Origin of the sequence: Asticcacaulis sp. (assembly GCF_047605585.1) — a bacterium.
In the GTDB taxonomy this organism is placed as follows: domain Bacteria; phylum Pseudomonadota; class Alphaproteobacteria; order Caulobacterales; family Caulobacteraceae; genus Asticcacaulis.
Map to the genome: position 1 here is coordinate 514,534 of NZ_JASGFK010000002.1, position 115,343 is coordinate 629,876.

Annotated in this window: 99 protein-coding genes (2 of these 99 only partly in view); 46 read left to right on the forward strand and 53 right to left on the reverse strand. The window is 60.0% G+C overall.

The annotated features are described in order from the left end of the window. Positions 1-101: the 3' portion of a hypothetical protein gene (locus tag QM647_RS08250; protein WP_414995028.1), read on the forward strand. Its footprint begins 1,708 nt before the window's first position; 101 of the gene's 1,809 nt are visible here — the last part of the coding sequence; its start codon lies off the left edge, out of view; its stop codon occupies positions 99-101. A 9-nt stretch (positions 102-110) separates the two neighbouring features. On the opposite strand, the gene QM647_RS08255 is transcribed toward QM647_RS08250, so the two are convergent. Genes QM647_RS08255 through QM647_RS08270 form a run of 4 tightly spaced genes read right to left on the reverse strand, consistent with a single transcriptional unit; the run spans position 111 to position 3,252 of the window. Further along, positions 111-1,118: a DUF2891 domain-containing protein gene (locus QM647_RS08255; protein WP_414995029.1), complete on the reverse strand. Its 1,008-nt coding sequence runs from the start codon at positions 1,116-1,118 to the stop codon at positions 111-113. After that, positions 1,115-2,056, reverse strand: a complete 942-nt coding sequence (locus QM647_RS08260; RefSeq protein WP_414995030.1) for a DUF979 domain-containing protein — start codon at positions 2,054-2,056, stop codon at positions 1,115-1,117. The genes QM647_RS08255 and QM647_RS08260 overlap by 4 nt, the downstream gene beginning before the upstream one ends. Continuing rightward, positions 2,043-2,717, reverse strand: coding sequence for a DUF969 domain-containing protein (locus QM647_RS08265; RefSeq protein WP_414995031.1), 675 nt, complete (start codon positions 2,715-2,717; stop codon positions 2,043-2,045). Before QM647_RS08265 ends, QM647_RS08260 begins: the two co-directional genes overlap by 14 nt. 13 nt (positions 2,718-2,730) lie before the next feature. Further along, entirely contained in the window at positions 2,731-3,252 is a 522-nt protein-coding gene (locus QM647_RS08270) for a winged helix DNA-binding protein (protein ID WP_414995032.1), read from the reverse strand. Between the two features lie 135 nt (positions 3,253-3,387). Between QM647_RS08270 and QM647_RS08275 the strand changes: the two genes are divergently transcribed. Both QM647_RS08275 and QM647_RS08280 read left to right on the forward strand, forming a co-directional pair. Continuing rightward, positions 3,388-6,984 (forward strand): hydantoinase B/oxoprolinase family protein, encoded by a 3,597-nt coding sequence (locus QM647_RS08275; protein WP_414995033.1) that lies wholly within the window; start codon positions 3,388-3,390, stop codon positions 6,982-6,984. A gap of 279 nt (positions 6,985-7,263) precedes the next feature. Further along, complete coding sequence (locus tag QM647_RS08280) at positions 7,264-14,697, forward strand: beta strand repeat-containing protein (protein WP_414995034.1); 7,434 nt, start codon at positions 7,264-7,266, stop codon at positions 14,695-14,697. A 71-nt stretch (positions 14,698-14,768) separates the two neighbouring features. On the opposite strand, the gene QM647_RS08285 is transcribed toward QM647_RS08280, so the two are convergent. Then, positions 14,769-18,056, reverse strand: coding sequence for an autotransporter domain-containing protein (locus tag QM647_RS08285; protein ID WP_414995035.1), 3,288 nt, complete (start codon positions 18,054-18,056; stop codon positions 14,769-14,771). 300 nt (positions 18,057-18,356) lie between these two features. Between QM647_RS08285 and QM647_RS08290 the strand changes: the two genes are divergently transcribed. Then, on the forward strand, positions 18,357-18,710 hold the full coding sequence (locus QM647_RS08290; protein ID WP_414995036.1) for an arsenate reductase: 354 nt from the start codon (positions 18,357-18,359) through the stop codon (positions 18,708-18,710). Here QM647_RS08290 and QM647_RS08295 read toward each other — a convergent pair. The 3 genes from QM647_RS08295 to QM647_RS08305 all read right to left on the reverse strand — a co-directional run bounded on the left by QM647_RS08295 (position 18,707) and on the right by QM647_RS08305 (position 20,569). Then, entirely contained in the window at positions 18,707-19,078 is a 372-nt protein-coding gene (locus QM647_RS08295; RefSeq protein ID WP_414995037.1) for a DUF2147 domain-containing protein, read from the reverse strand. The genes QM647_RS08290 and QM647_RS08295 overlap by 4 nt on opposite strands. Positions 19,079-19,157: 79 nt before the next feature. Next, positions 19,158-19,952 (reverse strand): siderophore-interacting protein, encoded by a 795-nt coding sequence (locus QM647_RS08300; protein ID WP_414995038.1) that lies wholly within the window; start codon positions 19,950-19,952, stop codon positions 19,158-19,160. A gap of 2 nt (positions 19,953-19,954) precedes the next feature. After that, a complete protein-coding gene (locus QM647_RS08305; protein WP_414995039.1) occupies positions 19,955-20,569 on the reverse strand; it encodes a PadR family transcriptional regulator in 615 nt (204 codons plus the stop codon). 251 nt (positions 20,570-20,820) lie between these two features. Here QM647_RS08305 and QM647_RS08310 point away from each other — a divergent pair, with 251 nt between their 5' ends. The 8 genes from QM647_RS08310 (at position 20,821) to der (ending at position 28,442) form a co-directional block, all read left to right on the forward strand. After that, entirely contained in the window at positions 20,821-21,201 is a 381-nt protein-coding gene (locus QM647_RS08310) for a DUF6249 domain-containing protein (protein WP_414995040.1), read from the forward strand. Between the two features lie 33 nt (positions 21,202-21,234). Next, on the forward strand, positions 21,235-21,813 hold the full coding sequence (locus tag QM647_RS08315) for an RNA polymerase sigma factor (protein WP_414995041.1): 579 nt from the start codon (positions 21,235-21,237) through the stop codon (positions 21,811-21,813). Next, a complete protein-coding gene (locus QM647_RS08320; RefSeq protein ID WP_414995042.1) occupies positions 21,810-22,277 on the forward strand; it encodes a hypothetical protein in 468 nt (155 codons plus the stop codon). Before QM647_RS08315 ends, QM647_RS08320 begins: the two co-directional genes overlap by 4 nt. A 51-nt stretch (positions 22,278-22,328) precedes the next feature. Then, positions 22,329-23,153 (forward strand): 3-methyl-2-oxobutanoate hydroxymethyltransferase, encoded by an 825-nt coding sequence (panB, locus tag QM647_RS08325; RefSeq protein ID WP_414995043.1) that lies wholly within the window; start codon positions 22,329-22,331, stop codon positions 23,151-23,153. Between the two features lie 147 nt (positions 23,154-23,300). Then, positions 23,301-24,056: a tetratricopeptide repeat protein gene (locus tag QM647_RS08330; RefSeq protein WP_414995044.1), complete on the forward strand. Its 756-nt coding sequence runs from the start codon at positions 23,301-23,303 to the stop codon at positions 24,054-24,056. 69 nt (positions 24,057-24,125) lie between these two features. Then, on the forward strand, positions 24,126-25,529 hold the full coding sequence (locus QM647_RS08335) for a PQQ-binding-like beta-propeller repeat protein (protein ID WP_414995045.1): 1,404 nt from the start codon (positions 24,126-24,128) through the stop codon (positions 25,527-25,529). Positions 25,530-25,533: 4 nt separating this feature from the next. After that, the gene (locus QM647_RS08340) at positions 25,534-26,787 is read left to right on the forward strand and encodes an ABC transporter permease (RefSeq protein WP_414995046.1); all 1,254 of its coding nucleotides are present in this window, start codon (positions 25,534-25,536) and stop codon (positions 26,785-26,787) included. Between the two features lie 44 nt (positions 26,788-26,831). Then, a complete protein-coding gene (der, locus tag QM647_RS08345) occupies positions 26,832-28,442 on the forward strand; it encodes a ribosome biogenesis GTPase Der (RefSeq protein ID WP_414995047.1) in 1,611 nt (536 codons plus the stop codon). Between the two features lie 89 nt (positions 28,443-28,531). On the opposite strand, the gene QM647_RS08350 is transcribed toward der, so the two are convergent. The 7 genes from QM647_RS08350 to QM647_RS08380 form a co-directional block, all read right to left on the reverse strand. Beyond that, a complete protein-coding gene (locus tag QM647_RS08350; RefSeq protein ID WP_414995048.1) occupies positions 28,532-29,869 on the reverse strand; it encodes an aminotransferase class III-fold pyridoxal phosphate-dependent enzyme in 1,338 nt (445 codons plus the stop codon). 86 nt (positions 29,870-29,955) lie between these two features. Continuing rightward, the gene (locus QM647_RS08355) at positions 29,956-30,696 is read right to left on the reverse strand and encodes an SDR family NAD(P)-dependent oxidoreductase (RefSeq protein ID WP_414995049.1); all 741 of its coding nucleotides are present in this window, start codon (positions 30,694-30,696) and stop codon (positions 29,956-29,958) included. Positions 30,697-30,709: 13 nt separating this feature from the next. Further along, positions 30,710-32,221, reverse strand: coding sequence for an amidophosphoribosyltransferase (gene purF, locus QM647_RS08360; RefSeq protein WP_414995050.1), 1,512 nt, complete (start codon positions 32,219-32,221; stop codon positions 30,710-30,712). 65 nt (positions 32,222-32,286) lie between these two features. Continuing rightward, positions 32,287-32,799 carry a CvpA family protein gene (locus QM647_RS08365; RefSeq protein WP_414995051.1) on the reverse strand — a complete coding sequence of 171 codons (513 nt, stop codon included), beginning with the start codon at positions 32,797-32,799 and terminating at the stop codon, positions 32,287-32,289. A 128-nt stretch (positions 32,800-32,927) separates the two neighbouring features. Beyond that, a complete protein-coding gene (gene radA / locus QM647_RS08370) occupies positions 32,928-34,298 on the reverse strand; it encodes a DNA repair protein RadA (protein ID WP_414995052.1) in 1,371 nt (456 codons plus the stop codon). 165 nt (positions 34,299-34,463) lie between these two features. Then, positions 34,464-35,948, reverse strand: coding sequence for a replicative DNA helicase (locus QM647_RS08375; protein ID WP_414995053.1), 1,485 nt, complete (start codon positions 35,946-35,948; stop codon positions 34,464-34,466). A 250-nt stretch (positions 35,949-36,198) separates the two neighbouring features. Continuing rightward, complete coding sequence (locus QM647_RS08380) at positions 36,199-38,589, reverse strand: TonB-dependent receptor plug domain-containing protein (protein WP_414995054.1); 2,391 nt, start codon at positions 38,587-38,589, stop codon at positions 36,199-36,201. A gap of 357 nt (positions 38,590-38,946) precedes the next feature. Here QM647_RS08380 and QM647_RS08385 point away from each other — a divergent pair, with 357 nt between their 5' ends. Further along, positions 38,947-39,384, forward strand: a complete 438-nt coding sequence (locus QM647_RS08385) for a hypothetical protein (protein ID WP_414995055.1) — start codon at positions 38,947-38,949, stop codon at positions 39,382-39,384. Positions 39,385-39,443: 59 nt separating this feature from the next. Here QM647_RS08385 and QM647_RS08390 read toward each other — a convergent pair whose 3' ends face one another. The 5 genes from QM647_RS08390 to QM647_RS08410 all read right to left on the reverse strand — a co-directional run bounded on the left by QM647_RS08390 (position 39,444) and on the right by QM647_RS08410 (position 41,883). Beyond that, positions 39,444-39,647 (reverse strand): cold-shock protein, encoded by a 204-nt coding sequence (locus tag QM647_RS08390; RefSeq protein ID WP_414995056.1) that lies wholly within the window; start codon positions 39,645-39,647, stop codon positions 39,444-39,446. 280 nt (positions 39,648-39,927) lie between these two features. Further along, on the reverse strand, positions 39,928-40,515 hold the full coding sequence (gene rplI / locus QM647_RS08395; RefSeq protein ID WP_414995057.1) for a 50S ribosomal protein L9: 588 nt from the start codon (positions 40,513-40,515) through the stop codon (positions 39,928-39,930). A gap of 13 nt (positions 40,516-40,528) precedes the next feature. Beyond that, positions 40,529-40,810, reverse strand: a complete 282-nt coding sequence (gene rpsR / locus QM647_RS08400; protein WP_414995058.1) for a 30S ribosomal protein S18 — start codon at positions 40,808-40,810, stop codon at positions 40,529-40,531. 11 nt (positions 40,811-40,821) lie between these two features. Beyond that, positions 40,822-41,196 (reverse strand): 30S ribosomal protein S6, encoded by a 375-nt coding sequence (rpsF, locus tag QM647_RS08405; RefSeq protein WP_414995059.1) that lies wholly within the window; start codon positions 41,194-41,196, stop codon positions 40,822-40,824. Between the two features lie 156 nt (positions 41,197-41,352). Next, a complete protein-coding gene (locus QM647_RS08410) occupies positions 41,353-41,883 on the reverse strand; it encodes a peroxiredoxin (protein ID WP_414995060.1) in 531 nt (176 codons plus the stop codon). Positions 41,884-42,047: 164 nt separating this feature from the next. On the opposite strand from QM647_RS08410, the gene fabD reads away from it, so the two are divergent. From fabD to gmk, 7 genes are all read left to right on the forward strand, one after another. Next, positions 42,048-42,995, forward strand: a complete 948-nt coding sequence (gene fabD / locus QM647_RS08415) for an ACP S-malonyltransferase (RefSeq protein ID WP_414995061.1) — start codon at positions 42,048-42,050, stop codon at positions 42,993-42,995. 69 nt (positions 42,996-43,064) lie between these two features. Next, on the forward strand, positions 43,065-43,802 hold the full coding sequence (fabG, locus tag QM647_RS08420; RefSeq protein WP_414995062.1) for a 3-oxoacyl-[acyl-carrier-protein] reductase: 738 nt from the start codon (positions 43,065-43,067) through the stop codon (positions 43,800-43,802). Positions 43,803-43,989: 187 nt separating this feature from the next. Beyond that, the gene (locus tag QM647_RS08425; protein WP_090642836.1) at positions 43,990-44,229 is read left to right on the forward strand and encodes an acyl carrier protein; all 240 of its coding nucleotides are present in this window, start codon (positions 43,990-43,992) and stop codon (positions 44,227-44,229) included. Positions 44,230-44,344: 115 nt separating this feature from the next. After that, on the forward strand, positions 44,345-45,631 hold the full coding sequence (gene fabF / locus QM647_RS08430) for a beta-ketoacyl-ACP synthase II (protein ID WP_414995063.1): 1,287 nt from the start codon (positions 44,345-44,347) through the stop codon (positions 45,629-45,631). Next, complete coding sequence (mltG, locus tag QM647_RS08435; protein ID WP_414995064.1) at positions 45,628-46,734, forward strand: endolytic transglycosylase MltG; 1,107 nt, start codon at positions 45,628-45,630, stop codon at positions 46,732-46,734. The genes fabF and mltG overlap by 4 nt, the downstream gene beginning before the upstream one ends. A 24-nt stretch (positions 46,735-46,758) precedes the next feature. After that, positions 46,759-47,640, forward strand: coding sequence for a YicC/YloC family endoribonuclease (locus QM647_RS08440; RefSeq protein ID WP_414995065.1), 882 nt, complete (start codon positions 46,759-46,761; stop codon positions 47,638-47,640). A 3-nt stretch (positions 47,641-47,643) separates the two neighbouring features. Beyond that, positions 47,644-48,300 (forward strand): guanylate kinase, encoded by a 657-nt coding sequence (gene gmk / locus QM647_RS08445; RefSeq protein ID WP_414995066.1) that lies wholly within the window; start codon positions 47,644-47,646, stop codon positions 48,298-48,300. A gap of 130 nt (positions 48,301-48,430) precedes the next feature. On the opposite strand, the gene rsmA is transcribed toward gmk, so the two are convergent. The 6 genes from rsmA to QM647_RS08475 all read right to left on the reverse strand — a co-directional run bounded on the left by rsmA (position 48,431) and on the right by QM647_RS08475 (position 56,793). Next, positions 48,431-49,255 carry a 16S rRNA (adenine(1518)-N(6)/adenine(1519)-N(6))-dimethyltransferase RsmA gene (rsmA, locus tag QM647_RS08450; protein ID WP_414995067.1) on the reverse strand — a complete coding sequence of 275 codons (825 nt, stop codon included), beginning with the start codon at positions 49,253-49,255 and terminating at the stop codon, positions 48,431-48,433. Continuing rightward, a complete protein-coding gene (gene pdxA, locus QM647_RS08455) occupies positions 49,252-50,226 on the reverse strand; it encodes a 4-hydroxythreonine-4-phosphate dehydrogenase PdxA (RefSeq protein ID WP_414995223.1) in 975 nt (324 codons plus the stop codon). Before pdxA ends, rsmA begins: the two co-directional genes overlap by 4 nt. A 13-nt stretch (positions 50,227-50,239) precedes the next feature. Then, a complete protein-coding gene (locus tag QM647_RS08460) occupies positions 50,240-51,616 on the reverse strand; it encodes a peptidylprolyl isomerase (RefSeq protein WP_414995068.1) in 1,377 nt (458 codons plus the stop codon). A 15-nt stretch (positions 51,617-51,631) separates the two neighbouring features. Then, the gene (locus QM647_RS08465) at positions 51,632-54,256 is read right to left on the reverse strand and encodes an LPS-assembly protein LptD (RefSeq protein WP_414995069.1); all 2,625 of its coding nucleotides are present in this window, start codon (positions 54,254-54,256) and stop codon (positions 51,632-51,634) included. 233 nt (positions 54,257-54,489) lie between these two features. Beyond that, positions 54,490-55,647, reverse strand: coding sequence for an LptF/LptG family permease (locus QM647_RS08470; RefSeq protein WP_414995070.1), 1,158 nt, complete (start codon positions 55,645-55,647; stop codon positions 54,490-54,492). 9 nt (positions 55,648-55,656) lie between these two features. Then, entirely contained in the window at positions 55,657-56,793 is a 1,137-nt protein-coding gene (locus QM647_RS08475; protein WP_414995071.1) for an LptF/LptG family permease, read from the reverse strand. A 269-nt stretch (positions 56,794-57,062) separates the two neighbouring features. On the opposite strand from QM647_RS08475, the gene QM647_RS08480 reads away from it, so the two are divergent. From QM647_RS08480 to QM647_RS08500, 5 genes are all read left to right on the forward strand, one after another. Next, a complete protein-coding gene (locus tag QM647_RS08480) occupies positions 57,063-58,538 on the forward strand; it encodes a leucyl aminopeptidase (protein ID WP_414995072.1) in 1,476 nt (491 codons plus the stop codon). A 14-nt stretch (positions 58,539-58,552) separates the two neighbouring features. Further along, a complete protein-coding gene (locus tag QM647_RS08485; protein WP_414995073.1) occupies positions 58,553-59,002 on the forward strand; it encodes a DNA polymerase III subunit chi in 450 nt (149 codons plus the stop codon). Then, positions 58,999-59,382: a proteinase inhibitor i78 gene (locus QM647_RS08490; RefSeq protein ID WP_414995074.1), complete on the forward strand. Its 384-nt coding sequence runs from the start codon at positions 58,999-59,001 to the stop codon at positions 59,380-59,382. Before QM647_RS08485 ends, QM647_RS08490 begins: the two co-directional genes overlap by 4 nt. A 142-nt stretch (positions 59,383-59,524) precedes the next feature. Next, positions 59,525-59,989 carry a response regulator gene (locus QM647_RS08495; protein ID WP_414995075.1) on the forward strand — a complete coding sequence of 155 codons (465 nt, stop codon included), beginning with the start codon at positions 59,525-59,527 and terminating at the stop codon, positions 59,987-59,989. A gap of 12 nt (positions 59,990-60,001) precedes the next feature. After that, positions 60,002-60,715: a sensor histidine kinase gene (locus QM647_RS08500; protein WP_414995076.1), complete on the forward strand. Its 714-nt coding sequence runs from the start codon at positions 60,002-60,004 to the stop codon at positions 60,713-60,715. A gap of 47 nt (positions 60,716-60,762) precedes the next feature. On the opposite strand, the gene QM647_RS08505 is transcribed toward QM647_RS08500, so the two are convergent. Both QM647_RS08505 and QM647_RS08510 read right to left on the reverse strand, forming a co-directional pair. Next, positions 60,763-62,772, reverse strand: a complete 2,010-nt coding sequence (locus tag QM647_RS08505) for an SPFH domain-containing protein (RefSeq protein WP_414995077.1) — start codon at positions 62,770-62,772, stop codon at positions 60,763-60,765. A gap of 120 nt (positions 62,773-62,892) precedes the next feature. Beyond that, entirely contained in the window at positions 62,893-64,794 is a 1,902-nt protein-coding gene (locus QM647_RS08510) for an ABC-F family ATP-binding cassette domain-containing protein (protein ID WP_414995078.1), read from the reverse strand. A gap of 96 nt (positions 64,795-64,890) precedes the next feature. On the opposite strand from QM647_RS08510, the gene ndk reads away from it, so the two are divergent. Next, positions 64,891-65,307, forward strand: a complete 417-nt coding sequence (ndk, locus tag QM647_RS08515; protein ID WP_414995079.1) for a nucleoside-diphosphate kinase — start codon at positions 64,891-64,893, stop codon at positions 65,305-65,307. A gap of 128 nt (positions 65,308-65,435) precedes the next feature. Here ndk and purN read toward each other — a convergent pair whose 3' ends face one another. Next, on the reverse strand, positions 65,436-66,011 hold the full coding sequence (gene purN / locus QM647_RS08520; RefSeq protein WP_414995080.1) for a phosphoribosylglycinamide formyltransferase: 576 nt from the start codon (positions 66,009-66,011) through the stop codon (positions 65,436-65,438). Next, positions 66,011-67,042 carry a phosphoribosylformylglycinamidine cyclo-ligase gene (purM, locus tag QM647_RS08525; RefSeq protein ID WP_414995081.1) on the reverse strand — a complete coding sequence of 344 codons (1,032 nt, stop codon included), beginning with the start codon at positions 67,040-67,042 and terminating at the stop codon, positions 66,011-66,013. The genes purN and purM overlap by 1 nt, the downstream gene beginning before the upstream one ends. Positions 67,043-67,105: 63 nt before the next feature. Between purM and rnd the strand changes: the two genes are divergently transcribed. Then, the gene (gene rnd / locus QM647_RS08530; RefSeq protein ID WP_414995082.1) at positions 67,106-68,254 is read left to right on the forward strand and encodes a ribonuclease D; all 1,149 of its coding nucleotides are present in this window, start codon (positions 67,106-67,108) and stop codon (positions 68,252-68,254) included. Here rnd and QM647_RS08535 read toward each other — a convergent pair. The 4 genes from QM647_RS08535 to QM647_RS08550 form a co-directional block, all read right to left on the reverse strand. Continuing rightward, entirely contained in the window at positions 68,251-68,724 is a 474-nt protein-coding gene (locus QM647_RS08535; protein WP_414995083.1) for a hypothetical protein, read from the reverse strand. The two genes, rnd and QM647_RS08535, sit on opposite strands and share 4 nt — an antisense overlap. 57 nt (positions 68,725-68,781) lie before the next feature. Then, on the reverse strand, positions 68,782-70,266 hold the full coding sequence (locus QM647_RS08540) for a Ppx/GppA family phosphatase (RefSeq protein WP_414995084.1): 1,485 nt from the start codon (positions 70,264-70,266) through the stop codon (positions 68,782-68,784). Positions 70,267-70,399: 133 nt separating this feature from the next. Continuing rightward, positions 70,400-72,658: an RNA degradosome polyphosphate kinase gene (locus QM647_RS08545; RefSeq protein ID WP_414995085.1), complete on the reverse strand. Its 2,259-nt coding sequence runs from the start codon at positions 72,656-72,658 to the stop codon at positions 70,400-70,402. A 79-nt stretch (positions 72,659-72,737) separates the two neighbouring features. Further along, positions 72,738-73,433 carry a chromosomal replication initiator DnaA gene (locus QM647_RS08550; RefSeq protein ID WP_414995086.1) on the reverse strand — a complete coding sequence of 232 codons (696 nt, stop codon included), beginning with the start codon at positions 73,431-73,433 and terminating at the stop codon, positions 72,738-72,740. Positions 73,434-73,610: 177 nt separating this feature from the next. Between QM647_RS08550 and aspS the strand changes: the two genes are divergently transcribed. Continuing rightward, positions 73,611-75,392 carry an aspartate--tRNA ligase gene (aspS, locus tag QM647_RS08555; RefSeq protein ID WP_414995087.1) on the forward strand — a complete coding sequence of 594 codons (1,782 nt, stop codon included), beginning with the start codon at positions 73,611-73,613 and terminating at the stop codon, positions 75,390-75,392. A 135-nt stretch (positions 75,393-75,527) separates the two neighbouring features. On the opposite strand, the gene QM647_RS08560 is transcribed toward aspS, so the two are convergent. After that, the gene (locus QM647_RS08560; protein WP_414995088.1) at positions 75,528-76,022 is read right to left on the reverse strand and encodes a pentapeptide repeat-containing protein; all 495 of its coding nucleotides are present in this window, start codon (positions 76,020-76,022) and stop codon (positions 75,528-75,530) included. 64 nt (positions 76,023-76,086) lie between these two features. Then, on the reverse strand, positions 76,087-78,864 hold the full coding sequence (locus QM647_RS08565) for a ribonucleoside-diphosphate reductase (RefSeq protein WP_414995089.1): 2,778 nt from the start codon (positions 78,862-78,864) through the stop codon (positions 76,087-76,089). Positions 78,865-79,087: 223 nt separating this feature from the next. Here QM647_RS08565 and QM647_RS08570 point away from each other — a divergent pair, with 223 nt between their 5' ends. Continuing rightward, complete coding sequence (locus QM647_RS08570; RefSeq protein WP_414995090.1) at positions 79,088-79,501, forward strand: NADH:ubiquinone oxidoreductase subunit NDUFA12; 414 nt, start codon at positions 79,088-79,090, stop codon at positions 79,499-79,501. A gap of 8 nt (positions 79,502-79,509) precedes the next feature. Continuing rightward, positions 79,510-80,244: a DUF2155 domain-containing protein gene (locus QM647_RS08575; protein WP_414995091.1), complete on the forward strand. Its 735-nt coding sequence runs from the start codon at positions 79,510-79,512 to the stop codon at positions 80,242-80,244. Here the strand turns inward: QM647_RS08575 and aat are convergent. The 6 genes from aat to aroQ form a co-directional block, all read right to left on the reverse strand. Continuing rightward, complete coding sequence (gene aat / locus QM647_RS08580; protein WP_414995092.1) at positions 80,222-80,866, reverse strand: leucyl/phenylalanyl-tRNA--protein transferase; 645 nt, start codon at positions 80,864-80,866, stop codon at positions 80,222-80,224. The genes QM647_RS08575 and aat overlap by 23 nt on opposite strands. A gap of 69 nt (positions 80,867-80,935) precedes the next feature. Beyond that, positions 80,936-81,319 (reverse strand): hypothetical protein, encoded by a 384-nt coding sequence (locus QM647_RS08585; RefSeq protein ID WP_414995093.1) that lies wholly within the window; start codon positions 81,317-81,319, stop codon positions 80,936-80,938. After that, positions 81,316-81,888, reverse strand: coding sequence for an isochorismatase family protein (locus tag QM647_RS08590; protein WP_414995094.1), 573 nt, complete (start codon positions 81,886-81,888; stop codon positions 81,316-81,318). The genes QM647_RS08585 and QM647_RS08590 overlap by 4 nt, the downstream gene beginning before the upstream one ends. Before the next feature lie 83 nt (positions 81,889-81,971). Further along, complete coding sequence (gene accC / locus QM647_RS08595) at positions 81,972-83,345, reverse strand: acetyl-CoA carboxylase biotin carboxylase subunit (RefSeq protein WP_414995095.1); 1,374 nt, start codon at positions 83,343-83,345, stop codon at positions 81,972-81,974. Positions 83,346-83,351: 6 nt separating this feature from the next. Continuing rightward, positions 83,352-83,843, reverse strand: a complete 492-nt coding sequence (gene accB / locus QM647_RS08600) for an acetyl-CoA carboxylase biotin carboxyl carrier protein (RefSeq protein WP_414995096.1) — start codon at positions 83,841-83,843, stop codon at positions 83,352-83,354. 41 nt (positions 83,844-83,884) lie between these two features. Further along, positions 83,885-84,334: a type II 3-dehydroquinate dehydratase gene (gene aroQ, locus QM647_RS08605; protein WP_414995097.1), complete on the reverse strand. Its 450-nt coding sequence runs from the start codon at positions 84,332-84,334 to the stop codon at positions 83,885-83,887. Between the two features lie 104 nt (positions 84,335-84,438). On the opposite strand from aroQ, the gene thiS reads away from it, so the two are divergent. Both thiS and QM647_RS08615 read left to right on the forward strand, forming a co-directional pair. Continuing rightward, a complete protein-coding gene (gene thiS / locus QM647_RS08610) occupies positions 84,439-84,642 on the forward strand; it encodes a sulfur carrier protein ThiS (RefSeq protein ID WP_414995098.1) in 204 nt (67 codons plus the stop codon). Between the two features lie 3 nt (positions 84,643-84,645). Then, positions 84,646-85,434 carry a thiazole synthase gene (locus QM647_RS08615; RefSeq protein ID WP_414995099.1) on the forward strand — a complete coding sequence of 263 codons (789 nt, stop codon included), beginning with the start codon at positions 84,646-84,648 and terminating at the stop codon, positions 85,432-85,434. A 38-nt stretch (positions 85,435-85,472) separates the two neighbouring features. Here the strand turns inward: QM647_RS08615 and QM647_RS08620 are convergent, their stop codons facing one another. From QM647_RS08620 to QM647_RS08630, 3 genes are all read right to left on the reverse strand, one after another. After that, positions 85,473-86,234, reverse strand: a complete 762-nt coding sequence (locus QM647_RS08620; protein ID WP_414995100.1) for a DsbA family protein — start codon at positions 86,232-86,234, stop codon at positions 85,473-85,475. Positions 86,235-86,247: 13 nt separating this feature from the next. Further along, entirely contained in the window at positions 86,248-87,594 is a 1,347-nt protein-coding gene (locus QM647_RS08625) for a M48 family metalloprotease (protein WP_414995101.1), read from the reverse strand. Positions 87,595-87,780: 186 nt separating this feature from the next. Beyond that, positions 87,781-90,396, reverse strand: a complete 2,616-nt coding sequence (locus QM647_RS08630; protein WP_414995102.1) for an Rne/Rng family ribonuclease — start codon at positions 90,394-90,396, stop codon at positions 87,781-87,783. A gap of 628 nt (positions 90,397-91,024) precedes the next feature. Here QM647_RS08630 and QM647_RS08635 point away from each other — a divergent pair. From QM647_RS08635 to prfB, 3 genes are all read left to right on the forward strand, one after another. Further along, positions 91,025-92,269, forward strand: a complete 1,245-nt coding sequence (locus QM647_RS08635; RefSeq protein ID WP_414995103.1) for an N-acetylmuramoyl-L-alanine amidase family protein — start codon at positions 91,025-91,027, stop codon at positions 92,267-92,269. Between the two features lie 287 nt (positions 92,270-92,556). Then, positions 92,557-94,935, forward strand: coding sequence for a penicillin-binding protein 1A (locus tag QM647_RS08640; RefSeq protein WP_414995104.1), 2,379 nt, complete (start codon positions 92,557-92,559; stop codon positions 94,933-94,935). A gap of 77 nt (positions 94,936-95,012) precedes the next feature. Then, positions 95,013-96,135 (forward strand): peptide chain release factor 2 gene (gene prfB, locus QM647_RS08645; protein ID WP_414995105.1). Its coding sequence is split into 2 segments (ribosomal slippage): positions 95,013-95,081 and positions 95,083-96,135, totalling 1,122 coding nucleotides; the frame shifts between segments, so codons are not numbered across the junction. Positions 96,136-96,161: 26 nt separating this feature from the next. On the opposite strand, the gene QM647_RS08650 is transcribed toward prfB, so the two are convergent. From QM647_RS08650 to QM647_RS08665, 4 genes are all read right to left on the reverse strand, one after another. Then, the gene (locus tag QM647_RS08650; RefSeq protein ID WP_414995106.1) at positions 96,162-97,160 is read right to left on the reverse strand and encodes a YihY/virulence factor BrkB family protein; all 999 of its coding nucleotides are present in this window, start codon (positions 97,158-97,160) and stop codon (positions 96,162-96,164) included. A 108-nt stretch (positions 97,161-97,268) separates the two neighbouring features. Then, positions 97,269-97,844 carry a bactofilin family protein gene (locus QM647_RS08655; protein ID WP_414995107.1) on the reverse strand — a complete coding sequence of 192 codons (576 nt, stop codon included), beginning with the start codon at positions 97,842-97,844 and terminating at the stop codon, positions 97,269-97,271. After that, positions 97,828-98,934 (reverse strand): M23 family metallopeptidase, encoded by a 1,107-nt coding sequence (locus QM647_RS08660; protein WP_414995108.1) that lies wholly within the window; start codon positions 98,932-98,934, stop codon positions 97,828-97,830. Before QM647_RS08660 ends, QM647_RS08655 begins: the two co-directional genes overlap by 17 nt. Before the next feature lie 346 nt (positions 98,935-99,280). After that, a complete protein-coding gene (locus QM647_RS08665; protein ID WP_414995109.1) occupies positions 99,281-99,775 on the reverse strand; it encodes a peroxiredoxin in 495 nt (164 codons plus the stop codon). A 191-nt stretch (positions 99,776-99,966) separates the two neighbouring features. Between QM647_RS08665 and QM647_RS08670 the strand changes: the two genes are divergently transcribed. Then, positions 99,967-104,094: a DUF3971 domain-containing protein gene (locus QM647_RS08670; protein WP_414995224.1), complete on the forward strand. Its 4,128-nt coding sequence runs from the start codon at positions 99,967-99,969 to the stop codon at positions 104,092-104,094. A 47-nt stretch (positions 104,095-104,141) separates the two neighbouring features. On the opposite strand, the gene tyrS is transcribed toward QM647_RS08670, so the two are convergent. Further along, the gene (gene tyrS, locus QM647_RS08675; RefSeq protein ID WP_414995110.1) at positions 104,142-105,401 is read right to left on the reverse strand and encodes a tyrosine--tRNA ligase; all 1,260 of its coding nucleotides are present in this window, start codon (positions 105,399-105,401) and stop codon (positions 104,142-104,144) included. 81 nt (positions 105,402-105,482) lie between these two features. Here tyrS and QM647_RS08680 point away from each other — a divergent pair, with 81 nt between their 5' ends. Further along, entirely contained in the window at positions 105,483-106,616 is a 1,134-nt protein-coding gene (locus QM647_RS08680) for an anhydro-N-acetylmuramic acid kinase (protein ID WP_414995225.1), read from the forward strand. Here QM647_RS08680 and QM647_RS08685 read toward each other — a convergent pair whose 3' ends face one another. Then, the gene (locus tag QM647_RS08685) at positions 106,617-107,267 is read right to left on the reverse strand and encodes an alpha/beta hydrolase (RefSeq protein WP_414995111.1); all 651 of its coding nucleotides are present in this window, start codon (positions 107,265-107,267) and stop codon (positions 106,617-106,619) included. It lies immediately after the preceding gene. A gap of 172 nt (positions 107,268-107,439) precedes the next feature. Between QM647_RS08685 and QM647_RS08690 the strand changes: the two genes are divergently transcribed. Genes QM647_RS08690 through QM647_RS08730 form a run of 9 tightly spaced genes read left to right on the forward strand, consistent with a single transcriptional unit; the run spans position 107,440 to position 114,661 of the window. Then, positions 107,440-107,985 carry an Rrf2 family transcriptional regulator gene (locus tag QM647_RS08690; RefSeq protein ID WP_414995112.1) on the forward strand — a complete coding sequence of 182 codons (546 nt, stop codon included), beginning with the start codon at positions 107,440-107,442 and terminating at the stop codon, positions 107,983-107,985. Between the two features lie 5 nt (positions 107,986-107,990). Beyond that, positions 107,991-109,100, forward strand: coding sequence for a cysteine desulfurase family protein (locus QM647_RS08695; protein ID WP_414995113.1), 1,110 nt, complete (start codon positions 107,991-107,993; stop codon positions 109,098-109,100). Beyond that, on the forward strand, positions 109,100-110,566 hold the full coding sequence (sufB, locus tag QM647_RS08700) for a Fe-S cluster assembly protein SufB (protein ID WP_414995114.1): 1,467 nt from the start codon (positions 109,100-109,102) through the stop codon (positions 110,564-110,566). The genes QM647_RS08695 and sufB overlap by 1 nt, the downstream gene beginning before the upstream one ends. Then, positions 110,563-110,853: a hypothetical protein gene (locus QM647_RS08705; RefSeq protein WP_414995115.1), complete on the forward strand. Its 291-nt coding sequence runs from the start codon at positions 110,563-110,565 to the stop codon at positions 110,851-110,853. The genes sufB and QM647_RS08705 overlap by 4 nt, the downstream gene beginning before the upstream one ends. 8 nt (positions 110,854-110,861) lie before the next feature. Next, entirely contained in the window at positions 110,862-111,611 is a 750-nt protein-coding gene (sufC, locus tag QM647_RS08710) for a Fe-S cluster assembly ATPase SufC (RefSeq protein ID WP_414995116.1), read from the forward strand. Continuing rightward, positions 111,611-112,663 carry a Fe-S cluster assembly protein SufD gene (gene sufD, locus QM647_RS08715; protein ID WP_414995117.1) on the forward strand — a complete coding sequence of 351 codons (1,053 nt, stop codon included), beginning with the start codon at positions 111,611-111,613 and terminating at the stop codon, positions 112,661-112,663. Before sufC ends, sufD begins: the two co-directional genes overlap by 1 nt. Further along, positions 112,653-113,867, forward strand: coding sequence for an aminotransferase class V-fold PLP-dependent enzyme (locus QM647_RS08720; RefSeq protein WP_414995118.1), 1,215 nt, complete (start codon positions 112,653-112,655; stop codon positions 113,865-113,867). The genes sufD and QM647_RS08720 overlap by 11 nt, the downstream gene beginning before the upstream one ends. Before the next feature lie 12 nt (positions 113,868-113,879). Then, the gene (locus QM647_RS08725) at positions 113,880-114,272 is read left to right on the forward strand and encodes an SUF system Fe-S cluster assembly protein (RefSeq protein ID WP_414995119.1); all 393 of its coding nucleotides are present in this window, start codon (positions 113,880-113,882) and stop codon (positions 114,270-114,272) included. A 2-nt stretch (positions 114,273-114,274) separates the two neighbouring features. Next, the gene (locus QM647_RS08730; protein ID WP_414995120.1) at positions 114,275-114,661 is read left to right on the forward strand and encodes a HesB/IscA family protein; all 387 of its coding nucleotides are present in this window, start codon (positions 114,275-114,277) and stop codon (positions 114,659-114,661) included. Here QM647_RS08730 and QM647_RS08735 read toward each other — a convergent pair. Then, positions 114,639-115,043: a hypothetical protein gene (locus QM647_RS08735; protein ID WP_414995121.1), complete on the reverse strand. Its 405-nt coding sequence runs from the start codon at positions 115,041-115,043 to the stop codon at positions 114,639-114,641. The two genes, QM647_RS08730 and QM647_RS08735, sit on opposite strands and share 23 nt — an antisense overlap. A 54-nt stretch (positions 115,044-115,097) precedes the next feature. Then, positions 115,098-115,343 carry the final stretch of a lysophospholipid acyltransferase family protein gene (locus tag QM647_RS08740; protein ID WP_414995122.1) on the reverse strand. It continues 498 nt past the right edge of the window, so 246 of the gene's 744 nt are visible here — the last part of the coding sequence; its start codon lies off the right edge, out of view — the gene reads right to left on this strand; its stop codon occupies positions 115,098-115,100.

Consider the following 115,343-nt stretch of genomic DNA (forward strand, 5'->3'; position numbering starts at 1 on the left):
CCTGGACCGGGACAGCCTGGATCTGGTTCATGCTCTGGCTGGCGAGTGCCGCCGGGCTGTGGTGGCTGGAGCGGCGACGTCCGGCCAGGTTCCGCACGTAATCAGAGGCCTCAGGCCGTCAGGGCCAGCAGGGCAAATGATGCCAGCCAGTGCTCGCCCATATAGTCGCCCTCGACATGACCAAGGGCCGCTTCGAGGTGTTGTTTGGCCGCTTCAAGAGCGATGTCGCGTTCATCCGGTGCCAGATGGGCGGAAAGCTCTCGCCAGGCCCAGGCGCGCGACAGGTTCAGGCCGTCGAGATGGGCAATCTTGCCGTCGCTGCGGTCGCTAATGCGCGCCGGTATCAGAAGGGCGGAAGGCTCTTTTGCCGTGAGCCGGGGTAGGTAGGCGCGAAGCCAATGAGCGAAATCCGCCGACGGCAGTAACCGCATCATGGCCTGGGCCGCACTCAGAGTGGGGGACAGGAAATCCTCGCCGGAGGGCTCCCAGGCAGCCGCATTACGATCCTGTCCGTGCCAGGTCATTGCGCGTTCCTTTAGCTGATCGAGCAGGCGGGCATGTTGCGTCACATGGGCATAGTCCGCCACCAGGGTCAGGGCGAAGGCCGTGCTGTTATGGACCCCGCTGCGCACCGGATATGTTTGGAGCGGCAGGAAACTCAGGAAGCGCGCGACAAAGGCTTCGGTCAGCGGGCGCAGGGTTTCGCGCCAGATAGTGGCCTCAGATGAGGAATCGAGGTGCAGTTCGGCGGCGAGCTTCAGCAGCCAGGCCCAGCCGTAGGGCCGCTCGAAGCCCCGGCTCGATGGGCGCTGCAGATAGGCCACTTCGGCGCCGATTGCTTCCGGCGTGAACTGGCGCTCGATCAGATCGGCGATCGCACCGGCCTCGGCGATCTCGGGGAACAGGCGTCTGATCCGTGTGAGGAGCCAGTAGCCGTGGACGCAGGAATGCCAGTCGAAACTGCCGTAGAAGACGGGGTGAATGTCTTTTGGTCGGTAGGTATCATTGGGGCCGGTCATCACATGATCGGCCTTGTGAGGATATTCGCGGGTGACATGCCCCAGGGCGATCCGCGCGAACTGGCCGGCGAGGTTTGGCGTCAGGGCAAGGGTGGTCATTTCGGGAATCCAAACAGGGTCATGATAACGATATTGCCCGCCAGCAGGCACAGGACGGTGGGGATCTGCACCTTGATGACGGCGTACTGGTCCTTCAGCCCCAGCACGGCGGCGGGCACCAGGTTGAAATTGGCGGCCATGGGGGTCATCAGGGTGCCGCAGAAACCGGACAGCATGCCCAGTGCGCACATGATGTGCGGGTCGCCGCCGAAATGCTTGACGATCAGCGGCAGACCTATGCCTGCTGTCATGACCGGAAACGCCGCGAAGGCATTGCCCATGATCATGGTGAACAGCGCCATACCAATGGCATAGAGCATCACGGCTTCCCATGGAGCGGTGATATTGAAGCGGCTGACAATCAACTGGGAAATGACGTCACCGACGCCAGCAAGAGCGAATATGCCGCCCAGGGCCGCCAGCATCTGGGGCAGGATCATCGGCCAGCCGACCTGGTCTGCCAGTCGGCGGCCTTCGCCGAAGGCCGTGATGGGCGACGAACGCGTGACAAACAGCGCCAGTGCCAGGCCGATGAACGAACCGATGGCCAGGAAGGTGAGGGTGACCTGCTTGGGCGCGATCAGGCTGAGGCCATAAAGCTTACCATCCGGCATAAGCAGGGAGCCAGCCAGGGTGGTGACCGGCACGATGAGCGCCGGCCAGAACAGCGCGTTGCCAATCCTTTCCGACTGGCGCTGCCGTTCCTCGTCATCAGTGGTGGCCGACGGAGCGGGCTTGAGGCCGGCGGCAGCCAGGATCACCATGCCAATGACCAGCAGGCCATTGGCGAAATCCGGGATAATGGAGCCGAATATCAGGGTAGCGGCATAAAGTCCCCAGAAGAGGGCGCTGCGGAAATGCCGTTTGCGGGTATTGCCGAGGGCGAAGGCCGCGAACAGCCCGCCCAGCAGGACATATAAAAGCTCAAGATTGGCCATGGTCGGGCCTCTCCTTGAGCCGGATATCGAGACGCCACAGCCGCAATCCGTGGATGATGAGGGCGAGGAGGGCGGTCGGTATGGCCCAGACGGCGACGCTAAATGGAGTCAGGTTGTAGCCATAGGGCGCCATGAAACCAAGGATCAGCAGGATGGAGCCCACGGCGACGAAGACATCCTCGCCGAAGCAGACGGCGATATTGTCGACCGCCGCCGCATTGGCGCGCAGGGTTTCGCGCGTTTCCTCCGAAAGCGGGCCCTGACGTTCCGCCGCCGCTTCGGTCATAGGCGCGATCAGGGGCCTGACCATCTGGACGTGGCCGCCCAGCGAAATGAGGCCAAGCATGGCGGTGCCTTGTCGCACCAGAAAATAGGCAAACAGGATGCGTCCGGCTGTGGCGGCCTGGATCTTCGCGATCAGGTGACGCGCGCGTTCCTTCAGGCCGCCGCGTTCAAGGATGCCGATCACCGGCAGCATGAACCAGGCAATGGCCATCATGCGGTTGTCCTTGAAGGCCTTGCCCAGGGCTGTCACGCAATCGACCGGCGACAGTCCGGCGGCCAGGCCAGTGGCGATGGCGGCTATGGCGATGACCAGCAAGGGATTGGCCCGAAGCGTAAAACCGAGGACGATGATGGCGATCCCGCAGAGGACAAGCATGGCGCCCCCGCGACTAAAGGGTCGCGGCCGCGCGCGCGGCCTGATTATAGCGTCCTGACATCAGGCGCAGCTGGGCGGCAATGTCCGACAGGGCAGCCTCGCTGTGTTCACTGGACCGCGAGGCGCCGACCAGGAGCAGTTCGCGGATATCGCGATAGGCCTGACAAAAGCGCCGGCCCGCTTCGGTGATCTCGACTACCTTCTCCTTGCCTTCGCGCCGGGTGACGACCAGGCCGGCCTTTTGCAGCTTGGAAATGGCGTAGGTCGCGATATGCGCGTCCTCCAGATCGAGCACCAGAGTGATATCGGCCAGCTTTTTCGGACGGTCGCGATGGCGGACCGTATGGACGATCAGGACCTCGACTGGGGACAGGGGAATGCCGGCGGCGGTGGCGCAGCGTGACATCCAGCGCTGGAAGGCGGCGGCCGCGAGGGTGAGGCTGAATTCCAGTTCGGAAAGGGCGGGCGAGGCGCCTTCCGCCAGATGCGCGGAGGAAACGATTGGTTTGTTCGCAGACTGGGCAGGTTTACTCATGGGCTTCCCCCCTGAAATCCCGAAAAAGAAATCCCGAAAACTCCAAACAAGTTTCAATCGTGATTTCCAACCTTGTCAATGATATTTACGTAATTTACAAAGAAATTATCGATAATTTCTCATATTGGTGCACGGATGGAACGCTGGCAATTCTGGGTCGATCGCGGCGGAACCTTTACCGATATTGTGGCCCGGTCTCCCGAAGGCGTGCTGGCGACAAGGAAGCTCCTCAGCGAAAATCCCGGCCGGTATCGCGATGCGGCGATTGCCGGCATTCGCGCCTTCCTGGGGGTGTCGCCAGATGAGCGCCTGCCGGCGGATCGGATCGGGGCCGTCAAGATGGGCTCTACCGTCGCCACCAATGCGTTGCTTGAACGCAAGGGCGCCCGGACCCTGCTTGTTGTCGATGCGGGCTTGGAGGATCACTTGCTGATCGGCGACCAGACGCGACCGAAGCTGTTCGACCTCGATATCCGCCGCCCGGCGCCGCTCTATGAAGCCGTGATCGGTGTCGGTGGCCGGCTGTCGGTCGATGGCGACGAGATCGCGGCCTTCGATGAGGCGGCCGTGCTGGCTGTGCTTCAGGCGCACAAGACTGAAGGATTCGAGGCGGTCGCCATCGCCATGATCCATGCCTGGAAGCATCCGCAAACCGAGCAACGACTGGCGGATCTGGCCCGGCAGGCCGGGTTCGCACAGGTCACCTGCAGTCATGAGATCGGCGCGCGCCTCGGGCTCCGCGACCGCGCCTATACCGCTGTCGTCGATGCCTACCTGTCGCCCGTGCTGCGGCGTTATGTCGATCAGGTGACCGCCGAACTGGACGGGGCGTCGATCCACTTCATGCAGTCGAGCGGCGGCCTGACAGATGCGCACAGCTTTCAGGGCCGTAATGCCATCCTGTCCGGCCCGGCCGGCGGCGTGGTGGGGGCGGTCCGCACTGCGGAAACCGCGGGATTTGGCAGGATCATCGGCTTCGACATGGGCGGCACCTCCACCGACGTGATGCTCTATGCCGGCCGTTTCGAGCGCACCACAGAGTCGGTGGTGGCCGGTGTGCCGATCAGCAGCCCATCCATGGCCATCCATACCGTGGCGGCGGGCGGTGGCTCCGTCCTGCGCTTCGATTCCGGCCGTTTCCGTGTGGGGCCGGAAAGCGCCGGCGCCTTTCCGGGGCCGGTGGCTTACCGGAACGGTGGCCGGCTCAGCGTGACCGACGCCAATGTCATGACCGGCAAGATTCTGCCGCACCGTTTCCCCGCAGTTTTCGGGCCTGAGGGCAGCCTGCCTCTGGATGCGCAGGCGGTGACGGATGCCTTCATGGCCGTTGCCGAACAGATCCGGGCGGAGACCGGTTTGGATATGTCACCGCGCGCCATCGCCGAGGGGTTCCTGGAGGTGGCGGTGTCGCACATGGCTCAGGCGGTACGTCAGGTATCGCTGGAAAAAGGGCATGATGCCCGTGAGTTCGCCCTGCAGTGCTTCGGTGGCGCCGGTGGCCAGCACGCCTGCCGCGTGGCTGAGGCGCTTGGCATGACCACGATCCTGATCCCCCCTTATGCTGGCGTGCTGTCGGCCTTTGGCATGGGGCTGGCCGACCAGTCCGCGCTCCGGTCAAGGGGACTGGAAATCAATCTTGATGAAACGGGCGTGGCCGCGGCGGCAAAGGCCCTGCAGAGCCTGGCGGTGGAGGCTTTCCATGCCTTGCGCGCCTATGAGACATCGGCGGGGCTGTCTCTGCGCCGGACCGTTCATCTGCGCTATGAGGGCTCCGATACGGCCCTGGATGTCGATTTTGCGCCTCTGACCGATATGCGGTCGGCCTTCGGGGCGGCGCACCTGCGACGTTTTGGTTTCGCCCCGGCCGGACGCGCTATCGTGATCGAGGGCGTCGAGGTCGAGGCGACCTGTCCGGGTGCGCCGGTAGCCGCCGAAAACCTGCCGGTGGCGACAGAAGCAGCGGAGGCAGTGGAAACCGCGACGGTCTTTACGGCCGGTGCGGATCGCGAGGCTGGAGTATATGATAGGGAGAGCTTGCGGCCAGGTCACAGGATCGCAGGCCCGGCGCTGATCTTCGAGGCCATCGCCACCACGGTCGTCGAGCCCGGCTGGCTGGCCGAGGTCACCGATGCTGGCGTCCTGATCCTCACCCGGACCGACGTAGAACGGCCGGAGGCGGGCGACAGCAGCGTGGCCGATCCCGTTCAGCTGGAACTCTTCAATAACCGCTTCACGGCGATTGCCGAACAGATGGGCGTGGTTCTCTGCCACACCTCGAGCAGCGTCAATATCAAGGAACGCCTGGATTTTTCCTGCGCCTTGTTCGATGCCGAAGGCCAGCTGATCGCCAATGCGCCGCATGTGCCTGTCCATCTCGGCGCTATGGGAGAGAGTGTCCGCACGGTCATCCGCAGCCGGGGTGATAGCCTCAAGCCGGGAGATGTGATCGTCCTCAATAATCCGTTTAACGGTGGCACGCATCTACCTGATGTGACAGTGATTTCTCCTGTTTTTGATGAAGCGGGAAAGCATGTCCGCTTCTTCGTCGGCAACCGCGGTCACCATGCCGATATCGGCGGGCTGACGCCGGGTTCGACGCCGCCGGACTCCGCCACTCTTGATGAAGAGGGGGTGGTGATCGACGACTTCCTGATCCGCGATGGCGCGACCTTCCGTGAGGCAGCCTTCCGGGCCCTGTTGGCCGATGCGCCTTATCCAGCGCGCAATCCGGACGTCAATGTTGCCGATATCCTGGCCCAGATCGCCGCCAATGAAGCGGGTATCCGCGAACTGAAAAACCTGGTCGACAACTGCGGCTGGCAGATGGTGACCGACTATATGCGCCATGTCCGCGACAATGCCGAGGAAAGCGTGCGGCGGGTGATCGTGCGCCTGAAGGATGGCCATTTCGACTACCGGATGGACGATGGCTCTCACCTGAGGGCCGCGATCCATGTCGATCATGACGCACGTTCGGCAATCATTGATTTCACCGGCACCGATGCGGCACGCAGCGGCAATTTCAACGCGCCGCCATCGGTGACGCGGGCCAGTGTGCTGTTCGCTTTCCGTTGCCTGGTCGGTGACGACCTTCCCCTGAACGAAGGCTGCATGAAACCACTGAACCTCATCCTGCCGGAAGGGAGTTTCCTGTCGCCAGCACCCGGGCATGCGGTCGTGGCGGGCAATACCGAGGTGTCGCAAGCTGTTTGCAATGCCCTGTTTGGCGCTCTGGGCGTTGTCGCCGCGGCGCAGGGCACGATGAACAACTTCCTGTTTGGCAATGCACGCTACCAGTATTACGAAACCATTGGCGGCGGGGCTGGGGCTGGGGCGGGCTTCGCCGGTGCCTCCGGCGTTCATACCTATATGACCAATACCCGCATTACCGATCCGGAAGTGCTTGAACTGCGCTACCCCGTACGGCTGCGCCATTTCGGCCTGCGCCGCGGTTCGGGTGGGGTTGGCGCGCACCACGGCGGTGACGGCATTGTGCGTTCGGTCGAGGCGCTGGAACCGCTGACAGCGACCCTTGTCGCTTCCCGGCGTGAGGTTGCGCCGCATGGGCTTGAAGGCGGTGAACCTGGAGCGGTGGGGCGGCAATATGTCGTCAAGGCGGACGGTTCCCGTATTGAGCTGTCGGGCAGGGCGCAATGCGAACTGTCGGCTGGCGATATCGTCACCATTGAGACGCCCGGAGGCGGTGGATTTGGCAGCCTGCTTACACCTTGAAATAAGGCGTTAAACGTCTGTTAATATGTTGATAAAGCTGCGTTATTACTGCCGTTTAGCCATTTTGCCATTTTTTTGCCTTATTTCTCGCGGATCGTGTTATCCGGGTGCTAAAGGCGGGTGAGTGGGTGTAAAATACACTTGGCTTCTGAATTTGCAGGCTGCGCTGCCCCTTTCAATTGATAATTTGAGAGCTGCAGGCAAAGCGTGGTCACCTCCGTCTATTCCTCATATAGCGTAAGCCAGATCGCGGCACTGTCGACAACGACAGTGCAGTCGATGACGGCGACGGACATCGCCTCCCTCGCCACCACCCAGATCTCGGCCTTTACGGCCGAAGTCATCAAGGTCCTGAACACCACCCAGCTGGCGGCGATTTCGACGACCCAGATGAAGGCGCTGACGACGACTCAGATCGCCGCCTTCACCACCGACCAGATGACCTTTACCGGCAAGCAGTTGTCGGTCCTGCTTGAAGCGCAGATGGAGGCCTTCGGCGTCGAGGAAATCGCGGCGCTGACGACCCAGCAGATCCAGGGATTGTCGGCCACCGATATCGGTGAGCTGTCCACCCAGCAGTTTTCGGTCCTGTCGCCGTCGCAGCTGTCGGTACTGACCACCACCCAGATGAAGGGCATCGATACCGACCAACTGGGCGTGATGAGTACGACCCAGCTGGCTGTCTTTACCTCGACCCAGCTGTCGGCCCTCAATTCAACCCAGATGAAGAATCTGCCGGCGACGATTATCGACGCGATGACGACGACACAGTTGGCCGGCCTGACCTCGACCCAGATCAACTGGATGGGCTCGACCGGACTGAGTGCCCTGGATGCTACCGATTTCGCCACTCTGACCTCGACCCAGATCAAGGGCATGACGACTACCGAAGTGCAGTCGTTGACCTATACGCAGATTGCGGCCTTGACGGTCACCCAGATCGGTGGCTTCACCACCACCCAGATCAAGGCCATGACGGCCGACGAGCTGAGCAGCCTCAATGCCACCCAGATCGGCGCCCTGACCTCGACCCAGACGGCCTATCTGCAATCGACTCAGGTCGGGACACTCACCACCACCTTCTTGAATGCGCTCAGTCAGAACCAGTGGGTGGCGATCTCTTCCACCGCCGTCCACTCCCTGACCAACGAGCAAATTGAGAGCTTCAGCGTTACCCGTATCGGGCAGATCACCTCCACTCAGGTGAAGGGGCTCGTCGAAACCCAGCTGGATGCCCTGTCGGCCACCCAGGCCGCCGCGTTGAACGAAACCCAGATCGCGGCTTTCACGACCACTCAGGTTAAGGGACTGGATACCTCCGTGCTGATCGCGTTCAGCACCTCCCAGCTGAGCGCCCTGACGTCGACCCAGTTGAGTGCGCTGACCGAAATCCAGGTCTACAGCCTGACCGAAACCGAGCTGACCCTGCTGCGCACGGATCAGATCAAGGGGCTGAGCACAACCAGCCTCAAGGCCCTGAGCACGACCCAGTTCCTGGCGCTCGATTCCACCCAGCTCAACGCCCTGACAGTTACCCAGATCAAAGGATTGTCAGCGGATGATATGGCCGCGATCACGACGACGCAACTGAGTGGCATTACGTCCACCCAGGTCGCCGGCATGACCACGAAGCAGATCAGTTCGATGACCACGACGACGATCAGCAACCTGACGGTCACGCAATTGCGGGGGCTGACAGCGACAGGGCTGGGCGCCATGAGTTCCGAGCAGCTTCAGGCGCTTTCGACGGCCCAGCTCAGCAGCATGACCTCGACCCAGATCAAGGGCATAGGTCAGGACAATATCAGCACGATTTCCGATACCCAGCTGGCGGTCATGACCGGAACGCAGATCGCGGCCTTAAGTTCCAGCGCGGTGAAGGGGCTGACCAATACCCAGATCGCCAGCCTGAACAGTACTCAGCTGCGCGCCCTGACCGTTACCCAGATGGGCTATCTGAGCGAAGACCAGATTTCCAGCCTGAACCTGACGCAGATTTCGCTGCTGACTACGAGCCAGATCAAGGGGTTGACCTCGGCCGATGTCGCGGCCCTGGCCAATACGCAACTGAATGCTTTGACGACCACCCAGTTCAGTTACCTGACGACTTCGGCGATCAAGGGCTTGAGCGAAGCCCAGGTCACTGGCCTGGCCACTACACAGATGGCCGTCATGCCGACGACTCTGCTCGCGGCCATGACGACCACAGAAATTTCCCAGCTCAGCACCGACCAACTGGCGGCCCTGAGCACGAGCCACTGGAATGTGCTGAGCTCCAGCCAGATTAGTGCGCTGACCGATGGCCAGATTGACAGCCTGACGACCACCACGTTGCGTTCGCTTACCACGACGCAGTTGCGCGGTATGAATGCCACGGACCTGGACGAACTGAGCGATACGCAGCTGGCGTCGCTGACGGAAAACCAGATTGCCGGCCTGACCGCCACCCAGATATCCAACCTGTCTTCCGAAGATCTGACGGTCCTGACCACGTCTCAGTTGACCTCGCTGACCTCGACCCAGATCAAGGCGCTCAGTGCAGACCAGATAGCGGCCCTCGATCCGTCTGACCTGGGTCGTTTCAGCGCCACCCAGCTCAACAATCTGACCGCCGTCCAGATCAAGGCGCTGACGACCGATCAGGTGGCTGCCCTGACCACGACCCAGATATCCTCGCTGTCGACAACGGGTCTGAGCGGCCTGAAGGATACCCAGATCGCGGCCCTGACGGCCACCCAGCTGAACGTCATGTCGACCAAGCAGATTTCGGCCCTGGCGACTGGGGCGGCATCCAGTCTTTCGGCCGATCAGCTGTCCAGCCTGAATACCACGTTGCTGCGGGCGATGACCTCGACCCAGATCGCGGCTTTCACCAACGACCAGATTTCGTCCCTGACGACGTCACAGATCGCCGTGCTGGCCACCAACCAGATCAAGGGGATGTCAGCCACACAGGTGGGCGCGCTCGCGGATACGCAACTCGCTGCCCTGAACTCGACTCAGATGGCGGTGCTGACAGCGACACAGCTGTCCGGTCTGACCTCGGACAAGATATCCGGTCTCTCCAGCACCCAGTTGCAAGGGATCAGTTCCGCCGCCTTTGCCGGATTGAGCGAGGCCAATCTGTCGGGTCTGACCACGACCCAGATGGGGCAACTGACGAGTACCCAGATCAAGGCTATGACCGCCACCGGCCTGTCGGACCTGACGACCGAGCAGGTGACGGCCATGAGCACCACCCAGCTGAAATATATCACCGCCACGGCCATGAAGGGCATGACGGCGGAGCAGTTGGATGCGTTTGACACGACGACTCTGCAGAGCCTGTCGACGACGCAGATTCGCAGCCTGACGGCAACGCAGATATCGGACCTCAATCCGGACGACCTGGCCTCCCTGTCGATCACCCAGCTCAAGAACTTGACGGCGACCGAGGCTGCGGCGCTCAGTGATGACCAGGTGGCGATGCTGTCCACCACCCAGATCAGCAGCCTGACGACGACCCTGATATCGAACTTGACCTCGACGGCGATCGGTGGGCTGACGGATACCCAGATCGCCGCCCTCAACACCAGTCAGGTCGCGGCTCTCTCAAAAACGGGGATGAGCGGGCTGAGCGACACCCAGATTTCTAACCTGACCGCGACCCAACTGGCCGTCTTCACGACCAGCCAGATTGCGGCCATGACGAGCGATCAGATATCCGGCCTGTCGACGACCGCTCTGTCGGCGCTGAATGCCACTCAGCTGGGGGCGCTGACGGCGACCCAGCTGTCGGCCCTGACCGATGCCCAGATATCCAGCCTGACCACCACCCAGATCGCGGCGTTTTCCACGACCGGCATCAGTGGTCTGAGCGGCAATCAGGTTTCGGCCCTGACTTCGACCCAGCTGGCAGCCATGAGCACGAAGCAGGTGGCGTCCTTGAGCACGACCGGGATCGAAAACCTGACCACGACGCAGCTGAGTGGCCTGACGACCGCACAGTTCAAAGCGATGACCACGACCCAGATCGCCCAACTGAGTGAGGATCAGATATCGGCCCTGACCACGTCTGAAATATCTGTCCTGACCACGGCGCAGATGGCGGCCCTGACTTCTACCGAAGTAGGGGCCTTGCAGACGACTCAGCTTCAGACCCTGACGCAGACCCAGTTGGCCGCCCTGACCGTGACCGGATTTGGCGGTCTGACGGCGGATCAGATCGGGCAGCTCAACACCACCCAGCTGAACGGCCTGGCCACTGTACAGATGGCCGCCCTGACCGAGGACGAGGTTTCAGGCCTGACGACCACGGTGCTGGCGGGACTGACCACCACCCAGATCAAGGGCCTGACCTCAACCGGGCTGTCCGCCTTCAACGCCACCCAGATCGCGGTCTTTAGCGCCACCCAGATCCAGGCCCTGACCACGACCGCGCTGGCGGGATTGAATGATAATCTCGTCAATGCGCTGACCGATACGCAGCTGGCGGCCCTGACCTCGACTCAGCTCGGGGTTCTGACCTCGACCGCCATCAGCGGTCTGACCTCCGAGGATATCGGTAATCTGACGGCGACACAGCTCAAGGGCATGACTTCGACCGAACTTGGAGAACTGACGACCACCCAGTTAAAGGGGTTAAGTTCCACGCAGATTTCCGGTCTGACGACTACCCAGGTCAAGGGCTTTTCCGCGGATGAGGTAGGCAGCCTGACCACGACGCAACTGGCGGCGTTCGACAAGACCCAGATGGCCAACCTGTCGGCCACGGGCATCAGTGGTCTGACCTCGACCCAGATTTCCGGCCTGACGACCACCCAGGTGGGCAGCCTGACCTCGACCCAGATCGGCGCCCTGACCGAAACCCAGGTGTCCGGTCTGTCTACCACCTTGCTGTCGGGCCTGACCACGACGCAGATTTCCGGTCTGTCGGCGACTGGCATCAATGCGCTCGACGCGACCCAGATCGCCAGCCTGACCATCACCCAGGTGAGCAATCTCAGCACCACCGCCCTGGCCAGCCTGACCTCGACCCAGCTGGATGAACTGACCACAAGCCAGTTGCAGGCCCTGACCTCGACCCAGGTGTCGGGCCTTTCAGCCACTGGCATTACCGGCCTGTCGGTCACTGACCTGGCCGTGTTCAGCACGACCCAGCTTAAGGGGCTGACCACAGGGCTGATCTCCAGCCTGACCACCACCCAGGTGGCGGGGCTTTCCACTACGGATATTTCCAGCTTCTCGACGACCCAGATTAAGGGATTTACCTCGACCCAGCTGGAATCGCTGACGCTTGACCAGCTCGGCGTGATGACCTCGACCCAGGTGGCGGCTTTTGCGACCGGCAGCCTGGAGGGCCTGACCTCTACGGCGGTCGGTGCCCTGACGACGACTCAGCTGCGCGGTGTGACCTCTACCCAGATCGGTTATCTCAGCGAAGACAATATTAAGGGCCTGACCACAACCCAGCTGGCCAACCTGACGACGACCCAGATCAAGGGGCTGAATTCGACAGAGGTTCAGGCGCTGAGCGATACGCAGCTGGCGGCCTTTACGACCACACAACTGGCCGCCATTTCGACCGAAGGCGTGCAGGGGCTGAACGACGATCAGATTTCGTCCATGACCCTGACGCAGCTGGCATCGATGACATCGACTCAGCTGGGCTCCTTGACCACCAGTCAGATCGCAACGCTTAGCTCTACGCAGCTGGGTGCCCTGACGACGACCCAACTGCACGGACTTTCGGCGGCACAGGTCGGCGCTATAAACGCCGATAATATTGCGGGCCTGACGACTTCAGCCATCGCCAGTCTGTACACGACTCAGGTGGCCGGCCTGAACTATACCCAATTGGGCTCTCTGACGACCACCCAGCTCGGCGCCTTGGCGACGACACAGGTTGCCGCCATCAGTGCCGACGCTATTTCTGGTTTCAACGAAACCCAGATCGCCAGCCTGACCACGACCCAGGTGGGGGCGCTGACGACCACGCAAGTGTCTTCGATGGAGACTGAGGATGTGGCGGATCTGAGCACCACCCAGATCGCGGCGCTCTCGACCACACAGCTGAAAAGCTTCACCACCACCCAGATCGGCAACCTGACCACCACCCAGGTCCAGGGCCTGACTACGGCGCAGGTGAGCAATCTGACGACGACCCAGCTCAAGGGGCTGACTACGACCGAAATGGCCGTGCTGACCACTACCCAGTTGCAGGCTATGACGACCACGCAGCTCGGCGCTCTGTCGACCACGGCGGTCAGCGGCCTGACCACAGATCAGCTCCAGGCCTTGACTACCACTCAGGTCAAGGCCATGACCTCCAGTCAGCTCGGCGCCTTGCCAGCGACCGGCATGGCAGTTCTGACGACCACGCAACTGTCGGTACTGACCTCGACCCAGCTATCTGGTCTGCAGACCACGGAAACCGGCGCCCTGACGACGACCCAGCTGGCATCGCTGACTTCGACGCAATTGTCCGGGCTTTCGACCACAGGCATGGGGGGGCTGACGGCCGAGCTGGTGGCGACTCTGACGACCACCCAACTAAAGGGCTTTACCTCGACCCAGCTATCGGGGCTGGCGACCACCTATATCAGCGGCCTGACCGCTGCCCAGGTTTCGGCCCTGACGACGACCCAGCTCAAGGGGTTGAGCGCAACCCAACTGGGGGCGATGTCGACGACTGATATAGCCGCCTTCAGCACCAACCAGTTGTCGAGCCTGACGACGACCCAACTGTCAGGACTGACCTCGACCGAGACTAATGTCCTGACGACGACCCAACTGGCCTGCCTGGCATCGACCCAGATCGGCGCGCTGTCCACGACCGGAATGCTTGGCTTGACCTCGACCCAGACGGCCGCCCTGACGACGACGCAGATTTCCGGTCTGACGGCGACCCAGATGGGCGCACTGTCCACGACCGTCATCAACGCCCTGACCGATACCCAGATATCGCAGTTGACCATGGATCAGTTCGGTTCACTGTCGGGCACAGGGGTGGCGACTCTACTGGAAGCGCATATTGGCTCGATCACCACAACCCAGATCGCCTCTCTTTCCAATACTGGCATCAGCGGTATGACCTCGACTGAAATGGCGGCGATGTCGCTGGATCAGCTGGCAGCGTTTAGTTCCACCCAGATCGGCGCCCTGTCCACCGATGCCATCAGCGGTATGACCGAGACACAGATCGAGGCCCTGACGCTGACGCAGCTGGCCGGTCTGACCGCCACCCAGATCGGTTCGCTGTCGGCAACGGATATCACCGCGCTCAGCACCACGGAGATCGCCTCGCTGACGACTACCCAACTGGCTGGCTTGGTGCGCATGCAACTGCGCGCCATGACCACCGCCCAGATTGGCGCCCTGACCACCACTCAGGTCAGCAGCCTGTCGACGACACAGATATCCAGCTTCACGACCAGCGAGATCGCGGCTCTTACCGTCACCCAGTTCAAGGCGATTTCGTCTACGCAGTTCAGCGCTCTGACCGTGACGCAGCTCGATAATCTGTCACCGTCGGAAATGGCTGCCGTGACCGGTGTCCAGATCAGTGGCCTGACGACCACGACCATGGCCTCTCTGGGGACCACCTTCCTGTCCAGCCTGAATACGACCCAGATTGAATCCCTGACACCTCTGCAGATCAGCTACCTGACCTCGACCCAGATCAGCAGCCTGTCCGCCATTCAGCTGGCGGCGCTGGCAGCTGCTAAAGGGTAGTTCGTTATATTCAAACAACAAAAAAGCCGGCCTGACTGATCAGGCCGGCTTTTTTGTTTAATGTGAGTGCATCAGAACTGGAAGCGGGTGCGCAGCGAGATCGACGTATTGGTGTATTCCGGCAGTTGCTGATATTCGGCCTCAACCGAGAAATAGCTGTACGGGTTGTCGGTCGATACCCGGAAACCGACCACCGGGCCGCCACCTTCGATATTGCCCCCTGTAAGGGTGAAGGTATCGCCGCCGTTGAAATTGGCGATGGTGTCGGGCAGGGTGGCCGAGACATTCTGCTTGTAACCCAGCCACATTTCCGGTTTCAGGAATGAAGTCTTGTAGCTGAGGTTGAGCAGGGCTGTCGCGGTCAGCAAGTGCCCGTCGCGCTTGTCGATATTGAGGTCGAAATAATCGCCGCCACCCGTTTCGGAGTGGGCCGCTTCGCTCAATTGATAGTAATCGACCAGGGCCTGAGGCGTGACCGCCCACTTGCCAACCTTGTAATCATAGGAAGCGCCGGCGCCACCGCTGACCGAATAACCATCCCATTTGGCGATGGCTGTGTGGGTGACGTTCGAGGTCAGCAGGTTACGTGTGCTCTTGAACTGGTCATAACCAACGCCGCCATGCATCCATGCCTTTACGCCGCTCGTATTCAGCCGCCAGTAGGCGCCAATCGTAATGTCGGAGTTGGCCATACCTTCTGAGCCGATCGCGAACGTATCGCGCGGTGAAGAAGCGGTCAGAGACAGGTAGGTACCCACCATCTGGTTGCCGTACATCTGCTTTTCGCGTCCGCCGGCGAAGCTGAAACCGGTCGATTTGAAGCCGGCGGTATCGGCGTATGGACGGTTCATGCTGAAACCGTATTCCTGCAACCAGTATTGTCCGCCATTGTTGTCGGGGATCAGGGTCAGGTTGCTCAGCGAACGGTTCAGGGCGGCTGCGCCGGTAGCCAGGGTGATCAGGTTTTCACCGGAATAGTCGGGCAAATACTGGTTATAGACCTGGTCGAAGGCATCCTTGGTGGTCGTGCCCAGCAGGGAGGTTTCGGCCCCTGAATCCTCTGCCACTACAGTCAGAATCGGCAAGAGGGCCGCATACTGGTTATTGGAGTAACCGGCTTCGGCCTGCGTCTTCAGGCGGAAGCTGGCGGAAAGGGTGGTGTCCGCATCATCCGTTGCCAGCTCAACGTGATAAAGATAGGGGACATAACCTTCCATATTCGAGGTATTGATGCTGCCCAGCGTGATGCTGGAACCTGTCAGGACCGTGAAAGTGGTCGGCGTGGTCAGAATATGATTCAGCGTCAGGTAAAGCTCGGAACCGCTGTCGAAGGTCACCGCGCCCGAACCGGTCAGGACCGGCGTCGTCGGCGTGTCTACGGAGAGTGTCAGCCCCAGCTTGCTTTCGTCACCGACATGCAGGGTGCTGAACAGGACCGAGCTGCCTTCACTCAGGCTGGCCACGGCGCCGCTGTCGATATCCATCGCGATTTCACCGGTGGAGGTCAGCTTGCCGACAAACACCGCGTCATTCGTCAGGGTGAAGTTGCCTGTACCGGCACCGAAGTCAACATCACCATATATATAGCCACCGGAAGAGGACAGAGTGTCGTTACCGGAGCCGAACAGGATATCGCCATAGATATAAGGCGCGGCGATAGCTTCATCGTCGTCGCTGTCGGTAGCGTTATTGTCGACCTGGGTGATGGTCACGCCAGTGGTATTGGCGCTGACATCGATAGCGGTTGCCGTGCCGGTGATGTCGTCCGTTTCGCCATCACCGTCGTCGTCTGTGGCGGTGATGGTGGCGCTGATCGTACCGCTGTTGGTTATGGTCGTCAGTGTGCCTGACGCATCGTAAATGGCGGTGGCGCTGCCGGTTGAGCCGGATGACGAGGCATAGATGCCGGAGCTTGCGCCAACATTGATCGTGGACAAACTGGCGCCGGAAGCGATGCTGACCGCAACAGCGGTGCCGGCAACGGGGGCATTGTAGATAGTGTTGCCGTCATCGTCGGTGAGAGCGTCGCCGTCCTCATCTTCCTGGTAGGTCAGATAACGTGTGGTCGAGGCCGAAATGGTACCGCCGCCGGTGACGTCGAGCTGAGGCGTCGAAGCGCCGTCAAGCAGAGATACGGCGACGGAGTCACCACCATAGGATGAGGCTGAAATGGAACCTTCAACGCCAATGCCGTTTTCAATAGTGGTGGTGTAGCCGTTGTCACTGCCGATTTCGACGGCAGTGGCGTCCACGCCCGGATGCACACCAGAAGCCGAGATGCTGCCGCGGTTGAGAAGGCCGTAATTGACAGTTTCCGCGTAGTCATCGGTTACCGTCGAGGTATAGGTGAGACCCCCGATAGTGATGTCTTCCGTGGATGAACCGATCTTTAGAGCTGGCGCTGAACCATACTGGGTCAGGCTGGCTGTGCTTTGATCGTCATCGTCGATACCATTACCGTCTTCATCGTCATTGTCATCGTCTTCGCCATCGACTGTCGAGCTGAGAAGTATGCCATTGGCCACGTTGCTGGAAATGGTGACCAGCGTGCCATCCTGAAGGAGGTTGTCTTCCGGGATCAGATTCTCGTATACGGACTGTGACAGAGAGGATGTCGAACTGTAGCCCGTACCGCTGTAGCTGCCATCGATGATCAGGCTGCCGCCCAGATCGCCGCTGATCGAGATAGCTGACGCATTTTCACCTTTTGCGCTTATCGAACCCGACAGATAAACATCTCCGGTCACACCGTCTTCCAGCGAAATGCCGGTCGAATCGTCACCGATCAGTGTCATGCTGCCGTCGTAGGTGAAGGTGCCGTCGATATTATTCTCGAAACGGATACCATAGGACTCGTTGCCTTCGACATCGATGGCTGAGCCACTCTCGATATTGACATCGCCAACGAATGCGGACGTGCCCGTGGAATGGATGCCGTAACGCCCCGTGCCCTCGGCCCAGGGCGCGTCGGTATAACCGTCTTCGTCGCCATCCAGGCTGGTGGTGTCGTCAGCCGTGTAGTCGTCGGTTACGGTGATGTCGCCTGAGATCGTCAAGCCATCGGTAAGGCTGGTGTTTGTGATCAGAATGCCTGTCGAGTTCGAATCCGAACTCGACATTTCGATCGAACCCTCGAAGTCTAGCGCATTTTCGCTGTCGAGTGTGATGGCAGTGCCACTGGTCAGAGTGATGGAGCCGTCGGAAGTGACGGTAATATCGCCCGCACTGCTGCTGACAAGCGCGGTGGTCGTGTCTGACGACACGGACGTATCCGCCCAGACCGGAGCGGCCGTTATCAGGCCGCCGCCACCGAGAACCAATCCAAGGGCCGTGGCGGTCAGAAGGGAATTTTTGCGCATACGTGGGGCTTCCGAATGTTTCATTTTGCGGGCATGGCTATGCCAGTTTGCTGAGCCTGTGCCGATCGGCCGGAAAATGAAAAATCACAAGGGCTCTAATAAGTCCTAAATGTTGCGTCATTGAAATACAATGACGAAAATGAAATAAAAAGTGGCGTTTTGCCTTAATTATGGCGAGGCGGAGATAATGCCTGTTTTGTTCGTTGCAAAATGACGGTTAGCCACTTCAGGGCCATCTTATTTCAGGATGAATCCGGCTGCGAAGGTTAGACAGAGAGCAGAAAACTTGCAATCTGGGACATGACTTTGATTCTCTATGGCATACCGAACTGTGATACGGTGAAAAAGGCACGCGACTGGCTTGCGGGCAGGGGTGTTCCCTATGAATTCCACGATTATAAGAAGTTGGGTATAGAGGCGGATCGCTTGAGGGGCTGGATCGGCCAGATCGGCTGGGAAAAGGTGCTGAATCGTGCCGGGACCACCTTCAGGGCATTACCTCCAGAGTCGAAGCTGGATCTGGATGAAGGCAAGGCCATAGCTCTGATGGTTGCCCAGCCTTCAATGATTAAGCGGCCGATATTCGAGGCTGGTGGGCAAATTGTGGCCGGTTTCAAGCCCGACAGTGCAGAATTAACTGCCCTAATCGGTTAGTTGATCCGCGCCCAGCTTTCCGTACGACAAATGCGGTCACCCAGCATGCACTCGCGGCTTTCGAGGACAGCCCCCTTGAAGGTAAGCGTGACTGAGTAGGTCTTGCCCTCCTGAGGGCTGAATGACTTGCCTTTCCAGCCTTGTGGATCGGCTTTCAGGTCATAAAAGAGGCGATCGCCGATATGGGCTTTGGTTTTTACCGCTGGATCAAGCCAGACAATCTTGCCGCAAAAGCCGGGATTGCAGGGCGCAAAGGCAATGCGAATATTGCCTCTGGCGCGCTGCCAGGTACCGGAAAGTTCTGCAGCCTGTCCGGTTGCCGGCAGGGCCAGGCCGATAACGAATACCAGGCAGGATAAGGCGCGCATCACGGTTTCCCCAAGACCACATTCCGACTTTATATATAATGTCGGCCGCATTGGTTAAAAACCGGTTCTGCGGCCGTTGTCAGTCATTGATGGGTTCGTGCGCGCCGACATCGCCGCGGCGCCAGTAACCGGAAGCCTTGATCCATTTCGGATTGATGCCATGATCTTCGATCAGTTGTTGACGAATGAGCTTGGCCTGGCTGCTTTCGCAGGCCACCCATACATGGACATCGCCTTTCGGGGCATGAAGGGCTTTCAGGGCCTCGTTCAGGCAATTGGGATACGCTGTTTGGCGGTGAACCCAATGAATCTTGGCGTCCGCCCTGGTCTCGAATTGTACATGATCGTCCAAGCCGTCGACTTCCGCGATCACGCAAACCTTCGTGCCGGCAGGCAATTCTTCAAGCCGGCGCGCCATGGCGGGCAGGGCGGTGTCATCGCCGATCAGGACGTAACTATCGAATGCCAGCGGGATCAGGGTCGATCCGCGTGGCCCGCCGATATGCAGGATATCGCCGATCCGGGCATTGATGGCCCAGGCCGTCGCGGGACCGGCTTCATGCAGGGCAAACTCGATGTCCAGGGTCCGGCCATCGAACCGGCGGGGAGTATAGTCCCGCATCACCGGTTTGGGGCCGTCGCCAGGGGGCATTCCTAGGTTTGGCAGAGTCAGTATGCCGGTTTCAGGATCGGGGAAGAACAGCTTGACGTGGTCGTCGAAACCCAGGCTCTGGAAGCCGGTGAAATCACCGGTCAGGCTGATCCGGGTCAGGTGAGGGCTTACGGACCTGATAGCCGTCACTGTCAGTTCTCTCAGCCGCGTTTCGTAACGGACGCGGGTAAGCGAGCGTCCATCGGTTTCCGTATCCGGCATGATCAAAGCCTTTCGATTTTCTTGGCGGTTTCGTCGATCATGTCGACCACGGCTTCGATTTCCGCCTTGCCCAGAGGGCGCATGCCGCGGGCGCGCAGAGCGGCCTTCAGGTTCGACATGGCGCGGAACAGAGGGGCGTAATCGCCATGCTCTCCGCGCTGACTGTCCATCATTGAGAAAAGCTGGTCGATTTGTTCGGCCTTTTCGGCCAGGTGGGCGGTACCGCCTTCAGTAATGGTGGCGGACTTGCGGCCGTCTTCGCCGGCGGCGATTGTGATGAAGCCTTCGTCTTCCAGCCAGCTCAGGGTGGGATAGATCACACCCGGGGAGGGGCTGTAGGCGCCATTAAAGCGGTCTTCGATGGCCTTGATCAGTTCGTAGCCGTGGCTGGGCTTTTCGCTGATGAGTTTGAGCAGTACCAGGCGCAGACCGCCGTGCCCAAAGCCACGGCCGTCGCGACCGCCGCGCATCCGATCGAAAGCGCGCTCAAAGCCTTCGCGGCCGCGACCTCCAAAGCCGCCCCCGAAAGCCCCGCGGCCACCAAAGCCGTCACGATGGCTGTGCATCCGATCAGGGCCAGCGCCTTGTCCGCGATTGTGAAAAAACATGCCTCGCATATGAGGTCTCCTTTGTTATATATAGATTGTAACCAGATATATCGAAATTACAAGTGCAATTGACTGCGAAATGTATCGTTTCGATGCAATTTAGATATATCTAATAAATATCAATTTCAAGAGCCGTCTGAAAATAATTTGATTACGGAAACTTAATGTGACTCTTTGCATCCAAAGGACGGTGTCGACGCCTCCTGTTATCAAGACACCTCGCTGAATATCGGATTCAGCATTCGATTTTGGAGAAAACCATGGATCTGGAAATGATCGTGCCAATTGTAAGTATCGTATTTTTCTTCGGCAGTATCACGGCCGTAGTTGCGATCGTGTCATTCACCAAGTCCCGAGACCGGACGGAAATGCAGAAGACGGTCAGGGCGGCTATCGAAAAGGGCGAAACCTTGCCGCCCGAGTTTCTGGAAAGCCTGCAGAAAGCGCATCCCAAGGGCAAGAACCCGGCAAATGATATCCGTGCGGGCCTCATCCTGATGGCCATTGCACTGGGCCTGGTGGCACTCGATGCCTTTACACATGGCTATGTGATCGGTGGATTGTCGGGTGTGGCGGCTATACCGGGCTTTATCGGTGTGGCGCTGCTTATTCTCGGCATTGTCGGCAATCGCAAGCCTTAAGCTCATTTCGCGGCACCCGGAGAGAACCAGCCCATGGGCCTGACAGGCGACAAGCTTGATCTGACGCGGCAGTCCGATGTCGACCTCGTGCGCCTGTGCCTAGGCGGCGACAAGTCGGCCTTTGCCGAGCTGGTGCGCCGTCATGGCAGCGTGTTGCGGACCCATGTTCGCCGTATGGGCGCGCAGGGGGCAGACGCCGACGATATGGCGCAGGAGGCTTTTATGAGCGCCTATGAGCATCTGTCCGAGTTCCGTTTCGATGGTCCGTTTGTCGGTTGGCTGAAACGTATCGCCTCACGCCGCTATCTGCGCAAGGTCCGCAAGACCCAGAGGTACCTGCTGACGGACGACATGGCGCCTTACGAACCGGAGCCCTCAAATACAGAAGGCGAATTTCGCGCCCATAATATCGATGCGGCCTTAAATCGCCTTAAACCGGTGGAAAGACTGTGCGTGTCGCTGAATTTCAGCGGGGAATTGTCGCACCAGGAAATCGCCGACGAACTGAAACTGCCGCTGGGCACGGTCAAGAGCCACATCCGGCGCGCGCTCGATCGGTTGAAGACGCTGCTGAATACCCAACCCACTCCAGTAATGGAGACTGGAACATGAATGATCTGAAACGACCGGAACCGTCTCCAGAATTCTCTGATGACGATATCCGGGCCCTGTTTGCCGTCACGCCGGTCTATGACGATGCCCCGGCCTTTCAGGCGCGCGTGACGCGTGGCCTGCGCATGAAGCTGTGGCTGCGCCAGGGGGTGATTGCCCTGGCGGGTATCGTGGGCGGGCTCTATGCCCTGGCGCAATTCGTGCGCGTGCCTGGCCTGGGTTCGAGCCTGGGCTTTGGCGGCAAGGGTTTGGCCCCTGGAATGGCGCAGGTGGAAAGTGGTCACACCCTGCGTGCCGGTGTCGAATTTTTCGACGGTATGGGCAAGAACGCTGTCAGCCTGTTCGATTCGTCGGTGAAATATCTGGGGCTGATGCAGACCCCGCTCTTTTTCTGGCTCAGTTTTTCCCTATGTTTAGTGTGTCTGGCGCTGTATTACGCCTATTCCCAAGAGGAAACCATTTAGAGGGGCAGTGGCCGCTAAATGGTTTTCGCGCCTAAGCAGTGAGAGTGAAACGTGAGCAGCCAATCCGCCCCTAGCCGTGTCAGACGCCTGACCGTCCCTGACATCCAGAACCGCAAGGGGCAGACACCTTTAGTCGTCCTGACCGCCTATACCACACCCATGGCGCGGATCATGGACGCGCATTGCGATATCCTGCTGGTCGGTGACAGCCTCGGCATGGTGATTCACGGCCTGCCAAATACCATAGGTGTGACCATGGAGATGATGATCCTCCATGGTCAAGCGGTCATGCGCGGATCGGAAAAGGCCTTTGTCGTCGTCGACATGCCGTTCGGCGCCTATGAAGCTGGCGTGGAGCAAGCCTTCGCCAATGCTGTGCGCCTCCTGAAGGAAACCGGTGCCCAGGCCGTGAAGCTGGAAAGCGGGCCGACCGTGGCCGAGACCATCCGATATCTGACCGCGCGCGGCATCCCCGTGATGGGCCATGTCGGTCTGCGCCCGCAGGCGGTCAATGTAGACGGCGGTTTCAGGGCCAAGGGCCGCACCGATTCCGAACGCCAGAAGGTGATCAAGGAAGCGCTCGACAGCGAAGCCGCCGGCGCCTTTTCCATCGTCGTCGAAGGTGTGGCCGCCGATCTGGCCGCCGAAATCACCGCCATGGTGAAGATTCCAACCATCGGTATCGGCGCATCGGCCGATTGTGACGGGCAAGTGCTCGTGACCGATGACATGCTGGGCCTGTTCGACTGGACGCCGAAATTCGTCCGCCATTATGCCGATCTGCGCAACCAGATCGGCACCGCCATCGAGTCGTATGCGAAAGATGTCAGGACGCGAAGCTTCCCCGCCCCAGAAGAGACATATTTTGCTAAATAAGTAAGGGCCGTACGTTTTTGGGGGCAGGCCTTGGACCGCGCCGCTCTATCCGGTTGCGTAAACCCGTGCCAAAGGCTAGGTTCGCGCCGGATCGGGAGCGCCTGCGGGCTTTCCCTCATTGACTGACGCTTGATAAAAGGATTCGCTGTGAGCGACATTTTCGACGAAACCGAGGAAAACCTCCGCGCGGACAAATGGGTGGCCATTGCCAAGAAGGCCGCGCCGTGGGTTGCCGGTGTGCTCGTTCTGGCCCTGGTGATTGCCCTCGGTGTCTGGGGATATGACAGCTGGCAGTCCAGCATCGCCACCAAGGCGTCGGAAAACTATGGCCAGGCCATCGAATCGCTCGGCAAGGGCGACAAGACCGTGGCCAAGACCCAGTTTGAAGCCGTGGCCAAAGCCGGAAACCCGACCTATAAGGCGTTGGCGCTCCAGCAACTGGCCGCACTTTCGCTGGCGGACAACAAGACCGATGAGGCGATTGCCAGCCTCGACCAGGCCGCCAAGGCCTCGAACAGCCCGCTGATCAGTGATGCCGCAGCCCTGAAGGCCGCGCTCCTGGCCATGGACAAGGCCAGCCTGGCGGATACCCAGAAGCGCCTGGAGCCCTTGATGAAAGAAGGCCGCCCCTTCGCCGCCATGGCGAAGGAAACCCTGGCTATGGCCAAGCTGCAATCCGGTGATATCAAAGGCGCGCGTAGCGATCTGCAGGTTCTGTCCGTCACGCTCGGTGTGCCGGATGGTGTCAAGCAGCGCGCAGGCGCCATGGTGGCTGCCATAGATTCCGGCGCCATTGGCACGGCCCAGGCCATGATCAAGCTGCCCGAAGCCTCCGTGCCCGCCCTGAATCAAGCTGCGTCGCAACTGCAGGCCGCGCCCCAGGGGGCGGTGTCCGCTCAATAGATTGCTTAGCCAGGCCTGTGCCCGGCCGTTCAAATTCTTGCTATGGAAAACCCGCTTATGAACTTGTCGATGGTTGATTTCAAAGGTGCCAAACGCGTGGGAGCCAGTCTGCTGGCCCTGTCTGCCGCGGTGATGGTTCTGAGCGGCTGCGCGGCCGCCGGCAAGATGAACCCCTTTAAGAATCACAACAGTGACGAAGGCGCGGTGGTTTCGCAAGGCAAGCGCATTTCGATCGTCGCCTTCGAGCAGAAGCTGCAACCCTCCGCGAGCCTGAAGGGCATCGGTTACTACCTGCCGCCGGTCGCCAATGTGCCGAACTGGCCGGTATCAAGCGGCCCCGACACCCTGGTCCAGAACGCGGCCTCGGCCAAGGCATTCAAGGTGGCCTGGAGCCGGTCGATTGGCGAGCCCAGCAAGGGCGTCAGCGAAGTCCTGGCCCAGCCGGTATCGGATGGCAAGCTGATCTATACGATCGATGGCGAAGCGCGCGTTTCGGCCCACGATGTCGAGACTGGCAGCCAGGTGTGGAGCGTCGACCTAAATCCGCACAACAAGCGCGACAAGACGGCCTTCGGCGGCGGTCTGGCGCTTTCAGATGGCAAGCTGTTTGTCACCTCCGGCTTCCGCTTTGTGACCGCACTCGATGCCGCCACCGGCGCCGAAGTGTGGAAAAAGGCGGTCGATACCCAGCTTCATGCCGCGCCTTCGGTCAATGCCAGCTATATATTCGCGACCGATGTCGATAACCAGATTTTCGCCTTCGATCGTAATACCGGCGAAATGGTTTGGACCTATCAGGCCATCGCCGAACCGGCGCGTATCCTGAAGGCCTCTTCGCCCGTCGTTTCCGGTGACACAGTCTATGCGCCGTTCTCTTCCGGCGAGTTGGTGGCCCTGAGCGCCACCACCGGCGATCCCATTTGGCAGCAGGTTCTGGCGCAATCGAGCCGGACCAATGCCCTGTCGGAAATCCGCGACATTTCCGGCAAGCCCGTGCTCTATAACGGCACCATCTATGCCGCCAGCCATTCCGGCGTGTTCCAGGCCATGGACGCCAAGACCGGCAATCCGGCGTGGAAGCTGGATGCGGACAGCATCAATACACCATGGATCGCTGGCGACGTGATTTTCCTCGTTGACCTGCAGGGCGAACTGATCTGCGCCAGCCGTGAAAGCGGTCAGGTTTACTGGATCAAGGACCTGAACGAAGGTGTTCAAAAGACCAAGAAGGGCTTCTTCGGCCTGGGCCGTGAGAAGAAGGTCGGCAAGATTCCGCTGTGGGCCGGTCCGGTCATGGCGTCCGATCGTCTGATCATGGTCAACTCGCTGGGCGAGGCCGTGGCCTTCGATCCCAAGACCGGCGACCGTAAGGAAACAATAAAGCTGGGGGGCGCAGCCTTCATCGCGCCGATCGCCGTTGGTAACAAGCTCTATGTCGTGACCGACGACGCCAAGCTGGTGGCTATCCAGTAAGGCCATGCGGGCTCTCGGCGCCTTTTTCTTCAAAGGCTGGGAGCTTGATCTGGCGGTCAGATACCTGAAGACACGACGCAAGCATGGCGGCATCACCCTTGTCGCCATGCTTTCCTATATCGGTGTGGCGCTTGCGGTGACAGCTCTGATCACGGTCATGTCGGTCATGAATGGTCTGCAGGGGCAGATCATGGGGCGCTTCCTGACCTTCAAAAGCCATGCGGATATCACGGGAGAGGCGCTTGGCCACATGGCGACGCGTGAGGCGATGCTCTCGCGGCTGAAAGCCGTACCCGGCGTCACTGATGTCACGCCGGTGGTCGAAGCGTCTGCACTGGCGGAAAGTGCTGAGGCCAGTGCGCCGGTCCTTTTACGCGGCTTCAGCACGGCAAGTCTGGCACGGTCAGGCATCGGTGGAACCTTCGTGAACGGCACGCTGGAGGGCTATGCTACGGGCGATAAGGTACTGCTCGGCGAGGGGGTAGCGAACACGCTTGGCCTGAAGGCTGGTGATCAGATCATCCTGACCGTGCCAGGATATTCTGCTGAAGGCGGTATATCGGCTGTTCGCCGGCCTTTTGTCGTTGGCGGCGTCTTTAGTGCCCAGGATGCGAAGATAGATCAGACCTATGTCTATATGCCCCTGGCCGCGGCACAGGATTTCCTAGGTCTCGGCTCAAGATGGGACAAGGTAGAGGTCTGGACGAAAAACCCGTACCGGATCGGCAGGTTGATGCCGCAACTGCTGAAAAGCGCCGGTCCGGGAACGAAACTGGAAAGCTGGATGCAGCGTGACAGCGCCATCTGGCACGCCCTGAAATTCGAGGCGACGGCCATGCGGCTGATCCTGTCCTTTGTCACCATTATTGCCGCCACCAATATCGTGGCCGGCATCATCATGCTGGTGAAGAACAAGACGCGCGATATCGCCATTCTGCGCACGATCGGCGCCGGCAAGATGGGCGTGGCGCGTATCTTTTTCCTGTCCGGCGTCATGGTGGGCGGTGCAGGAACATTGACTGGCGCCTTACTGGGCATCGGAATTGCCGCCTTTATCTATCCCATCCAGAGAGCCTTTGAATGGCTGTTTCATTTCAGTTTCGCGCTTGGAGGCATGGCCTACTTGCCAGCCACATTGCGCGCTGAGGAGATCGTGTTTGTCGTGGTAACCGCTTTTTTTGCCACCAGCGTCTGCACTCTGATCCCGGCCCTGGCGGCCGCCCGGCTGGAGCCGATTGATGCCCTGAGATACGAATAACGGTTTTAAGTGGCTATTTGGGCGTTTTTGGCTATAAGGCGCCCATGCCTTTAAAAATTGCCATTGTCGGCCGGCCCAATGTCGGCAAATCGACCCTGTTCAACCGCCTCGCGGGCAAGAAGCTGGCCATTGTCGATGACCAGCCCGGCGTGACGCGCGACCGCCGCTACGCCACCGGCCGGATCGGCGATATCGACCTCGAACTGATCGATACCGCCGGATTCGAAGATCTCAGCGATCATTCGCTGGAAGCGCGTATGCGCCTGCAGACCGAGCGCGGCATCGAAGAAGCCGACGTTGCCTTTTTCGTGGTCGATGCCCGTGAAGGCGTGACTCCACTCGACCGTATCTTCGCCGATATCCTGCGCAAGAAGGACAAGCCGGTCGTCATGATCGCCAACAAGGCGGAGGGACATCAGGCCGCAGCCACCGCCGAGGAGGCCCGTGTGCTGGGCTTTGGTGAGCCGATCCATCTCTCCGCCGAACATGGCGAGGGCATGTCCGAACTTTATGAAGCCACTGAGAAATATCGCCAGATGTTTGAAGGCGACTTCATGGAAGGCGACGAGGAAGACGAGGACGAAGACACCAAGCCGATCCGGATCGCTATCATCGGCCGTCCCAATGCTGGCAAATCGACCCTGATCAACAAGCTGCTGGGCGAGGACCGTCTGCTGACCGGACCGGAAGCCGGCATTACGCGCGATTCCATTTCGGTGGACTGGCAGTATGAAGGCCGCACTATTCGCCTGGTCGATACAGCCGGCCTGCGCCGCAAGGCGCGCGTGCAGGAAAAGCTGGAAAAGTTATCTACCAGCGACACCATCCGCGCCATCACTTTCGCCGAGGTGGTGGTCCTGGTGATGGACGAGGCCAATGCCTTCGAGGTGCAGGACCTGCAGATCGCAGACCTGGTCGAACGCGAGGGCCGCGCGCTTGTTTATGCTGTTTCCAAGTGGGATCTGGTCGAGAGCCCGCAGTCGCGCCTGAACGAAATTCTGGAAGTCTCGGAGCGGATGTTGCCGCAACTACGCGGCACGCCGCTCGTGACGCTTTCCGGCGCCACCGGACGCGGGCTTGAGCGCCTGATGCCGGCGGTGCTGAAGACCTATCGCAACTGGTCGGCCAAGATCAAGACGCGCGACCTGAACGACTGGCTGGCCCTGGCCATTCAGCGCCATCCACCGCCCGCTGTCAGCGGCAAGCGCATCAAGCCGAAATACATGGCTCAGACCAAGGGGCGTCCGCCGACGTTCGTTCTGTTCGCGGCGCGCGCCTATGCCATGCCGGATCATTATACACGCTATCTTATCAATAGTTTGCGTGAATCTTTTGATATGCCGGGTGTGCCGATCCGTCTGACGGTGAAGGCCAATTCGACCACCAACCCTTACGATGAGGGCGGCTCGGCGGACACCTCCGGTCCGCCGCGCGTACGCTCGAAACCGAAGCCCAAGCCGGGTGAAAAACCGGCGCACCCTAACCGCGTGCGCCAGAAGCCGAAGGGTGCGGCGCCGGCTGCACCGAAGGTCAAGGTGGCTGTGAAGGCGCGTGAGGATGTCGCGAAGGCCAAGGCGATCAAATCGAGAGCCATGGGGCCCAGTACCAAGCCGGGCGCCGCAGGCCCCGGTGGCCGTGCCAAGCCCAAGCGGTAAAACAAAAAGCCCCGGCAAACGCCGGGGCTTTTTTAAGTAAGTGCTTCCCGAAAAGCGGAACGCACTTTTCGGGTAAGAGGCGCGTCTGATTAAACCAGCTTTTCCAAGACCCGCGCCAGTTTGACCAGCATGGCGTCGATATCGGTCAGGGTGACATCGAGCGGCGGGCGGAAGCGGATGCTGTCCGTGCCGGCGCCCAGCAGCAGCAGGTTTTCGGTTTCCAGCGCCAGGTCGACTAGCCGGCCCTTGTTGCGCTTGTCATTGACCGTGAACCCCTGATAGAGGCCAAGGCCACGCACATTGCTGATCAGGTCTGGGTAACGATCGACCAGTTGATTGAGGCGATCGAACAGATAGCTGCCCTTGGCCGCTACGGCATCGAGCAGGCCTTCATCCTCGACGATTTTCCATTCTTGGACGAAACGAACCATGTCGGCCAGGGTGCCGCCCCAGGTCGAATCGAGCACGCCAACATCTTCCATCGGATTGAGCATGTAGACCGCGCCATTGCCGAACTTCTTGGCCACCGCGATGGCCTGCGGCGGATAGGGCACGTCGAACAGGTCGATGGAAAAGATAGCGCCGGTCTGGCCGCCGGAGGTCTGCACCTCGTCGAGCCCCCAGCCGATATCGTACTGATGGCAGAGCTTCGACAGACCCTGGTAGAAACGCGGCAGGGCCAGGCGATGGCCGCCGGCGCCCTGCAGCGGTTCCAGAATGACGCCGGCGATTTCGTCCGGATGTTCGCGCATGAAGGCCTCGATGCGGGTCAGGCAGCGATCGACCTCCAGCTCGTTTTCGGCATTGGAGCGGCGGGCATCATATTCCGGGAAGGGCACCTGCAGGTTGCCATGAATGATGCCGCGGAAGTCCTTGGTGGCTACCGGATCATGCGAAAGTTCGGTCACATTGAGTGCAAAAACCGTACGTCCGTGAAAGGCTTGCTCGAAATAAATGAAGCGATGGTTGAGGACGGTTTTTCCCTTGGCCTGCTGCTTGTGATTATGCAGGTTGATGAGATACTTCATCATGTTCTCGACGGCCTCGGCGCCGGAATTGACGGCGTAAACCTCGACATGCTGGCCACGCATGCAGACCGGAGCCAAGCGATGCAGTAGTCGGTAATAGGCCAGGCACTGCGGCGTCAGGAAGTCCGGATTGGCCATCTTGTTATTGGCGGCCAGGACCAGCTCACGGGTATATTCGGGCTCGAACAGGCGGGGATGGTTGTAGCCCAGCAGCTTGGAGCCATAGAGGCCGCACCAGTCGGTGATCTGGTCGCCATCCACCGTCGCTAGAGTCATGCCCTGGCTGTTGGCCAGGTCGACCACGAAGGGATAGGGCTCGGCGATAACATATTTGCCGAGTTCTTCCAGCAGGCTGGCGCTGTGCGCCTTGGGATAGGCGGGGGACGTGTGCGTGTTCATGCCTTCAGTTTGATCTCATTTGAGTCAAATTGAAAGATTATTTTTGCAAAATGATTGCTGAATTGATCATTTTGACGCGCCTAAATTTAGGCACGCACCGCTGTTTTCAGCTTCCAGTCCGGAAAATGGATCGTTTCGACGGGAGGAAACTGGCCCGCATCAGCCAGTTCCAGGATCAGAGGCGCGATTTCGGCCGGCAGGGGCAAGGTCATCGGATCTTCACCCGGATAGGCCGCCGCACGCATACGGGTGCGCATGGCGCCTGGTGAGACGATGGCGGCCCGAATGGGTGTGATCTCGATTTCGTCCGCCCAGGCACGCACAAGGGTCTCCATGGCGGCCTTGGTGGCACCATAAGGGCCCCAGAAAGCGCGGCCTGTGGTTACGCTGGTCCCGGTCGTCAAAAAGATGGCGCGCCCGGCGGCGGACTGGCGCAGCAGCGGTTCCAATGCACGCAGCAGGCGCCAGGTGGCGCCCAGATTGACAGCAACGATCTTGTCGAAATCCTTCGGCTCGTGATGGGTGACGGGCGTCAGCGTACCGGAAATGGCGGCGGCATGGACCACGACATCAATGCGGCCAAAGCGCTCGAACAGGGCTGAACTCAGGCGATCGAACGCGTCATTATCGGTGATATCGAACGGAATGAGCGTGGCATGGCGCCCGGTGGCGGCCAGGATCCCCTCATCGAGTTCTTCAAGCGCCGCCTTGGAGCGTGCGCAGACAATGACTTGGGCACCGGCCGTGGCCAGGGCCAGGGCGCACGCTCGACCGATCCCCCTTGAAGCGCCGGTAACAAGAGCGATGCGGCCGTTTTGAGCGGTCATTGATCTGTTTCTCTTAGTGCGCGTTAGCGAGCAGGGACAGCTGGGCGCCGGCATTGCTGGCGTCGGCTTCAGCATCTTCACGATCGGTTAAGCGGGTCGGATATTCACCGGTGAAGTAATGGTCGGTGAACTGCGGATTGGCATTGTCCCGGCCATTGTGTCCCATCGCCTTGTACAGACCATCAACCGAGAGGAAGCCTAAGCTGTCGCATTCCAGCTTCTGACGCATTTCCTCAAGTGTGTGGTTGGCGGCCAGCAGCTTTTCACGATCCGGCATGTCGATGCCGTAGAAATCTGGCCACATGATCGGCGGAGAGGCCGAGCGCAGATGGACTTCCTTGGCGCCGGCGGCGCGGACCATGCGGACGATCTTGACCGAGGTGGTGCCGCGGACGATCGAGTCGTCGATGAGGATGACCTTCTTGCCTTCCAGCACGATGCGGTTCGGGGCGTGCTTCTTGCGCACGCCGAGATCGCGGATGCCCTGCGTCGGCTGAATGAAGGTACGGCCAACATAGTGGTTACGAATGATGCCCAGCTCAAAAGGCAAGCCGGATTGTTCGGAGAAGCCGAGTGCCGCCGGCACGCCGGAATCCGGCACGGGCACGACGAGATCGGCATCGGCCGGATGCTCGATAGCCAGCTGGCGACCCATGCGCTTGCGGACATCGTAGATTGACTTGCCGTTGACCACTGAATCCGGGCGAGCGAAGTAGATATACTCGAACAGGCAGGGGCGGGCCGACTTGACACCGAACGGCTTGTAGGAGGTCAGGCCGCTTTCATCGATCTGGACTACTTCGCCGTGCTCGACATCGCGCACGAAGGTGGCGCCAATCATGTCCAACGCACAGGTTTCCGAGGCGAAGACATAGGAGTCACCGAGCTTGCCTATGACCAGCGGGCGGATACCCAGCGGATCGCGGGCGCCGATCATCATCGAACGGGTCAGGGCCACCAGGGCGAAGCCGCCTTCGATATGGCGCAGGGCGTCCATGAATCGGTCGATGATCTTGATCGATCGCGACCGCGCGATCAGATGCAAAATGACCTCCGAATCGGAGGTCGACTGGAAGATGGAACCTTCGCTGACCAGTTTGGTGCGCAGGTGCATGAAATTGGTGAGGTTGCCGTTGTGGGCGAGGGCGATACCGCCGTCATCCAGGTCGGCGAACATCGGCTGAACGTTGCGTATGAAGGCGCCGCCGGCCGTCGAATAGCGGGTGTGGCCGATGGCGGAGCGGCCTTTCAGGCGGGCCACCACGTCGGGCTGGGTGAAGACGTCGCCGACCAGACCGTGTTCACGTTCGGTATAGAAGCGCTTGCCGTCGCACGAGGCGATGCCGCAGGCTTCTTCGCCGCGGTGCTGCAGGGCGTGCATGCCCAGCACCGTGATGGCGCTGGCATCGTCGATGCCGTAGACGCCGAACACGCCGCATTCGAGGCGGGGGCGGTCATCCTCGGAGTCGCGCTGATGGGCTTGGGGATCGGTGAGAGCAGACAGTTCAGGCTGAGACAACAGCATGGAATCTCTTTTCTAAAACGCTTCGACCACCCGCAAGGCGACAGGAAGGTCAGGTTACTGCCAGATTACTGGCTGTCCTCGACCACCTTGTTGGCCGCTCCCGTGCCAGCCGGGATGAAGGCCTGGATGATCTTGGCGCATTTGACGCTCAACGGATAAACCTTGGCGGCGCGGAACCAGTGAGGTTGCCGGTCAATAGGCGTGACCACGGAAAAAAACAAGTGGAATACGCCCAAAACCACCAGTGTACGGAAGATTCCGATACCCACGCCCAGAACACGGTCGAAGGTATTGAGCGCCTTTTGCTTTTGCATCTTGTCGGAAAGGGCATGCCCCAGATAGCGCACACCGAAATAGACGATGAGAAAGACGATGAAGGCGGCCACATAGCCGGTGATCGTATCGAGATGAAATGCCCTGGTTATATATCCCTTCGAAACGATGGCGATAAACAGCGCCAGGAAGAAGGAAATCAGGTTGACCAGCTCCTTCGTGCCGCCGCGTACGAAGCCCGCGAAACATGAGACGGCCAGGAGGGCCAGAAAAATGAAATCGTAGGCTTCCAACTTATCCCCCATATGTGACGGCGCGGCGCATTTTCCAGTCCTCGCATCGTTTTTATTGAAAACGACTTGGCGGCGATGCGCCCGGCCTTCATACCATTTGCGCAGATCCTTCACAACACGGGTTAACCATCGTGTCTGATCTATCCCTGTGGGAAAAGACTGACAACGGCGTCAACCAGTGTGGTGAAGCCCCTGACCTGAAGGGGCGGATTGTCGGTGGCGGCGGGTGCGGTTACGGCGCTGGAAAAGCCGAGCTTCAGGGCTTCCTTCAGGCGGCCTTCGGAGCGCGATACCGAGCGGATATCGCCGGACAGGCTGATCTCGCCAAAAACGACGCAATCACGCGGCAGAGGGGTATCGGTCAGGGCGGAGACCAGGGCCAGGGCCGCGCAGAGATCGGCAGCCGGCTCGGAAATGCGTAAGCCCCCGGCGACATTAAGATAGACATCCTTCTGGCCGAAGCCGACGCCGCAGCGGGCTTCAAGCACGGCCAGGATCATGGCAAGGCGGCCTGAGTCCCAGCCAACGACCGCACGGCGCGGCGTGCCATAGGCTGAGGGCGCGACCAGAGCCTGGACCTCGACCAGCACGGGGCGAGAGCCTTCGATACCGGCAAAGACGGCGGAGCCGGAAGCGCGTTCGTGGCCATCGCCGAGGAACAGGGCGGAGGGATTGGGTACTTCACGCAGGCCGGAATCGCCCATCTCGAATACGCCGATCTCATCGGTGGCGCCGAAGCGGTTCTTGGTGCCGCGCAGGATACGAAACGGATAGCCGCGCTCGCCCTCGAAGGACAGAACGGCATCGACCATATGCTCGACTACGCGTGGTCCGGCGATTTGGCCTTCCTTGGTGACGTGGCCGACCATGATGATCGAGGTCGACTGCTTCTTGGCCAGGCGTACGAGTTCGCCGGCGCAGGCCCGGACCTGCGACACGGAGCCTTGCGCCGCCTCGATGGCGTCCGACCACAGGGTCTGGATGGAATCGATGATCACCAGGTCGAATTTTTCGCGCTTCAGGGCCTCCAGAATGGTGCGCAAGGCGGTCTCGGCAGCCAGTTCGACCGGTGCCTTGGAAAGCCCCATGCGGGCCGCGCGGCCGCGTACCTGCTCGACGGCTTCTTCACCGGAGATATAGGCGACCTTCAGGTTTTTCAGGGCGGCATTGGCGGCGACCTGCAGCAACAGGGTCGATTTACCGACGCCCGGATCGCCGGCGATTAGTATGGCCGAGCCCGGCACCACGCCACCACCGCAGACGCGGTCGAATTCGTCAATGCCCGTCACCATGCGAACCGGAATCGCATCCTCGCTCTCAAGTGTTTCGAATTGCAGCTTGTTCAGGCGGGAAATTTTACCTGGCGCTTCCGGTTTCAAACCACCTGGCGGCGCGCTGTAGGTTTCCTGCACCAGAGTATTCCACTGACCGCAGCCGCCGCACTGACCGGCCCACTTATTATGGACGTTACCGCAGGACTGGCAGATATAGACGGCGGAATCGCGGGCCATGACTCACTCATATGAAGCTATTCGTTCTTCATATGTTCCGATTTTGTGGCTCTGTCAAGAACGCTCTATTCGTAGTTGCTTTCGTACAGATGGCTGTTGGCCAGATTGCCGACCGCGCTAAAGCAGCGCAGCGGTAGCGCCACTAAAACAGCTTCGGCAATCTTACTATTCGTAGTTGCTCTCGTACAGATGGCTATTTGCCAGATTGCCGAAACGCACCGTATTGGCATCGAACGACACGCGCACCGTGCCGATAGGACCGTGACGCTGCTTGCCGATAATGACTTCGGCCATGTTACGGGTCCGGTCCATGTCCTCCTGCCAGGTCAGGTGTTCGGGTGTGCCTTCACGCGGTTCGGCGCGGCCGAGGTAGTAGCTTTCACGATAAACGAACATCACGATATCGGCGTCCTGCTCGATCGAGCCGGATTCACGCAGGTCGGAAAGCTGCGGGCGTTTGTCGTCGCGGCTTTCGACGGTCCGTGACAGCTGGGAAAGCGCGATGACCGGGATGGCCAGCTCCTTGGCCAGGGTCTTCAGGCCCATGGTGATGGTCGAGACTTCCTGCACCCGGTTCATATTGGCGCCGGCATCGCCGATGGTGACGAGCTGGAGATAGTCGACCATCAGGACGTCGAGGCCGGAGGTGCGCTTTAGGCGGCGCGCGCGTGCGGTGAGCTTGGCCAGTGTAATACCGCCGGTATCATCGATGAACAGGGGGGCGGCGCTGATCTCCATGGCCGCCTCCTTGATCTGCATGAATTCACCCGGCGTGATTTCGCCCTTGCGGATCTTGTCGGATGGCACGCTGGAGGCATCGGAGAGCAGACGGCCGGCCAGCTGGTCGGCGGACATTTCCAGCGAATAGAAGGCGACGACGCCGCCGCGAACGGTCTTACGGGTGCCGTCCGGCTGGGGCTCGTAGGCGTAGTTCTTAGCGATATTCATGGCGATATTGGTCGCCAGGGCGGTTTTCCCCATCGAGGGGCGCCCGGCCAGGATGATCAGGTCGGACTTGTGCAGGCCGCCGATCTGTTTGTCGAGGTCGACCAGGCCTGTGGATACCCCGGCCAGACCGCCGTCGCGGTGGAAGGCTTCCTCGGCATGGTTGAGCGCGCCGGCCACGGCATCGGAAAAGCTGACGAAGCCGCCGGAGGAGCTGCCGGTCTCTGCCATGGCGAAGAGCTGGGCCTCGGCGGATTCGATCTGTTCGCGGGCATCCATCTCGGTGGCGGCGCCGCGGGCGATTTCGCCGCCCAGGCGGATCAGGTCGCGGCGCAGGGCCAGGTCATAGATGACGCGGGCATAGTCGGAAGCATTGGCGGCAGGCGGGGCGCGATCGACAAGATCGGCGAAATAGCGGATGCCGCCCAGATCTTGAAAGGCCTGATCGTTCTTAAATTTATCAAGAAGAACAATGGGTTCAGCCAGGTGGCCGATGCGGATCTGCTCCTCGATCACCGAAAACAGGCGCTGGTGGAACGGCTCGTAGAAGTGGCGAGGCTGCAGGCCGTCGAACAGGCGTTCATAGGCGCCGTTATCGAACAGCAGGCAACCGAGCAGAGCCTGTTCGGCTTCCAGATTGTGCGGAATGGTGGATGGCGTTTCGACGTTGGTCTGGGGAGCGAGGGTATCGGGCATGACGGTCATAAGCAGAGTTAAGACAGGAAAGGCAAGGGCTGTCCCGATAGATTCTCCGCTCAGTCACAGCTTTCCCCGTGAGGCCCATTCACAGCCTGTGAAGATTGGGGATAAGTCCGTATATTATGCCGGTTTGCGCCGCACGCAAGAGACATGAAAAACCCCTCGCTGGCGAACCAGCGAGGGGAAAGCGGTTGCTATAAGTCGCGACATATCCGCAGGCACCGTCACGCTTTTGAGTGAAGGGCCTGTGGCCCTTCTACCAGGATTGGCTGACCTTGGCGTACAGGTAGCGGCCATTGAAGCCGAACGGCGAGAAGCGGGTGAAGGCGAGGGCGCCCACACCATTGCCGCTGGTCGTGTTCAGCCTGGCCGGCGTCTTGTCCGGGTATACGTCGAACAGGTTGTCTGCGCCCAGCATAAGGGTCGTGCCGGTCGAGAAGCGATAGCTGCCGCTCAGGTCGAAAAGCGTCTTGTCGCCGGTATGGATGTCGTTGGCGGCGACCGAAGCGGCGTCGATGACGTCGCCGTAATATGTGGCGCGCGCCGTCACGCTCAGTTGCGACCGCGTCCAGTCGACGGCGAATGTACCCTTGTTCTCAGGCGATGAGTTGGTCAGGATGTACTGACGGATGCGGGCGAAGAGGGGCGGCGCCGGTGACAGGGATGACAGGACATTGGTCGACGGATAGTTGTTGATGACCGTATTGTTGTTGTTCCAGGCAAAGGACAGGTTGAAATTACCGTAGGTCTCCGTCGGGATGCGATAGTTGGCGACGATATCCACGCCGGTCGTGGTCGTGGTCACGCCATTGAGGAAGAAGCGCGCCGAGCTGACATTCTGCGACGCCAGCAAGGCCGCCAGATCGGCGGAATAGTAGCCGGAGGTTGCCGAGTTCGAGATGTTCTCAGACAGGACGATGCGGTTACCGATGCGGATGTTATAGCCGTCGACCGTCAGCTCGAAGCGACCCTTGTGCCAGACCGCGCCCAGGGATTCACTGGTCGAGGTCTCCGGCTCCAGCGCCTTGGCGCCGAGGGTCTGCGCCACCGCGCTGGTCGCCGGGAAGGTGCCCGTTTCAATAACCTGGCCATCGGTGACGACACTGGCGATCGAGGTGAAGTATTCCTGTTGCAGCGATGGTGCGCGGAAGCCGTTGTTGAGCGTGCCGCGGAGGGCGAAGGACGGCGTGAAGTCATAGCGCAGGGCCAGCTTGCCGGACGTGTTGCTGCCGAAATCCGAATAGTTTTCATAACGCAGGGCGGCGTCATAGCTCAGCTTTTCGGTGAAATTGCCCGCAGCATCAATATACAGGCCGATATTGTCACGGCTCTCGTCAACGACGTTGGTGGGGCTGAAGCCACTGAAACCCTGGGCACCGCTACCGGTATAGGAGGCTTCGTCACCCGCCTTGATCTGATAGGTTTCGTGGCGTCCTTCGAGACCGAAGGCCAGGGTGAGTGGCGAGGACAGGCCGACCTCAAAGGGGCGGCTGAAGTCGGCATTAAACGCGGTCTGGCCGTATTTCAGCTGGCCGTCATAGAAGGAGGTCTGGGAGTCCGTCAGGCTCGTATTGACGCTGTTGAGCGTATAGTAGTCGAGCGTGTTGCTGCCATAGGTCAGGCTGAAATCCGAGGCCCATTGGCCTATGGCGCCCTTGACGCCGAAGGTGGCGGCATAGTCCTTGGACTTGGCGTTGATGATCGGCAGGAAGCCATTCGGATACTGCGCGCTGACGCCGGCATGGCGGAAGAAGGCCGCCGATTCCGAGTCATTGCTGGTGTAGCCGGCATTGCCATACCATGACCAGATATCGTTCAACGGCTTGCCGGCATTGAGGAAGACCGAGGCAATGTCCTGTTCAGGATCGCCGTAGCGTGAAGTGACGGTGGCAGGTGTGACGGTGCTGTCGATATCACCGCGCGACGTCGGGTCGCGGTGCTTCAGATCCGCCGATACGGTCAGGAAACCGTCTGAGCCGAGCTTGAAGCCGGCCCAGCCGCTGATGTCGCTGGTCGCGCCATCATGTGCGTAGCGCTCGGAATTGGCCGCCTTGATGTCGGTATCGTACTGGCCATAGGAGACCGTGACGCCGCCGCCATGATCGGCCTGACGCAGACGCAGGTTCACGACACCGGCAATAGCATCGGAACCGTACTGCGCCGAGGCGCCGTCACGCAGCACTTCGGCGCGGTCGAGCGCGGCTTCCGGGATCGAATTGAGGTCGACAGCCGCGGAACCGCGTCCGGCCGAGCCGTTGATATTGACCAGGGCCGACGAATGCCAGCGCTTGCCATTGACCAGGACGAGGGTTTCATCGGGCGACAGGCCGCGCAGCTGGGCCGGACGGATATTGTCGGTGCCGTCGGTGGCGGATGGGCGCGGGAAGTTCAGCGAAGGGGCCACCCGGGAAAGCCCTTGCGCCAGTTCGCTGTTGCCCTGGGCGGCCAGGGATTGCGAGGTGACGATATCGACCGGTGCCAGCGTATCGAGGCGCGTGCGGCGGCTGGCGCGCTGGCCGGTGACGACGATTTCGGTGGGCTGCTCGCTGGCGGCGGGTGCGGTGTTTTGGGCGAAGGCGACGGGGGCAAGGCCTGCGGACAGGCTCAGGACCAGGGCGGTCGTAAGATATAGGCGGGAAGTAGACATGGTGGGCTCCATTATTTCGTTTCGGTCTCGTCTTAAGGCGAGTGTCCGACTCGTGCGGTTGTGCTGGGCCCTAATTGGTCGCATTCATGTCATATTTAAAGAGAACGCAGCGCCATAAATTGTGTCCTGATAGATTAGTAATGCTATCGATGTTGAGGGTTCTGGCTGTAAGAATTCAATAAAAATATTTTTAAATCAGTATATTATTTCAATTCTATATTTAGGCGAGTGTGCATAACTTAATCAAATTTGTTGCGTGACGAGCCGTTTCTGAAACCATTCGTGACAGGATTTGTCCACTGTCGCATTCGGCTCAAGGGGTATATATTAGGCAAAAATATGTTCCGGGAGGTCGTCATGAAGCGACTGGATGTGGTACGCCTGATCCTGGGCGGCCTGGTTTCGGCGATCATCATCTATCTGATCGAGACGGTTACCAATGCGGTCGTCCTTGGCCGGGACTGGCAAGACTGGAGCGCGATCGCCAGGACCGCCTTTGTCATGCCCTCTGGCACCGTTTCCATGATTCATTGGGGATTGCAGACGCTGATCGCCGGGATCGCGGGCACCTTTATCTATGCCGGTATCCGAACCTGGGTAGGCGCCAATCTGCGTGCGGCCTGGATATCCGGGGTAATCGTCTGGGCCATCGGCTGGTTGGGCATGAGCATGGACAAGATGGCTATGGGTATCGAGCCGCACAAGATGATCCACTATAACCTGCTGGCCGCGCTGATCGCCTGTTTGCTGGGGCAGGTTGTCGCCAGCTTCATCTACAAGGACCGGGCAGAATGAAAAACCCCCGGCAGTATAAACTGCCGGGGGTTTAATATCTCAAGCCTGGGCCTGAAAGATTATGCGGTTTGCAGATTGGCTGCCGAGGTCTTGCCCTTTTCAGTGACCAGCTCGTAGCTGATCTTCTGATTTTCGTTCAGGGTGCGCAGACCGGCGCGCTCAACAGCGGAGATGTGGACGAACACGTCCGCGCCGCCGTTGTCGGGCTGGATGAAACCAAAACCTTTAGTGGGGTTGAACCACTTAACCGTACCTGTAGCCATGATGGCCTCCGTATATTGTATCGCACCTTCGTGCAGTTGGTACCCATGGGATTATGCGTACCTGAATCCGAAAAGAGTGCGTCTTGGAAGCCTGATAGGCGGTCGTTCAAGTCAGACCTAAATCTCGAATGCGAGGACCATACGCGTTTCTCGCCAAATAGCAACCAAATAGCGGCGAGAGTGATGCTGCCCTTGAAGCATGTGGTGGAAAATATAAAACCCCTGAAAGCAAAAACTTTCAGGGGTTTCTCAGGATGCTTTCGCAGTTTAAGGCGAAGTTTTAGGCTTCGTAAGGTGCGTCCGCCAGGGCGGCACCGGCACCGCCTTCGAGCAGATCGGCCGCGGCGGCTTCATCCGCCAGGCGATCTTCCTCGAATTGCGAGGCGATGACGTTCTCGCCAGCGGCCTGACGTTCGGCTTCATCAGCCGAGCGGGCCACGTTGACCGTGATGGTCAGCGAGACTTCCGCATGCAGGCGCACGGTGATGACGTGCAGGCCGAGGGTCTTGATCGGCGTATTCAGGACAACCTGATTACGCTCGATCTTGGCGCCGGCTTCGGCAACGGCGTCCACCACGTCGCGGGCGTTGACCGAGCCATAGAGCTGGCCGCTATCACCCGCCTGGCGGATGATGACATAGCTCGTGCCGTCCAGTTCGGAAGCCGACTTTTCAGCGGCGGCCTTGTTGGAAGCGTTGCGGGCGACGATCTGTTCCTTCTGGGCCTCGAAGACCTTCAGATTGGCAGCCGTGGCGCGCAGAGCCTTGTGGCGCGGCAGGAGGTAGTTACGGGCGAAACCGTCCTTGACACCGACGACGTCGCCGATGGTGCCGAGGTTGTCGACGCGTTCAAGCAAAACAACTTTCATGTGCCTGTACTCCTTACTTCACAACATAAGGCAGCAGGGCGAGGAAGCGGGCGCGCTTGATGGCCTTGGCCAGTTCGCGTTGCTTCTTCTGGCTGACAGCCGTGATGCGCGAGGGGACGATCTTGCCGCGTTCCGAGATGTAACGCTGCAGGAGCTTGACGTCCTTGTAGTCGATCTTCGGGGCATTGGCGCCAGAGAACGGGCACACCTTGCGGCGGCGGAAGAAAGGACGACGGGCGGGACCGTTGCCGACGGGGGCGCCGGGAGCGGTGGAGGCGATGGTGTCTTCAGACATCTGAGGCTCCCTTATTCAGCGAAGTCAGCCGTGCGCTCGGCACGGTCAGGGCGTTCCGAACGCTCGCGGCGCGACAGCACCGGCGACAGTTCGAGATCGAGTTCTTCAACGCGGACGGTCATGTAACGGATGACGTCTTCGTTGATCGAGAGCTGGCGCTCCACTTCCTTCACGGCCGGAGCCGGGGCGTCGATGGCCAGCAGGGAGTAATGGCCCTTGCGGTTCTTCTTGACGCGATAGGTCAGGTTGCGCAGACCCCAGTATTCGATCTTGGCGATGTGACCGCCGCCTTCTTCGATGAGGTGCTTGATGGTGTCGTTCAGAGCTTCCGCCTGTTGTGGCGAAATATCTTGTCGTGCGATAACGACGTGTTCGTAGTAGGGCATAGGTATCCTCTTCCGTTGCTCCGGGTGGCAATTTCACCGGCGGAAGTCCGGCAAAACCGATGGATCGGAACAGGCACAATGCCAGCCGACCACCCGGAAGGGAGCGCTCTCTTAGATGAAGAGCGCCCAAAAGGCAAGCAGTATAAGGAAAGGGCCTTAATTTGCTGCGCCGACAGCCTTCAGCAGCGAACTGACATGCGTCGAGGCATCGCCATCGGCATGTACAAAGGCAATCTTGCCATCGGTCCCGACCACATAGGAAATACGGTTGGACATGTTCATGTCGCCCATCTTGGCGTCATAGGCGGTGGTCACGGCCGCCTTGGTATCGGCGCCGACCGGGAATTTGCCCTGACAGGTTTCCTTGGAGAATTTCTGGAGGGTGCCGATCTCATCGGTGGAAATGCCGACGACCGAGACGTGCTTGGCCTGGAATTCGGGAATGGCTTCCGAGAACTGGTGCGCTTCCAGTGAGCAGCCGCCGGTGAAAGCCTTGGGATAGAAGTAGACCACGACCGGGCCATCCTTCAGCGCGTCCTTTAGGGAAAAGGTGCCCACCACACCATTCGTGGCGGCGGGAATGGTGAAGGCCGGGGCCTTGTCGCCAACCTTTAGCGCGGCGAAGGCAGGGGAGGCGAGCAGGACAGAAGCGGTGAAGGCCGCCATACCGAGCACTATTTTCTTCATGAGCGTATCTCCTGTTTATTGTGACGCTATGCCTTATACGCCGAACTGGCAAGGCCGGTTACGGGGGGCATGACAATAACGTAAAATTGCGTCGCCACGCTTGCCCTCACGCGCGGATTGCCCTAACGCAATTCGCCATTTCAATCTTGCGAGGCCAGACCATCATGACTTTAGCTTTTGTATTTCCGGGACAGGGATCGCAAAGCGTCGGCATGGGCGCGGAACTGTTCGACACCTATGCCGTGGCGCGCGACGTCTTCAATGAGGTCGACGAAGCGCTCGGTCAGAAACTGTTCGCGCTGATGAAAGAAGGCCCGGAAGACCAGCTGACCCTGACCGAAAACGCCCAGCCGGCCATCATGGCTGTCTCCGTCGCCGTGGCACGCGTGCTGGAAAAGGAATTCGGCATCGCGTGCTCGGCCGCCAAATATGTCGCCGGCCATTCGCTCGGTGAATATTCCGCACATGCCGCCGCCGGCACTTTTTCGCTGGCCGATACGGCGCGCCTGCTCAAGCTGCGCGGCCAGGCCATGCAGCGCGCTACGCCGGTCGGTGTCGGCGCCATGGCGGCTCTGATTGGCAAGGCGGATCTTGAACTGGCGGAAAAGGCCTGTGAGGCCGGATCGGCGGCCGGTGTTGTCGTGATCGCCAATGATAATAATGCCGGGCAGATCGTCATTTCCGGCGTGAAGCCGGCCGTGGAACTGGCGGTCGAAAAGGCCAAGGAACTGGGCGCCAAGGGGATGCTGCTGAATGTCTCGGCGCCTTTCCACTCGCCGCTGATGGAACCGGCGGCCGAAGAAATGAAGGCGGCCCTGGCGGCCGTCACGATCAATGAGCCGGCGTCGATCCTGGTGGCCAATGTCACCGCCCAGCCGATCCGTGGCAAGGACGAGATCGCCGGCCTGCTGGTTCAGCAGGTGACCGGGCGCGTGCGCTGGCGCGAGTCGGTGCAATGGCTGGCGACCGATGGCGGTGTCACCACCTTCGCCGAACTGGGCGCGGGCAAGGTGCTGACCGGCATGGCCAAGCGCATCGCGCCGGAAGCCAACTCGCTGGCGCTTAACGGCACAGCCGATTTTGAAGCCTTCGCCGCCGCCCTCAAGGGCTGATTTGACTTGAAGGCGCGTGGGCTTTGACCTAAACGCGCCGCCTAAGGACACCTATCAAAGGAAACGACTATGTTCGATCTGACCGGAAAAACCGCTCTCGTGACCGGCGCAACCGGCGGCCTTGGCGCCGAAATCGCCCGTTCGCTGCATGCCCAGGGCGCCAAGGTGGTGCTGTCCGGTACACGTGAGAACGTCCTGGCCGACCTGGCCGCGCAGTTGCCGGGGGCTGTCATCGCTGCCGCCAATCTCGCGGATGCCGCTTCGGTCGATGGCTTGGTCGCGCGGGCGGAAGAAGCCGCGGGCGCCGGGCTTGATATCCTGGTCGCCAATGCCGGCATCACCCGCGACGGGCTGATCCTGCGCATGAAGGACGAGGACTGGGAGACGGTCATCAAGGTCAATCTCGAAGCCTATTTCCGTCTGGCGCGCGCCGCCACCAAGGGCATGATGAAGCGCCGTTTCGGCCGCATCATCGGCATTACCTCGATCGTCGGCGTCACCGGCAATCCAGGCCAGACCAATTATGCCGCCTCCAAGGCCGGCATGATCGGCTTCTCCAAGGCCCTGGCGCAGGAAGTCGGCTCGCGTGGCATCACGGTCAACTGCATCGCGCCGGGCTTCATCGCCTCGCCGATGACGGACGAACTGAATGACGCCCAACGCGCCGCGATCCTGGCAAAGATCCCCGCCGGTGACCTCGGCAAGGGCAGTGATATCGCCGCCGCTGCCGTGTACCTGGCCAGCAACGAAGCCGGTTATGTCACCGGCCAGACCCTGCATGTGAACGGCGGTATGGCGATGATCTGATCCGTATCGATTTTTAAGTCGATATGGCCCGATTTTACGGCGGGTTTCCCTGCGTTGTGGCGGGCTGGCGCTTTAAATCGCTTGAAACGCCGGTTTTATATGCCTACAAGACAAAACTGGATTCTATCCTCCCCTTGGGACCCTGCGGTCTCGGGTCCTGAGTTTCTACTTTCTGAAGGGACAATAAATGTCTGAAGTTCTTGAACGTGTTCGTAAGATCGTGATCGACCACCTGGATGCTGATCCGGACAAGGTCACGGAAAAGGCGAGCTTTATCGACGATCTGGAAGCGGACAGCCTCGACATCGTTGAGCTGGTCATGGCTTTCGAAGAAGAATTCGATATCGAAATCCCCGACGATTCGGCTGAGCACATCCTGACCGTGGGCGACGCTGTTGCCTATATCGATGGCAAGCTGAAGTCCTAAGTCTAAAGACTTGCTTGAGCGCGGCTTCAGACTCCTGTTAAGGGGTTTGGCCGCGCTTAGTTGTATCTGGGTCTGGCCACAAGTTCTAAAAGGCCAAATTGAAGGTTGATTGCCTATGGTTCGTCGCGTCGTCATTACCGGTCTCGGTCTGGTTTCTCCCCTAGGTAACGGAGTCGAGATTTCCTGGAAACGTCTGCTGGAAGGCAAGTCCGGCGCGGGGCAGATCACGGCATTCGATACGACCGATTACGCCTGCACCGTGGCCTGCGAAGTGCCCAGCGTCGATGGACGCGGCGGCGGCGGTCCGGATATCGAAGGCTCCTTCGATCCGTCGGCGGTACTGTCCAACAAAGAACGCCGCAAGGTCGACGACTTTATTCTCTATGCTATTGCCGCGGCGGACGAAGCCCTGAACGACGCCAACTGGCATCCGGAAACGCCGGAAGACCAGGAGCGCACCGGCACCCTGATCGGTTCCGGCATCGGCGGCCTCGGCATCATCGCCGATACCGCGCTGGAACTGCGCGATAAGGGGCCGAAGCGCATTTCGCCCTTCTTCATTCCGTCCTCGCTGATCAATCTGGCGTCCGGCCAGGTGTCTATCCGTCACGGTCTCAAGGGGCCGAACCACTCCGTCGTCACGGCCTGCGCTACCGGCGCCCACGCCATCGGCGATGCGGCCCGCCTGATCAAGTATGGCGATGCCGATGTCATGGTCGCGGGTGGCGCGGAATCAGCCATTGTGCCGATCGGCATTGCCGGCTTCATCGCCTGCCGCGCCCTGTGCACCGCCTTCAACGACACGCCGGAAAAGGCCTCGCGTCCTTATGACAAGGACCGCGACGGCTTTGTCATGGGCGAGGGCGCCGGCATCGTCGTTCTGGAAGAATACGAGCACGCCAAGGCGCGCGGCGCCAAGATTTATGCCGAGGTTCTGGGCTATGGCCTCTCCGGCGACGCCTACCACATCACCGCGCCGTCGGAAGATGGCGATGGTGGTTACCGCGCCATGGTGGCGGCCGCGAAGAACGGCAATGTCGATCCGACCTCGATCGATTATGTCAATTCGCACGGCACCTCGACCATGGCTGATGGCATCGAACTGAAAGCCATCGAGAAGTTTCTCGGTGACCGTGCCGCTACCGGCACCGTGTCCTCCACCAAGTCGGCCATCGGTCACCTGCTGGGTGGCGCGGGTGCGGTCGAGGCCATCTTCTGTACCCTGGCCATTCGCGACCAGATAGCGCCGCCGACCATTAATCTGGATAATCCCGATGTCGATACTGTCGTCGATCTGGTGCCGCACAAGGCCAAGCCGATGAAGATCAAGACGGTGATGTCCAACAGCTTCGGTTTCGGCGGCACCAATGCCGCGCTTATCCTGGGTGCCGTTGAGGAATGATGCGCATCACCGGCAAAGCGTCGTCGGAAAATGAGGGGCGGTCGATACTGGCACCTCTGGCGGGGCTTTTGGCCGGTATATTGCTGCTGGTTTTCTCCTGCGGACTGTTCTTCTACGCACAGCTTTACGGGCCAGGCCTCAAGACGGCCACGCGCGTGACACTGGATCATGGCATGAGCGTCATGGCCATGGGGCAGACGCTGGAAAAGGCTCATGTCGTCCATTCCGCCAGCCTGTTTCGACTGGCGGTCAAGTTCAGCAGTCATCACAGCCTGAAGGCCGGTACATACGAGTTTCCGGCGGGCAGCTCCTTAATGAGCGCGCTGAAACAGATTGAAGACGGCAAGGTCGTGCAGACCTTCATAACGATCCCTGAAGGCCGCACCTCGGCTCAAGCGGTACGTATTCTGATGGGAATCAAGGATCTGACGGGCGATGTGGAAGTGCCGCCGGAAGGCGCGATCCTGCCGGAAACCTATCTCTATCAGCCAGGTGAAACGCGCCAAGCCGTACTGGACCGGATGCTGGAAGCCGGGCGAGAGACGTTGGATGCGCTCTGGGCAAAGCGCGCGCCGGGGCTGCCTTTCGCCAACAAGGAAGACGCCTTGATTATGGCGTCTATTGTTGAGCGCGAGACAGGTTTGCCTGCGGAACGGCCGCGTGTGGCAGCGGTTTTCATCAATCGTCTGCGCAGTGGCATCCGCCTGGGTTCCGATCCAACGGTCATCTACGGCATCAGCCATGGCGAGCCGCTGGGCCGTGGCCTGACGCGCGAAGAACTGGACACGCTGACGCCGTGGAACACCTATCTGATCGACAAGCTGCCGGTGACGCCGATCGCCAATCCGGGCAAGGCATCCATCGCGGCTGTGTTGAATCCGGCCAAGACGCAGGATCTCTATTTCGTGGCCAATGGCACCGGCGGCCACGTCTTTGCGGCTACCTATGAGGAACACCTGCTCAATGTCGCCAAGTGGCGGGCCATGGAAGCACAGGTCAATGTCTATACATCTTCGGCCGTGGCGCCTGAACCGCCGGCAGCGCCTTCGGTGGCCAAGGTCGAGCCGGTGATCAAGCCTGTCCGTCTGAGCGCCAAACGCTGATCAGCGGCTTTCGGAGACCATATCATGACCCTGGCCAGCATGACCGGCTTTGCCCGTATCGAAGGGCGCTCCGACAGCCTGACCTGGACGCTGGAAATGCGCAGCGTCAACGGGCGTGGGCTCGATATCAAATACCGTTTTCCCGCCGGTTTCGAGGCCGTGGAACGGATAGGCCGTGACCTGGCCAAGAGCCGGTTCCAGCGCGGCCAGGTGAACCTGACTGTCTCGGTGGGTAGTGCGGCAGCGAAGGCCGGGGTAACGCTGAACAAGGACGTACTTGAATTCTATCTGGATGCCAGTCGGGCGCTGATAGATGCCGGGGAGGCGGTGACGCCTTCGGTGGACGGACTGCTCAGCCTGCGCGGGGTGATTGAGGCGACGGGTGACGAACGTGCAGAACTGGATACTGCCGCCGAAGCTGCCCTGACCGCTGACCTGACGCTTTTGTTCGATCGTCTGAAGGAGGCCCGTGAAGGCGAGGGGCGTGCGCTGGAAACCATTCTCAAGGGGCACCTGATCACCATGGCGGCCTGTGTCGAGCGCGCTAAATCACTTGCGGATCAGCAGGTCGAGGCCATCCGCGAGCGCTTTACCCGCCGGATCAACGAGTTGTTGCCCGATGCGCAGGATTTCGATGAGCGCGTTCTGCAGGAAGCCGCGCTTCTCGCCACCAAGGCCGATGTGCGTGAAGAACTGGACCGCCTGACCTCGCATCTCGATCAGGCGCATCAGTTGATCGATGGCGAGGCGGCGCCGGGCCGCAAGCTCGATTTTCTGGCGCAGGAATTCATGCGCGAAGCCAATACTCTGTGCTCAAAATCGGCCTTTATCGAATTGACCCAGACCGGCCTGGAGCTTAAAGCCGTGATCGATCAGTTCCGTGAACAAACGCAAAATGTGGAGTAGGCGATGCCGAAGACCCAAACCCCCGGCACGCAGCGCATCAAGCGCGGTCTCATGCTTATCGTGTCTTCACCCTCCGGTGCCGGCAAGACCTCGCTATGCCGCCGGCTGATGTCGGACCATGGCGACCTCGACCTCTCGATCTCGGTGACGACACGCAAACCGCGTCCGGGGGAACAGGATGGTCGTGAGTATCACTTCATCGACAATACGCACATGGATGAGCTGATCGCCGAGGATGCTCTCCTGGAGCATGCGGCAGTGCATGATCACCACTACGGTTCGTTGCGCGAGCCGGTGGAACGTGCGCTCAGCCAGGGTAAGAACGTGCTGTTCGATATCGACTGGCAGGGGGCGCAGCGTATCTCGGCCAAGGCGCCGTCGGATGTGGTGCGCATCTTTATTCTGCCGCCCTCAATGGAAGAGCTGAAGCGCCGGCTGATTGCCCGTGCGCAGGACGAGATATCGGTGATCGAGCGCCGCCTGGCGCGGGCCAAGGGCGAGATCTCGCACTGGGCGGAATATGATTATGTCATTTTGAATGACGACTTCGACCGCTCCTATGCGGAGCTGGTGCATATCTATCATGCCGAGGTCGCGCGCCGTTCGCGCGGGCTGTGGATTGCGCCGTTCGTCGATGATCTGATGTCGGAAAATGTCTAATGGGGCTTGGGGCCAAAGAACGTTTCTGGGGACCTCACAAACCTTGCCTTATTCAAAAGAAAACCCGGCCCTCAAGGCCGGGTTTTCTTTTGAAAGAGTGAAGACGTGGGGCCACAGGCCCCAAACCCCATTAGAGCAGTTCTGCCAGTCTGAGAAATTCGGCCGGGCTGACCTGCTCCGCCCGCTCGGTAGGCACGATCCCGGCTTTCTCGAGCAAGGCTTCGCCTCCGAGCGATTTGAGCGAGGCACGCAGCATCTTGCGGCGTTGGCCAAAGGCAGCGGCGGTGACCTTTTCCAGATTACGTATGACACGCGCCGCCGGACGCTCGGATTTCGGCTTCAGGTGCACCACGGCGCTGTCTACCTTCGGCGGCGGCGTAAAGGCGCGTGCTGGCAGGTCCATGATCTTCTCGCAGTGACACAGAACCTGGGAGATCACAGACAGCCGGCCATAGTCATCATCGCCCACCGGCGCCACGACACGCAGCGCCACTTCCAGCTGGAACATCAGGGTCATGGAAAGCGGCTGCCACGGGCCTGTCAGCCACTTTATCAGCAGGGGGGTGCCAACATTATAGGGCAGGTTGGAGACGATATGGGCTTGCGGCGGTAAGTTGCGGTCTGCAAGCGACTGCGCTTCGTTCACCTTCGTGGCGTCGCCCTCTATCACTTCGAAGCGGTCGCCATAGACGCCGTTCAACTCGCCGAGCAGATCGATGAAACGGTTGTCCATCTCGACCGCGATCACTTTACGGGCTTCAGTTTCCAGCAGGGCGCGGGTCAGGCCGCCGGGGCCTGGGCCGACCTCAATCACCACATCGCCATCGAACGGCCCACCGAGGCGGACAATCTTGCGTGTGATGTTGAGATCGAGCAGGAAGTGCTGGCCGAAGGATTTCTTGGCCATCAGGCCATGGGCTTCCAGGCTTTCGCGCAGTGTGGGCAAATCGGTCATGCGGCGGCCCGGTTGCGGCTGATGGCGTCAGCAGCGCGGATGGCGGCCACAAGACTGTCGACGCGCGCAATGCCCTTGCCGGCGATATTGAAACCCGTGCCGTGATCGGGCGAGGTGCGGACAATCGGCAGGGCGAGCGTGATATTGACGCCGCCCCAGAAATCAAGCGTTTTCAATGGGATCAAACCCTGATCGTGGTATAGGCACAACGCCGCGTCGTAACCGGCGCGCGCCTCGTCGTGAAAGAGCGTATCCGCCGGAAATGGCCCGCGAACATCAATGCTTTCGTTTTGCAACTGGTTGATGGCGGGGGCCAGAATGTCGATCTCCTCGCGGCCGATTGTACCCCCTTCGCCGGCATGCGGGTTCAGGCCGGCCATGACCAGACGCGGCCTGGAAATGCCAAAGTCCTTCGTCAGGGCCGCATGGGTGATGCGCGCCAGTTCGACAAGGCCATCAACCGACAGGGCGTCAGGCACGGCCTTGAGCGGTGTATGGATGGTCGCCAGTACGACGCGCAGATCCTTGGCGGTCAGCATCATCACTGGCGTAGGCACAGTGTCACCTTCGCGGCAAAGCTCGGCGAGATATTCCGTATGGCCGGGAAAAGCAAAGCCGGTGGCATACAGAACCGACTTGGCGATGGGGCAGGTGACCAAGGCCCGTGCCTGTCCGGTCTGGCAGAGAACTACGCCGGTTTTGATCCAATCGATGATATGAGGCGCATGCCGGTTGTCGGGCTTGCCGGCGAGCACGGGTGCGCTTACGGGGATGTCCAGCACCGGAAGGGCGCTGGAAAAATGCTCTGCCGTTTCCGATATCTCTCTGACGGGCGCCATGGGCACGCCCTGCGCGGCCATAAGGTTGGCGTCGCCGATCACGCAAAAGGCAAGACCAGCCTGATCTCTCAGGCTGGTCCAGGCTTTCGCCGCGAGTTCCGGACCGATCCCCGCGGGATCGCCCAGGCTCATAACCAAAGGCGGGCTAGTGGTTTTCAATCGTCGCCGTGCTTCTCAGTTCGCGCAGGTAACGCTTGCCCAGCATCGACAGACGCTGGTTGACCAGGTTGTTTTCCACCTGATCGCGTGACAGGGCGTTATCCCCGGCCAGCGCCCGATCGCAGACATAGAGAACGTTCATGTTCTGCGCATTCTGCAGCGGCGCGGTGCTGTCGTTTGTCTTCAGCGGACGCAGGGCATCCGAATAGTTGGCCAGCAGGGTGCTGAGCTGGGCATCGCCCAGATCGCTGAGCTGAATGCCGGCCGGCGCCTTGCTGCTGGCTTCATCAAAGGCCTCGCAGCTGGTAACCCGCGAGCGGAAGGCAGCCAGGGTGGCATTGGCGCTAGCGACCTCCTGCGGGCTGGCATTGGCGGGCAGGGAGACGGCCGCCTGGCGCAGACGGAAAATCATGTCGGCATTACCGTCGGTTTTCTGACGCAGCAGGTAGATATAGACGCCGTCCTTGGTGGGGATCGGCTCGCTCATTTCGCCGGTTTTCAGGCTGGTCAGGACGCTTTCCACGGACGGCTCGATATTGCCGGACACCAGCCAGCCGGCGTCGCCACCATTGGCAGCCGAGGGGGCGTTGGAAAACTGGCGCGCCACGGCCTGGAAGGGCGCGACCTTGTCGGCAATCTGCTCACGCAGCTGCTTGGCACCCTGCAGGGCGTTGGCCGGCGAACCGGCGGCGGCGTTGTCGATATAGATTTCAGCCACGAGATATTGCGGCTTCTGGCCATCAGCGATCACCTTGTCCATCAGCGAATCGACCTGGGCCGAACCGACATTGGCGTTGGCGTGATAACGGCCGCCGACCAGCTGGCTCCAGCCCGATTCGGCGGATATCTGGGCGCGCAGGGTGGCCGGTTCGACGCCGACCCGTTTCAGTTCACTCAGGAGCTGGTCGGATTTCAGATTGCTCTGTGCCGCCATTCGCGTGATTTCGTCGTCCACATCGGAATCGCTGACCTTGACCTTCCAGTGATCCATTTCCTGCTGCTGCAGGCGCTCGTCGATCAGGCTGTTCAGGGCCTGCTGCTGGAAAGCCGCATAGTTTTCCTGGGTGACCTGCACGCCGGAGGTCACGATCAGCAGCAGCATGCGCTGCTTCAGGTCGTAGGAGGTGATCATGTCGTTATTGACCGACACAATGATGCCCTCGCCTAGAGTAGGCAACTGCGGTGCCTGTGTATGGGAGGTCAGGGCCGGCTGGGACGCCAGGGCCGCCTCTCCGGTATCTGGCGTCTGCGGGAAGCCCTGCTGCGCGAAGGCGGCAGGCGCGCCGAGCGCCAATACCATGGATAGGGTCAGAAAGGACGAAACCTTGGACATATTGCGGCCGAAAGACAGAGGTGAGGACATGATCATGGGGGTTAATTAGCGAACATCGTTGACCTTGGAAAGTGATGTTCCCAATGTGGTTAAGTTAAGGCGGAAGAATATCGAGGATGACGGTTTGCCATTTGCGGTGGTCAGCGCGGTGTTGTTTTGCTGATAAACCAGCTCGAACCAACTGCAGTCGTCCTTGTAGATCAGGCTGAGTGTAGACTTCCGCCAGCTATCCGCCACAAGATCGCGATCGATCCGGGTAGAGACACCCCAGTGATCAGAAAAGAAGTGCTGCGCGTAAATCTGGAAATCACGGTAATTGTCTCCAAATCGGATCAACTTGCCGTCTGCGTCCAGCTCAGTCGGAGAGGTAAGGACATTATTGACGATGTAGCGCAATGTGCCCATCGTGTTCTTGCTCTTGGCGGTAAGGCCGTATTCCCCCTGGCTAAGGTGGCCGGTCTCGCTGTCGAAACGCAAGCGAGCGTAACCGTTGTAAGTTTTTTTCGTCTGGAAGCTACCGGTCATGATCCAGTCGGAATTCTGGCTGCCTAAGCCGGAAGGATCGTAAGTATAGGACTGCCCATTGATGGCAACCGTTTTAAGAAATTGCGATTCAGGCTTATCCCGCAGAACACGGCCGATCAGGCCATCTAATTGCAATCCTGAATTGAAGCGTAATTCGCCACGCAGACCCAGGTTCAGGCGTTTCCCGGCTTCATAAACGTCGAAACCGGGGGATTTGTTGAAACTGAAAAGTGTGGTTTCATCGAACTCAAAGGACTGACTGTCTTCGGTAGGGATATAGGGGCTGGTCTGGGCATCCGGAGATACGGCCAACTGGGCGACAGGCTCGATAATGGCCGTGAAGCTTTTGAACTTACGGTACAGCGGATAGCTGATATTCAGTCCCGCTGTAGACAGATCGCGCGATTCTTCCTCAGTGAGGCCGTTTCCATCCAGGTTGCTGACACGATAATAGTCATGGCGCAGATCGACGAACGGACCCCATTTGATACCGCTGCGGGTTGTCATGTCGCCTTCCCAGGTCAGGCCACCGCTTATACGATTGGTGTCGTAACCCGCTGTCTTGACCACGAGGCCGCTTGGGGCACCGATCTGAGAGGCTGTCAGCCCTGTACTCGTGCTGCTCGTCAGGCTTTTATGATACACACCGATGGCATTGGCGGAAAAGGTCAGTTGGCCGCCCAGGATACGCGACTTTGGAGACCAGTATGCCTCGATCTGCGGTGCGATCGTGGGGAAATAGTCTGAACTGATTGCGTAGGGCTGGAGTTTAGCGCTATCCAGATAGCCACCGACCTGCAGGCTCTGGAAACTCGCCATGGTAATGGCAAAGTAAGCGTTGGAAACCTGCCGGGTGACATTGACCTGATTGATGAGCTGGCGTGAATCCACGCTCAGATCGCCGACCTGATCGAAAGCGCCATCGATGCCGTAGCGCTCGAAGAAGTTGGCGTAGTCTCCCTTGGAATCTCCGCTCTCGTCCTTGACGTGCTGTGCCGTGAAGTTCCAGCGCCAGTTCTTGTTGATCTTGAAAGCGCCATCCGCCAGTAGGTATTCGCGTGTCGCCGAAGCACCATGACGATCACCGTCATTGTCGAAGAAGGCTTCGTTCGTAAAACCGCCCCTAATATGCAGAGTGCCAGAATAGAAACGACGCTTGTACTCCATGTTCAGCAGCGGATTGACGCTGGCATTGAGCTGCGGGCTGATAATCAGATATTGATAGGGCGAGATCGACCACAGATAGGGCTGTTCATACGAAAAACCGCGTTTCCGGCCAGTCGATATCTTGGGAAACAGGAAACCTGAGGCACGATCCAGGTCGGGATCGGGCGTCCAGAGATAGGGCGAATAGAGGACCGGGACGCCTTTGAGCTTCACCACGGCGTTATTGTAGAAGACCATCTTCTTGTCTTTACGCTGGGTGATCTGGCTGGCCTCGATCGACCAGGTCGGCGACTGGGTTTCACCATTTTTCACGCACAATGCACAGGGCGTGTAGATGACATTGGTCAGGCGATTGATGTCCGGATTGACCTGTTCCAGACGACGGGCGAAGACCTTGGAGTTGTTGCGGCCGATTGAGGCGAAATTCTCGCTGTAGCCCGACTGCATGTTGTCGTCATAGCGAATATGATCGGAAAACTGGATGCTACCGTCTTCGGCAATGGTCCGGGTATGCCCCTCGGCCTCGGTGACGCCGGTCGTCGAGTTGGTGGTGACCTTGTCCGCAATGATCGTGCGTCCATTCTGCCGCAATTGCACATTGCCGGTCGCAGTCGTTACACCATCTTCGCCGTTAAGGACATGGTCGGCTTCCAGGTAGGACTGATCAAGCACCAGACCGTCATTGCCAGGAACCGTGGCGGTTCTGACGACCTTGCGAACGGGTTTGGCATTGGCGTAGGGCGGGCGGTCTTCGGGATTTGCGGGGCTTGTGCTGTCCGCAGTGGCGGCCGTACCGTCCGTTACTGCGTCTGCACTATCCGTTACGGCATCCGCGCTATTCGTTATGGAGCTTGTGGTATCAGTTGTGGTCTGGGTCGGATCGGCCGTGCCGGCAGTTACCTGCGCCATCGCCAGTTCGAAGGCCAATTGACTGCCTGTGCGGAAGCCGGAAGTAGATGCGCTCTGCGATTGCGCCATGACGTGCCCACAGCCGCAACCCGCAGCGATTAGGGTGATTAACCCTGCACCGAGTCTGCTTCTGTCCCGTCCGTGTGTGTTGCGCTTAATCATTGCCGCCGCATCAGTCCTGTAATTCAAGTCCGTCAGACCGCCGGCTGAACGCCGATCCGTTTGTATAACACAGCCGGCCTGTATGCCGACCAAAAAGACATCGGGTTGTCGAGAATCACCCGTTAAAGACTTTAGCCTGTTTAGCCGTCTTCAGTGTAAACGAGCAGGGTCATGGCTGCCAGCATGGCCAGGATGGCGGGAGACCAGCCGGCCAGGGCGATGGGAATGACGCCGGCCTTACCCATGCTGGAAAACAACTGGTTGACGAAAAAGATGACGAAACCAAGGCTGATGCCAGAAATAACCAGTCCGGTCATGCCGCCCAGACGCATCAGGCGCAGGCTGAACACGGCGCCGAGCGCTGTCATGGCGGCGAACATCAGCGGCGTCGAAAGCAACTGGTGCAGTTTCAGCTCATAAAGCGCGGTTGAAAAGCCTGAGATGCGATTTTGAATAATCAGGCCCGGCAAACGCCAGAAAGGCACGCTCTGGGTAGACGCATACTTCTTGAACGCCTTTTGCGGGTCGAGATTGGAGGGGATCGTCAGCATGTCGTAAGGCGGGGTCGGCGGTCCGGTCACCGTGGCTTCCTGGGCGTTGCGCAATTGCCAGTAGCCAGGACGCAGGGTCGCTTCCGCCGCATCGATACGCTTGCGGAAGATAGGAATCTGTTTTGTGTCGATATCGTAAACCCAGAAGGTCACGCCTTTCAGATGGCCGGGCACCTGATCTTGGCTGGCGCCGCGGATGACGATCTGCTGATGACCGTCACCCTGACGCAGGTAAACGGCGCCGCCTTCTGGGGCGTTGGCGGGCACATCCTCGTCCACAGTGGCCATGGCCTTGTCGTACTGGTCGCTCAGCAGGGAAGCGACGGGGTTGAGCACACCGATAGTCAGTATGCCAAAGGCAAAGGCCGTAACAGCCGCCGGCGTGACGAAACGCCAGGCCGATACGCCGGCGGCGCGCATGGCAATCAGTTCGCTGCGGCGATTGAGATTGACGAAGGCAAACAGAGCTCCGAACAAAAAGGCGAAGGGCAAGAGCACGAGGATTGACGCGGGCGCTTTCTCCAGCATCAGCCCGATAACCGACAGGCCTGAGACATCGGCCTTGGCGCCCAGTGATTTCGAAATGCCGACATATTCGATAAGGAAAATCAGGGCGGCCACGATCATCAGGGATGACAGGAAAGCCGAGATGCAGGTCTGGAGAATATAGGTTTCCAGGCGGCTGTTGCGCCAGGGATTGAGGCGGCCCAGGCCGGAAAGGGAAGGCAGCTGATCGATCGGTTTCATCATGCCCTCCTACAATGGCCGCAATGTTTCGCGCGCAGCCTTCTTGCTGCTGCGGATAATGGTCAGCGAGCCATCAAACCTGCGGATCATGCGCAGACTGACGAAGACGGGAATGAGCGGCACGACATACTGAAGAATGTTCAGTATCCAGGCTGCACCACTGGCAGTTTCCATCACCACGCCCAATATGCGAGTGGCGCCAGCGGCGGCCGCGGCTATGGCGATGCGCTTGGCGTAACCATTTCGGCTGAAGGCGCCGCCGAGCACGCTGACAATGGCCAGCATGACGAAGGCCAGGTTATAGAGCGGATTGGCAAGCCGTGCGTTGGCTTCGGCATAATATTTTTGCCAGACCGTCTTTTCGTAGTCGTAGCGAATGGGGAAGACGAGTTCGTGCATGTAGCGATCGCCTTCCTTGAATTGGAGATAGTCGTCGCTGGTAAAGTAGGACGTGATGTCGAAGCTGTATTCATCCCAGGTCAGGTGGTCGAGCACCCCCTTGCCGGAAAGCCGTTGATTCGAGCCATTGCGCATGATCAGAATGGAGCTGCCATTGATCTTCTTGATGCGGCCTTCACGGGCGGCAAAAGTCTGGTCCTTGCCGTCCGGTTCATCGGTGCGGATGAATATCTGGCGGAGCAGGCCATTCTGCTCGATCTGCTGCACATAGATGGTAAGGCCATTATTCGACGTGGCGAAGTCACCTTCCCGAATCAGGCTGGAGATCAGGTCATTCTTTACGTCGAAAAGCTCCTGCCGCATTGCCCGGTTGGTGAGGGGCTGGATGAACAGGTTCACCGCCAGGCTGATCAGGGTGAAGTAGACGCCGATACGCAGGATGGGATAGGCCACGCGCATCAGCGACATGCCGCTGGCATAGGCCGCGGTGAACTCGTGCTCGCCCTGCATGCGCGTCAGGGCGACGAGCGTGCCGACAAACAGCGCAATCGGAAAGATCAGGCCGGCGAGTTGTGGCATGGAGAGCAAGGTGATCTTGACGAAGGTCCAGGCGTTCTGGCCGCGCTCCACCACCAGGTCGAACTGGGTCAGGGACTGGCTGAGCAAGGCGATGCCAGTCAATGCCGCCACCGCACCGCCAACTGGCAAGATCAACTGGCGGAATATATAGCGGTCGAGTGTTCGCATATTTGAGGATAACTCATCAAAGCCAGTAGAAGTCGCCGGGTAGAGACAGTCGGGTCCCCTTTTGACCGCTTAAAGAGTTAATTACAAGCGGTTGGATGCCGCCCCGCAAAAAAATTGAACACATATGTACAGTCGCCGCACGAAAGCCGTGGAAATATACCGGCGGCGGTAACAAAAAAGTTGCAAAAAAGGCTTCTGTCCGCAGGCAAAAAGGGGCATAGGGCTAAAGCCCATAATGTCCGAAACCGGACCTGCTACGGAGACCTTCCATGCCGCAACCGACCATCACCCTGTCCCAAACGGCTGCCGCGGGCAGTGCCCTGGCGGTCATTCTCGGTGAGGGCGATGCCGGAAGCCACGGGTTTGAGACGCTGACGCCGGGATCGGTTTCCGCCATCCGGTCTAGCCTGTCCGCCTTCGGTTACAAAGGGGCGAAGGGCAAGTCGCAGATTCTCGGCGCGCCCGCAGGTATGGATGTGGCCGCCCTGGTAGTGGTCGGTGGCGGTGAGCTGGCCAAGCTGGATGAAGCCGGTATGGAGACCGTTGCCGCCAGTCTCTACCATTCGGTCAAGGCATCGGGTTTCGAGAGCCTCAGCCTCGATGTAACCGGTTTTTCGCCGGCCCTGGCGGCGCGCGCGCTGCTGGCCTTTCATCTGGCCTCCTACCGTTTCGACAAGTATTTCGGTGCGGCCAAGCTGGAAAAGGCGCCGACCCTGAAGGCCATCACGGTCGTCTGCGACGATGTGGCAGCGACGGAAGCGGCCTTTGTGCCGCTGGCGGCCCTGCGTGACGGCATCCTGTTTGCTCGCGATCTCGTATCCGAGCCGGCTAATGTGCTTTATCCGCAATCCTATGCCGACCGCGTGAAAGCGCTCGAGACCATCGGCCTCAAGGTCGAGGTGCTGGGAGAGACCGAGATGGAAAAGCTCGGCATGCATTCGCTTCTGGGCGTGGGGCAGGGCAGCCGCAAGGAATCCAAGCTGGTGGTCATGCAATGGAACGGCGCGGGCGACGCCCAACCGGTGGCCTTTGTCGGCAAGGGCGTGACCTTCGATACCGGCGGTATCTCGATCAAGCCGGCCGAAGGCATGGAAGACATGAAGTGGGACATGGGTGGTTCGGCCGCCGTGGTCGGCACCATGATCGCGCTGGCCAGCCGCAAAGCGAAGGCTAATGCCGTCGGCATCATCGGCCTGGTCGAGAACATGCCGGACGGCAATGCCCAACGTCCGGGCGACGTGGTCAAGGCCATGTCCGGCACCACCATCGAGGTTATCAATACAGATGCCGAAGGCCGCCTCGTTCTGGCCGATGCCCTGTGGTACTGTCAGGATCGTTTCAAGCCGCAGTTCATGATCGACCTGGCCACCCTGACCGGCGCCATGATCATTGCGCTCGGCATGGATTATGCCGGTGTTTTCAGCAACAACGATGAGCTGGCTGAGAGAATCGGTGAGGCGTCGAAAGCTTCCAGCGAAAACACCTGGCGCATGCCGCTGCCACAGCAGTACGAAAAGCAGATCGATTCGAAAATCGCCGATATCCGCAATATCGGCGGCCGCCCGGCGGGCTCGATTACGGCGGCCCTGTTCCTCCAGCGCTTCGTCAACAATGTGCCGTGGGCCCACATGGATATCGCTCCGGTGGCCTGGACCAACGAGCAGCGTTTGCCGACCGTGCCGGAGGGGGCGACCGGCTTTGGCGTGCGCACCCTGAACCAGTTGGTCGAACGCTTCTACGAGTAACCGGGCTTTTGCACATGCCCGACATCTGGTTTTATCATCTGGAAAAGACACCTCTGGCACAGGTTCTGCCGGACCTGCTGGAAAAGGTGGTGCAAAAAGGCTGGCGGGCCTATGTGCATGGCCATGACGATGACACGATTGACGCCTTGAATGGCCAGTTGTGGAGTTACAGTGCCGCCTCTTTCCTGGCGCATGGTCGCGAAGGCGACGATCTGGCGCCGCGCCAACCGGTCTTGCTGGGCACGTCCGGCGAGATTGCCAACGGGGCTGAGGTCTATGTCTCTGTGGCGCCTGTCGATTTCCCGGATATCAGCGGCCTGCAGCGCTGTTTGCTGGTGTTCGAAGGTTCGGATGACGATCACCTGGCCTGGGCGCGCGGCCAATGGAAAAGATTGAAGGGTGAGGGCGCGGACCTGGCCTACTGGAAGCAAAACCCGCAGGGACGATGGGAGAAAATGCAGTGAAGACGAGTCTTGTCAGCGGATTTATCCTCGGTGTGATCGCCGTGGCTGTAGCGGCCTGTTCCAGCGCGCCGGAAGCGCCGGTCGCCCCACCACCCGTTTCGCGTCCCGCGCCACAGACACCGGCCTATCAGCCACCGGCGCGGCCTGCGCCACCGCCGCCGGCACCGGTCTACAAGCCCATGGCGGAAGACCAGTGCGGCGCTGCGGCCCTGCAATATCTGGTCGGCAAGCCGCGCACGGAAATTCCCGTACCGCTCGATCCCGGCCAGCGGCGCGTCGTGTGTTCTACGTGCATCGTTACGCAGGAATATCGCTCGGATCGCCAGACTATTGTTTTCAGCAGCGATACGGGCATCATACAGTCGGTTAAGTGCGGTTAACGCTGATTTAAGCGAAAGAGCATACTTTTCAGGTGGATGGCCGCCTGTCTTGATGCTACCCTGAGTTTTATTGAAAGCGAATCGACGGCAAATCCGGGGCGGGCCGTCAGGCGTATTAAGTTATTTATCGGGTCGAGCAGGCATGGATAAAAAACTCATAGCGGAAGGCCGACCGGCGGAGATCATGCTGGTTGACGATAATCGCGGCGATGCCCTGTTGGCATCCCATGCCTTTCGCGAGTCCTCTGTTCAAACCAACCTGACCGTGGCTTCTACCGGGGAGATGGCCCTGGCCATGCTGGCCGGTGAGGGGGAGTATCGCGGCCAACGCCTGCCAGATTTGATCATGCTCGATCTCGGCCTGCCCAAGATGGGCGGAGTTGAGGTGCTCGAGCGTATCAAGAGCGACATTCGTTTCCGGCACATTCCGGTGATCGTGATGTCGAACTCCGGCGCCGGCAGCAACATCCTGAAAAGCTACCAGCTTCACGCCAATGCTTATGTGATGAAACCGGCCGACTTGCAGAAATTCCGGGAAGCCATTTCCCTGATTGAACAATTCTTCTTCCTTCTGGCTTGTGTGCCTTCTCAGAATATAGACGCTTAAAGGAGGGCAACCATGCAGGAACCCCGACACATTACCATGACCGCTCCCGCCGACCCCGCCGAAGAATTCAAGGATTTCGCCTATATCGTCTCGCACGACCTTGCCGGGCCGGTGCGGTCGATGGTGGCCTTTTCCCAGCTGCTTAAGGAGAGCCTGCCGGTCGTTGAAAAGGCCGAGGACCAGCTGCATCTCGACCTGATCATCGAAAGCGGCCAGAAGCTGGGCGACATGATCCAGGGCTTGCTGTCCTTTTCACGCCTCAACACCGTGCCGCGCAACCGTACCCTGGTGGAGCTCGAAATCGTCGTCGCCCGCTGCTACATGCAGCTGCAGGCGCAACTCGACGCCACCAAGGGCCACTTCAACTATCCGCGCATGCCCGAAGTGATGGCCGATGCCCAGCAGATGCACACGGTCTTCTTCGCCCTGCTCGACAATGCCATCAAGTTCCGCAAGCCCGACCAGGCGCCGGACATCCGCATCCGCTGTGACAAGACGGCCGATTTCTGGGAGTTCAGCATCGCCGACAATGGCATCGGTATCGACCCGATGTTCTATGACGATGTCTTCCGTCCGCTACGTAAGCTGCATACCGATGAGGTCTATCCCGGTGTCGGCATGGGCCTGACTCTGGCGCGCAAGATTATCATGGCGCATGGCGGCGAGATCTGGCTGGAGCCGTCCGAAATGGGCGGGCTGAAGGTCAACTTCACCATCCCCAGATGAAAAAAGCCGCCATCGATAAGATGGCGGCTTTCGTTTCTGTTGGCCGTTCAGTTAACCGATTCTGGCTGTTTCTCCGGCGGCGGTGAACCGAGCGCCGTATCCAGCCCAGACTTATCGGCCACCAGCATGGCCATCAGGGCATTGAGCAGCGGATTGCCGCCGCTATCCTGCCCCGTACTGCCGCCGATAGCGATTTTCGGCACGATATCGACCCCCGATTTTTCCAGCGCCTCGGCGAACCGTTCGGCGATCTGACGCGTCAGCTGATACCTGGCGCCACCCGAGGCTTCCGCCTGTTTTGCGATGGCCTCGGCCTGGGCCAGCCCCACCTTGGTGACACGCTCGGCATCAGCGGCGGCCAGGGCGATGACGCGCTTGGCTTCCCCTTCACCCAGCAAGTGCGTGCGGTCGGCCTCGGCCTGCGCCAGCGTACGCGTCTGGTTGGCCTCCTGTTGCGAACGCGCCAGATTGGCCTTGCCTTGGTTTTCCTGCACCTGGATTGACAGGGCGGATTCGGTGATCGCCGTCTGCTGTTTGGCCTGGGCCTCGGCTTCGCGTAAGCCCCGTTCCTTCTGCGCCGCCAGCATCTGGCGGTCATAGGTACCAACCTTCTCATCGGCCAACTGACGCTGGCGCAACTGATTGAGGATCTGCTCGATCTGGTCATTGCCTTCGGCGGCGCGGGGCGTGCCGATCAGCACCTCCTGTAGCTCCAGGCTATAGGCCGAGAACTTGTCCTTCATCTGGACGGCGCTGGTCTGCTGGATATCGCTGCGATCCTGCAAAAGCTGAATAAGCGTACGGGTTTGTGCGACGTTCTTGAAGTAAGCCGAAACCATGGGGTCCAGGGTCTGCTCGACCAGTTTCTTGATATCGCCAAAGCGCTGCACCACCAGTGGCGCCTTGCGATAGTCGATATGGACGACGACCGACAGGGGCAGGATGGGCTCGAAGGCGTCCTTGGTGATCAGGGACACCTCTGAGAGGTTTTCATCCAGCTTGTGCGGTCCGACGCTGGTCTGGTCCCATTTCAGGATGAAGTTGGTGGTTGGCACCATCAGGATCTTGCCGGCGTACGGGTTGAAGGCGTACTTGCCGGGCAGGAGCGGCTCCGACCACACCCCGCGATTGCCGCGCGTCACCAGTTCGCCGTGGCGATATTCCTCGCCGGAGGTATCGGCGCCCAGTTCGCCGGTATAGGAGACGACGACGCCGACATGACCGACTTCGACCACCGTCTTGGCGACCTTCTCGACCGTCGCGAACAGGCGGTTGATGAAGTAGGAGCCTTCCACCAGCACCTGCAGCTGCCGGCCGCGCTTGCCACCAGCCGCGAGGAAGGCCTCGGGGTCCTGAAAGTTGTTGTGGAAGGTCTTAAGGTCCGCCTGGTCGTTGCCGACTGTCGGCGCGATGATCTGGTCGGCGGGCAGGGACGGGCCGTCGTGAACTGTGACCACGCCAATGGCGTCCTCGCCGTCCTTGATGACGACGGCGTTGAAGCCATCACGCGAGGCGATGATGCCGTTCATTTCATCGAACAGCGCCGAATCATTGCTCTCCATCTGGAGGCCATAGATGCGGTCGTGCGCGATAATGACGAACTGTGCCAGGTTGATGGCATATGTGCCTTCACGCAGGATCTTGCGCTGCGGCCCTTTCTGGCCACCGGCTTCCAGGAACTGACGGGTATCTTCGAACAGCGTGGCCTCGACATTGCGCGCCAGCGTCTGGGTAGAAGGCAGGGGCGCGCCGTCACGCGCGAAGACGTAGCCGACCTGGCCCTGTGGGATGGTCACCAGCGGCTGGATATGCAGACGAAACTGAAACGGGAAAAAGAAGTGGAAACCGCCGCGCAGGACGGTCGGCTGAAAACCGGCCTCACCCTTCAGGGCGATCAGTCCGCCCTTGATGGAACCAGAAGATGACCACAGCTTTTCGACAATGGCGACCCGGCTGTTGCCGACATAACGGACAGCGCCGGAGACAAGGAATATAGCGCACAGCACAAAAACGCCGGCGGCCAGGGCCACCCACGGTAAAATGTTTTCGACAGTCATGTTGAGCCCCCCTTGGGGCTTAAAGCGAAAGCGCACAATTGCGTGCGCGGTCATATTTTACGCCTGTGACTTATGGGCGCAAAGCGAAACCGGACAGCAATCGCGAAGATGTGACCGTTATCAGATGCCGGCTTCGACCTTGGCGGTTTCGTAGATTTCCGCCGCTTCCATCCATTCGCCTTCGAGTGCGACGAGTTTTTCTTCCAGCTTGGCCTTGTCTTTTCCGAGGCTTATGGCGAGCGGCTGGTTCTTCACATAAAGATCGGGATCGCCCAGTTTCAGGTCAAGCAGCTTAATCTGATTGCCGGTCGCTTCGATCTGACGTTCCAGGTCGTCAGCTTTCTTCTTCAGCGGCGCAAGGGCGTTGCGCGCGGCCGCGGCGGCCTTACGGGCTTCCTTGGTGTTGACATTGGCCGGCTTGTCCTTCGCCGCAGCTTGCGCTTCTTCGCGCGTCGCCGTCTTGGCGCGTTCGATGACCAGTTTGGCATAATCGTCCATGGTGCCGGTATAGGTCTTCACCGTGCCGTCATTGACCAGCCACAGCTTGTCCGCCACCAGTTCGACCAGTGAGCGGTCGTGGGTGATGATCAGGACGGCACCTTCATAGTCATTGAGCGCATCGAGCAGAGCGCGGCGGCTGTCGATATCCAGGTGGTTGGTCGGTTCGTCGAGGATCAGCAGGTGCGGGGCATCCATGGCCACTATGTTGAGCAGCAGGCGCGCGCGTTCGCCACCGCTGAGGTCCTTGACCTTGGTCTCGACCTTGGTGGCCGTCATGCCGAACGAGCCCAGGCGCGAACGACGCTTGGCTTCGGTCTCGTCCGGGCGGGCGCGGCGGATCATTTCCAGCGGTGTATCTTCCGGGTCCATCGCCTCGATCTGGTGCTGGTGGAACCAGGCCACGGTCATGCGGCGGTCGCGCCATTGCGTGCCGTGGCTCTCGGTAAGGGCGCCGGCCAGCAGCTTGGCGAAGGTCGATTTACCGGCACCGTTGACGCCCAAAACCCCAATGCGATCATCGGGATCGAGGCGGATGTTCATGTGGCGCAGGATGACGGTGTCGCCATAGCCGACGCTGGCGTCTTCCAGGCGCAGGATGGGTGGCGAAAGCTGCTTTTCCGGTGACGGCAGGATAAATGGCGCCACGCGATCCTCGATCGAGGCGGAAATGGGCGGCAGCTTTTCCAGCTTTTTCATGCGTGATTGCGCCTGGGAGGCCTTGGAGGCCTTGGCGCGGAAGCGATCGACGAAGGCCTGCAGGTGGGCGCGCTCGGCCTCCTGCTTGGCGGCATTGGCGGCGTTCAAGCGGGCCTTCTCAGCGCGCATGCGTTCATAAGTGTCGTAATTGCCGCTGTAATAATCGAGACGCTGGCCGACGACATGGACAATGGCATCGACCGATTCATTGAGCAGGTCGCGATCGTGCGAGATCATCAGGGCGGCATTGGGATAGCGCTTCAGGCGGGCTTCCAGCCACAGGGCGCCTTCAAGGTCGAGATAGTTGGTCGGTTCGTCGAGCAGCAGCAGGTCGGGCTCGGCCAGCAGGGCACCGGCAAGGGCTGCGCGCATCCGCCAGCCGCCGGAAAAATCGGAGATCGGACGGGTCAGATCGGCATTGGAAAAGCCCAGACCGGACAGGATTTCGGCCGCCTTGGCGGGCGCGCGATCAGCGCCGATGGCGTAGAGATCGTGATGGATTTCCGCCTGGTGCATCGGATCGGCGGTTTCCAGCGCACGCAGCAGATCGCGGCGGCGCACGTCGAGATCGAGCACCTCATCGATCAGGTGCTTGGGGGAGGCGGCGATTTCCTGGTCTACGCTGGCGATGCGCCATGATTTCGGTGTGGTAATTTCACCGCCGCCGGGCTGCGACTTGCCGAGAATAAGGCCGAACAGGGTCGATTTGCCGACGCCATTCAGACCTACCAGGCCCGCCTTGGTGCCGGGTGTCAGGGTCAGATTGGCGCCATCGAAAAAGCGGCGGCCATAGGCATCATAGACCAGGTTGGTAATCTGCAGCATGTGACTTAAAAACTTTAGAAAATACGGGTTGGCGAATGCGTCGGGTGTCGCTATAAGCCAGCGCAACTTTAAAGCCAAACAAAATTGGAACTTCCCATGTCCCGTACTTTCTCGATCATCAAGCCCGACGCCACACGCCGCAACCTGACCGGCGCGATCAACGCCGTCATCGAAGCCGCCGGCCTGCGCATCGTCGCCCAGCGCCGCGTGAAGCTGTCGCAGGCGCAAGCCGAGCAGTTCTATGGCGTCCACAAGGAGCGTCCTTTCTTCGGTGAGCTGGTCGGCCAGATGACCGCCGAGCCGGTCGTCGTTCAGGTTCTGGAAGCCGACAACGCCGTGCCGAAGTACCGTGAAGTCATGGGCGCCACCAACCCGGAACAGGCTGCCGAAGGCACGCTGCGCAAGCTGTTCGCCCTGTCGATCGGTGAGAACTCGGTCCACGGTTCGGATTCGGACGAGAACGCCGCGATTGAAATCGCGCAGTTCTTCACGGATGCCGATATCGTCGGCTAAAACGAATGGGGTTTGGGGCCTGTGGCCCCAAGTCTTATCTCTTTCAAAATAAAAACCCGGCCCCTAGAAGGGCCGGGTTTTTATTTTGAATCAGGCAAGGTTTGTGGGGTCACGGACCCCACGCCCCATTACGGTTTGAGTACGAGGCGCACCGCCTCCGCATACAGCCTGTGCTCCTCGGCCAGAACGCGCGTGGCCAGCATATCTGCCGTATCACCTTCCAGAACCGGCACCCGTGCTTGGGCAATGATCTCGCCCTCATCAACACCCGGCGTCACCCAGTGCACGGTCGCGCCATGCTCCAGCACACCGGCGTCAAGCGCACGCTCATGGGTATGCAGCCCTTTGAATTCCGGCAAAAGAGCCGGATGGATATTGATCATCTTGCCAGCCCATTGCTGCACCAGCCAGGGCGTCAATACGCGCATGTAACCGGCCAGGCAGATGAACTCGATGCCATTGCCGCGCAGCTCGGCATCGATTAGGCGTTCATGCGCCTCGCGATCCTTGCCGAATGGCTTGTGATCGAGGGCGAAGGTCTTCAGCCCATGCGCCGCTGCCCATTCCAGACCGCTGGCATTGGGGTCGTTGGAAACGGCCAGCACAAACTCGGCCGGAAAATCCGCCGCCTTTGCTGCCTCGACCAGCGCCATCATGTTGGAGCCACGGCCGGAGATAAAGATAGCCGCCTTGGTCTTCTTCATTATTTTGTTGCCAGTTGACCGACAACAAAGGCATCCTCGCCGGCATTGAGCAGGGCCGCCAGCACCGCATCGGCATCTTTCGGTGCGACATAGAGCACGAAACCGACGCCACAGTTGAAGGTGCGCAGCATCTCATGCTTCTCGATGCCACCGGTCTGCATCAGCCATTCGAACACCGGCGGGAACTCCCAGCTGTCGAAATCGAAGGTGGCGGTCAGGTGGTCCGGTACGGCGCGATCCGGGTTTTCGATCAGGCCGCCGCCGGTGATGTGGGCGCCGCCCTTGACCAGCCCTGATTTCATCAGCGGCAGGACCGTCTTGATATAGATCCGAGTCGGCTCCAGCAGGGCCTGGGCCAGGGAGAGGCCCTTGGCGAATGGCGCATCCGAGGCCCATGACAGGCCGGAGACTTCGACCACCTTGCGGATCAGAGAATAGCCGTTGGAGTGCGGGCCGGAAGAGGCCAGGCCGATGATGACATCGCCCTCGCGCATATCGTCCATCCGCGGCAGAACCTTGTTGCGATCGACGGCGCCGACCGAGAAACCGGCAAGATCATAATCGTCATTGCCATACATGCCGGGCATTTCGGCGGTTTCACCACCGACCAGCGCACAGCCGGCGCGCTTGCAGCCCTCGGCGATGCCGGCAACGACACGCTTGGCGGTATCGACGTCGAGCTTCGACGTGGCGTAATAGTCGAGGAACATCAGCGGTTCCGCGCCCTGGGCCAGCAGGTCGTTGACGCACATGGCGACGAGGTCGATGCCGACCGTGTCGTGGCGGTGAGTCTCGATGGCGATCTTGAGCTTGGTGCCGACCCCGTCGGTCGTGGTGACGATCAGCGGATCGTCATAACCGGCGGCGCGCAGGTCGAACAGGGCGCCGAAACCGCCGAGCGAGGCCTCGGCACCCGGGCGGCGGGTGGATTTGGCCAACGGCTTGATGGCATCGACCAGGGCTTCGCCGGCATCGATATCGACTCCGGAAGCCGCATAGGTTAAGCCATTTTTTGAGCCGGGTTCGGACATAAATAAATTCCTGTGATCACTTTGCCCTGTAGCGGGGCCATTCGGGTTTGCTATAACTACAAAATGACGCCAATTACAAATACCAATGACCTGATCGCCTTTTGTGAAGCGATAAAATCCGCCCCGTTCATCACGGTCGATACCGAATTCATGCGCGAGACGACCTACTGGCCGAAGCTCTGCCTGATCCAGGCGGCCAGCGAAGACCACGCCGCGATCATCGATCCGCTGGCCAAAGAACTGGATTTAAAGCCTTTTCTCGACATTCTAGCCGATGAAAGCATATTGAAGGTCTTTCATGCCTGCCGACAGGACATGGAAATCTTCGTCAATCTCGGCATCATGCCCACGCCTGTCTTCGATACCCAGGTCGCCGCCATGGCCGCTGGTTACGGCGATCAGGTGGCCTATGATTCGCTGGTGCGCCAGAAACTGAAGATCGATATCGACAAAGGCTCGCGCTTTACCGACTGGGCACGCCGGCCGCTTTCCGAGCAGCAGTTGCAATATGCTTTGGGTGACGTGACGCACCTGGCCAAGCTGTTCCCCAAGCTGCGCGACCGTCTGGAACGCCAGGGGCGCCTGGAATGGGTTTCCGAGGAAATGAAGGCGCTGACGGCGCCCGGCCTCTATTCCACCAATCCGGACGACGCCTGGCGCCGGCTGAAGCCGCGCAAGCATTCGGTCAAGTACATGGCCGTCTTCTCGCAGGTCGCGGCCTGGCGCGAACGCATGGCGCAGGAGCGCGATATGCCGCGCGGTCGCATCATGAAGGACGAAGGGGTCGACGAAATCGCCACCCAGCTGCCGACCGATCCGGCGGCCTTCGATCATCTGCGTTCGACCTCCAAGGGCTTTGGTGCCTCCAAGTTCGGACTCGATCTCGCGGAAATCATCCGCACAGTGCTGAAAAACCCGGAAGCCTTCGCGCCCAAGGTGGAAAAGAGCGCGCCGCCGGTTCAGGTACCGGCCTCGGTGGTCGAACTGCTGAAGGTCCTGCTGCGCATCCGCTGCGAGGAAGAAGGCGTGGCGCCGAAGCTGATCGCCACAGTGGCCGATCTGGAAAAGATCGCGCTCGATGACAAGGCGTCGGTGCCGGCGCTGCAAGGCTGGCGTCGGACGGTTTTCGGTGATGATGCCCTGCGTCTGAAGCGTGGCGAGCTGGCTTTGGTGCTGAACGGCACTAAAGTTGAGCTGGTCGAGCTGGATTAACAGCTACCGCCACTGTCTGCCTGTTTACGGTTCTGTACATAGGTCTTGCCGTTCCAGCGCATCACAGGGAAGCAGAAGCCTGGCCCGCCGATCATGACGTCCGGCCAGCCGCCGGGCGTCTTCACCTTCGTCGGCAGAAAGGTCGGTATGCCTTCGCTGGTATAGATGAGCTGCCACTTGCCCGAGGCCTTGCTCAGCAGGCTGAAGCCCTGGCCGGTCATTCCGTAACAGAAGGTGCCGCTGTCGGTGATCACCACATCGGCAATGCCGTCGCCATTAATGTCGCGATAATCCTCGGGCTGGATATCGGCCATGCCGTTGTCATCATCGGGACAGCCGGTCCAGTGACCGTCTTTCTGCACCATGCCGGCGGCCTTGTAGGCCAGGGCTATATCGGAAGGCAGCGGTGTGGCGCTGGCGGGAAGGGTAATAAGAGACGCGCAGACAACTGTAATGGCAACGGATTTCATAACCGGCTCCTGCGAATGGTTAACGCAGAAAACCCTCTACGCGCGAACTTGGCAAGCCTAATAAGATATAATGTTCAGATTGAGCTTGAGCGCCTGGGCGAGGGAACGCGCCCGGCGTCGGGTCTGCTCGCCGAGCAAGAGGTCTTCCCAGCCGGTCTTGGCGCTGAGGATGAGTTGCAGTTCGTGCTGGCGGATATGGGCGAGGCTCAACAGCTTGGCGGATTTGGCCGACAGGTCGCAGCCAAGGCGCAGCAGCAGGCCTAGTTGCGTCGCCTGTTTCAAGGCCTCCTCGCCGAGAATACGGCTGATCAGAACCGGCTCCTTGGTATAGGGATCGCCGCTGTAACGGGTATAGAGGGTGCAGGCAAGGAAGACGCGTTCCTGGTGGTTCTGCCCCGGAATGGGGGCACGCAGCACCTGGTCGCAGGCAAGATCGGCGCGATGATCGGGGTGGAGGCGCGCGCCGATATCGGAAAGCTTGGCGGCGGCGCGGATCAGCCGGGTGTCCGGCCGGTCGATCAGGGCCATATTGGCGCTGTCATAGAATTCCAGCGCCCAGTCGGCCAGGGCCGGACCGAGATCGTCATTGATGCCCAGGCGGTGGCCCAGCGAGGCGCAGCCGGCGATCAGCGGATCTTCCTGGCGCAGAGGCGCTTCCAGCGCCTCGAAGAGCAGGCCTTCGCGCAGACCAAAGGCCGAGAAGCACAGGGTTTCGAAATGCAGAACCTCGATCAGGCCTTGCAGCACCAGGGCGGCATAGCCGATATTTTCCAGCCGTCGCTTGGAAACACCCGGCAGTTTTTCCAGCGAGGAGGGTGACTGGCTGGCGATCAGCTTGGCGATCGACAGGGCTTCGCGCGCCGGCAGTTCGAACTGCTGGATGACCTGGAGCGGATAGTTCTGCTTCTGCATCCAGATCAGGGCGAGGTTACGCCAGGCGCCACCCACAGCATGGAACTGCTTGTTGTTGAAGCGCCCTTGCAACGGCTCGAGCCGGTCGCAGATCTGCCGGTAGGTCGCTTCAGGTTCAATAGGCTTGGGCGCGCCCAGCGCAAAGGGGCCAAGCGGCAGGGTGACCCCGCGCTGGGCGCTTTCGCTGCTGGTGTCGAGATTGACCAGTTCCAGGCTCGAGCCGCCGAGATCGCCGACCACGCCCTGGGCATCGAGATGGCCGCACTTCACACCCATGGCCGAATAGTGGGCTTCCTCCGCACCGCTCAGGACCCTGACCTGGAAACCGGTCGTTTCCAGTATGGTGGCGACGAAATCGGGACCGTCCACAGCATCGCGGATCGCCGCAGTGGCGACGACATGGATATCCTTCAGCTCAAAGGATTCCAGAATGGCCTTGAAACGGCGCAGGGCGATCAGGCTTTCCTTCATGCCGCCCTTGTGCAGGCTGCCGGTGACCTTCAGTTCGCGACCGAGCCCCGCCAGAACCTTTTCATTGAAGACGGGCCAGATCGAACGTCCTTCGACGCGATAGATCACCAGACGGACAGAATTGGAGCCAATATCGATGACAGCGGTATTGTAGTTCAAGATGTCGCTTTCCCGCAGAAACGCCCGAGACAAATCCTCGCTAACCCGTTTGGCGCGGTTTTACCAGTCGCATTATCCGGTTGCGACTGACTTCATTGTGAAGGCTTTGGGTGAAGGATCAGGGTTACGGATTTTATTTGCGCGCGCCGATATGGTCGAACGCCTGCGGTAGATCCTTGACGCCCCGGCCGCGGCCCGAAAGCGACGGATTGGTCATGAAATAATCATGCGCAGAGAAGGGCTTGTCGAGGTGACTGGCGTCCGTGCGGTTATAGCTACCGTCCGATTGCAGATACCAGCTTTGCGCCTCGTCGTTCAGGTTGGCGACCATGATCTGGTCGAGCACCTGACGATGGACGGTCGGATTTTCGATCGGGATCAGGGTTTCGACGCGGCGATCGAGATTACGGCTCATCCAGTCGGCGCTGGAAATGAAGACACGAGCCTGGTCCGAAGGCATGGCGTGGCCATTGGCGAAGCAGACGATGCGGGCGTGTTCGAGGAAGCGGCCGACGATGGATTTGACGCGGATGTTTTCCGAAACACCCGGCACGCCCGGACGCAGGCAGCAGATGCCGCGAATGACGAGATCGATCTGCACCCCGGCCTGGCTGGCCTCGTAAAGCTTCTTGATCACGGTCGAATCGACGAGCGCGTTCAGCTTGGCCCAGATCTGCGCTGGCTTGCCAGCCTTGGCATTGATAATTTCCTGATCGATCAGGTGTATAATGCCCGGTTTTAAGGTAACAGGCGAGAAGTAAAGCTTCTCCATCATCTCCGGTCTGGCATAGCCGGTGATGAAGTTGAAGACGCGCATGGCGTCACGGCCCAATTCCGGATTGGCGGTGAACAGCGACAGGTCTGTATAGATCTTGGCGGTGATCGGGTGGTAGTTGCCGGTGCCGAAGTGGCAGTAGGTACGCAAGGATTCGCCCTCGCGACGCACCACGACCGACAGCTTGGCGTGGGTTTTGTACTCGACGAAACCGTAGACGACGTGAACGCCGGCGCGTTCCATGGCGCGGGCCCAGCGCAGGTTGGCCTCTTCATCGAAGCGCGCCTTGATCTCGACCAGGGCAGTGACATTCTTGCCCTGTTCGGCGGCCTCGATCAGGGCCGCCACGATGGGACTGTCCTTCGAGGTGCGGTAAAGCGTCTGCTTGATGGCGATGACATTGGGATCGCGCGCCGCCTGACGCAGGAACTGCACCACGGCATCGAACGATTCGAACGGATGATGGACCAGGATGTCCTTTTCGCGGATGGCGCCAAAAACATCACCGCCATTGTCACGGATGCGTTCCGGGAAGCGCGGTTCGAACGGTTTGAACTTCAGGTCGTTGCGGTCGCGCGGGATCAGCTGCGATACCTCGGCCATGCCGAGGATGCCGGTCACATTGACGATATCTTCCGGCGCGGCGTGCAGATGGCCGATAATGAAACTGCGCAGGTCTTCCGGCATGGTCGAATCGATTTCGACGCGGACGACTGAACCCAGGCGGCGCTGCTTGATCAGGGCCTCGAACTCGCGCACCAGGTCTTCGGCTTCTTCTTCCATCTCGATATCGGAATCGCGCAGGATGCGGAACAGGCCGCGCGAGACGATGTCAAAGCCGGGGAAGAGCTGGTGCAAGAACAGGGAGACGAAATTTTCCAGCGAAATGAACTTACGGCGGATTGGCCCGGCCGTTGTGTCGCCCGGCTTGCGTACCGTTGATTCAACCTCCCAGAAACGCTTCACGCCGGTGGGGATCGGCACCAGGGCGTACATGGTCTTGTTGTCCTTGCGACGCAGCAGCTTGAGGACAATCGAGAAGCCGAGGTTCGGAATGAACGGGAAGGGGTGGGCCGGATCGATGGCCAGTGGGGTGAGCACCGGGAAAAGCTGGCTTTCATAGAGCTTTTCCAGCCAGGCCATGTCGGTCTTGTTGACGTCCTTGGGAGCCAGCAGGTTCAGGCCGTTATCCTGTAACTGGTTGCGGATGCTGGACCAGATGGTTTGCTGGCGGTTCATCAGTTCGCTGGCGGCGCTGTTGACCATCTCCAGCTGTTCTTGCGGCGTGTGGCCATCCACCGACAACACGCGCACGCCTTCGCGCACCTGGCCCTGCAGGCCGGCGACGCGCACCATGTAGAATTCATCGAGGTTATTGGCCGAGATCGACAGGAAGCGCAGGCGTTCCAGCAAGGGGTGGCGTGGGTTCTTGGCTTCCTCGATGACACGCTGGTTGAAGGCCAGCCAGCTCAGTTCGCGGTTGATGTAGAGCGAAGGATCGAGCGGCACATCCGGGCTGAAATCGAACCGGGCATGGGCGTTCGCCGGCACATCCAGACCGGACTCCGGCGCGGAAGGGGCGGAGGTCGTGTCCAGGGCCAGGTTCGAATCGGTCATATCGGTCGCTTCATCAAGGGAATCGGGGTGTTACGGCAGTCTAGCGCAAAAGCCTAAAAAATCTGCCGATCCCATCCAATTATCGCAAATTATCGAACGTTGTTACAGAGGCGTCACCGGACAAATCCGCTTCGTGATCGAAAAAGGACTTGGCCAGGGCGCGATTGAACGCACGTCCATTGGCATAATGCTCCAGTTCTGTGACAATTTTTTGCGCCGCGCTGACCGAGCGGTCCATCCGGCGGGCGATATAGTCGATAAAATCTGGCGAGGGCGAGATGGCGCGCTGGGCGAACAGCTTGTTCAGTATGGCGATCAGCAGGTCTTCGTCGGGCTCAGGCAGGGAGAGGATGCGCATGGCGTTCAGCCGGCTGGCCAGATCTGGCAGTTTGACATCCCAGGAAATGGGCTGATTTTCCGTCAGTAAAACAAGCTGTTGCCCGGACTTGTGAACGTGGTTGCAGAGGTGGAACAGGGTGTCTTCCGAAGCCTGTTCTGCATCGTCGACCACATAGGGCAAGGACTCAAGAGACGCCGGATCGAGCGTGAAGGTATCTTCGGCGGCCAGGAAACGGCCTTGCGTCTGGCTGGCGAAGATATGACCCAGATGGGTCTTGCCGCTGCCGGCCGGCCCCAGCAGGATCAGGTGCGGGCTCAGCCATTGCCCTGGATGCAACAGTACACCCAGTAGCGCCGCCAGTTCCGTGGTGGCGATGAACTGATCGCGGCTGTAGGGATCGCCGGTTTCCAGATCGAGAGGCAGTTGCAGGGACATACGTCTAATGTAGAAGCGCAGACCGTCGATGACAATGACCGTGAATGAGATAATCCGGGGACGAATTGTGAGTAAAATCAGTCTGGCGCATGATACAAAATGCGGCAAAAAGCTTGACTTTGCGGTCGCATCATGTGCCCTACGGCGCAACGAAATTCTTAGCTTATCGGCTTATACATGCACATCTATCGCTCCCATACCTGCGGCGCCCTGCGCGCCTCTGACGCCGGCACGCAAACCCGCCTGTCGGGCTGGATTCACCGCAAGCGCGACCACGGCGGCCTGCTGTTCATCGACCTGCGCGACCATTACGGCCTGACCCAGCTGGTCTTCGATCCCTCTTCGCCCGGCTTCGCCAAGGTCGAACGCCTGCGCGCCGAAAGCGTGATCCGTGTCGATGGCAAGGTTGTAGCGCGCGATGAAGCGACGAAGAATGCTAACCTGCCTACGGGTGAGGTTGAGGTTTATGTCGGTGAGGTCGAAGTCCTGTCGGAAGCCGCCGAACTGCCGCTGCCGGTCTTTGGCGAGCCGGAATATCCGGAAGAAATCCGCCTGAAGAACCGCTTCCTCGACCTGCGCCGCGAGACCCTGCACAAGAACATCGTCCTGCGTTCGAAGGTGATCCACTCGATCCGTCAGCGCATGGTCGACCAGGCCTTCCTCGAATACCAGACCCCCATCCTGACGGCTTCTTCGCCGGAAGGCGCGCGCGACTTTCTCGTGCCGTCGCGCCTTCATGCCGGCAAGTTCTACGCCCTGCCGCAGGCACCGCAGCAGTTCAAGCAACTGTTGATGGTGTCCGGTTTCGACCGTTATTTCCAGATCGCGCCGTGTTTCCGTGATGAAGACCTGCGCGCCGACCGTTCGCTGGAATTCTACCAGCTCGACGTCGAGATGAGCTTCGTGACCCAGGAAGACGTGTTCGCGGCCATCGAGCCCCTGATGCACGGCCTTTTCACCGAGTTCGGCGAAGGCAAGCGCGTCTCAAGCTATCCGTTCGTGCGTATTCCCTATCGCGAGTCGATCGCCAAGTACGGCTCGGACAAGCCAGACCTGCGCAACCCGATCGAGATGCAGGACGTCTCGGACAAGTTCCGTGGCGGTGGCTTCGGCCTGTTCGCCCGTATCCTCGAAAACCCGGCCAATGCCGTCTGGGGCATTCCGGCGCCGAAGGGCGGTTCGCGCGCTTTCTGCGACCGCATGAATTCCTGGGCGCAGGGCGAAGGTCAGCCGGGTCTGGGCTATATCTTCTGGTCCGAAGATCAGGGCGGCTGGGGCGGCCCGATCGCCAAGAACCTCGGCCAGGAAGGCACCGCCGCCGTCATGGGCCAGCTTGGCCTCGGCCAGGGCGATGCCGCCTTCTTCGTGGCCGGCGACCCCAAGGTCTTCTACAAGTTCGCAGGCAGCGCGCGCACCAAGGTCGGCACCGATCTGAACCTGGTCGATGAAGACCAGTTCAAGTTCTGCTGGATCGTCGATTTCCCGATGTTCGAGTACAACGAAGACGAAAAGAAGGTCGACTTCTCGCACAACCCGTTCTCGATGCCGCAGGGCGAGATGGATGCACTGGTCAGTAAGGATCCGCTCGATATCCTGGCCTATCAGTATGACATCGTCTGCAACGGTTACGAACTGTGTTCAGGCGCGATCCGGAACCACAAGCAGGACATCATGCTGAAGGCCTTCGAGATCGCCGGTTATGACGAGGCCTTCGTCGAAAGCCAGTTTGGCGGCATGCTGAACGCCTTCAAGTACGGCGCGCCGCCGCACGGTGGTCTGGCTCCGGGTATCGACCGCATCGTCATGCTGCTGGCCGGCCAGACGGCGATACGCGAGGTTATCGCCTTCCCGCTGAACCAGCAGGGCCAGGACGTGATGATGAGCGCGCCTTCGGACGTATTGGACAAGCAGCTGAAGGAACTGCACATCCGCACACAGCTGCCGATCAAGGTAAGCTAATGGGGTTTGGGGTCAAAGAGCATATCTTGGGACCCCGCAAACCTTCTGATATCTAAAGAAAAAGCCTGGCTCTAAAGCCAGGCTTTTTCTTTGATATTGAAAGACTTGGGGCTATAGGCCCCAAACCCCATAAATTTAGTGAACGACGCACACGGGGATACGTAAGCCGCGTGGCAGTTCTGTCGACCGGTCACCACAGGTCTGGTCCATCTGACGCTGGGTCAGGCCCGTGGCTGATCCCATTTCGGCACCGGAGAAGTTCACGCCGGTCAGGATAGCGCCGCGGAAATCGGCATGTTCCAGATAGGCGCCGACGAAATTGGCATTGGTCAGGTTGGCGCCGGCGAAATTGACCCGGCCGAACAGGGCGGCGGAGGCATTGATGTCACGCAGATCGGCACCTGAGAAGTTCGTGCCGTTGAATATGCCCAGGCCCATGTCGGATTGACGCAGACGCGCGCCGGCGAAGTTCTTGTTCTTCAGGGTACGGTTGTTGAAGTCGGCCTGGAACAGATTGCAGCGCGGGCAGCTGGCGCCATTTTGCGCGCTGGAAACCTGGGTGGCGTTCTGCGCCATGGCGGGCGCGCCGATAAAAGCGGTGGCCAATAGGGCCAGGACAAGACGTTTCATAAGAGGACACCTCAGCTGATTTTGCCGGAAAACCAGCAAGGGTGGGGCCACTATTTAGACCCCCTCAGCGCTTCTCTATATCGGAGGTCTCCAATATCGGGTTAACCGGTTCGGCTTTTCGGCGGCTGTTGAACGGCACTACGACGAGATTATCCGTGGCCGTGCCGCGCGCGAAGCCCTTAGAAATGAGCTGCGAGGCCGGCATGGCGTCGGTGGGCGCATCCTCATTTTCCGCTATCCGTTCACCGTGGAAATAGGCCTGGCCCAGGCCATCGGCATTCAATTCGTCCGGATCGGCATTGGACAGGTCGTTGCGGTCGAGATAGGAAATCGCCAGTTCGCGGAAGATATAGTCGAGGATCGAGGTCGCTGATTTCACGCGGTCATTGCCGGTGACCGGGCCGGCTGGTTCGAAGCGCGTGAAGACAAAGGCGTCGACGAATTCCTCCAGCGGCACGCCATATTGCAGGCCGATGGAGATGGCGATGGCGAAATTGTTCATTAGCGAGCGGAAGGCGGCGCCTTCCTTGTGCATGTCGATGAAGATTTCACCGATCGAGCCATCCTCGTACTCGCCAGTGTGGATATAGACTTTGTGACCGCCCACGCCCGCCTTCTGGATATAGCCCTTGCGGCGGTCCGGCAGCTTGGTGCGCGACCGTTCGCGCTCGACGATCTTCTCGATGACGCGCGGCGCCGGTTTTTCGGAGATCGGTTCCGGTTTCCTCGGCGCCTCTTCGACATCGGGAATATCGAGCGCGAATCCGAGCGGTGGTTCAGCGCGGCGCACGCCAACGGCCCGCAGGCCCGAACTGGCAGCCAGGGAGTAGAGCTTCAATACCTCCGGCACGCTCTGATCCCAGGCTAGTTCGAAAGGCGAGGTAATTGGCGCATCGATGAGGGATTCGATCGTCTGGCGCAGCCTGATCAGCGATTTCCGGCTGGTCGGCGCCAGCAGACCATAGGCGGCTTCAGACAGGCTCTTTAACGCTTCCGGATCGCGATTGCCGTAAATATGCCGGTCAGCCTCGGCGATTTCGGCTGCCGTAAAGCCCATGACCTGAAGAAGGCTGAATGCCGGATCGGAGGTGACCTGTTCGCTCAGACCCCAGATATCCTGGATAAAGGCGGCATCGATATAGGCCGGAGAAAAGGCCGCCGTGAGTGACGAGGTAGTGAGCAGGGCGGCTTCCAGCCGATGTATCTCCACCTCGCTCAGGCCTTTCGACTTCAGGGTGGCGACATTGATATGCGGCGCGTCGGCTAGGCTGCGGCTGCCCAGTACCAGCCGGCGAACCTCGCCCCAGTCCTGAGAAATGACCTGCAGACCATTGATGACACTGGCCTTTATGACCGGCACGTAGACGCCGTCTTCGGCCTCCATAACGGTGAGCAGATCGCCGGATGAAAGGCCCAGGGACGTGCCCAGGCGCAGCGCTAGTTCCGGATCGTCAAACAGCGCGGTCACCTGGCTGTTGCGCAGACCTGTGATCTTGCACAGCTTCAGCGCCTTCTGGATCAGGTCGAGCGCCGGCGATTTCAGATCCGGATAGCCTTTCAGCGCCGTGATGGCATAGAGCCGCTGGCTCAGGCGGTCGGTCTGCTCGGCCTTGTCGACGGCAAATGACGCATAGGTGCCCAGCTGGCTGGCGATCGAGGCCGAGGCATGGGCGGCGGCGGCTTCCAGCAGGGCAAACAGATGCACTGCCAGATCCTGCCCGGCCGGATCATTCAGGCTCAAGCCCCGGCCCGTGATCGCTTCGCTCAGGCCGGCCAGGGTGAGGGCCAGCGGTCGCGCGGTGCTGCGGCGCAGACTGGCTTCCTGTGTGGCGCTGTAGCCGGTGGCGGCGTCGATATCGAGCGCCAGAACCCACAGACTGATAAGATCGACAAAGGCCTCGGCGGCGAAATCGCCCTCTTCCGGGAAGAAGCGCTCTATATGGATTGCCGCGCGCGCCGCGAAGTTCTGGTTTTCCAGCGCCTCAGCGTCCTGGGGAGCGAAAACCACCTGCACGGTGCCGGTTTCCAGTGCCGCATCGGCCACCAGGCCACCGTGGGGATCGCCGGCGCTGAGCAGGTCGCGCTCCGCTACCACGGCCTTCAGGGTACGGGCATCCGTGGCGAGCGGCAGGCCAGTTCCTTCAAGGGCTGAGGCTGTGTGTCCCAGCTGTATCTGGCGGGCGATAAGCAGATCGGAGGCACCCAGGCGGCGGGCTTTTGCTGCCGCGCGCGCCAGCGCCGGATTGTGTTTCAGGCTGCCGCGCTGCTCGCCTTCGGAACGCCCGATGGCATGGGTGATGTCGTTCAGGGCCTCGGCCAGTTTTTGCTGTGCGCCGTTGGTCAGAGTTGCCGCGCGCGCATTGATCAATAGTTGATTTATGATGGCGCGGCCGGCGGGGTCGTTGAGGTAGAGAGGGGGGCTGTCAGCCACAGGCGGCAGGATATCGCCGGCGGTCGGATGAACGCGGTGACCGGATGACAGGGCGATGGCGGGGGCGGCCAGTCCGGAGCCCAGGACGGCAACCAGGGCGTCGGCGAAATCTCCGGCCAGATTGGCGTCCGGGAAGTAGCCCAGCCGCAGGCCCCATTGGGAAAGGCGATAGGCATAGTCGGTCAGGGCACCATCATAGGCTTCCTGCTCCGGTGCGGCGACATGGGGAATTGCGCCCGCCGGCAGGTCTTTCGGCAGCGAATCGGCCCAATCCATCCAGGCCTCGACCTGGACCGTGGTCAGGTCACGGGGGCACAGAACCTCGGCAAATCCGTTGGCGCGTTCGATTTCGCGCCATTCGAGGTCGGTTTCGGCAATCAGGGCACGCAGGGCAGGTGACAGAAACGACATGCCTTATCCTCGGCTAGCAGGGCATTAACCCTAGATGTAGCGTCAATTTTTCCACACATCAATAAATCTGGTGGAGCTTGCGCGTTTCATCCACAATATGTTGACGAAGCGTGAAGACGGCGCGGCGCGATATATTTTGCGGCACCTGCTTTACCTGCGCGGCGTGCCTCAGTATAAACAAATGAGTTTCGGAGCGGGTAAGGCTCCACGCAAGGACATCAAGATGCAATGGCTGCTTAACCTTCTCGCCCCTTCCTTTACCTGGTGGAACGGCGCCACGCTCGGCACGCTCTTCACCATTGGCAAACGTGGCCGCCTGGTCGGCACGGATGAGTTTGGCAACCGTTATTACGAGGACCGCACGGCGAAGAACACCTATGACACCGGCCGTAAGCGTCGCTGGGTGATCTACAAGGGCTATGCCGACGCCTCGAAGATCCCGCCCGATTGGCACGGCTGGATGCACTACATCTACGACACCCCGCCTTCGGATGAACCGCTGCGCCGCAAGGCCTGGGAAAAGCCGCACCTGCCGAACATGAGCGGCACCCCGTTCGCGAGTTTCCCCGCAGGCTCTCTGAATGCCGAGGCCGAACGCGCCCCCACGACCGGCGATTACGAAGCCTGGAAGCCCTAGGAATTTTGATGAAGCGCGTCTCCGTTTCGGGTTGGGCTTTACTGGCGGCGGTCGCGGCGTGCATGGTCATTCCGGCTTCCGCCCAGACGCCACCGCCTGACCGCAACAGCACCTCGGATGCGCCACACTATGTCGATAATGCGGATTACGATCCGCAGCCCTATTATGTCGATGGTGTGCAGTATAAGCCTTACGTACCCGAGAAAAAGAAGTCCAAGCCGGCGGATACGGCCCCGGTAGCGCCTGCGACCGACCAGGCGACGCCGGGTGAGCTGCACCCCTATGTGCCGGATAATTCCGCCAGCATGGCCGAAGCCGATGCGCCCGCCAAGGCGGCGGCCTCTTCATCTTCGAGCGAGAGTCCGGAAAGCTATGCACCGAAGAAACGTCCGCGTTACGGCGTGGCGATCATCGAGGCTCTGGACAAGGTCACGGCCGAAAGCGTGCGTTTCGAGGCCCCCCTGGGCAAGCCTATCCGCTACAAGGGCCTGATCTATACGGTTAAGGCCTGTGAAACGGCAGCCGATGACGAGGCGATGGGCGATGTCATGGCCTATATCCGCGTGCGCACCAATCCGGTGGCGGCCACCAATACCTCGCCGGCGACCAAGTCGAAGGAAATCTTCCGCGGCTGGACCTATGCCTCGACGCCGAGCCTGAACCCGATCCAGCATGCGGTCTACGACGCCTGGGTGATCGGCTGTCGCCAGCCGCTGCCCGTCAGTTCCTCACCAGCGACATAACCATCTGTCCGCTGACCATGCGCGGCAGGGTATAGAAATCGGCTTTCAGGTCGATGGCCGCTTCCAGCTTTTTCAGATAGTCGGCCTTGGGCAGTTCGACGACTCCGAACTGACTCAGGTGGTCGGTCTGGAACTGACAGTCGAGCAGGGTGAAGCCGCCCGCCTTCAGGCGCGCCACCAGATGGACCAGGGCGATCTTAGAGACATCGCGGGCGCGCGACACCATGCTTTCACCGAAAAAGGCGCCGCCGATCGAAACACCGTAAAGTCCGCCCAGCAGGGTATCCTGGTCCCAGACCTCTATGCTGTGCGCCAGGCCGCGCGCGAACAGGGCCTGATACAGAGCCTGGATTGAATGGCTGATCCAGGTCGAGGTGCGGTTCTGCGCTTCTTCGGCGCATAGTTCGATCATCTGGGTAAAGGCGGTATCGATACGGACGCTGTAGCCGTCCTGCCGGACGGTGCGCGCCAGGCGTGAAGAGACGTGAAAGCCGTCGAGCGGCAGGACGCCGCGTATCGGCGGATCGACCAGAAACAGATATTCGTCGTCGCGCGCGTCCGACATAGGAAATATGCCGGTGCGATAGCAGTTGATCAGGTCGTCGAGCGTGAAATCAGTCAAGGGCGGCGAATCCGGCGGAACGCCCTATCAATACCGGCTGCATATCAGAAAGCAATAAGGTTCAAGACCTTAGGCGGCCTTGCAGGCGAAGCTATCCATGATCTTGTTGGGTACGCGCACATCGCCGAAAGGCGTGGTAGCGCCATCGGTGAAGCTGGTATGGTAGGTGATGCTGCAGGTTTGACCGGGTCTTGGCAGTATCTGGTTCTTGTCGGTATAGATGGTGTGGACGTTATCACGGGCATACCCGGCCTTGCTGACCGGGATCACCACCCAATTGGTGATGTAGCCGAAAACGAACAGCGGGCGTTTGTAAGGCTCGATATGCACGTCCTGCAGTACATAGGAATCGAAGGGGCGCGACGGGAGGCTGTATTCTGTCGCCTGAGCGCCTGAAGTCGCTATCGGAAGCAGGAGCAGCAGCCCCAATGCCAATACCTGTCCTGTTCTCATGTCATCCCACATTCGAAGGCCATATCCTCGCAGGCCGCCAGTCTGACGAAAGTCTGTCCTGCCTCAAAGCCGTCGAGCAGGTGATTGTGATGCGTGACAATCTGGTCGAAACCAAGGCCATTCGCATCGGCTGTCGTGTGCCCGTCGCTTAGCAGGGTGACATTATATCCCATAGAGACGGCGCGACGAACAGTGGTATCGACGCAAAATTGCGTCATGCAGCCCCCGATGGCCAGGTGTTCGATACCGAGCCTGACGAGTTGCGCGTGCAGACGGGTCTCAAAGAAGCTGTCACTGAAACGCTTGTGAACGACAAGATCGCCGTCCTGCGGCGCGATTTCGGGCCGTAAATCCCAGCCGTCCGTACCGCGTTCCAGGCGATGGCCCATCTCCCCGTCGTGCTGGATCAGGATAACCGGGACACTGGCTTGCCGTGCCCTGGCCTGCACGGCTGCCAGACGCTGGACGGTGGCATCAAGTGCCCGGCGCGTAGAGGACTCGCGTTCCGGCGTGGACTTGCCGTCCAGTATGGCGTTCTGAACATCGATAATGAGCAGGGCAGTGGTCATGGTCTTGTCTTCTGGCTGGGCTTCTGGGCAATAAAAAAGCCCTGCGTGAGCAAGGCTTTTTACGGATCAATTGAGGCAGGGGCTCAGGCCGGAGTGGCGAGCGCTTCCTGTGCCTTGATCCAGTTTTCCAGCCAGTGGATGTTGTAGTCACCCGACTGGATGTCCTTTTCCTGCAGCAGGTCAAGGAACAGCGGGATTGTGGTGTCGATGCCGGTGACGACGGTTTCACCGAGCGCGCGCTTGAGGCGGGCCAGAGCTTCCGGGCGGTCGCGGCCATGGACGATCAGCTTACCGATCATCGAGTCGTAATAGGGAGGGATGCTGTAGCCGTTATAGACGGCCGAATCCATGCGCACGCCCAGGCCGCCAGGGGCATGGAAGTCCGTCACCGTGCCGGGAGACGGCACGAAGGTACGGGCGTTCTCGGCATTGATACGCACTTCGATCGAGTGGCCATGCAGGTCGATATCGGCCTGGGTGAAGCTGAGCGGATAGCCCTCGGCGATACGAATTTGTTCGCGAACCAGATCAATACCGGTGACATATTCGGTGACCGGGTGTTCGACCTGCAGGCGCGTGTTCATCTCGATGAAGAAGAATTCGCCGTCCTCGTAGAGGAACTCGATAGTGCCGACCCCGAGATAGCCAATGGCCTTGATGGCGTTGACGACGATCATGCCGATCTTGTCGCGGGCGGCCTTGTCGATGACGGGCGAAGGCGCTTCTTCCAGCACCTTCTGGTGGCGGCGCTGCAGCGAGCAGTCGCGTTCGCCCAGATGCACGACATTGCCATGGCTGTCGGCGATGACCTGGATTTCGATATGGCGCGGCTTCTGGAGATAGCGTTCCATATAGACAGTGCCGTCACCGAAAGCAGCGGCGGCTTCGGTCTGGGCGCTCATGACCTGTTCGGCCAGGGACTCACGATCCTTGGCGACCTTCATGCCACGACCACCGCCACCGGCGGCGGCCTTGATGATCAGCGGGAAGCCGATCTTTTCGGCGGCTTCCATGGCTTCCTCGACCGTGGCCACGCCACCGTCCGAGCCCGGAACGACCGGAATGCCGGAATCCTTGGCGGCCTGCTTGGCAGTGATCTTGTCGCCCATCATGCGGATGTGCTCGGGCTTAGGACCGATGAAGGTCATGCCGTGCGCCCCGACGATTTCGGCGAAACGGGCGTTTTCCGACAGGAAGCCGTAACCCGGATGGATGCCCTGCGCGCCGGTGATTTCAGCGGCGGCGATGATCGACGGGATGTTGAGATAGGACTTGCCTGCGGCCGGCGGCCCGATGCAGACGCTCTCATCGGCCAGATGGACGTGCATGGCGTTGCGGTCGGCTTCCGAATGGACGGCCACCGTGGCGATACCCATCTCCTTGGCGGCGCGAATGACGCGAAGGGCGATCTCGCCGCGATTGGCGATCAGGATCTTGTCAAATTTCTTGAGGGTCATTGTGACTTACTCGAAGACGACGAGCGGTTCGCCAAATTCAACGGGCTGCGCATCGCTGACCAGAATCTGCGCCACCACGCCTTCGCGCGGGCTGGGGATCGGGTTCATGGTCTTCATTGCCTCTATGATCAGCAGGGTCTGGCCCTGCTTGACGCGATCGCCGATCTTGATGAAGGCGGCCGCACCCGGTTGCGGCGACAGATAGGCGGTGCCGACCATCGGCGACTTTATGGCATCGGCGGCAACGGATGCCGGGGCGGCGGCAGGCGCGGCTTCAGCAGCGGAGACCGCCGCCACAGGGGCAGCCACCGGGGCGGCGACAGGGGCAGGTACATAGGATACGCTGGCGGCGGCGGTCAGCTGGCGCGCCACGCGAATCTTCAGGTCGCCTTGCTCGACCTCGATCTCGGTCAGCTCGGTCTCTTTCAGGATGTCGGCGAGCTTGCGAATCAGCTTGGGATCGATCGGATCGGAAGCGGGAGTTTTGGAAGTCGTCATGTGATAGCCTTGTACTAAAGTCTTGAAACAAAAGACTCTATTTATTTAACGAGGGTCAAAACGGCACGGATGGCCAGTTCATAACCAATGGAACCGAAACCTGCAACAATCCCTTTGGCGACCAGCGACACATATGAGTGATGGCGGAAAGCCTCGCGGGCATGGGGATTGGAGAGGTGGCATTCGATGATGGGGATGCTGAGCGCTTTCAGGGCGTCATACAGGGCCACCGAGGTATGGGTATAGGCCGCCGGATTGATGATGAGGGCACAGGCGTCCGTGCGGGCCTCCTGAATCCACTCCACCAACTGGCCTTCATGATTGCTCTGGCGGAAGACGAGATCGTGTTCTGTGCCTTCAAGCAGGCCTTTGCAACGCGCTTCGATATCAGCCAGGGTATCGTATCCATAAATTTCCGGTTCACGGACCCCAAGAAGGTTGAGGTTTGGGCCGTTGAGGACATATATGGGCTTGAGTGTCTTTTGGGACATGCAACCTGCCAGATAACGCGAAGCGGTTCTTGTAACGTGTCGTGAATAGGCTCACAAGCCGCAAACGCCGTATTGGGCGTGTTTCGGTAAAAAACGGCGTAGAAATGGTCAAAATTCTGTTGAATGGCGAAGAAAGGGAGGTTACGGCCTCCAACCTGACGGCCCTGATCGCCGATCTGGGGCTCGATGGGCGCAAGGTTGCGGTGGAAAAGAATCTCGAAATCGTGCCGCGGTCTACCTATCTGGCCACGCAGATCAATGACGGCGACCGGCTGGAAATTGTACACTTTGTTGGAGGCGGCAACTGAGCCATGGACGATCAATCTCTCATCAATGACACCTGGAGTGTCGCGGGCCGCACCTTTTCCTCGCGCCTGATCGTCGGCACCGGCAAGTACAAGGACTATGCCCAGAACGCCGCCGCTGCGCGTGCTTCGGGCGCCGAGATCGTCACGGTCGCTGTGCGCCGGGTCAATCTGACCGATCCGAACCAGCCGATGCTGATGGATTACGTCAAACAGGACGAGTTCACCTACCTGCCTAATACCGCCGGCTGCTTTACCGGCGAGGACGCCGTGCGCACCCTGCGTCTGGCGCGCGAGGCCGGGGGCTGGAACCTGGTCAAGCTGGAAGTCCTGTCCGATCCCAAGACACTGTACCCGGACATGGAAGAGACTCTGAGATCGCTGAAATTGCTGGTCAAGGACGGCTTCGACGTTATGGTCTATTGCTCGGATGATCCGGTCTATGCCCGCAAGCTGGAAGAGGCCGGCGCCGCCGCCATCATGCCGTTGGCCGCTCCCATCGGTTCCGGTCTGGGCATCCAGAACCCAGTCACCCTGCGTATCATCATCGAGAATGCGAAGGTGCCGGTGCTGGTCGATGCCGGGGTCGGCACGGCCTCCGAAGCGGCCGAGGCCATGGAACTGGGCTGCGATGCCGTGCTGATGAATACCGCCATCGCCGAAGCGAAGGATCCGATCCGCATGGCGCGTGCCATGAAGCACGCGGTCATTGCCGGGCGAGAGGCCTATCTGGCCGGGCGGATGCCGCGAAAACTCTATGCCGATCCATCCTCGCCATTGGCGGGCCTGATCTGACAACAAAAACCCCGCAAGTTGAACTTGCGGGGTTTTTGTTACTTGCCGCTGCGGGCAGCCTGAACCGCTTTTTCCAGGTCTTCCAGCTTGGCGCCATCAATTGACTGATCACCGATGATGAAGGTCGGTGTGCCGCTGACACCGAGATCGGCCCCCAGCTGCAGGACACGGTCGATATGGGCCTTGACCTCGGCCGAGGCGGCTGTGCTGCGAACGGCGGCGGCATCGAGGCCCATGCTGTTCAGCAGGGCGGTCATTTCAGCTTCGCTACCGATGTGTTCGGTCATCAGGGCATAGTGAACCGCCTCATACTTGCCGGCTTGTGCCGCGCCGAGGGCAAAGGCTGCCAGCGGTCGCGAGTTCTGGTTGATGACGGGATATTCCTTGACGATGATGGCGACGTCAGGGTTTTTGGCCAGGAAGTCCTTCAGCACAGGCGTGGCGGCGCGGCAGTAACCGCAGTTATAATCGAGAAACTCGACGATCTTGATCGGCGCGTTCGGATTGCCGAGGATCGGATCGCTTTTGTCGTTGAACAGCGAGTCATGCTTGCCCTTGATCGCCGCCGCCATCTCCTTCGCCTTTTCGGCATCGTTCTGGGCATTGAGCTTGGTGATTGCTGTCTGCAGCATGGCCGGACGATTGAGCAGGCCTTTTTCGACCAGGAAGCTCTGCACCGGTGGCACGACATAGGGCGCGCCGGCCAGGACGACGGCGAATACGGCCAGTGCCGTGGTAAGATTGGTTTGTGAGAAGATGTCCTTCCATGGATTGGAAGGCGGAGCAGGAGTATCGGACACTTATGGAGCCTTGTCAGTTGCGGCGGTACTTGGTTTCTTGTTCGACGGGCGCAATGCCCATTTCCGAGGAACTGGCCATGACGATATCGCGGGCGCGGCGATATTCCGGCGAGGCCGCGTCGAGGTATTTCTGCGACCACACGGCCGATGAGCGGGCGGCCATGTAGTCCCCGCCGTAGAACTGCGCCTCGGCGGTGGAGAGACGGGCGAGGCCGGGCTGGTTCAGGCCATCATAGGCCTGCGCCAGCTGTTCCCAGGCAAAGCTGTCGTCTTCCTCGTATTTGACCGATTCCAGCAGATGCGCCACGGCGGAATTCAGGCTGTCCTTGTCGCCGAGGGCGATCAGGGCCTGGCCCAGGTTCAGCTGAAGCAGTGCGGCCTTGGGCATCAGATCGACCGATTTCTGATGCGCTGGCACGGCCAGGGCGGCGCGGCCGGTTTCGAAATAGATCTGGCCCTTCAGTTCCCACAGATAGGGGTTGTCGGGTTGCTCAGAGATCAGCTTGTCGAGCTGATCGATGGCCTGGTCCCACTGGCCGCGCTTGTAGGTGGCGATTACGCGAGCATAGCGCGCCGGATAGGAGGTGTCGGTCTCGGGATAAAGCTGGTAGGTCTTGATCGGATCGTCCAGGAAGCCAGCCAGCTTGGCTTTGACGATCTCGAACTCCTTCACCGTTTCTGGGCTGTCCGGCGTGTTGTAATGCGGCTGGGCTTGCGCCAGGCGCGTGGTCGCCTGAATCCGTTCGCGCGACAGCGGGTGCGTGATGAAGAACTGGTAGCGCTCGGCATTGCTGAAGGTTTCGACATTGCGGAACTTGTAGAAGAAATCGACCAGTCCCTTTCCTGACATGCCGGCTTTTTCCATGGCCTTGACGCCGGCGACATCGGCGGCCGATTCCTCGGTCTGCATGTAGTGCAGGGCGTTCAGCGTGCCGAAGGTCGAGGAACTGGCTGCGATGCCGAGGCCGGCATCTGGCGCGCCGGCCAGGGCCGCGACAATGCCGAGGCCGAGCGAGATGGCCATGGGAGCCCGCGCGGCGCGTTCGATTTCGTCCGTCCGCATCATGTGACCGCCGCTCAGGTGGCCGGTTTCGTGGGCAATGACGCCGAACAGCTGGTTGGGATTGTCGGCTTCCATGATGGTGCCGGTATTGATGCCGATGCGCAGGCCGGTCGTGGCAAAGGCGTTAAGTTCATCGCTTGCGATCAGCAAGTAGTGAACGCGATCAGGGTCTAGCCCCGCGGCATCGAGCACGGGACGGGTATTGGTTTTCAGAAAGGCTTCGACTTCGGTGTCGCGGATAATGCTTTGCGCTTCCTGTGCCTGGGCCGCCAGGGGCAGGGCGGAGATACCGGCCATCAGCACCGCCACGGCGATCGTGCGTACGGCAAGAGACCTTAAATCTACAGATTTAAATCCATGAAAAGCCGACATTTTCCACGACCTGTTCAATTCCGCCCCTCGGAGTCAGTAGGCGGTAAGCATGACAAATCTAAGGCGGGTATCGATCCATATCAATACCCGCCTTGAAGAGGCTTCAGAAGATTATCGACGCCACCAGCCGCGCTTGGGCTTTTCCGGCGGCGCGCTGATCTCGTTCGGATCAACAACCGGGTCAGTTGCCACAGGTTCCGGCGCGGCGACCGCTACCGTTTCCGTTACGACCTCGGCCAAGACCGGTTCCGCTACGACCTCGGCCACCTTCTTGCGGCTGCGGCTCTTACGGGCCGGCTTGGGTGTTTCCGCCTCGATCACCGGCGCTTCCGTGGCGGCAAAAGCCGCTTCGCTATCGACATCGACATCGTGGGTCAGCGGCATGGGCGCCGTATTGTTGGCCGCGGCCACTTCATCGACCACCTGCGCCACAGCGTCTTCTACGGTTTCCGGCACGGCCTTGCGGCTGCGGCGCGGGCGCGGACGACGGCCGGACGGCGCTTCGACACCTTCGGGCACCAGCGAGGTCGGCTGCGTGGTTTCGGCACCGAGCGCCGAGGTGACGGCTTCGGCGATGGCTACTTCCGGCGCGGCGGCTTCCTTCAGGGGCTCACGCGATGGTTCGGTCGAGCGTGGTGACTGTTCGAAGCGCTTCTGCTGTTCCTCGAACGGATCGATCCAGACATAGGGCGCTTCCAGCGACGGCGTGCGGGCGCGCACCCAGCCATAGGTCTCGCGCGGACGGCTGTCGAAACCGGCGCGACGGCCACCGCGACGACCACGGCGGCGGCGACCACGGCGCGAATCCTCGCCACCGTTTTCGTCTTCGTCATCAGATTCTTCGCTGTCGGCAGCGGCAGCCTGGTCTTCACTTTCCGGCCGGTCACGGTCACGACCGCCACGACGGCGGCGACGGCGCTTGCCGTTACGACCGCCATCGCGATCTTCACGGTCGCGACGCTGTTCGACGCGAGCTTCGCCATCGTCATCGTCGCTGTCTTCGGCCTCGATGGCCTCTTCGTCCTCTTCCTCATCTTCTTCCGCGACATCCGGCGTGGTGTCGAAGGCGATGGGTTCCGGACGCACGGGCGGAGTGAAGTCGACCTCATCGGCATGGACGGTACGGACGATCTGCACTTCGGTATGGCCCAGATCCGTATCGATCTCGATATTGACCTTCAGGCCCCATTCCAGGCGCAGTTTGGAGAGATGGACCTGCTTTTCGTTGAGGATATAGAGCGCCACATCCATGGGTAGCTTAACCGTAATGGCGCCGGCGCCATTCTGCATGGCTTCCATGTCGATGGTGCGCATGGCCGAAAGCGCGGCGGAATCCACCGAGCGGATGCGGCCCTGGCCTTCGCAGTGCGGGCAGACGATGGTGGTGCCTTCCAGGAAGCCGGTGCGACGGCGCTGGCGGCTGATTTCCATCAGGCCGAAGCCGGAGATCTTGCCCATCTGGATGCGGGCGCGATCCTCGGCCAGCGCGTCCTTCAGCTTCTTTTCGACCGCGCGGTTGTTCTTCGATTCATCCATGTCGATGAAGTCGATGACTACGAGGCCGGCGAGATCACGCAGGCGCATCTGGCGGGCGGATTCCTCGGCCGCTTCCAGATTGGTCTTGAGCGCGGTCGCCTCAATATTACGTTCCTTGGTCGACTTGCCGGAGTTGACGTCGATGGCGACCAGGGCTTCGGTCTGGTTGATGACCAGATAGCCGCCGGACTTCAGCGGCACGACCGGCGAATAGATCTTCGAGATCAGGTCTTCGACACCATAGCGGGCGAAGAGCGGCGTATTGGCCTTGTAGAGTTGTATCTTCTTGGCCTGGGACGGCATGATCATGCGCATGAAGTCCTTGGCGGAGCGATAGCCATCCTCGCCCTCGACCAGCACGCCGTCGAAATCCTTGTCGAACAGGTCACGGATGGCGCGCTTGACCAGGTCTTCTTCCTCATAGATCAGTGCAGGCGCATTCGACTTGAAGGTCGTTTCACGAATGGTTTCCCAGACGCGCAGCAGATAGTCGTAGTCGCGCTTGATCTCCAGCTTGGTGCGCTTGGCGCCGGCCGTGCGCACGATCAGGCCCATGCCGTGCGGCACATCGAGGCTCTGCACCAGCGTCTTGAGGCGCTTGCGGTCGGATGAATTGGTGATCTTGCGCGAAATGCCGCCGCCACGCGCCGTATTGGGCATCAGCACGCAGTACCGGCCAGCCAGCGACATATAGGTGGTCAGGGCCGCGCCCTTGTTGCCGCGCTCTTCCTTAACGACCTGTACGAGCAGAATCTGGCGGCGCTTGATGACTTCCTGAATCTTGTAGCGGCGGATCAGGTGCTGGCGCAGGCGGCGCTCTTCATCCGGCAGGTCGTCGTCGTGCGCGTGGTCCTCGTCCTCGCCCAGGTCTTCGTCGTCATGACCGTTGCTGTTGGCCTGCGCCTGAGCGGCGAGCTCGGCCATCAGCTTCTCGCGGTCGGCAACCGGGATCTGGTAATAGTCGGGGTGAATTTCGTTGAAGGCCAGGAAGCCATGGCGATTGCCGCCATATTCGACAAAGGCGGCCTGGAGGCTGGGCTCCACGCGCGTGACCTTGGCGAGATAGATATTGCCGCGCAATTGCTTGCGAGCGTGGCTTTCAAAATCAAACTCTTCGACGCGGCTTCCGTTCATCACGACGACACGGGTTTCTTCCGTGTGCGTCGAGTCGATCAACATGGTCTTTGACATTAAAGGTATCTCCGGAGCGCTCGGACGCATCCATCCGCCGGACCTTGGGCCGGGCGGGGAAAAAGGCGTGGCGCTGATAGGGGGTAAGCAGGCGCGCGCAGGCGAAGACAGGTTTGCCAATGTGGCTTGGCAGGAAGTTTGTCTTCGGTAAGCGGTTGAGGCTCAAGGCGCAGCCCATAAGGTATTGTTCCAAAACGCGATGCCTACGCATCGGATGCGCAGGCGAATAAGGGTGTGATGCGGGTTCCGGGCGAAAGGTGCTTTCATTTCTCCGGCGTAGCCACCGGAACGGGCATGAAGGCGAAATAGGCGCGCGGTACTCTTACCACAAGGGTTCGTCATAATCAGTCGGCGAAAAGTCTGCGCTTTGGCCGGACTCATGACGGACGATACCCGTATGTCACATGTTCGCAAAATAGGCGAGCCGTCAATCTAATTCTTTAAATGCATCATTTGCGACACAATTTCCGCCAGCCCCGCGAGGCTCTTAACGGGATAGAAACCATATTGGGTAATGCAAAAGTAACCGTACCCTTTAATCGTATTTCTACAACCTTGTGGCAAGGTAAAGGGGAGTGCCGGAGAACCCTGGCTAAAAACACACATAATGTGGTGCGTGGAGTTTTGAATGTTGCGACGGTCTGACGTCTTTGCCAATCTCAGAAATCACCTGAAGGCCATGCTCGGCGCCGTGTTGGTCACGGGGCTGGCAGGTGCGGCGGCCCTTACGGCGATGCCGGCTCAGGCGGCCAAGGGCGGAGATGTTGTCAAGGTGCGTCTGGGGGGCGATGCGACCCAGACCCGTATCGTCCTGGAGCTGGATAAATCCGTCGCCGCCAAGCTGGTCTCGCGCGAAAACGAAACCAGCCGTCAGGTGATTGCCTTGCCGGATATCGATCTGGACAAGACCATGAGCGGGCAGGGCCAGGGGCTCGTCAGCGACTGGAAGATCGAGGACATGGCCGGCAGCGTCCGCCTGAAGCTCAATTTCACCTCCGGCGCCAAGATCTATCGCCGCTTCCTTTTGCCGCCTGCCGATGGCGTCAGCGTCTACCGTTACGTGATCGATATCGTGCCTCAGGGCACGGAAAAGACGCCGGATGCCGCCAGCCAGCTTCTGGCGACCGTGCCGGTCGTGGCTTCGGCGCCCGTTGTTTCTGAAATGCCGGTCAGCACCAAGGGCCGAAAGAAAGTTATCGTGATCGATGCCGGCCATGGCGGCAAGGACCCCGGCGCCCACGGCGGCGACACGCTGGAAAAAGACGTCAACCTGGCGGCTGCCAAGGCGCTGCGCGCGGCGCTGGAAAAGACCGGCCGTTACACCGTCATCATGACCCGTGACACCGACAGCTTCGTCGACCTGCCGGCGCGTGTCCGCATCGCCCGTTCCGCCAATGCCGACCTGTTCATCTCGCTGCACTCCGACTCGGGCGGCGACGGCAATACCCGAGGCGCTTCCATCTATACCCTGTCGGATTCCGGCACCGAACGCGCCGCCAAGAAGGCCTTGGTCAAGGGCGACTGGTCGCAGGGCACGCCGCCGTCCGACGCTATCGTTAGCCGCATACTGATCGACCTGACCCAGCGCGCCACCAAGAACCGTTCGGCCACCTTCGCCCAACTTGTCATGGACAATATTGGCGACTCGACCCCGCTGCTGAAGTCTAGCCTGCGCCAGGCCGGTTTCGTCGTCCTGCTGGCCCCGGATGTGCCGGCCGTGCTGCTGGAAATGGGCTTCGTCAACAATCCGCAGGATGAGGCCATGCTCACCGATTCGGGCCATCGCGCTGTCATGATGGGGCAGGTGGCCAAGGCGATCGACAAGTATTTCGAGAACAATGTCCAGTATGCCTCGTTCGCCGGCCTGAATTAAAAAAGCGATATAACGCCTTGATAAAATTGAAGCCCTGCTGTTTGCGGCAGGGCTTTTTTCTTGGCCGTTGTTCAAGGTGCGTTGGATTTGCGGCACATCGGCGGCATCTGGACGAATTTTCATCGAATGGCTTTGCGTCAGTGCCGGTCTTTGCTAAGTGTTAGCCATTGATGCGCTCACAGGCCGCGCAGAAGCTTCAGGACTTTAGCTCCAGAGCTTTGAAGTTGCTGCGCATGTGATCGATGGTTGGAGGTTTTTTGCAGAGGTCGACTGAGCGTTGGTTTGCCATGGCGGGCGTAGCCGTGATGACCGCTGTGGCCATAGCGGGCTTCGCGGTCGCCATCTATGCCGCATGGCTGTTCCATGACATGCCCGACGGCAGCGAACTGGCAGACTTCCATCCCGCGACGTCTGCCCGGGTCTTTGCCTGGGACGGCACGCTGATCGGTGAATACGGTCAGGAACGCCGCATCTACGTGCCCTATAACCGCATGCCGACGCGGGTCACCCAGGCTTTCCTGGCGGCCGAGGACCGCAACTTCTTCACGCACAACGGGGTCGATGTCAGCGGCGTATCGCGCGCCATGGCGAAGAACGTCTTCAACCTGCTGCGTGGCAAGCGCTTCGAAGGCGGCTCGACCATCACCCAGCAGGTCGCCAAAAACCTGCTGCTGAACAATGAGCGCACCGTCGGGCGCAAGCTCAAGGAAGTCATCCTGGCGCGGCGGCTGGAAAATTCGCTGCCGAAGGAACAGATTCTCGAACTCTATCTCAACGACATCTATCTCGGCTATCGCTCCTACGGTGTGGGGGCGGCGGCCTTCAACTATTTCGGCAAGTCGCTGGACCAGTTGTCGCTCAGCGAAATGGCCTTCCTGGCGGCCCTGCCCAAGGGGCCGGAAAATTATCGTCCGTCCACCCACAAGGCCGCGGCCATCGCCCGCCGTAACTGGGTGCTGGGGGAAATGGCCAAGGCCGGATGGGTGACGCGCGCCGAGGCGGCGGCGGCCATGCAGGACGACCTGGTGATCCAGGACAAGCCGCGCCGCGCCAAATACCAGGACGCCGATTATTTCGTCAGCGAAGTGGAACTGCGCTCGAAGAAGCTGTTCAATGACGCCATCTATACCGACGGCTATTATATAAAGACGACCCTCGACCCCAAGCTCCAGACCATGGCGCGCAAGTCGCTGATGGACGGGCTGGAGGTCTATGACCGCCGTCACGGCTGGCGCGGGGCCTGGGGCAATATCCCGGTAACCGATAACTGGCAGGCCGATGCGCTGCAGGCCGAGGGTAACCTGCCGGATTCGCGCCGAGCGCCTTCCGAGCGCCCGGACTGGCAGATCGGCCTGATTGAGAAGAACAACGGCGCCGTTCGCGCGCTCGATGGCGGCCACGGTGTCATCCGTTCCGACGATCTCGCCTGGGCGCAGGCTACGCGCGCCTTCAAGGCCGGTGATCTGGTCTATATCTCAAAGGATACGGAAAGCGTCTATCGCCTGCGCCAGGTGCCCAAGGTCAATGGTGCGCTGGTGGCGGTCGACCCGTATTCCGGCCGGATTGTCGCTATGGTCGGCGGTTACAGCTATTCCCTGTCCAAGTTCAACCGCGCTACCCAGGCCCTGCGCCAGCCGGGCTCGTCGATCAAGCCGTTCGTCTATGCGGTGGCGCTGTCCAAGGATTTCACGCCGGCCTCGATCATCGATGACGGCCCGATCTCGATGGTGGGCGGCGATGGCAAGATGTGGTCGCCGGAAAACTACGAGCACGACTATCTGGGCATGCAGCCCATCCGCCGCGGCCTCGAACTGTCGCGCAACCTGATGACCGTGCGCTTGGCGCAGAAGACCGGCATCAAGAACATCACCGCCGGCATCGTCAATTTTGGCGTGCTCGACAAGATGCCGACCGAAATGTCGATGGTGCTGGGGGCGGGCGAGGTCAATCCCTATCGCTTGGCCAATGCCTATTCGATTTTCGTCAATGGTGGCCGTAAGGTGAAGCCGCACCTGATCGACGAGGTGCAGGACCGTAATGGCAAGGTGATTTACAAGGCCGATGAACGCACCTGTCCGTCCGCCTGCACGGCCGATTTTGACGGGCTGGAAAGCCCGCGCCTGCCACCGCAGGGCGATGTGGTGCTCGATCCGATCACCGCCTATCAGGTCAATTCAATGCTGCAGGGCGTTGTCCAGCGCGGTACCGGCGCGGCGGCGCGCGTACTCGGCATCCCCATGGGCGGCAAGACCGGTACCACCAATGATTATCGCAGCGCCTGGTTCGTCGGTTTCACTGCCGATCTGGTGGTTGGCGTGTTCGTCGGCTTCGATGACAACAGCTCGCTCGGCGATCATGAAACCGGCGCCGTGGCCGCCTTGCCGATCTGGATGGACTTCATGAAGACCGCCAATGCCGGCAAGCCGATCCGCCAGTTCAACAAGCCGAAGGACGCTGTCTATATGTCGGTGCGCGGCATCGAGGAAGCCTTCAAGCCGGGCACGGAGCCGAAATATACGGCCGCCCCGACGGAGGAGGAGGGGCCCAAACCCTATCTCGATACCTGGACGGATGATGGCGATGCCAGCGGTCCGGTTAAGGTGGTTCCGGCCGAGGAACCGCCGCCCCCCGCCAAACAGAAGTCCGATCAGGGCACGCTTTATTGACAGATGAGGGTTGTCATTCGGGGCGGCGCTCTGTAAACCCGCCATTCGAATTTTGATCCTTTCAGGAATACCCTTCAATGCGTTTGGATATCGAAGCGTCGGCTTCCGAGATCGAGCAGTCCATCGGACTGCTCAGGAGGCGTCTTTGACTGGGATGTGGCTCTGCGACGTCTCGATGAATTGAATGCCCGGGTCGAGGACCCGACGCTTTGGGATCGGCCGGAAGAGGCCCAGAAGGTCTCGCGCGAACGCTCCAAGCTCTCCGCCTCGGTCGAGGCGGTGCAAAGTATCGAGAAGGAACTGAAGGACGCGCTCGAATTCGCCGAACTGGGCGATCTGGAAGGCGATGAAAGTCTGATCGAGGAAGCGCGCAGTCTGCTTAAAGACATCAAGACCCGCACGGCGCGCGCCGAGCTGGAGGCCCTGCTGTCCGGCGAGGCCGACGGCAATGACGCCTATCTCGAAATCAATTCCGGCGCCGGTGGCACGGAATCGAACGACTGGGCCGGCATCTTGCTGCGCATGTATTCGCGCTGGGCCAATGCCCATGGCATGTCGATCGATGTCGAGGAAGAAACGCCGGGTGAACAGGCGGGCATCAAGTCGGTAACTCTGAAGATCTCCGGTGAAAACGCCTATGGCTGGCTGAAGACCGAAGCGGGCGTTCACCGCCTGGTACGCATCTCGCCCTTCGATTCCAATGCCAAGCGCCATACCTCCTTCGCCTCGGTGTGGGTCTATCCGGTGGTCGATGACGCCATCGTCATCGATATCAATCCGGCCGATGTACGCACCGATACTTACCGCGCGTCCGGCGCCGGCGGTCAGCACATCAACAAGACGGACTCCGCCGTTCGCCTCACCCACATTCCGACCGGCATCGCGGTCGCCTGTCAGGCCGGTCGTTCCCAGCACGCCAACCGCGACGAAGCCTGGAAGATGCTGCGCGCCCGTCTGTACGAGATGGAACTGCAGAAGCGCGAAGCTGCCCAGCAGGCGCTGGAAGACCAGAAGACCGATATCGGCTGGGGGCACCAGATTCGCTCCTACGTCCTGCAACCCTACCAGATGGTCAAGGACCTGCGCACCAATGTGGAAACATCGGATACGCAGGGCGTTCTGGATGGCGACTTGGATGCGTTCATGGGCGCGTCCCTGGCCCAGCGGGTCGGCGTCACACGCGATGGGGCTGAGGTTTAAGCCCTTTTCGTAAAGTGCGCCAGAAATCAGAGCTCCGGTCGGGCCGCCTGCCGCGCTGATTTGGCGGTATTGACGACATTTACCTGCTCGGCCGCGACCTGGGCCTGGCCGTCCGTGGCATGCGCCGGCATCTTGCGGCGACCCTTCTTGATGACGATTTGTTCGCCCATATAGCGCGAATAGACCTGGGTGAATTCGGCGCCCAGAAAGAAGATCTGCGTCGAATAATAGATCCAGATCAGCACCACGATAAGCGAGCCCGCCGCGCCATAGGCCGAGCTGAAGGCGCTCTGGCCGAGATAGACCCCGATCAGGAACTTGCCGAACGTGAAGAGGATGGCGGTGATGGCGGCGCCGATCCAGACATCGCGCCATTTGATATGGACGTCCGGCAACACCTTGAAAATCATGGCGAACAGCACGGTGATGACCGAAAAGGAAATTACAAGGTTGACGGTGTGAAGGATGAGGGTGATCGGGATAAAGCCTTCGAAGAAGGCGCTGATGGCGGAGAGGGCCGCCGAGATGACCAGGGCGATCAGCAGCAGGAAGCCGACCCCCATGATCATGGCGAAGGACAGGAGCCGCTTCTGGATAAACCAGGTCCAGTGGCCGTTTTCGCGTTCCTCGACGTTCCAGATGGTGTTCAGTGCATCCTGTAGCTGAGCGAAGAAGCTGGTGGCCGAGACGATGAGGGTCACGAAGCCGATCAGGCTGGCGATATAGTTGGCTTTCGGATTGCTGGTGCTTGCCAGCATGGTCTGGATGGCGCTGGCGCCCTGGTCGCCGATCAGGCCACGGATTTCATCGAAAATATAGCCGCTGACAGCATCGCGGCCGAAAGCCAGCCCCGCCATGGCGATAACAATCAGAAGCAAGGGGCCGATGGAGAGCATGCTGTAAAAGGCCAGCGCCGCACCCAGCCGGGGGACTTTATCGTCATTCCACTCCCGGATGGTTTCCTTGAATATGAACCAGAAGGCCGGGAGAGTGAGGGGCGGGCGCTTGCGGGAGGTGTCCGTCATGAGGGGACCGATCGGGATTCGTAAAGCGCGATATCAGCACAAAGGAAATAAAGAAAAAAGCCGGAGAAGGTTGTTCTCCGGCTTTTGAAAGGCTGTGCGCGTTTTGTCCTATTTCAGATCGGACAGGGCGTTCAGGTCGTAGCTGTTCAGGCTCGGTGTGCCAAAATCAGACGGTGTGGCGGCCGGCGCGACCACGGCATCGGCCGGGGACTGGACGGGCGCCTGAACCGGTTCTGGACGGCGGCTCTGCAGGCAGCGGCCCTGAAAGAAGGCGCCGACATCGATGGCCAGCTGGTCGTGGGTGATGTCGCCCTCGACATAGGCGGTAGCCTGAAGCTTGATCTGCTTGCCGGTGATCGAACCGACAATGCGACCGCGGACCTCGACGGTTTCGGCCTCGACCTTGCCTTCGATATTGCCGGATTCACCGACGATCAGGTGCGCCACCTTGACATCGCCACGGACGGTACCATCGAGATGCAGGTCACCGTTGCCGGTAATATTGCCTTCGATCAGCAGCCCGGAGCCGAAGCTGGACAAGGGTTTGGCGCTGCCACTGACCGCCACCGGCTTGGTGCGGTTCATGTTGACGGCGGGCGTTTCAAGCGGCGGCGTGACGACAGGCGCGGGTGTCGGCTGCGGCTTGGCGGCGGGCGGGGTCGGTTTACTAGTTTTGTTGAACATAATCTCCAGCCTTTAAGAAACGTGCGGGGTTTTGAGCGCGACCATTTTGCCAGACCTCGTAGTGGAGGTGGTTGCCGGTCGATCGTCCGGTGCTGCCCATTGAGGCGATCCGCTGGTCGACGGCGACCCGTTGACCAATGTGGACGGCGGCGGAAGCCAGGTGGGCGTAGCGGGTCTTGAAGCCATTGCCATGATCGATCTCAACCACGTTGCCGTAGCCGGTGCGGACACCGACGAAGGAAACGACGCCGGGCGCGGTCGAATAGATCGGCGTCAGGTAGGGACCTGCAAAATCCTGGCCAGTGTGCATGTGGGGCGTATGGGTAAAGGGATCGAAGCGCACGCCGAAGCCGCTGCTTTCACGCGTGCCGACCGTCGGGCGGTCGAACGGCAGGCGCTGGGCGCTGTTCTGCAGGCCGCGCATGTCGCTGAGGTCGGTGGCGGCGTTGCGGATGCGCTCGGCGAAGTCTTCGTCAACCCCCAGGAAACTGGCGAGCGCCTTGTTGTCCTTGGCGCTGGTCAGCGGGCTGCCATCGCCACCGCCGGCAAAGGCCTGCGGGTTCAGACCGGCGATGCGGAAAGCCAGGCGCAGTTTTTCGGCGCGCGTCTTGGCGAACATCTCGGCCTGGCTGACCATGCGTTCCTGCTCGGCGCGCACCGAATAGATGCGCTCGATCGGTGGCAGGCTGTCATCAATGGGGGCAGGCGAAAGCGCGGCCACGGCACCGGGCACGCCTTTGAAATCCTTGAGCAGGGAGACTAAGCCCTGGTGGCGCTTCTCGACCGTATCGGCCAGTTGGTCGAGCGAACCCGAATTGGCCGTGGCCTGCTGGGTGGCGATATCGAGGCGCGCCTGACGGTCGGCGATCCAGCGCTCGGACTGCGCCTTCATCATGCGGATCTGGTTTTCGGAGCCGGCGCCATGATTTGCGGCAAAGAACAGGGTGAAGCCGGTGGAAATGGCCAGCCAGGTGATCAGGGCGGAGAAAAGGAGCATCAGCACGAGCTGCTTGCCTGGTGTCAGAACATAGCTATGAGTTTCCGCACCCGAGCGGATGTAAAGATGGCGTTCCGGAAATATAGATTCCATCCAGCCGCCAAGGGGTCCATAGCCTGCCTTACTCATTACCACCCGCACCCTCAACCGTTTATTAATTATGCCTTTGAGCTGCCTCTTTCGCAAGGTGTATATCATGCGTTCGATGGCATGCCTGAAAGCAAACCGTAAAAACTGTTACTTTACATAACTCTAGCAGGAAACGAAGCCAGACCTGTCCCGATCTGGCCATCTTGCACATGCACAATTCAAGATTAGTGCCGCGCCGCCTTCGCGCAAAAATCCCTTTGAACGCGAATTCCGTATGGTAAATCCTGGCCCCTACGCGACCTTTGCGGCGCACAGCATTTCAGGTGCCCGTTTTTGTTGCAAAACTGTATTAATTCGTCAGAAAATCTTTCACAGCGCTCAAAACATCAGTGACGTGGTTCTTAATTCTGACCTTACGCCACTCTTTACGCACCAAACCTTTGTCATCTATAATAAAGGTTGAGCGATCGGTACCCATATAGGCGCGGCCATAGAGGCTTTTTTCCACCCATGAACCAAAGGCGGCAATGGCTGTTGTCTCCGGATCGGACAGGAGCGGCATCTGGAGACCGTATTTCGTGATAAATTTTTCGTGATCCTTGAGGCTGTCCTTCGACAGACCCAGCAGACGGACGCCCAGTTTGCGGAATTCCGGCAGGGCGATGGAGAAGTCACAGGCCTCCTGGGTACAGGTCGGCGTATTGTCGGTCGGATAGAGAAACAGAACGGTCCATTGTCCCTTCAGGTCGTCCAGCGACACCTGACTGCCGGCGCTGGAGGCCAGGCTGAAGTCCGGCGCCGGCCAGGACGTGAAAGAAGTTTCGGTTTTCGGTGATTTTGCCATGACATGGCCTCGCTGTGTATCTAAAGAAAAACGGAAGGGTATTAACGCTCTTTTGCACCATTCCCCCTATAAGTCGTCTGCGCGGTTTCCTGACCGCCCCATAGTTAAGAACCTGCCGAGCTTAAGTGAAGAAGATTTTCGACACGATCAGGAAACGCCTCCGCCTTTTTGTGCTGGGATGGGTCGTGTTCATGGTTCTGATCCTGGGTTTTCGACTGTCCCAGGGGCCTATACGGGTCGATGGGCTGCGCTCGATCATTGAATCGCGCCTTGAAAAGCAATTACCCAAGACGGATGCCAGCATCAAGCACATGGACCTGGTGTGGTTCGGTGATGCACGCGCAGTCGGCTTCCGTTTCGAAGACCTGATCATCACCGACCGCCAGCATCGCATCATCGCCCGCGCCGGCAAGCTGGAAGCTGCGCTGGCCGCGGATAGCCTTCTGGTGGCTCATTTTGCGCCAGCCCGCCTGACGGCCGAGGATTTCTTCGTCGCGGCATCTGTCTCGAAGGAGGGGCGCTACGATCTCGGATACGATGCGCATGGCAAGCCGGGGGCCTCCACCGGCCTGGCGCGGTTCTTCTATGATCTGACCGGGCCGGAAAAACTGGGGCAGCCGGTCAGCTTCACCCGTCAGCTCAGCCTGAGAAACGGCCAGCTGCGCCTGATCCAGGAGGACGGGCCGCTCGACTGGACGGCCAATGTCTCGACCGTCGACTTTACCAAGCTGCATGGCCAGATGTCGGCTCATGCTACTCTGTCAATCGATGGGCTGGGGATCACGCCGGGCACGCCGGCCACCTTCAATGCTGTCGCTTCCGGCACTGTGGGGCTGAAGCGTGCGACGGTCTCGGCCAATATCCACAACCTGGTGCCCAGCCGGGTCTTTCCGTCCATAGGCCTCACGCGGATGCTGGCCGGTATCAATGCGCCGGTCGATGGCCTGGCGCGGGTGGATTACAGCCAGAAGAAGGGCTTCGAAGGCGCCCGGCTGGACCTGCATGCCGGGCAGGGGCGGATTGATATAGGCGATTTCCACCAGACCTTCGAGGAAGCGCGGATCAGATCCAACTACACCTCTGCCACCCATACCGCCGCCTTCGATACCTTCCGGGTACGGTCGCGCATGCTCGATACCGACTTGAAGGGCACGGTCACTATCCAGGCAGGCGATGTCAAGGCGAAGCGCGATCTGACTCTGGCGTTCAATTTCAACGGCCCGCGCGTCACGGCGCGCCTGGCTGACGATTTCGCCCTGCAGACGCTGAACAATGCCCACCTGAAGGGCAGCTATGTGCCGCGCCAGCGCCGGCTGCAGATCGACACCGTCACCGGCCTGATCAATGGCGCGCCGCTCTCCAGCAAGGGCGTGGTCTATACCGATGACAAGGGTGAACTGGGCGCCGATCTGACCGCGCAGATCAAGGGCCGGTTCACCAAGGAAGAGGTCTTTGCCTTCTGGCCGGAAGACCTGGCGCCCAATACGCGTGACAGCCTGATCGATCGCATCCGCAGTGGCGACTTCGCCAATGCGGACTTTGTACTGAAGGCCCAGCCCGGCGATTTCCATAACCTGTCCAATGAAAACCTGCGGCTGGATTTTGACTTCCAGAACCTGGAACTTTTTCTCGAAAAGCGGTTGAAAAACGCTCAGGAACTGAAGGGCCACGGCATCCTGCTCGGCAACAGCTTCGCCATGGATGTCACGGCCGGGCGTCTGGTCGATGTGCATCTGACCAAGGGCGGCTTGAGCGTGCCCGATTTCCGCGACCGCCGTGCCCACACGCGGATCTGGCTGGACGCCCAATCGGATGTGCCGGGGGTGATTGAGGCCATCGATCCGATTACCGACAACCATCTCAGCCAGAGCGGCCTGACTCGCGATCGCCTGAGCGGGGCGGCAACAGCCCATGTCGAGATCACCTTCCCGGTCTTCGGCGACATCACCAATGACAATTTCAGTGTGAAGTTCGACGGCCATATCAACAATGGCGCCTTCAAGCAGGCGGCCCTGGGCTGGGATATGAGCCAGGGGCAACTGACCGTGACCGGCGATCTGCTTGCGGATCGGCTGGTGGTGGCCGGCCCGGCGCACCTGGGGCCTTACTACGGCGATATCAGCTACAGAACGCAGATGAACGTCAGGTCGCAGGATATTGATTTCAACGGCCATTTCAATGCGGCGCAATTTGGTGGTTCTCCCAAGGTGCCGGTGGCCATTACCGGCAAGTTCCTGGTCACCGGCCGGGACGGCAAAGGGCAGATCGTCTCCGATATCTTCCGTGGCGATGTCAGCTGGAACGGCGATCCGCAAAGCCGTGACCAGCGCCCGACCGACATGCTGATCGAGGGCGTGACCCTGGCCGATGGCATGGAAAACCAGGGTTTGCCAATATTCGAGCATCTCAAGCGCGAACTGCCGACGCGTATTTCGCTCCTGCGCTCCGGCGATATCTGGAGCGGCGAGCTGGAAGCCGAGAGCCTCTCCGGCGATATCGCCTATATCGATGGCAAGCGCCCGCGCCTGGTCTATAAGTCCGTCATCACTCCGGAAGAGGCCGATGAGCTGGGCTACGGCGCTCTGCCGATGTTCAGCGAGCCACGGCACCTGACCGTCAATATCTCGCTCGATGGCCAGTCGCGCGAAGCCCTGCTGAAACTTGACCAGATGACCGCCGTGCTGGGCTGGAGCGAAATTCCCGGCAGCGACGAATTGCAGCGCCGCCTCGACATGAAGGTCATGCCGGATGACTGGTATGTGCTGGGCCTGCCGAAAGCTTTTTTCACGCCGCCGGCGCCGGTCAATGTCACGGCGCTCTGGCAGCAGGATGACACGACCCTGACCGGGCAGGTCAAGCTGCTCGATCAAACGATCGATTTCGACATGCCTTTGCGCGGACACGGTGCGCCCCCAGCGATTACCCTGCCCAATACCTCGGTGCCCTACACCCTGCAGGTGCGTGGCCAGACCAGCGACGCGGTGCTGGCGGCCTTAGGTTATTCGCAGGCGCCGGTGCGCGTTTCCGGCAATGTCGGTATGGTCTTCAGTCTTTACGATACGCCGGGCCAGCCGGCAGCCGTGCTCAATCTCGATGCCGGCCCGGCCGTTATCGGCATCAAGGCGACCGACTGGATAAAGCCCCTGGGGGAGGCGGCGCGTTTCGCTGTCTCCTTCGATGAGCAGAGTGACCAGGGCGGCACCAACCTGTCGCGGATCTATGGCGAGGGCGATCGTGTCGGTATCGACGGCCGGGCGTCTTTCTCGGAAGGTGGGGCGCTCGAGTTCGGAGACTTCTCGCGCGTGTACCTGAAGGATTTCATCGATGTTGCCTTCAAATACTACGCCTTGCCGGAACAGAAGACCAATATCATTTCGATCAGCGGCCAGCAGCTTGACCTGCGGCCGTGGCTCGATGCAAAGCGCGAACGGGTCATCAAGACGGTGGCGGACGCGGTCAAGCCCTCCGCGGATGCCGCCAGTGCTTCGCCGGACACTGTGCCGCAGGCCACCCATCTGGTGGTTGACCTGTCAAAGGTGCGGATGGTCGAGGATGGCGTGTTCAATGATGTGAACCTCGATCTGACCTGGGACGGTCACAACGGACTAAGCGGTTCGGGGCATGGCGAAAGCATGGACGGTAGTCCGTTCACCCTGTCCATGACCTCGCAGGGCAGCTACAGCCTGTTCACGGCGCGGACCGGCAATCTCGGCGATGTCATCAGGACGGCGACCGGCAACCGTAATGTCAGGGGTGGCGTTGCGGTCTTCGATGGCGTCTATTCCGGTGGTCAGCTCGATGCCTCCCTGCGCGGCCACGATGTGCGCGCCCAGCAGATTCCCCTGCTGGCGCAGCTGTTGACGGTGGCTTCGTTGCAGGGGCTCAACGACACCCTGGTGGGCGACGGCATCTTGTTCACTGACTTCGATTTCCCTATCCGCTACAAGGACGACCTCGTCTTTATCCGTGACGGTTATGCCAAGGGCCAGGCCCTGGGCATCAATGTCTGGGGGACCACCGATCTCGACAGCAAGGCGTTGTCCTTAAGCGGCACCCTGATCCCGGCCTATGGTGTGAACGGGATTTTCGGCGATCTGAGATCCAAGGGGCTGGGGCTGGTCGGGATCAAGTATCATGTCCACGGCACCCAGAAGACACCGGAGGTCATGGTCAATCCGCTGTCAGTCGTCCTGCCGGGCTTCATGAAGGTGTGGTTCGATTCCAGCCGGCGCGATCCGTTCCCCGCGCTCGACCTGCCGGACCTGAACAACAGGCTGGATGACCTGCGCGACAAGAACGACAAGCTGCTCAAAAAATAAGCCGGCTGGAATTGCAGCCGGCTTTGATTTTGTAAAGGGTGGGTCGATCAGATCGGCTTGATCAGGATGATCTTCTTCTTGCCCTGAGATACCTTGATCACGCCATCGGCGTTGAGATCGGCCTTTGTCAACAGCTGATTGCCGTCATTGATCGCCACATCATTGACGCGCAGGCCGCCACCCTGGGCCAGGCGGCGAGCCTCACCATTGGAGGCAGTCAGGCCGATACGGGTGGCCAGTGCCGCCAGCATGATGCCTTCCTCAAGCGCAGTGGCTTCGATCTCGGCGGTCGGCAAGTCGGCCGAAAGTACGCCCTGTTCGAAAGCCTTCTGGGCCGTATCGCGCGCCGTGGTGGCGGCTTCGGCGCCATGGACCATGCGCGTGGCGGCATCGGCCAGGATCTTCTTGGCCTCGTTGATCTCGGCGCCTTCCAGCTTTTCGAGACGCGCAATCTCATCCATCGGCAGATCGGTGAACAGGCGCAGGAACTTGCCCACATCGGCGTCCTCGGCATTACGCCAGTATTGCCAGTAATCATACGGGCTCAGGGCGTCGGCATTGAGCCATACAGCACCGCCGACCGTCTTGCCCATCTTGGCGCCTGATGCCGTGGTCAATAGCGGTGTGGTCAGGCCGAATGCCGCCTTGTTGTTGATGCGGCGGGTCAGTTCGACGCCATTGATGATGTTGCCCCACTGGTCGGAGCCGCCCATCTGCAGCACGCAGTCATACTTGCTGTTCAACTCGCGGAAATCGACCGCCTGCATCAGCATGTAGTTGAATTCCAGGAAGGTCATCGGCTGTTCGCGTTCCAGCCGCAGCTTGACGGAATCGAAGGTCAGCATGCGGTTGATGGTGAAGTGCGTGCCGAAATTGCGCAGGAATTCGATATAACCGAAACCCGACAGCCAGTCGTCATTATTGACCATGATGGCGTCGGTCTTGCCTTCGCCAAAGGTCAGGAAGTTGTTGAAGACCGACTTGATGCCGTTCATGTTCGACTGGATCTGCGCGTCGGTCAGCAGAGGGCGTTGGGTATCTTTAAAGGTCGGGTCGCCCACCTTGGTGGTGCCGCCGCCCATCAGCACGATCGGCTTGTTGCCGGTCTTTTGCAGCCAGTACAACATCATGATCTGGACCAGGTGGCCGGCGTGCAGCGACGAGGCCGTGGCGTCATAACCGATATAGGCCGTGATCGGGCCAGCCGCCGCCAGGGTATCGAGCGCCTCGGCGTCGGTGCACTGATGGATGAAGCCGCGCTCTTGCAGCGTACGCAGAAATTCGGATTTGAAGCTGTGATCGGTCATGATAGCAATAGGGCTTGAGATATGGGCCGCCTGTGTGGCCCGATATATGGCGCAACGTCAAGACATAAGAGGCCTCCCGTGATGAAAGTGCTGGGTTTTATGACCGGAACCTCGCTCGATGGCGTCGACATGGCGGTGCTCGATACCGATGGCGAGGCCGAGGTTGTTTTCGGACCGTGGGCGGAACTGCCGATGCCGAAGGCAACGCGCAGCCTTCTGGAAGAGACGATCCAGGTGGCGCTGAAATGGCCGCGCGGCGAGACCGAGCCGGCTATATTCGACATCGCGCGGCAAGCCATTGTCGAGTGTCACTTTCAATCGGCCAGTGAGTTTTTGGCGCGTCATGGCATGGGCTTTGCCGACCTCGATGTGCTTGGTGTCCATGGCCAAACCGTGCTGCACGAACGCCCGAAGAATGGTGTGAAGGGCCGTACGGTTCAGCTGTTCGATGGTCAGGCCTTTGCCGATTTGACGGGCGTGCCGGTGGTCTGCGATTTTCGCCAGGCGGATATAGAGGCAGGGGGGGAGGCCGCGCCCCTGATGCCGGTCTATCACGAGGCACTGGCGCGCAATGCCGGGCTGGAGCTGCCGCTGGTGGTGATTAATCTCGGTGGGGTCGCCAATATCACCGCCATTTCCAACAAGGGACTGGTAGCAATGGATACGGGGCCGGCCAATGGGCTGATGGACCAGTGGATGCGTCGCCATGGCCGTGGCGATTTCGACCATGAAGGCCGCATCGCTGCTTCCGGCCACGTGGATGGTGATATCGTCGCTGCCTACATGGCGCATGACTATTTCAAGGCGTCGGCGCCCAAGTCACTCGATCGCTATGATTTTACTTTGCAAGCGATTGAGGCGCTAAGCTTCGAGGATGGTCTGGCGACGCTCAGCGCCTTTACCCTGCAAAGCCTGCTGGCCGGCATTGAACTTACCGGTGTCATGCCGAAAACGGTCATCCTGGCCGGCGGCGGGCGGCATAATCGCCATCTGGTCAATCAGATCGCGCAGGCATTGGCGCCCGCACAGGTGCGCTTGGCCGAAGACCTGGGCTGGCGCGGCGGTGCGCTGGAAGCGGAGGGCTTTGCCTATATGGCGGCGCGTTCGCTGAAGGGCCTGCCGATTTCCTTTCCCGGCACGACCGGCGTCAAGGCGCCACTCACCGGCGGCCGGGTCAGTTACCCGAAGACACGCCGGCAGTCCCTGGCGGGATAATTATTCGCTCTCGCCGGCCATGCGGCGGTCGATATAGGCACCGACACGGCGCTCGACTTCGGGAAGCTGGTCGTTCCAGAAGTGATTGGCTTCGGGCACAACTTCCGAGGCGATGGTGATGCCCTTCTGGGTGCGCAGCTTGGCGACCACGCGATCGACTTCGGCGGTCGGCACGATCGTGTCATTGCCGCCGTGCAGGAACATGCCCGAGGCCGGGCAGGGCGCCAGAAAGCTGAAATCATAGGCATTGGTTGGCGGCGACACCGAGATGAAGCCATCGGTTTCCGGACGGCGCATCAGCAGTTGCATGCCAATATAGGCGCCGAAATCATAACCGGCGACCCAGAATTGCGAGGCGGTCGGGTTCTTGGCCTGCAGCCAGTCGAGCGCCGTGGCGGCATCGGCCAGTTCGCCCACGCCGGAATCGAATTCACCCTGGCTTTTCTGCACACCGCGGAAATTGAAGCGCAGGACCGAGAAGCCGCGCGCCATGAACAGGAGGAACAGTTGTGCCGTGACCGGATTATTCATATGGCCGCCCGCCTTAGGGTGCGGATGCAGAATCAACGCGATCGGCGCATTTTCCGTTTTGCCGGCACTATAGCGGGCTTCAATGCGTCCGGCGGCGCCGGCCAGAATGACTTCGGGCATTCAATCACCTTGTAGAATCATAAATTTGTCATGCGGATGCCCATAATAGTTGACTGTTCTAGTCGGAATTATTACATTCAGAACCAGACAGCCGCAGGCAGCCTTTGCGCCTCTTAGCACAAAGATTTCTCTTTGCGCAGGTTTTTGAAACAAATCCGTACAGGAACTCATTATGCGCCTATCCACCAAGGGACGTTACGCGGTCATGGCCATGACCGACCTGGCGCTCAATGCCCAGAGCGGCGACAAGGGCGCCAATGGCAGCAATCGCCCGATTTCCCTGTCCGAAATTTCCGAGCGCCAGCAGATTTCCCTGTCCTATCTGGAGCAGCTGTTCGCCCGCCTGCGCAAAGCCGGTCTGGTCAAGAGCGCGCGCGGTCCTGGTGGCGGCTATACCCTGGCGCGCGAAAGCAGCGCCCTGTTCGTTTCCGAGATCGTGCTGGCCGTGGATGAGCCTATCAAGGCCACACGTTGCTCCATGACCTCCAACAAGCTGGGCGCCAACAAGCGCCTGAGCAAGGATCAGGCTGTGCGCGAGATTGGCTGCATGCCGGGTGGCCAGCGCTGCCTGACGCACAATCTGTGGGAAGATCTGGGCGTGGCCATCCATGACTATCTGAGTCAGGTGTCGCTGGAAGACGTGGTGCGCAAGCGTACCCGCAAGACAGTGAAGATCTCCACGCCGGAAATCCATGCGCCTGTGATGATGGAGGCTTAAGCAGCGTGGCCGATATTCTTTATCTCGACCATGCCGCAACATCGCCGCTTCGCCCCGAAGCGCGCGAGGCCTTTCTGAATGCGTCCGAGATGGGGGGTAATGCCTCTTCGGTCCATAGCCTGGGACGTAAGGCCAAGCTGGTTTTGGAAGACGCCCGCAACGACATCCTGTCGGCGGTCAATGCGATTGGCATTGGTGGACTGGTCTTTACCTCCGGCGGTACGGAGGCCAATGCATTGGCCCTGCATCAGGCGGCAGTGTACGATTACACGTTGATTTCCGCAGGCGAACACGACAGCATTTATGGCGCGGTATCCGGCGCAGGCATCGTGCCCCTGCAGACAACGGGCGAGGTTGATCTGACGGCGCTGGAAAGCCTGCTGGATCACGAAGGCCGACCGTTTGTCTCGCTTATGCTGGCCAATAACGAAACCGGCGTAATCAACGATGTCGCCAGGGTGGCGGCATTGGTTCATGCCAAAGGCGGCTGGCTGCATGTCGATGCGGTGCAGGCGTTGGGCAAAATCGCCATCAATTTCGCCGACCTGGGTGCGGATTCACTATCCTTGAGCGCGCACAAGATCGGTGGCGGGCAGGGCGTCGGTGCCTTGATCTATAACCGTGATCATAGGCTCAAGGCGCTGATTACGGGCAGCGGCCAGGAGCTTGGGCTGCGCGCTGGCACCGAAAACATTGCCGGCATCGCGGCCTTCGCGGCGGCGCTTAAGGCTTGCCATGGCGCATCCGACGATCTATGCAGCGCACAAAATTCGGTCGAGGCCGCGCTAAAGGCGCTTGGCGTCACCATATTGGGTGAGGCGGCGGCGCGCGTGCCGGGCATCCTTTATATCGCGCAAGGTGACTGGGCGTCGAACCTGCAACTGATCCATATGGATATGGCTGGGATCTGCGTCAGTTCGGGCTCGGCCTGTTCCTCCGGCAAGGTGAAATCGAGCCGGGTGGTTACGAATATGGGGCGCCCGAACCTGGCGGATAAGGTGCTTCGCATCTCGTCCGGATGGACCACGAAAGCAGAAGATTGGCAGCGTTTTTATGACGTCTGGTCAAAGGGTTATGAAGTGTATTTGAAGCGTCATGCGAAAGAACTGGTATAATGGCTGCGGTTAAGGAAACCATCGAGACGGTCGCCGGGCTGGAAACCTATGAGCACGGCTTTGTCACCGATATCGAAATGGAGTTCGCCCCCAAGGGACTGAACGCCGATATCGTGCGCTTTATTTCCGCCAAGAAGAACGAGCCCGAATGGATGCTGGAGATGCGTCTGGCCGCCTATGAGCGCTGGCTGACCATGGAAGAGCCGGACTGGGCGAAGGTCAATTACCGGAAGGTCGACTACCAGGACCTCTACTATTACGCCGCGCCAAAGAAGAAGGACGGCCCGAAGTCGCTCGACGAGATCGATCCTGAACTGCTGAAAACCTATGCCAAGCTGGGCATCCCGCTGAAGGAGCAGGAAGTGCTGGCGGGCGTGGTGGGGGCGCCGAAATATGCGGTCGATGCCGTGTTCGACTCGGTGTCGGTCGTCACCACCTTTAAGGACGAGCTGAAAAAATCCGGCGTCATTTTCTGCGCAATTTCAGAGGCCTTGCGCGAATATCCTGACCTGGTACGTCAATATCTGGGCTCGGTTGTCCCGGTGTCGGATAACTATTTCGCCGCCCTGAATGCGGCTGTCTTTTCGGATGGCTCCTTCGTCTATGTGCCGCCGGGCGTACGCTGCCCGATGGAGCTGTCGACCTATTTCCGCATCAATGCTGAAAACACCGGCCAGTTCGAGCGCACCCTGATCATCGCTGACAAGGGCGCTTACGTTTCTTATCTGGAGGGCTGCACGGCGCCGCAACGCGATGAAAACCAGCTTCATGCCGCTGTGGTCGAACTGGTGGCGCTGGACGATGCCGAGATCAAGTACTCGACCGTGCAGAACTGGTATCCGGGCGATGCCGAAGGCAAGGGCGGCATCTACAACTTCGTCACCAAGCGAGCCGATTGCCGGGGCGCGCGCTCCAAGGTGTCGTGGACTCAGGTGGAAACCGGCTCAGCCGTGACCTGGAAATATCCGTCTTGCATCCTGCGCGGCGACGAGAGCGTCGGTGAGTTCTACTCGATCGCCGTTACTAATGGCGCGCAGCAGGCCGATACCGGCACCAAGATGATCCATCTGGGTAAGAACACCAAGTCGCGCATCATTTCCAAGGGGGTATCGGCGGGCAAGTCGTCCAACACCTACCGTGGTATCGTTTCGGCCCACGCCCGGGCCTCCGGCGCGCGGAACTTTACCCAATGCGACTCCTTGCTGATCGGCAAGACCTGCGCGGCCCACACCGTGCCCTATGTCGAGAGCGATACGGCCAAAGCGCAGTTCGAGCACGAAGCGACGACGACGCGTCTATCTGAGGATCAACTCTTCTACGCCATGCAGCGCGGCCTTAGCCAGGAAGAGGCGGTGGCGCTGCTGGTCAATGGCTTCGTCCGCGATGTGTTGCAGGAATTGCCGATGGAATTCGCCGTTGAGGCACAGAAACTGGTGGCGATCTCACTTGAGGGGAGTGTGGGGTGACGACCGTAAAGCAATCGATTTTGCCGCTTTGGGGCAGTTATGCGTTGGCGTTAGCCACGGCTTTGTTTCAGGCCAATGCTTGGGGCTTGGGTGGTTTTTATGTGCTCAGTGTTTCAACCCCGCTCGCTATAGTGTCGTTTGCAGCTTGGTTTTTCACTGTGCTCTACATCTTCCGAGCATCTCCTAAAGTTGGACTTTATGCGTTGATTGGTGTCGTGCCTGCGTTTGCTTCCCTCTGGATTATTGGACTGATTTATTACGCCTGCTCTCAGGGCAGTTGTGTGTAGGATTATCAATGCTTTCGATCAAAAACTTATCCGTCGCTGTTGACACCAAGCAGATCCTGAAAGGCCTGTCGCTGGACGTGCCCGCCGGTGAGGTGCATGCCATCATGGGGCCGAACGGCGCCGGCAAATCGACGCTTGGCTATGCGCTCGCCGGCCGTCCGAATTATGAAATCAAAGGTGGCAGCGTCGATTTCAACGGTGAAGACCTGCTCGATAAAGACGTACACGAACGCGCCGCGGCCGGGCTTTACCTGTCGTTCCAGTATCCGCTGGAAATCCCTGGCGTGCCGGCCCTGACCTTTCTGCGCACGGCGCTTAACGCCCAAAAGAAGCTGCGTGGCGAAACCGAGGTTTCCGCGCCGGAATTCCTCAAGCGCGTGCGAGAAGTCGCCAAGACGCTGAAAATCGACATGGATATGCTGAAGCGTCCGCTCAATGTCGGCTTCTCCGGTGGCGAAAAGAAGCGCATGGAAGTGCTGCAAATGGCGTTGCTGGAACCGAAATTCCTGATTCTCGATGAGACCGATTCCGGTCTCGATATCGATGCGCTGAAGGTCGTCTCGGATGGTGTGAACGCCTTGCGCGCGCCCGATCGCGGCATGCTGGTCATCACCCACTATCAACGGTTGCTCGATCACATTAAGCCGGACCGCGTGCATGTGCTGGTCGCCGGCAAGGTCGTCCGCTCCGGTGGTCCGGAACTGGCGCTGGAACTGGAAGCCCACGGCTATGACCAGTATCTGGGGGAAGCGGCGTAATGCTCCCCAAGCTGGACATTTTCGATCCGTCGTCATACCCGACGCGCCAAGACGAGGAATGGAAATATTCCGACCTCAGCCGCGTCCTGCGTGACGCTCCCAAGAAGGCGATGGTCGTCCGCACGCTCTCTGAACTGGAAGCGGAGCCGGATGGCTTTGTCTATTTCTCGGCCGATGAAGCCGGCTTTGAAGGTCTGCAAGCCGCAGCCGATTTCGCCATGCAGAAAGCGCACGGGCGTCTCTATATCGACGGTAATGACTTCGGTGATGAGGACGGTTATCTCGGTTACCAGGGACGCGGTGAAATCAGTCTGGCCGCCAATCAGGAACTGGTGGTCTTCGAGGACTATACCGGCGCCTTCGATTATGCCGTCCATAGCCACCTAAGTTTCACTCTGGCCGAGGGCGCGAAGCTGACGCGCGTGGTGATCCTGGATGAGCCCGAAAGCGCCGTCTCGGTGCGGCAGTCAACAGTTGAGACCGCGCCGAACAGCGTCTTCAAGCAGTATGTCTTTTCCTCAGGCGCAAAGTTCCAGCGGTTTGAGACGCATGTGAACCACGCCGGCCATGGCGCGGTCGTCGAGATGAACGGCGCCTACCTGCTGAAAGACAAGCGCCATTTTGATCTGACCACGCGGGTGACGCACAGTCAGATCAATGGCGAGACAGCGCAACTGATCAAGGGCCTGGTCAAGGATACCGCCACCGGCGTTTTCCAAGGCCGCATCCTAGTCGAAAAGGGTGCAGATGGCACCGACGCACGTATGCGCCATCAGGCCCTGATCCTGAACGACGGCGCCCATATCCGCGCAAAGCCGGAACTGGAAATCTATGCCGATGACGTGCAGTGCGCGCACGGCAATACGATCGGCGCGCTTGACGAGGAAGCCTTGTTCTTCTGTGAGAGCCGCGGCATTCCGGAAGAGACGGCCCGCGCCATGCTGACCCACGCCTTTGTTCTGCCGGTGGCCGATGCCATTGAGGATGAGGTGTTGCGAGAAACCGTATTGAATTTCCTTGAGAATGCGTCGGAGAGTTTTCATGCCCTTTGACGTTGAAAAGGCGCGCGCCGAGTTTCCGATCCTGTCGCGTGAGATCAAGGGCAAGCCGCTGGTCTATCTCGATAGCGGCGCCTCGGCGCAAAAGCCGAATGCCGTGATCGACGCCATGTCATACGCCATGCGCCACTCCTACGCCAATGTCCACCGTGGCCTGCATACCCTGGCCAATGAGACCACCGACGCCTATGAGGCCGGCCGCGAGACCGTGGCGCGCTTTATCGGTGCGCAAACGAACGAAATCGTCTTCACCAAGTCGGCGACGGAATCAATCAATCTGGTAGCCAACACCTGGGGCGAAAGCCTCACGGCCGGCGATGTGATCCTGACCACCGAGATGGAGCACCACGCCAATATCGTGCCATGGTACATGCTGGCTGAACGCAAGGGCGTGAAGCTGGTCTATGTGCCGATCCTCGATGACGGAACGCTCGACATGGCCGCTTTCGATCAATTATTGACCCCGCAGGTCAAACTGATCTGCGTCGCCCATATGTCGAACGTGCTGGGCACGATCAACCCCATTGCCGAGATCATCGCCAAGGCCCATGCGGTGGCTGCGAAAGTCATGGTCGATGGCTGCCAGGGCGTCGTTCACCTGCCGGTGGACGTGAAGGCGCTCGATGCCGATTTCTACGCCTTCTCGGCGCACAAGCTTTACGGCCCGACCGGCCTGGGCGTGCTCTATGCCAAGGCCGAATTGCTGGAAGCCATGCCGCCCTGGCAGGGGGGCGGCGAGATGATCGCCCATGTCACCAAGGAAAAGATCACCTGGAACGAGCCGCCGCATCGCTTCGAAGCGGGCACGCCGGCCATTCTCGAAGTGATTGGCCTCAAGGCAGCCATCGACTGGCTGTCGCAGTTCGACCGTAGCGAGGTCATAGCGCATGAGCACGCCTTGTATCAGCGTGCGCACGACGCCCTGACGCAGATCAATTCCCTGCGCGTGCATGGCGAGGCGCCGGGCAAGGGATCGATCCTGACCTTTTCGCTCGGCCAGGCTCATGCCCATGACGTGGCGCAGATCCTTGACCGCTACAATGTCGCCGTCCGTGCGGGCACGCACTGCGCCGAACCCCTGATGACCCGATTGGGCGTGACCTCTACCGTTCGCGCCTCCATCGCCCTATATAATACGGAAGCCGAGATCGATGTCCTGGCCGAGGCTGTCGCCAAAGCCCAATCCTTCTTCGCGTAAAGTGTGAGCCCCATGACTGAAGCTGCTGAATCACAAGAGTCCTTGTTTAGCCTGGAAGATATGGGCGCCAATCAGCCATCCGCCCTGGCGCAGGAAGAACTGACGCGCCTGACCGACGACCTGATCGCGGCCTTCAAGACCGTTTTCGACCCGGAAATCCCGGTCGATATCTATGAACTGGGCCTGATCTACCGAGTCGATGTGTCGGACGATCGCGATGTCGTGGTCGACATGACCCTGACCGCACCGGGCTGTCCGGTAGCCGGTGAAATGCCGGGCTGGGTCAAGGAAGCCGTGCTGACCGTCAAAGGGGTACGCGACTGCGATGTAAATCTGGTGTTCGATCCGCCCTGGGAGTCATCCAAGATGAGCGACGAAGCCAAGCTGCAACTGAATATGTTCTGATCATGAATATGGAAATTACACCTCGTCAGCGTCGTCCGCGTCCCGCCGTTGTCTCCCTGACAGATGCAGCCGCCGATCAGGTCAAGGCTATCATGGCGAAAGCCGACAAGCCCTATGTCGGCCTGCGCGTTGGCGTGAAGCAGGGCGGCTGTGCTGGTCAGGAATATGTGCTGTCGTACGCCGAAGAGATCGGGCCGATCGATGAAGTGGTCAACGACAAGGGCGTCACCATTCTGATCGAGCCGAAAGCCGTGCTCTATCTCGTCGGCACCGTGATCGATTACGAGACGACCAAGCTGGCTTCCAAATTCGTGTTCAATAATCCGAACGAGACAGACGCTTGCGGGTGCGGGGAAAGCGTGACGATCAAGCCTGCGCAGGCTGATTGACCGGCGTGGACATCAGCCAGCCCAAGGCATCATGCAGGTTCGAGAAGCCGCGAATATCCTGATTGGGAAACAGATGACTGTAAGTCGCAGGGCGAACACGGGTTAGCGCATCACCGGCGAGTATCGCGACGTAGTGATGGACATCCAGGCCACGCGTCAGTTCCGTCCAGTTGGCGCCCAGTCTTTCCAGGTCCGTGAAGCTTAGATTGGTTTCGCAGTAGCGGTAATCCATTAGCCGTCGGTAGGTCCACGGCTGATGGATTTCGTTGTAGGCCTTGATGATCCGGTCGGTATAATAGTGGCTGCTTTGCGCTCCTTTGAAGCGCATGGTGATCAGCTTCTGGGGCTCATCAACGGTCAGCCTGAAAAATGCATCCGTCATCGCGTCACCTCTTTTATTCATTAGGCCACGCGATAACTGCTTTTTCGTTAATGCCTAACCTGTTACCAGACGGGAAGGGGTAACGGGCTCACCGGTCGCTTCGCTGATCAGTTCCTGGGAACGTTGCTCGATGCGGTTGCGCAAGGTGTCCAGAAACACGTCCTTGTCCATGCCGGGAACTATTGGTTCGAGAAATTCCAGTACGGCTGTGCCGGATGTCTTCTTGTAATGATCTTCCTGCCAGAACAGGCCCAGATTTGTGGCCACTGGTACAACCGGCATGTTGAAATTGGTCATCAT

Coding starts and splice junctions, on each gene's coding strand:
- QM647_RS08255 (WP_414995029.1), bottom strand. CDS start 1,118: ATGACCACCCTTGCCCTGACGCCAAACCTCGCCGGCCAGTTCGCGCGG.
- QM647_RS08260 (WP_414995030.1), bottom strand. CDS start 2,056: ATGGCCAATCTTGAGCTTTTATATGTCCTGCTGGGCGGGCTGTTCGCG.
- QM647_RS08265 (WP_414995031.1), bottom strand. CDS start 2,717: ATGCTTGTCCTCTGCGGGATCGCCATCATCGTCCTCGGTTTTACGCTT.
- QM647_RS08270 (WP_414995032.1), bottom strand. CDS start 3,252: ATGAGTAAACCTGCCCAGTCTGCGAACAAACCAATCGTTTCCTCCGCG.
- QM647_RS08275 (WP_414995033.1), top strand. CDS start 3,388: ATGGAACGCTGGCAATTCTGGGTCGATCGCGGCGGAACCTTTACCGAT.
- QM647_RS08280 (WP_414995034.1), top strand. CDS start 7,264: ATGACGGCGACGGACATCGCCTCCCTCGCCACCACCCAGATCTCGGCC.
- QM647_RS08285 (WP_414995035.1), bottom strand. CDS start 18,056: ATGCGCAAAAATTCCCTTCTGACCGCCACGGCCCTTGGATTGGTTCTC.
- QM647_RS08290 (WP_414995036.1), top strand. CDS start 18,357: ATGACTTTGATTCTCTATGGCATACCGAACTGTGATACGGTGAAAAAG.
- QM647_RS08295 (WP_414995037.1), bottom strand. CDS start 19,078: ATGCGCGCCTTATCCTGCCTGGTATTCGTTATCGGCCTGGCCCTGCCG.
- QM647_RS08300 (WP_414995038.1), bottom strand. CDS start 19,952: ATGCCGGATACGGAAACCGATGGACGCTCGCTTACCCGCGTCCGTTAC.
- QM647_RS08305 (WP_414995039.1), bottom strand. CDS start 20,569: ATGCGAGGCATGTTTTTTCACAATCGCGGACAAGGCGCTGGCCCTGAT.
- QM647_RS08310 (WP_414995040.1), top strand. CDS start 20,821: ATGGATCTGGAAATGATCGTGCCAATTGTAAGTATCGTATTTTTCTTC.
- QM647_RS08315 (WP_414995041.1), top strand. CDS start 21,235: ATGGGCCTGACAGGCGACAAGCTTGATCTGACGCGGCAGTCCGATGTC.
- QM647_RS08320 (WP_414995042.1), top strand. CDS start 21,810: ATGAATGATCTGAAACGACCGGAACCGTCTCCAGAATTCTCTGATGAC.
- QM647_RS08335 (WP_414995045.1), top strand. CDS start 24,126: ATGGTTGATTTCAAAGGTGCCAAACGCGTGGGAGCCAGTCTGCTGGCC.
- QM647_RS08340 (WP_414995046.1), top strand. CDS start 25,534: ATGCGGGCTCTCGGCGCCTTTTTCTTCAAAGGCTGGGAGCTTGATCTG.
- der (WP_414995047.1), top strand. CDS start 26,832: ATGCCTTTAAAAATTGCCATTGTCGGCCGGCCCAATGTCGGCAAATCG.
- QM647_RS08350 (WP_414995048.1), bottom strand. CDS start 29,869: ATGAACACGCACACGTCCCCCGCCTATCCCAAGGCGCACAGCGCCAGC.
- QM647_RS08355 (WP_414995049.1), bottom strand. CDS start 30,696: ATGACCGCTCAAAACGGCCGCATCGCTCTTGTTACCGGCGCTTCAAGG.
- purF (WP_414995050.1), bottom strand. CDS start 32,221: ATGCTGTTGTCTCAGCCTGAACTGTCTGCTCTCACCGATCCCCAAGCC.
- QM647_RS08365 (WP_414995051.1), bottom strand. CDS start 32,799: ATGGGGGATAAGTTGGAAGCCTACGATTTCATTTTTCTGGCCCTCCTG.
- radA (WP_414995052.1), bottom strand. CDS start 34,298: ATGGCCCGCGATTCCGCCGTCTATATCTGCCAGTCCTGCGGTAACGTC.
- QM647_RS08375 (WP_414995053.1), bottom strand. CDS start 35,948: ATGACCGTCATGCCCGATACCCTCGCTCCCCAGACCAACGTCGAAACG.
- QM647_RS08380 (WP_414995054.1), bottom strand. CDS start 38,589: ATGTCTACTTCCCGCCTATATCTTACGACCGCCCTGGTCCTGAGCCTG.
- QM647_RS08385 (WP_414995055.1), top strand. CDS start 38,947: ATGAAGCGACTGGATGTGGTACGCCTGATCCTGGGCGGCCTGGTTTCG.
- QM647_RS08390 (WP_414995056.1), bottom strand. CDS start 39,647: ATGGCTACAGGTACGGTTAAGTGGTTCAACCCCACTAAAGGTTTTGGT.
- rplI (WP_414995057.1), bottom strand. CDS start 40,515: ATGAAAGTTGTTTTGCTTGAACGCGTCGACAACCTCGGCACCATCGGC.
- rpsR (WP_414995058.1), bottom strand. CDS start 40,810: ATGTCTGAAGACACCATCGCCTCCACCGCTCCCGGCGCCCCCGTCGGC.
- rpsF (WP_414995059.1), bottom strand. CDS start 41,196: ATGCCCTACTACGAACACGTCGTTATCGCACGACAAGATATTTCGCCA.
- QM647_RS08410 (WP_414995060.1), bottom strand. CDS start 41,883: ATGAAGAAAATAGTGCTCGGTATGGCGGCCTTCACCGCTTCTGTCCTG.
- fabD (WP_414995061.1), top strand. CDS start 42,048: ATGACTTTAGCTTTTGTATTTCCGGGACAGGGATCGCAAAGCGTCGGC.
- fabG (WP_414995062.1), top strand. CDS start 43,065: ATGTTCGATCTGACCGGAAAAACCGCTCTCGTGACCGGCGCAACCGGC.
- QM647_RS08425 (WP_090642836.1), top strand. CDS start 43,990: ATGTCTGAAGTTCTTGAACGTGTTCGTAAGATCGTGATCGACCACCTG.
- fabF (WP_414995063.1), top strand. CDS start 44,345: ATGGTTCGTCGCGTCGTCATTACCGGTCTCGGTCTGGTTTCTCCCCTA.
- mltG (WP_414995064.1), top strand. CDS start 45,628: ATGATGCGCATCACCGGCAAAGCGTCGTCGGAAAATGAGGGGCGGTCG.
- QM647_RS08440 (WP_414995065.1), top strand. CDS start 46,759: ATGACCCTGGCCAGCATGACCGGCTTTGCCCGTATCGAAGGGCGCTCC.
- gmk (WP_414995066.1), top strand. CDS start 47,644: ATGCCGAAGACCCAAACCCCCGGCACGCAGCGCATCAAGCGCGGTCTC.
- rsmA (WP_414995067.1), bottom strand. CDS start 49,255: ATGACCGATTTGCCCACACTGCGCGAAAGCCTGGAAGCCCATGGCCTG.
- pdxA (WP_414995223.1), bottom strand. CDS start 50,226: ATGAGCCTGGGCGATCCCGCGGGGATCGGTCCGGAACTCGCGGCGAAA.
- QM647_RS08460 (WP_414995068.1), bottom strand. CDS start 51,616: ATGTCCTCACCTCTGTCTTTCGGCCGCAATATGTCCAAGGTTTCGTCC.
- QM647_RS08465 (WP_414995069.1), bottom strand. CDS start 54,256: ATGGCGCAATCGCAGAGCGCATCTACTTCCGGCTTCCGCACAGGCAGT.
- QM647_RS08470 (WP_414995070.1), bottom strand. CDS start 55,647: ATGAAACCGATCGATCAGCTGCCTTCCCTTTCCGGCCTGGGCCGCCTC.
- QM647_RS08475 (WP_414995071.1), bottom strand. CDS start 56,793: ATGCGAACACTCGACCGCTATATATTCCGCCAGTTGATCTTGCCAGTT.
- QM647_RS08480 (WP_414995072.1), top strand. CDS start 57,063: ATGCCGCAACCGACCATCACCCTGTCCCAAACGGCTGCCGCGGGCAGT.
- QM647_RS08485 (WP_414995073.1), top strand. CDS start 58,553: ATGCCCGACATCTGGTTTTATCATCTGGAAAAGACACCTCTGGCACAG.
- QM647_RS08495 (WP_414995075.1), top strand. CDS start 59,525: ATGGATAAAAAACTCATAGCGGAAGGCCGACCGGCGGAGATCATGCTG.
- QM647_RS08500 (WP_414995076.1), top strand. CDS start 60,002: ATGCAGGAACCCCGACACATTACCATGACCGCTCCCGCCGACCCCGCC.
- QM647_RS08505 (WP_414995077.1), bottom strand. CDS start 62,772: ATGACTGTCGAAAACATTTTACCGTGGGTGGCCCTGGCCGCCGGCGTT.
- QM647_RS08510 (WP_414995078.1), bottom strand. CDS start 64,794: ATGCTGCAGATTACCAACCTGGTCTATGATGCCTATGGCCGCCGCTTT.
- ndk (WP_414995079.1), top strand. CDS start 64,891: ATGTCCCGTACTTTCTCGATCATCAAGCCCGACGCCACACGCCGCAAC.
- purN (WP_414995080.1), bottom strand. CDS start 66,011: ATGAAGAAGACCAAGGCGGCTATCTTTATCTCCGGCCGTGGCTCCAAC.
- purM (WP_414995081.1), bottom strand. CDS start 67,042: ATGTCCGAACCCGGCTCAAAAAATGGCTTAACCTATGCGGCTTCCGGA.
- rnd (WP_414995082.1), top strand. CDS start 67,106: ATGACGCCAATTACAAATACCAATGACCTGATCGCCTTTTGTGAAGCG.
- QM647_RS08535 (WP_414995083.1), bottom strand. CDS start 68,724: ATGAAATCCGTTGCCATTACAGTTGTCTGCGCGTCTCTTATTACCCTT.
- QM647_RS08545 (WP_414995085.1), bottom strand. CDS start 72,658: ATGACCGATTCGAACCTGGCCCTGGACACGACCTCCGCCCCTTCCGCG.
- QM647_RS08550 (WP_414995086.1), bottom strand. CDS start 73,433: ATGTCCCTGCAACTGCCTCTCGATCTGGAAACCGGCGATCCCTACAGC.
- aspS (WP_414995087.1), top strand. CDS start 73,611: ATGCACATCTATCGCTCCCATACCTGCGGCGCCCTGCGCGCCTCTGAC.
- QM647_RS08560 (WP_414995088.1), bottom strand. CDS start 76,022: ATGAAACGTCTTGTCCTGGCCCTATTGGCCACCGCTTTTATCGGCGCG.
- QM647_RS08565 (WP_414995089.1), bottom strand. CDS start 78,864: ATGTCGTTTCTGTCACCTGCCCTGCGTGCCCTGATTGCCGAAACCGAC.
- QM647_RS08570 (WP_414995090.1), top strand. CDS start 79,088: ATGCAATGGCTGCTTAACCTTCTCGCCCCTTCCTTTACCTGGTGGAAC.
- QM647_RS08575 (WP_414995091.1), top strand. CDS start 79,510: ATGAAGCGCGTCTCCGTTTCGGGTTGGGCTTTACTGGCGGCGGTCGCG.
- QM647_RS08585 (WP_414995093.1), bottom strand. CDS start 81,319: ATGAGAACAGGACAGGTATTGGCATTGGGGCTGCTGCTCCTGCTTCCG.
- QM647_RS08590 (WP_414995094.1), bottom strand. CDS start 81,888: ATGACCACTGCCCTGCTCATTATCGATGTTCAGAACGCCATACTGGAC.
- accC (WP_414995095.1), bottom strand. CDS start 83,345: ATGACCCTCAAGAAATTTGACAAGATCCTGATCGCCAATCGCGGCGAG.
- accB (WP_414995096.1), bottom strand. CDS start 83,843: ATGACGACTTCCAAAACTCCCGCTTCCGATCCGATCGATCCCAAGCTG.
- aroQ (WP_414995097.1), bottom strand. CDS start 84,334: ATGTCCCAAAAGACACTCAAGCCCATATATGTCCTCAACGGCCCAAAC.
- thiS (WP_414995098.1), top strand. CDS start 84,439: ATGGTCAAAATTCTGTTGAATGGCGAAGAAAGGGAGGTTACGGCCTCC.
- QM647_RS08615 (WP_414995099.1), top strand. CDS start 84,646: ATGGACGATCAATCTCTCATCAATGACACCTGGAGTGTCGCGGGCCGC.
- QM647_RS08625 (WP_414995101.1), bottom strand. CDS start 87,594: ATGGCCGGTATCTCCGCCCTGCCCCTGGCGGCCCAGGCACAGGAAGCG.
- QM647_RS08630 (WP_414995102.1), bottom strand. CDS start 90,396: ATGTCAAAGACCATGTTGATCGACTCGACGCACACGGAAGAAACCCGT.
- QM647_RS08635 (WP_414995103.1), top strand. CDS start 91,025: ATGTTGCGACGGTCTGACGTCTTTGCCAATCTCAGAAATCACCTGAAG.
- QM647_RS08640 (WP_414995104.1), top strand. CDS start 92,557: ATGGCGGGCGTAGCCGTGATGACCGCTGTGGCCATAGCGGGCTTCGCG.
- QM647_RS08650 (WP_414995106.1), bottom strand. CDS start 97,160: ATGACGGACACCTCCCGCAAGCGCCCGCCCCTCACTCTCCCGGCCTTC.
- QM647_RS08655 (WP_414995107.1), bottom strand. CDS start 97,844: ATGTTCAACAAAACTAGTAAACCGACCCCGCCCGCCGCCAAGCCGCAG.
- QM647_RS08660 (WP_414995108.1), bottom strand. CDS start 98,934: ATGGAATCTATATTTCCGGAACGCCATCTTTACATCCGCTCGGGTGCG.
- QM647_RS08665 (WP_414995109.1), bottom strand. CDS start 99,775: ATGGCAAAATCACCGAAAACCGAAACTTCTTTCACGTCCTGGCCGGCG.
- QM647_RS08670 (WP_414995224.1), top strand. CDS start 99,967: ATGGTTCTGATCCTGGGTTTTCGACTGTCCCAGGGGCCTATACGGGTC.
- tyrS (WP_414995110.1), bottom strand. CDS start 105,401: ATGACCGATCACAGCTTCAAATCCGAATTTCTGCGTACGCTGCAAGAG.
- QM647_RS08680 (WP_414995225.1), top strand. CDS start 105,483: ATGAAAGTGCTGGGTTTTATGACCGGAACCTCGCTCGATGGCGTCGAC.
- QM647_RS08685 (WP_414995111.1), bottom strand. CDS start 107,267: ATGCCCGAAGTCATTCTGGCCGGCGCCGCCGGACGCATTGAAGCCCGC.
- QM647_RS08690 (WP_414995112.1), top strand. CDS start 107,440: ATGCGCCTATCCACCAAGGGACGTTACGCGGTCATGGCCATGACCGAC.
- sufB (WP_414995114.1), top strand. CDS start 109,100: ATGGCTGCGGTTAAGGAAACCATCGAGACGGTCGCCGGGCTGGAAACC.
- sufC (WP_414995116.1), top strand. CDS start 110,862: ATGCTTTCGATCAAAAACTTATCCGTCGCTGTTGACACCAAGCAGATC.
- sufD (WP_414995117.1), top strand. CDS start 111,611: ATGCTCCCCAAGCTGGACATTTTCGATCCGTCGTCATACCCGACGCGC.
- QM647_RS08720 (WP_414995118.1), top strand. CDS start 112,653: ATGCCCTTTGACGTTGAAAAGGCGCGCGCCGAGTTTCCGATCCTGTCG.
- QM647_RS08725 (WP_414995119.1), top strand. CDS start 113,880: ATGACTGAAGCTGCTGAATCACAAGAGTCCTTGTTTAGCCTGGAAGAT.
- QM647_RS08730 (WP_414995120.1), top strand. CDS start 114,275: ATGAATATGGAAATTACACCTCGTCAGCGTCGTCCGCGTCCCGCCGTT.
- QM647_RS08735 (WP_414995121.1), bottom strand. CDS start 115,043: ATGACGGATGCATTTTTCAGGCTGACCGTTGATGAGCCCCAGAAGCTG.